Raw genomic sequence first — 115,343 nt, 5'->3', positions numbered from 1 at the left:
TCAACGTTTTACGCAGTTTTGGTGTTCGGTCAATGAACAGGCTGTTGATTATGAAGCTTTTCCAGAAATGGTGGAAAGGTTTCCAGCAGCGCTTTGGTCGGCCATTTGGTTTTGGCAGATGAAAGGTTTGAATAGGTTAGCAGATCAAGATGATTGTCTCAGGATCACCAAGGCGATTAATGGAGGAAAGAACGGGCTTGTGCAACGCTTGACCTATTTGAATCGCGCTAAAAAGCTTTTGGGGCTTTTTTGCGAGGCGAAGCTATGAAGCCATCTTATCGTGGTTCGAGGCTCTATTTATGGTGGTCTTTTTGGTTTGCTTGGGGGGTTGTTTTTTTGCTTGTTTTTGGTGGTTTATTAGGTGTGGAGCGCATTGTTGATTTGGCGGGCATTTCTATTCCCTCAATGGTGGCGATTATCGTTGGCAATTTAGGTGTGCACCGCGGCTTTGGTTCATTGGATTTTTCCAATAGGAAGCATGATAACAGGGGCAAGAGCCAAAAACAAAAGAGGATTATGTCCATGCAATTGGGGGATAAACGCAATGTTTAGCCCTCTTTCAAAATTGTCTTTTGGGATGTTTTTTTTGGCAAGTGTGCTGTTGGTGGAATTTGGCTTTATGAAAGCGCAAGTTTTCAAAGCGGTAAAAGCGCGTGATTTGTATTGGCAATTGGAAATTGCCAAGATTTCGGCACGCGCACAGCTTGAGAAAGAGCGGCAAAGGCAAGCAGCAGATGTTGCTGAAAGTCGTGCGCAAAGGATGATTGCAGCTTTGGAACAAAAGCTTACAAAAATGGAGGCAGCAAATGGGACTTTGCCGGTTACTGGCTGTGGTATTGAGCTTGAACGTGTGCGGTTGCTCAACAAGCAAGCCGGTGGATAATCTTTCTTATCGGTTTTTATCGGTTACATTGCCGCCTTTAGCCCAAGTTGCGTGTTCTCGCCCGCTTTTTCTTCCAGAGCGTGCTTTGAACACACGAGAAGTGGTGCATTATTGGGGGCGTGACCGTGCGGCTTTATTGATCTGTGAACAGCGTCGTGCTGCTGCTGTGAGAGCGGTTTTAGCCAAGAGGGAGGGGGAATTGAAGTGAATTTGGATATTAGTGTTGCCAATGGCTGGTTGTCTTTACTGCTGTCGATTGTCGCAATTTGTGGTGTTTTGAAAGCCTATTTTTCTTCTGGTGCGCGAGAAATGTTGAAAGATCTCGTACTGCTTAAGGAGCGTGTGCAAAAGTTAGAAACGGAGATGGATTTTTTGCCTGATCGTGACGGACTGCAACGATTGGAAGTGAATATGGAACGGTTGAATGGGCGTCTCAATACACTTTCTGCACAGTTGCAACCGGTGGCGGCGATTGGAGAGCGTTTGCAAGAGTTTTTACTGGAGAATGCCAAAAAATGAAAGCAGATATGGATAAGATCATCCGTGAAGAAGCGCGGTTGATTATTTTAAAAGGGCTTTTTTGTGAGCGCAGTGAGACTTTGTCGAGTGCGATGATTGAGAGGCTTTTATACAGCTATGGTATCAGACGCGATCGGGATTTTGTGCATAATGAATTGGCATGGATGGAAGATCAGGGTGCTGTCACATTAAAACAGGTGGGTTCGGTTTTGCTTGCGGCGTTAACAGAACGGGGGGCGCGTCATTTAGACCGGAGTTTTCCTATTGAAGGGATTAAACGACCCAAACGCACATCAATAAAATATGAGGTGAAGGATGCGCAAGGTCGGGCGTGGACGCTTAACGGCGATTGATTTATTGCCGCAAGCTTGTGATCAGATTATTGCTGCGGCTGCTGAGGCTTTAAATGGGCGTGAGAAAACACAAATGGCTATTTATAGTGATTTTAAAGCGGCTTTAAAGGCTTTGCAAAAGGAAACGGGATTAAGTTTTTCGATTCCTTCTTTTTCCAGTTTTAATCGTTATTCTTTGCGTTTGGCTGTGATGTCACGGCGCCTAGAACAGACAAGGGAAATAGCGGCAAGCCTTTCACAGCGCTTTGATGCTAAAGCTTGTGACAATATTACGCTGTTGACGGCAGCGGCGATTAAAGAGCTTATTTTTTCTACATTAAGCAGTGGGAAAAACCTTTCACCAAAAGCGGCACAAGAGTTGGCAAATGCACTAAAGGGTGTGTTGGCTGCGGAACATTTGTCGACCACCAGACGGCAAAAGCTTGAGAAAGATTTTGCGACCCAAGCGAGCAAAGCGGTTGATGCGGCAGCGGCAGCGGCGGGACTTTCCAAGGAGACAGCGCGGGCCATTCGTGCGCAAGTGTTGGGGATAAAACATGGCTGAAAGGTGCTCTTTTATAGAAAAACATGCTGATCATCAAAGCGGTTGTGATGTTTGGAAGGCAAGTGTTTTTCCAAAAGAGCAAGATCCTTTAGCGGATGGTGTTTTGATGGCACATCAACGGGCATGGATTGAAGATAAATCACCGTTAAAACTGGTTGAAAAGGGGCGGCGCACCGGCATTACTTTTGCTGAAGCTTTAGATGATACATTGATTGCTGCGGCTAAGCGAGAAGCGGGTGGTGATAATGTTTTTTACATTGGCGATAGCAAAGAAAAGGGACGGGAATTTATTGGCTATGTGAGCAATTTTGCAAGGGCTATTACCAGCAATAGTGGCGATGTGGAGGAATTTTTATTTTCTGATCAAAAGGCGGATGGCTCGACAAAATATATTTCTGCTTACCGTGTGCGTTTTGCTTCTGGTTTTCGTATTGAAGCGCTTTCGAGCCGCCCTGAAAATATTCGCGGGCTGCAGGGGATTGTGGTGGTTGATGAGGCGGCTTTTCATCAAGATGTGCGGGCTGTTTTGGATGCGGTCAATGCTTTGTTGATTTGGGGTGGTAAGATCCGTGTGATTTCCACGCATAATGGCGTATTAAACCCTTTCAATGAATTGATCCGTGAGGCAAGGGCGGGGAAGGTTCCTTTTTCTGTGCATTGTTACCCCTTTGTTGAGGCGGTTAAAAATGGTTTGTTTAAACGGGTTTGTGCCATGAAGGGGGAGGTGTGGAGTGCAAGGGCGGAGCAACAATGGGAGCAGCAGATTCGTGCGTCTTATGGGGTGCGTTTTTCTGCGATGCGGCAAGAATTGGATGCTATCCCAGCAGATCAAGAAGGGGCCGCTTTAACGCGCTTACAGATTGAAAATTGTTGTGCACCTGATATTGCGGTGTTGCGTTTTGCTTGTGTGGATGCTTTTAAAAATCAATCGGATTATCAACGAAGTGTTGCGGCGCTTAACTGGTGTGATGGGCATTTAAAGCCCCTTCATGCTGGGCTTGATCGGCGGCGCCAACATGTTTTTGGAGTTGATTTTGCCAGATCTGGCGATGCAACCTCGATTGTGGTTTTAGAAATTGGGCAAGATCTGGTGCGCCGTGTCCGGTTTATGGTGGAGTTGCGCAATACACCCTTTGATCAACAAAGAGAGATTTTATTTTATGTGGTGAGTGGTTTGCCGCGTTTGTTGGGGGGCGCTTTGGATGCACGGGGCAATGGGGCTTATTTAGCAGAAAAAGCAGCACAACGTTATGGGGCTTGTGTAAAGGAAGTGCAATTATCGCAAAGTTGGTATGGCAAAGAAATGCCTGCTTACTTAGAAGCTTTTGGGGATGGCTCTATTGTTTTGCCGCGCGATTGTGACATTGTTGCTGATCATCAAGCTCTTTCTTATGTGAATGGCATTGTGAAAATTCCTGATAATCATCGTTTTAAAGGCAGTGATGGTTTTATGCGCCATGGTGATAGCGCTATTGCTTGTGCTTTGGCTTATTTTGCTAGCCGTCAAACCCCTGAGATTTACGACTATACGCCTGTTCGTGCTGTTGATGGTTTTGAGGAAAATCCGCTTTTTTCAACCCCCTTTTTTTCAACAATGCAGTCAAAGATTTATTGAGGGAATTTATGAAATGGTAAAACTTGTCGACCAATGGGGTAGGGCGCTTAAAGTCAAAGGGTTGGAGCGTGAAGTTGCGGCACCAACGATTGGTGGGGTTCGTGATGTTTGGTCACAAACCCTTGTCAGTGGTCTCACACCTTTGCAACTTGCTGATATTTTGCAACAGGCAGCGCAAGGCACTCCAGAACAATTTTTCCAGCTTGCTGATGAAATGGAAGAGCGTGATTTGCATTATCGTGCTGTGCTTGGCATGCGTAAAAATGCTCTGACAGGGGTGGAACCTGGAGTGATTGCCGCAAGTGAGAGTGCTTTGGACAAAAAGATTGCCGATGCTGTTTACGAAGTGATTAGGGCACCAACTTTTGTTGATGATTATGTGACGGATTTATTAGATGCTTTGGGCAAGGGTTATGCGGTTGTTGAAACCTTGTGGGACAAAAGTGCCACAGCATGGTGGCCTGTTGCGTGGAAATGGCGTGATCAGCGGTTTTTCCAATTGGATAGACGGGATGGTTTTCATTTGCGTTTAAAAGAAGAAGATGGCTCTCAAGATGGTAGCGAATTGCCTGCTTATAAATTTTCCATTCATCGACCAAAGCTTAAAAGCGGTTTGCCAATCCGGACAGGGCTTGCGAGGCTTGCGGCTTGGGCTTTCCTTTTTAAGTCTTATACCTTAAAGGATTGGATGGCCTTTTTAGAAATTTACGGCATGCCGTTGCGTTTGGGAAAATATGGAGCGAGCTCTTCCCATGAGGAGCGGCGGGTGCTTATTCAGGCTGTGCGTGATTTATCCAGTGATGCGGCAGCGATCATTCCTAAAGAAATGGAGATTGAATTTATTGAAGCAGCGGGGGGCAGTGGCAATGCTGTTTTTGCTGCGAAAGCGGAATATTTAGATCGGCAGATTTCTAAGGGTGTTTTAGGGCAAACCATGACAACGGATGATGGTTCGTCTTTTTCGCAAGCGCGTATTCATGAAAATGTTCGCCATGATATTGCTAGAGCTGATGCACGCCAATTGGCTTTGACTGCTAATCGTGATTTGATTGTGCCGTTTGTTGATATTAATTTTGGTCGTCAAGAGCGCTACCCAATTGTCTATTGGCCAATCTCTGAAAATGAAGATATTAAGGCTTTGAGTGATGCATTGGCAAAATTGGTGCCTTTGGGGTTGCATGTTGGTGCGCAAGAAGTGCGCAATAAGATTGGTTTTTCGCAACCAACAAAAGAGGAAGATATTTTAAAGTCTCCTGATCATGTTATCGGTGATGAGGCAAGACAAGAGGGCGGTGAGGAAAGCAAAGGGACAAGTGTTTGTGCCGATTGTGGTGGGTCTTTTGATGTTTCTCTAACAAGAGAGCACAAGAGTGGAGGAGAGCAGGGTGGAGATCATCACGATGAATTGGACCAGCTTTCTGAAGAGGCTTTAAGCGACTGGGAAGAGGATTTAGAACCCCTTTTAAAGCCCTTTAAAAAGCTTGTTGAACAAGCAAAAAGTTATGAGGATATCCTTAAAGGTTTAGATGAATTGCTCGGTGAGATGAATCATCATGCGTTAGCCGCACGCTTGGCAAAGGTGCAAATGATTGCACGAGGGCTTGGGCATCATGGATGAGGAACTTTTCAAAACAGCTCCCAAAGAGGTCACACGTTATTTTGCCGCCAAGGCTGTTGTTCCAAGCTTTGATTGGCGTGATATAGCACCAGAGGAACATGCTTTTTCCTTTACGGTGGCAAAATCGGTTGGCTATGATATTTTAGATGATTTTAAGCGAGCGGTTGGAGAGGCGATAAAAAATCGACTTCCCTTTCAGGATTTTCAAAAAAATCTGATGCCGCTTTTACAGGAAAAAGGCTGGTGGGGGAGGAAGAGTGTCCTTGATCCACAAAGCGGTGAGAAGAGCGTTGTACAGTTGGGCAGCCCACGGCGTTTAGAAACGGTCTATTGGGCCAATACCATGAGTGCGCATGCGGCAGGTGAGTGGGAGCGTACGCAAAATAATAAAGAGTTTTTGCCTTATCTGACCTATGCGTTGTCCAGTTCAGAGCACAAACGGTTAGAACATGAAAGTTGGGTAGGATTTACAGCACCGGTTGATGACCCGGTTTGGGATTGGCTTTATCCGCCCAATGGTTGGCGGTGTAAATGCAGTGTGCGACAGGTGAGCCGTTATGAAGCAGAAAATTTAGGCTATGAAGAGGATGCAGCCCCATTCCAAGTGGAACAGAAGGTTTGGCACAATAAACGGACAGGGAAAGTTGAAAAGATCCCAAAAGGAATTGATCCTGGTTGGAACTCTAACCCTGGAAAACATCGGGCGCAAAACTTAAGTCGTTTCTTGAGTGATAAAATTACCATGATGCCGGAGGAGCGCAAGCGCATTGCCATTGAAGATATTGTTGGTTCGCCGCTTTTGCAAGCAATGTTTGAAGAGCGTTTGCCGCGTGGATTTCTTCCCATTGCCCCGATGACAAGTAAAGTGTGTGAGGTTTTTGCAACGGACAGTTCCCTTGTCCGCCTCTCTTCAGACAGTGTGAAGCATATTTTGTTGGAGCATCAAGCCCGTGATCTGTCTTTGGATGATTTTCGTGGTGCCATTCAAACCCTCATCCGCCCCCATGGTATCATCAGGCGAAAAGATGCACAGAGCGTTGTGTTTTTAGGTGAAAATGAGGGAGCATGGTGGCGGTTTGCGGTCAAATGGGTAGCTAGCAAACAAGAGTGGTGGCTTATCTCTATGCATAAAAAGAGCTTTAGAGAAATTCAACGTTTATTAAATGCTGCCGAAAAAAAGGGCGAGAGATTGTTGTAGAGAAATAACAAGAAGAAATTCCTGTGGTCTTAAAGGAGAAGGGGTGAGAAAAATGAAGAAGGCGTGGAGGGCGGTCAACTCCTCGCAGATCCGGCAAAGCCGCCCTGGCATAACTGGCTCACACCTTCGCTTTAAAAGTATAGTCTTTTTGAACAGAAAAGCAATCTTTTAAAAAACGGTTTGAGAGAGGTTGTTGTAGGGAAAACAACGGAAAGAAATTCCATGCTGGTTTAGAAAAAAAGGGGTGAGAAAAATGAAGAAGGCGTGGAGGGCGGTCAACTCCTCGCAGATCCGGCAAAGCCGTCCTGGTATAACTGGCTCACACCTTCAGTTTATAAACTATAGTCTTTTTGAACAGAAAAGCAATCTTTTAAAAAACGGTTTGAGAGAGGGTTGTTGTAGGGAAAACAACGGAAAGAAATTCCTGTGGTCTTAAAGGAGAAGGGGTAAGAAAAATGAAGAAGGCATGGAGGGCGGTCAACTCCTCGCAGATCCGGCAAAGCCGTCCTGGCAAAACTGGCTCACACCTTCAGTTTAAAACTATAGTCTTTTTAAGCAGAAAAGCAATCTTTAAAAAAAAACGGCTTGAGAAAGGCTTTTTGGTATAAGACGATAATTTGTACCTTAAAACTTATAACGGCGCTCTATCGCCTTTGAAGTGCCTTTGAAAACGATTTTATAAGAGTGTTTGGAAGAGACTTTTCTCTCATCAGGGAGAAGTGGGGAAAAGGGCGCTTTTAAAGTGCTTTTAAAAATACGCTCTTTTGACTGACAGTGTCAGACTTATAGCGTGGATGGGTTTCGTGCATTCTATTGCCAATGACAACTGTAAAGCAATAGGCAATGATGGAACAGGAATTTCACGAAGATCAAGAGGATGGGCATGCTGGGACATTTCATGATGGGGCAGTTCATACCGCATTGATTGATCTTTGCCCAGAGGTTTTGTGCCAAGATAATCTATGTGAAGACATTTCATGCCAAGACAATTTATGTGAAAACATGACAGGCAAACAAGCGCCTGAATGGGTAGAGATTTTACCAAAAGCGCCCCATGTGAAAGCACGTGATGGGCGAGAATGGCATTATAACCCGCAAAGGATTTTAAAAGCTTTTGAGGCAAATAAAGGACCGCTTGTGATTGATTATGAGCATGGGCAACATCACCGTGCACAAAAAGGTTTAGAAGCACCGGCGAGTGGTTGGATTGAAGAATTAGCAGAGCGGGATGGTGCGATTTGGGGACGGGTTAAGTGGACTGAGGTAGCAGCCAAAAAAATTATTACCCGTGAATATCGCTATCTTTCGCCTGAGTTTCGCCATTCTAAGAAAGGTGAAATTTTGCAGTTAGCTGGTGCTGGTTTGGTCAATCGTCCAGCCCTTGTCATGACGGCTTTAAGCAGTCAACAGCCTTTAGACCCCCCTTTAACAACTGATGTGGAGAAAGATATGGATTTGACAGCCATTGCTAGCGCACTCTCGCTTTCAAAAGATGTGCGGCTTGATGAAATTTTAGCCGCTGTTGCGGCACGCGAAAAGGAACGTGTGGAATTGAATGCCCAATTAACAGAGGCACGCGATCAATTGTCTCTTTTACAGGCAGAGCAAAAAAATGATGCGATTGAGAGGCTTTTAGATAAAGCTATTGAAGAGGGCAAAATTTTGCCAGCTGCGCGTGAGGAATATCGGGCACTGTGTAGCCTTGAAGGGGGCATGGAGCATTTTAGAAGTTTGCTTGAGAAGTTGCCCACTCTTGCTTCAACAAGTCCTTTAGAGCGCTCTTTTCTGAGACAAGAACAAAATCTTGCACCAGAAGATGTTGCTGTTGCGGCACGCCATTATCAACAAGAACAAGCGCAAAAAGGGCACTTTATCACCATTAGCCAAGCGGTTGACACTGTTTGCGAACAAAAGGAGCGCCAGTTATGAGTACAATGATTTTGATTAAATCTTTTCGCGCCGGTGATGAGATTTCGCCTTATTGCATTGTTGCGGCACGCGGTGAGGGATGTGTGGTCACCGCTTCTGGTAAAACAGATAAATTATTAGGGACTGCAGGGTCTTTGAGCGCAAAGGCTGGTGAGATGGTTGATATTGGCCAATGTGGTTGGGGCGAAGTGGTTTGTGGAGGCAATGTTTCCTTTGGTGATTTTTTGACCTCCGATGCTAAGGGGCGCGCCATAAAGGCTGAAGGAACAGATCGCACGATTGGACTTGCCATGAGTGATGGTTCTGCTGGTGATGTTATTTCTTTTAAAATAAATTAGTCGAGGCTTAAAATGAACAGACCTTTTCCCATTGATCCAACACTTACCGCTATTGCTATTGGTTATCGCAATCCAGCAGGTTCTCTTATTGGCGACAAAGTTTTGCCCCGTGTTTCTGTTTTAAGCGAGGTGTTTAAATATAGTGAATTTCCCTTAGCGGAAAATTTTACCGTTCCTGAACTTGAGGTTGGCCGCAAAGGACGCCCGAATGTGATAGAATTTTCGGCCTTTGAACGGGAAGCCAGTGTCAAAGATTATGGGCTTGATGATCTCATTCCCAATTCGGATATTGAAGCAGCGGCAAGGGCACGGGCAGAAAAACGCTCTCGTTATAACCCCGAAAAGACAGCTGTGGAGGGTCTTGCCAATTTGCTGGAATTGGGGCGTGAAGTGCGTGTTGCAGCCTTTGTACAAGCGCGTGAAAATTATGCTCCAGAGCGGGTGATTGATCTTAAGGGCGAGAATAAGTTTAGCGATTACGACAAATCAGATCCTTATGCTACTTTAGATGAGGCAATGGATAAAAGCCTTGTCTATACGCCAAACACCATTGTTATGGGTAAAGTCGTTTGGTCAAAACTCAAACGCCATCCCAAAATTATCAAAGCTGTTAAAGGGGGTGGCACTGCGGATGGTTTTGTCACCAAGGCGCAATTTGCCGATCTGATGGAAATACACCCTGAGCGTTTACTCATTGGTGAATCGCAAGTGAATTTGGCACGCAAAGGGCGCGCAGCACAATTGGCGCGGGTTTGGGGCAATAAGATAGCACTGCTTTATATTGATCCCACCAAACAACAGGCGGATGGTTCGGTGATTAGTTGGGGCTTTAGCGCCCAATTGGGAGAGCGTTTGTCTGGGGTGATCTCTGATCCAGATATCGGTTTATCGGGTGGTAAACGGGTGCGTGTGGGTGAACGGGTGTGTGAATTGGTGGCAGCCAAAGATGCTGGTGTTTTGCTGCAAGAGGTTGTCTGAGGAAAAGAGTCTCGATGGCTTATGCAAATAAAACCTTGATTGAAGAGCTCTGGGGTGACGATTTCTTGGATGATTTGTGCGGGATTGGCGAAAATCCAGACAAAGCACTCTCTGATCAAGCAATTTTTCGTGCGCTAGAACAAGCAAGTGGTGAGATTGATGCCCATCTGTCTCATCGCTACTGCGTCCCGATTGCCGGACAGCCAACAGCGTTGGGCATGATTTGTGTCAATATTGCTGTTTATAATTTAGCCATCCGCCATACGGCTCTTACCACCACTATTGAAGATCGTCACAAACAGGCGATTGATCTTCTCAAACGCATTGCGGAGGGCAAAGCGGGTTTAGGTTTAGATGAACCAAAAATTATGAGTGAAGATGGGCCGGTGCGTGATGGTGCTTTTTTTCACGCAAAACCACGTTTGATGGGGCGGTAAAATGAGCATTTCCACCCCTATTGAAATTAAAGAAATGGGGCTTGAAGCGGCTCTGTCTTTTTTGCAAAAAGGCGCTGATAGTTCGATGGGAACTTTAGCGCAAGGGGTGGGGCGTCTGTTGCAAGAGAGCACGAGGCGGCGGATTCAAAGTGAAAAAACCTCTCCTCAAGGAGAGAAGTGGCAAAACAATTACGCCCGCACCTCCATTCTTTATGCCAGCGGAGCATTGTCACGCTCTATTGATATGGTGGCATCCCCAGAAAAGGTCATCATTGGCAGTGGTTTGGTTTATGCCCGTATTCACCAATTGGGTGGGGTTATCCGCCCTAAAAATGGCAGCACCCTTCGCTTTTTTCTTAACAGCAGCAAAGCACAGCGCTTTGTTTGTGTCCACCAAGTAACGATGCCAGCACGCCCTTATTTAGGGCTTTCAGAGCGCAATAAAGTGGAAATTGTCAAAGCAGCAGAGGATTGGTTGGAAAGGACCTTTTCATGAGTCAAAGGATGAAGCAGATGGGGCGTATCAATGCGCTTCGTGAAGCGGTTATAAAGAGCCTTAAAAGCGCTTTGCCTGATGTGCGTGATTGCGAGAGCCAATTTGGGCGTTTTAATCTAGAAGAACTTGAAACCCAAATGCTGGTTGCACCAGCAATTCGTGTTGCGGTGTTAGAAAGCCGTTTGACTTCTGTCTCCAATGGGCAGCAGAGTGCTGATCTTCATTTGGGTGCTTTTATTGTCACCACAGGAAAAGAACGTGATGTTCACAGTTGGCTTTTGGCTGAAGCCATTGCGGTGCTTTGTCATAGCGGGCAATTGTGGGGGTTAACGCATTTGGGTGCGCCCCGTGAAGTGCAGATTGAACCGGTTATCTCCGCGGCGATTAAGCAACGCGGTGTGGCAATAAGCGTGGTTGAATGGCACCAAGATTTATATCATTTGGGTCACGATATTTTTTGTTATGAGAGTAAGCAGCTTAAAAAGGGTTTAATCTGTTTGGAAGATGAGGGCGTGTGATGAATGATGCCCATCTCATTGCTGCGACCTTTCGGCAAATTATGAAACGGTTGGATAAGCTTGAACTCTGTCTTGCCAACCAGCACATGATTGGGCGGGTTGCAGAAGTTGATGGTCATAGGGTGCGGGTGCAAGTCTTCTCACAGGGAGAAAAGGGGCAGGCGGTGTTATCGCCTTGGTTGCAAGCACAAGAAGCAGCAGGGGCTGTTTCGAGCAATATGCCTTTAAATGTTGGTGATCCGGTGCGGTTGTTTAATCCCCATGGGGAAATAGGTTCGGCTTCTTTGGTGGTTCGTGATAGCTATAGTGAGGAAGCGCCAAATCCCGCACATCAACACCAAGAGTTAGCGCTCTGTTATGCCGGTGGCGCTTTGCGTATTACAAAAGAGGGACTTATCCTCTCCCATGGGGAAAATCAAATCCATTTGAGTGAAAAAGGTTTGCTGCTTTGTCATCAGGAAACCCGTGTTGCGCTCAATGAAAGCGTACAGATTCAAGCAGAAGATTTGTACCATAATCAAACATCTGTTGGAGCAGACCACAAACATGGTGGGGTCAAAATTGGTCCCTCTACAACCTCTAGTCCTCTTTAAAGGAGTTTATCATGCGTGAAAAAACTTATGTCATTTTAACCAATGCGGATTTTGTGGCAGGCAATCGTTCACCGGGAAAAGGTGAAGAAATTTGTTTAAGCGATGAGGCGGCAAAATACCCATTGCTGCTTGGTCAGATTGCTGAGAAACAAACATCTGTCGTTTCTTCAACAAAGGCAGCGAAAGGTGCTTAAAGCATGCGCTGTGGAGTAAACGAAAAGGATGGCTCTCTGTTATATGGTTGGGCGCACTGCTGTCAGTCCCTTCGTAAATGTTTGACAACAAAAATTGGCACACGGGTTTTGCGGCGTCATTATGGGTGTGATGTTGGAGCTTTCCAAGATGCCAATGCTGATCCTGCGACAATATTGCAGCTTTATCAAGCAATTGTACAAGCTTTAAATGATCCAGAATGTGGAGAGCCTGGATTTTCGTTGCAAAAGATTGATCTGATAAAAGCAACGCGGGAGGGAACATTCCACTTTGTTCTCACAGGTGTGTTTTATCCCGATGGGCATTTGGGGGATTGGTCACATAAGGAGCCGATAAGTTTCGATTTAGAGGTGGGTGATGACAGAATTTGAGCAATTGCCCCTCCCACAAATTCTTGAAGAACTTTCTGTTGAGGCCATTTTAGAGCAAAAAATCACCCGTTTAACCAAGCTTTTTGCCGCACAGAATATCCCTTATAATGTGGAAAAGACGGCTTATGATCCCGTGGTTATTCAATTGCAAGCAGCCGCTTATGAAGAACTGCTGTTGCGCCAGCGGGCAAATGAGGTTGCGCGGGATAATCTCCTTGCTTTTGCGCGTGGGACAAGTTTAGACCATTTGGGGGATTTTCATGGGGTTACCCGCCTTTTGGATGAGGATGATGAACGCTATCGTCGCCGTATTCGTTTGAATAGACAAGGGCACTCCACGGGTGGCACAGTCCCACGTTATCAATATTTTGCCCTCTCAAGCGATATCCGTGTCAAGGATGCTTTTGTTTATCGTGTGGGAAAAAGCCCGCTTATTCATGTTGCGCTTTTTAGCGATAGCCCTTCTGGTATTGCCGATGAGGCTTTGATTGCCAAGGTACAAGCAGCTCTTGATGAAAAACAGGTTAAAATGACCAATGATCATATCCTTGTAAAAAGTGCTGTACAGCGGATTATCGATGTGCATGCTGATCTCTGGTTGTTGCCCAATGAAGGTCCCTTTGTTTTGGAAAAGGCCGTGAACAATTTGCAAACGGAATGGGCACGCGCGCAAAGGCTTGGGCGTGATCTGTCTTTAAGTTGGATACTAAGCCGCTTGATGGTTGAAGGTGTCCACCATGTGATTTTAACACAGCCCTTAACAGATATTGTGGTCGCGCCTGATGAGGCGGTGGCTTTAGGGGAGATTGTCTTGTCTAAACGGGGGCATGCTTATTGATGATTTCCTCACTTTTACCGCAAAATTCAAGCTTTTTTGAACGCTGTTTAGCCGAAGCAATGGCATTTGATCCGCAGGTCAAAAATACTCTCGAAGAAATCCCCCGCGCGAAATTTATCACCCGTCCCCCTTCGTGGTTGCCTTACTTGATCGACGAATATGGTTTACAAGAATTAAGCCCATATTTTTCTAATCCTTATGATCTGATTGACCAAGGGCTCCAATGGCAGCGTTTGCGTGGTTCTTTAGCGGCTATTGATAGAGGGCTTTCATGGCTTCAGATTACAGCACGCTTTACACCAGCATGGTCAGGGCGTGCGTGGTGGAATTCCTTTCAACTTTACTTTGATCAATTGCCTGAACAAAGTGCTCTTGAAGCCATTGAAGCCATCACAGAGCTTTCCAAAAGTTTGCGCTCTGATTTTCGCCGCGGTGTCAATGGTTATGACGTGCAAACACTGGAAGGTAATATGTCACGCCTTGATGCGTGCCTGTTGGAATATGAAAGTGGTGTGCGCTTAACAGCGGGGAACACACTGTTTTCCTTTGGGCGCATAACAGAAATTACGCACAGGCTGACAAAAGAAGAAGGACTGTTGATTGGCAATTGGATGGATGACGGGGACGGGGAATTAAGTTTCGACCAAATTGATTATCCATGGGATATGGCAAATTTCCCTTGGTGTTCTGTTAAAAAGCATCAACGCGATATGCTGATGGCAGAATGGTTTTATAACCGTACCCTTTATCTCGTGTTAAGAGACAGTGAGGATGATGTGATTGGGTATCGCAGATGCAACATTGTCCAGCCAGTAGAACAGAATTTGGCGGGTGTTTATCACCATTTGGGCGATTGTTATCAACCCTCCTCGAGGGGCACCGCCCTTCTTATTGCAGCACGCACGGATTTTCAAAATGTTGATGGAAAACAAGCTGCTTCTTTTGCTGTTTTGGTTCATGCGACCCCCAAACAACATATCCCTTTGGGCAGACTTTGGTGTGAGTGCAATGAACTGATTGGCGGGGTGGAGATCATCAAAACGCCCGTTACTATTCCTTTGCGCGGTGATGTTCGCGAGCAATTCAAGATTTTATTGAGGTTTTAACATGAAGCATGAAAGTGGTTTACCCTTTGCAATTGACAGATCTTGCGGCAAAGACGAACAACAAAGCGTTGTCTTTTATGGGCAACGTCCCTTTATCCAAAGTGGTGAACTCAATGAGATGCAAACCATCATCAGGGGGCGCCATAACCGTTTGGGGCGTTTGGTTGCCAAAGAGGGAGACCGTGTTGAACGGGCCGATGCCTTTGTCAATAAAAACGCGAAGACCGTTACTTTAACAGAAGGCAAGATCTATATCGCAGGCGATATCTTTCCGGTCTCAGAAGCGGTTCTGAATGCCGTTTCTATGGTTGGCCGTCTTGAAATCGGTGTAAAGTTGCAAAAAACATGGATTACCCATGAGGATGATCCAGAGCTGTTGGGGCAAGTTCCCGGCACCTTGGCACAAGGAGAGCCCGGTGCGGCACGCGAAACAGCAAAGCTTGTTTGGGCCTTAAAAGAGGATGGGCAGCAAGGCACGTTCTTTCCTGTTTATATCTTACAAGATGGCATTTTGATTGATCAAAAGTCCCCCTCATTGCTTGAACCCGCCATGCAAGCCATTGCGACTTATGACCGTGCCCATGGTCATTATATCGTGAGTGGATGCCGGGTGACGGCTCTTGGACCAAACAATGGTTGCCAAGTGTTTAGCATTCAAGAAGGGGAAGCCAATATCAATGGCTTTAAGCGCAAGCGCCTTGCTGCTTTGCGCCATGAAGAGAGAGAAGAGTTTTCGACAAGCGTTGTGCCTAGTGAAACCCATGTTTTTGCCCCTCAAAAAGGCAAAACAAGCTTTACCTTTAAAAGCTATTATGCCCCCATTGCCGATATCCACTCTCTTTTGTTGACAAAAGAAAAAACCGTGACGGTCACCCGCGGTGCGGTCGTTGCTGGGCGTGATGGTGTTCCCGATAAAAGCATCACCTCTTTTCTCAAAGTCACACAAGGCAACAAGGAATTCAAAGAAGGAACAGATTTTAAGAAGACCGGTGATACTATTGACTGGGCACCGGTGGGAGATGAACCGCGTCCTGGCAGCAGTTACACGGTAACCTATCGCTATCGTGCACAAGTGACCGCCGATAAGGTCACGGCACAGGAAATCACGGTCTCAGGGGGTGCGCACGGGGGGGATATCATTGTCAGTTACACCTACAAATTGCCCCGTATTGACCGTATCGGGCTTAATACAGGCGGCAGTGTGGTTTATATCAAGGGGATTTCGGCAGATCAACCGATGGCACCCAGTGTCCCTGAGGATGTCCTCTCCCTTGCCACCATCACCAACAGTTGGCTGGATACGCCGCTTGTGGTCAATGATGGCACGCGTGTTGCCCCCTATGATGAGATGTGGCGTTATTTTCAACGGGTGCTTTCCCTTGACCGCTTGATGCAATTAGAGCGCATTAAAAGCAATGTTGACTCTAAAGAGCCCGTTGCCAAAAAAGGCATGTTTGCTGACCCGTTTCTTGATGACAGTTATCGTGATGAAGGGTTCACGCAAACAGGAGCTGTCGGCAATGGCATTTTACAGCTGGCTATTGATCCAACCTTTTATACCGCCCCCTTAAAGGCTCCTGTCACCCTTGACTGGACCAATGAAGTGATCATTGCCCAAGAATTGACAACAGCTTGCGAAAAAATCAACCCCTATCAAAACTTTGCTCCCCTACCTGGTACAGTAACCCTCACACCCGCAACAGACTTTTGGCACGAGCAGCGTACCGATTGGCTCTCAAGTGTCACCAATCAACTGAACATGGGATGGAACCGTGGGAGAACTATCCGTAACACAGAAGTGCGTGATGATCTCATCAATACGCATCAAGAACAAATCGATTTCTTAAGACAAATTACCCTTGGCTTTAAAATTGAAGGTTTTGGCAAGGGGGAAATTTTAGACACTCTCACCTTTGATGGTGTGAATGTTTTGCCAGCAAACCGCCTTGCTGCCAATAGCACTGGCATTTTGGAAGGCAGTTTCAAGATCCCTGAAAATATTCCTTCTGGTACAAAAAATGTTGTAGCACGAGGCAAAGGGGGAACCCTTGCAACCGGTCTCTTTACCGGGCAAGGTGTTATTGATGTGAAAGTGATGCGGCACACCACAACAGTCAAGATCTGGACGCAAGTGGACCCGCAAGCGCAAGTCTTTACACCAGAAGAAACACGGCAAATCACCGGTATTGACTTTCATCTTTGCAAAATTGGCAATCCCAATCATGATCTGGTGATTGATTTGGTCACAACCGAAAACGGCTATCCCACCGCCAATATCCAAGCACAAAGTTTTTATTCCATGAAGGGGGCAAAAACCGGATGGGCACAGGCACGCTATGCTGTCCCACTCCTCGTGCCCAATGACCGCTTAACGGCTTTTGTCATTAAAACCGATGATAGTGATCATTCTCTCTCTTTGGCAAAGCTTGGCGATTTTGATGAAGAACAGCAAAGATTTGTCTCAAGCCACCCTTATGTGACCGGTCCTCGTTTTTCCTCTGTCAATGCGCAAACATGGAGTGCCCATCAAGATGAGGCTTTGGCTTTTCGTGTCTTGGCAGCTCGCTACAGACAAACAACAAAAACCATAGATCTTGGCACATTTGATCTTGTTGACTGTTCTGATTTACAAATCCGTAGCGCGGTTGAATTGCCTTCTAGTGATTGTTCGGTGATCTTTGAAATTGAAAGAAACAACGGCACAATTTATCAACTCTTACCCTTTCAATTGCTCAGTCTTACCGAATATATCAGTGAAACAGTTCGATTACGTGCTATTCTTAAAGGCACGGAGAAACTCTCACCGGTTCTGTTTGCTCCCATTCAGTTGATTGCCGGCAAGATCCATAACACAGCAACCTATGTCACCCGTGCTTTTGCCTTTGGTGAGAAGGCAAGATTGACCAGCTATATCAAGACCTTTTTACCAGGCGGCTCCACATTCACCCTCGAGATGCAACTGGATGATGGTGCTTTTACCCCCCTCACCTTAGAGGAAACAGAACAGCTTACGGAACCCCTTTGGACAGAGCGAAAATTTGTCAGTCACGACCAAACAGCAAAGCAAGCGCGCTTGAAACTCACGCTAACCGGTGGACCTTGCGCACGGTCAATGCTGCGTGATTTTGGTGCTGGCATCTTGTGATGCCCCTTCGCTTTGAGAGATGGGATTTTAGACTGCTTGAGAGATTTGGAAAATTTGGAGAATGGAAATGACAAAAAGCAAAAAGCTTGCAATGGAATTGCCTAAAGAAGGGCGTTTTATCAGTTCTGAATTCCCTATTTTGCGTGAGAACTTGACAAAAATTGATCAAGCCATCATGGAAGTTGAGGAAAAGCTAGATGAAAAAGCCCCTGCAAAACACACGCATAGCATAGGGGATGTTACAGATCTTGAAGCAGCCCTCAAAGGCAAAATGGCAGCAGATAAAACCTTCACTTTAACCGATTTGGGCGATATCGAGGGCGCTAAGGACGCTGCTAACAATTATGTTCTCTATAAAGCAAGCAACAATCATTTTACCTTTGGCAGTGCTGTCTCCCTTCTTGGAGCGCACCAACACAAAATTGAAGATATTGTCGGTCTTGATGCGTTTAGAGCTAAGATTAATGAAGATCTGACAAGCTATGGGCGCTTAGCGCAAGCCAATGAATGGCAAAATTACAATAAGTTTACCAGCAAAGTCACCATTGGTGATAGCTTAGAGCTTTCGGGAAACTCGTCCTTGAACCTCATCCAAAATGGTAGAGTTGTGACAAGTTTAACTGCAACGGGAAGCAAGCTCAAAGGACCACTCAAAGTTGATGGTGAAGCTGTTTATACGAAAAGTGAAATAGATAAATTGGTGGCTTCATTGAACAAAAAACCTGTCGAAATCCTCATGACAGAAAGCGGCACTATCCCGTTTCCTGAAGGTATGACCGATAACACAGAAATTGAAGTATGTGCTTGGGGTGGCGGTGGAGGCGGCGGAGGTGATGGTGGAAATAATAATAACGGTGGAGGTGGTGGTGGAGGTGCTCAATATGCACGTGTTAAAATTAAGGGAGCCGATCTAAAAAAAGCGAAAACAGTTCAAATTGGTAGGGGAGGAAAAGGTGGCAGAAGCAACGGAAATCATGGTGGATACACAATTATTAAAGGAATTATTTGTGCTGGTGGTGGTGGTTATGGTGGTGGCAATGACAACACCCCTGGTGGCTATTATAATGCCTATGGCTCTCTCGGCAATGGTGGCAAAGGCGGGTTAGGCGGTATAGGCGGTGGCACTTGGAAAAAAAGCGATGCGGCTATGAAAAATGAAAGTTTTATTTTTTCTGGTGGATTAGGTGGTGCAGGCGGCAACAACTCCGATATCAATGGCGACAATGGTGGAAACAGTATTTATGGCGGCGGCGGTGGCGGCGGCGGTGGCAAAAAGAATGGCAAAGGCGGTTATGGTGGCAATAACGGGGGAGGTAATGGTGGTGATTACGGAGCTAACGGTGGTGGCGGTGGCGGTGGATATTTTCGTGGAAAAGATGGCAGTAAAATTGGCGGTGACGGTGGCGACGGAGCAATCTTGTTTAGATTTTTTATATAGGAGTTTTTTATGGAATATGCAGTTGTTGAAAAGGGTGTGGTAACAAATATTATCGTTGCCTCAGAAAATTATGTTCATGCCTTTGATGGTGAGGCGATCCCCTCAAGCGAAGCGCAAATTGGTTGGACTTATAAAGATGGGGTGTTCTCTCCTCCCATTATTGATGAAGAAAACAATTCTTTGTCTTCTGAAAAGGCTAAGACAGACGCATCGGTAGAATCTATGAAAGAACCACAAGAGAAAGATGAACAAGTTTAGTATAATTGTTGAGAATAGATTATAACCAACATTGTTGGACGCACGCTCTTGTATCAAAAATAATCGAATGGTTTGACGCAAGCTTATTGTGTGATAGCTTAAGTTGTATCATTTTCTTTTAAAGTCTTTCTCAAAGGGGTTTCAAAACCTTTTTAAAGGGATTTTTTGACTGACAGTGTCAGTCTTATGCGGTTTGATCCTTGTTGTTATTGTTGCTTTATTGATTTGGAGCGCAAGATGGCAACAGAATTTAATCATGGTATCCGCATTGTTGAGGCTGGTGAAAGCTCTAGGCCGTTGGCAACATTTGATCAGACGGCGATTGGCGCGGTTGTTACAGCCCCTGATGCTGATGGACAAATTTATCCGGTAAACGAACCTGTTCTGATCTTTACCCATGAAACAGAGAAAATCCAAAAGCTGGGGCAAAGAGGCACAGCTCTTGATGTGATTCATGCTGTGCGCGCGCAAGGGGTTGAGGCCAAAATTGTCCTTGTGCGGGTAGAGGAAAAGGCGACAATTTCTGAAACACAAGCCGAAATGGTAGGGTCCAATGCTGCCTTAACTGGTGTTCATGCTTTGACCCATGCGCGTGGGCATTTAGGGGTTGAACCTGGGATTTTATTGGCACCAGCTTATAGTGCAGGGCGCCTTGACAATGCTAAGAACCCCGTGGCTGACGCACTTGAACAGGTTGCCGAAAAGCTGCAAGCGATTGCGGTTTTTGACACAGGGGGCAAAAACACCGAAGAAAGCCTTGTTTATCGCGCCGATTTTTCCTCACGCTTTTGTTATTTGATTGACCCCTTCGTGCGGGTGGCAAACGGTGAGGGTGGTTATTGTATTAAACCGGCAAGTCCCTTTGCCGCAGCGATGTTTATCAAACGCGATAAGCAAAAGGGGGGTGTTTTTTGGTCGCCTTCAAACCAAGATGTGCACGGCATTTTAGGCACAGCGCGCCCCATTAGCTATTTTGATGGCGAAATCGATCATGAGGCAAATCGTCTTAACCAAGCCGATATTGCTACCTTTATTCCGGCACGGCTTAGCCAAAATGCGCAAGGTCAAATGGCTGCCAATGGACGGATTTTATGGGGCAATCATACCACATCTTCTGATCCGCTTTGGCGCTTTGTCAATGTGGTGCGCACCCGTGCAGCACTGGAAAAGACCATCATCAATAGTTTCCGCCCTTTTGCCAATGATGAGAATTTGACCGGTCAACATGTCATTGCCATTACCCGCTCTCTCACGCAGTTTCTTGATGATATGATTGCTCGTGGTGCCCTGCTTGGTGGACGTGTTTGGTTTGATCGTGATTTGAATTCCAATAGCACTTTGCAATTGGGCAAGCTGCGGGTTGAATTTGATGCCGAAGAAGTGCCTCCTCTCGAAGATTTAAGTTTTGGGAGCCGGCGCAATGGCGCTTATTTTGACCGATTGGCTGAAGACATCCAAAAGAAAATGACCTATCAATTTGGCGATACGCTAGAGAGCTATCGCAAAGCAGCAAGGAGTGCAGCATGACTTTACGGATTGTTCGCGGTTTTACCCTGATTGTTGATGATGATGTCAATCTTCATCTTGATCTTGAAACGCTGAAACTGCCCACCTTAGAAGAACTCACCGAAACCTATCAACCGGGCGGTTCTGATATGCAAATTGATGTGAGCGGTCTTGGTGTGAAAGCTTTAAGCTTGCAAATGAAGATCCGCAGCCACACCCCCGAAGTCATTGGTATCTTTGCTGGTCCCCCTGGTCTTCGTCATAAATTTACTGGCAAAAAACATGTTGTGTCTGAAGAAGATGGGCGCGAGCATGAACATTCCATTGATGTCACAGGGCGCTTGGTCAAAGTCGATAGCGAAGGGCTTACTGCTGGAAAAGCAACGGGCTATGATTGTGAGATTAAGAATATTTGGGACTATAGCGAATATTGGGATGGTGCTGTTTTGCATCGCTTTTCGTTTAAACGGGGCGGTTGGCTTGTGCGCAATGGGCAGGATATTGGTGGGCGCAGGCGCTCTATCCTCAATTTATAGGAAACTATGATGACAAATTTACAAACAAGCATTGCTGTGGAATTGCAAGTGCCGCTGCTTATATCAGACAGTGATGGTAAGCAAGCAACACGCAATAAATTAACCTTTTATCGCCCCACCTTCAAACATGCCAAGCAATTGGCAGTGCTGATAGGACCGCAATTGACACAATTGCTGGCTCCAGAAATTGGCAAGCAGAAAACGCTCTCCAATGATGTTCTGCTTGTCAAGCTTTCGCAAGTTTTATTCACCAATGAGGCGACAGAAGGCATTACAGCGCTTTTGGCGGATATGTCCCATGAAACGGTTGAACTGATTGATCGGATTGATACTGTTGATATGATGGCAATCTTGAAGGCTTTTTTTGCTTTTTTTATGGGACGCCAATCCCTTATGCTGGACAATTTGGAGCCGAATTAGCGCTTCATTTTCGTTGGTCGGCTTTAGAGATCAACCAGATGGATTGGCTGGATGTCATTTTTTATCGCAATGAATTAGCACGCTTGAAATCCCAAGAATATGAACAGCAGATGTTGGAATAGGAGCTGTTATGGATGTTTCCCTTGTTGTGCGTTTTGTCAATCATCTGCAAGAAGGGATAGCCTCTGCCAAGCGCGATTTGCAAGCCTTTAGTGCCGATGTTGCCCATTTGCAAAACAAGACACGACAACACTTTAAAAATTGGTTTGATCCTCAACATCTTGAGGATGCAACCAAGAATGCTGAAATGGCTTTTATCCAAGCGCGAGGGCGCATGGTGGGGGCAATTGCCCAAACCGCAACCTTGATTGCCCCCCTCTATAAGGCCATGCAATTTGATCAATCGATGAAGGGCTTGGAAAAGGTTCTTGATGCGCCTCTGCATCGCTTAAAGGAATTGCGCCGCTTTGCTCTTGAGACCTCAACCAAAATCCCGCTTGCTGCACGTGAGGTTTTGGAACTGATGACCAGTGCCAGCCAAGCGGGGATTGGCGAGCAAGATCTCGAAGCTTTTAGTCTTTACGCTGCCAAAGCGGCTGTGGCTTTTGATATGACGGGGGACCAGATTGGTGAACGCTTTGCCAAATTGCGCAATGTCTTCAAACTCAATCAGACAGGCATTGAAGAGTTAGGCGATGCCATCAACCATCTCTCCAACCATATGGCGGCTAAAGCCAGTGAAGTGTCTGATTTTACCAATCGTGCCACCGGTGCTGCCACCATGTTTAAGCTCACTGCCCGTGAAACGGCTGCTTTTGGTACCGCGATGATTTCTGCGGGGATTGTCCCTGAGAGTGCGGCGCGTGGTTTTAATGCCATGAGTTCGCGTATTCAGGCAGGGGGCAAACATATTGAAGATGCTTTTGTCAATATTGGGCTGTCACGGCAAAAGTTTCTCCAAGACATCGACAAAGATGCAACCGGCACGTTAGTGCGCTTTTTTGATGTTTTAGCCAAATCCGAACAGGGTATGCGTTCCCTGATTGCCATTGCTGGGCGCGATTTTACCGGTGACTTTGCCAAATTGGTTGGCAATCCAGAATTGTTAAGCCAAGCGCTCGAATTTGTTAAAGACCCCAAAGTTTTTAAAGGCTCCGTAGAGCAAGAAGCGGATAAACAAGCAACTGGTGCCATCCGGCAATTTGAACTTTTGCAAAACCGCATCGTGGCTTTGGGCATTACCATTGGCAACGTGTTGTTGCCCCATGTTAACAGTTTGATGGAAAGTGTTGGCAATTTTATCAATGGCTTGATGGCATGGGCCAATGCCCATCCCGCCTTAACCAGTGCGATTGTCAAAACCATTAGCACCCTTATGGCTTTTAATATTGCTCTGCGGGTGTTGCGCTTTACCATGGCTGGCACACGCCTTGGGCTTCTTCAACTCATGACTTCTTTTGTTAAGCTTGGAACGCTTAGTCGTGCGCTTAAAACAAGTTGGCGCAGCTTAATCGCTTCAGGGCGCTCTTTGGGAATTATGGCGGCAACTCTTGGTGGGAGCACGCTTCGTCTCTTGCGACCCATGACTTTGTTGGTGGCAGGCTTTCGCGGGCTTATGGTTTCAGGCAGTGCATTTGCTGCTGCTTTTGGTTGGGTTGGCACAGTGATAGAGGTGGTAGCCGCAGGCATTGCCTCTGTTGTTGGTGCTGTTTTTTCCCCGATAGGGGCGCTCATTGCCGCTGTTGTTGCAGTGATCATGGCTGCTTGTTTTGCCTTGTGGAAATATTGGGACCGGTTTTCTTCTTTTGTCAAAGGTTTTGCTCGCGGGCTGGTCCACGCTTTTGGCCGTATCTTTGAAGCTGTCATGCGCTTTTTTGGTGCTGATACCGCAACCATCACCAAGTGGAAAAATACCCTTTCTGCTGCTTTTGACTTTTCTCAAGCTTGGCAAAAGTTCAAACAGGGGCTTGTCGCTATATCCCAATGGTTTGGTAATGTCTGGGAGGGTTTTAAGCAAAGTCTCTCCAGCTTTTGGAGCTGGTTGAGCAGTTTTTTTGCTCGCGAAAAGCTCTCAGAAGAAGCCAAGGCGGGTATGGAACAGGCTGGAGAAGATCTTGCCAATGGGATTGTCGATGGCTTTATGTCCTCCATCACAAAGTTGGCTGATTTTTTTAAATCCTTATCCGGTCGCATCAAAGGATGGATTGGTTCGATTGATATCTCCAACATGTTTCATTTGCCCAGTTGGCTTGGTGGCAAAACAGCTTTGCAGCCGATTGTACAATTTGCCGGTCACCCGCAAACCAGCCCTGTGACAACGCAGGCAACGGACAAAAGCAAGCAGAGCGCATCCGTTTATCACCATCAAAATGTCACCGTGCATGTCAATGGGGCGCGTGATCCTCTTGCTACCGGCCGTGCGGTAAGTCATGCCCTCCAACGGGCAAAAGCCAATGCCTTGCATGGCGGCACAGAATAAGGGGAGGGAAAACAATGAGGGGAGGAGGAAAATGAAAGATCCTTTGATGATGCTAGGTCCGCATCAATTTTATGTCGATTGGCTGAATTTCCAATCCTTTGAAGAAGAGTTCTCCGCCTCATGGGTGTCTATGGAGCGTTTTGGCAAAGCCCCCAGCTTGCAATTTACCGGCTATGGCAATGATGCCAAAACCATCCATGGCGTGTGGTTTCCAGAAGAGTTTGGTGATCGTATAGCCATTGATGCACTCACCATGACCATACGAGCAGCAAAACCGGTGCAGATGCTTCGTTGGGTCAATGATATGAGTTATAGTGCCATATTCCATGGTCCCGTGGTGATTACCTCCATCACGAAAGACCACGATTATATCAGTCGCTCTGGTCAATCGCAGCGTATCCGTTATTCCATCAGTCTGTTGCCCTTTTTTGATGGGGGCAAACCACAAGGATATTTCCAAGAGGGACAACAGCTATGAAGCTACCAGCAAAGCACGTTGTTGTAGAGTTAGAAGATATGAGCCTCGATCTGATTTGCTTTCAACATGCCATGGCGGTGTTGGGAGACCGTCAACAGGCTGGATTCTTAGAGGGCTATTTAGAAGCCACCTTGAGAGCCAATCCAGGGATTGCCCAATATGGTGCTGTTTTGCCACGGGGTTTAGAGATCACTTTGCCTGAATTTGTCTTTGTTCCTCCTCAAAGCAGAGTGAAGCGGTTATGGGATTAAGGCGGACATATCCTTTTATCGAGGTTAAGGTTGGAGACAAACCCGTCCATGAGGTTTTTTACCAGCGTCTTCTTAGCGCCACCATTACCGATCATGCCGGCAATGAAGCCGATCGTTTTGAAGCGGAGTTTGATGATAGGGACAATGATTTAGAGGTTCCACAAAAGAACAGCACCTTGCAGGTGCTGTTTGGTTATCAGGACAGCATCAGTGCGGTTATGGGGCGTTTTGTTGTTGAATCTGTTGTCAGTATCGGGGGCAGTGATGGAGAGGTTTTACACCTTTGCGGCAAAAGCGCTTCAATGCGTGGCGAACTCAAAGAACAAGCAAGTGAGCATTTTGACAATAAAACCATTGGTGAGATTGTTGAAAGCTTAGCCAAGCGCCATGGTTATCAAGCCAAAGTCGACCAAGAATTTTATAGCAAAACCTTGCCTTATGTGGTGCGCACTGATCAATCGACAATTGATTTTTTAACCCGCCTTGCAGAGCGTATGCAGGCACGTTTTTTAATCAAAGACAATAAATTTTTATTTTTAAGCGGCAACAATTTACCGCCCCTCACTCTTGCCAAGCATGATTGTTCCAGTTGGGAATTTACCCTCGAGCCACGCACCCAATATGGCAGCGTTGAATCAACGTACTTTGATCGCTCGCAAGGTAAACAGCTATCTGTCAAATATCGCACAAACCTCAAAGGTCCCACACGGCGTTTGCGTGGTTGCTATCCTTGCAGAGAGGAAGCTTTAGCTGCTGCCGCATCAGAATCAGACCGGCTGTGCCGTAGCATGGGCAGTGGTTCTTTGGTTTTAGAAGGGCGTCCAGAAATCATGGCCGATCAACCTCTCCTTTTGCAAGGGTTCCGTGAGCAAATCAATGGTCCATGGAAAGCCGCAACCGTGACCCACCGCTATGAGAAACAAAGCGGCTATACCACAGAAATCACCTTAGAGGCACCAGAGAAGGGAAAACAGCCATGGGAAGAGGGTAGCTACTAGAATGAGAAAATCAAAAAGTAAAGTTTATCCTTTGATCGGTGATGCGCATGTGAATCAAAGTGTAAACATTGCACTTTGGTTTGCTGATGAGAAATAGGGTCAAGTTGACCGAATTGTTTGTTATCATGCAATAGGTGCAAGTTGCCCCTATTGCTCAGAGAAGCGATAATGCATTTTCAAATCACAATATATTAAAGTGTGAAGGGGATAAAAAATCAAAGGGTCAACTTGACCTTTTGATTGATGATGATAGGCATTTGAAGAAATTGGTACAAGTTGTACCAAGTGCGTGAAGATTAGCAATTGGGTCAAGTTGACCGAATTGCTCAAATGCTTTTTCTCTTTTTAGTAATATGCTTGGGATAGGAAAAAACGATTATTCAATTCCCCTAAAAGAGGCAATAAATGACCTTTGAAGACCCTTTGAGAGCCCTTTGAAAAAATGAAAATCCTTTGAAAAGGAGGTCATTTTTACAAAATATGATGCAAATGATACAAAATTTGTTGGTCTCTGCATGCATGTTTTACAGATTTTAGATGTCAAATAATGGGATTATTGGAAGAGATGTATCATCTTAAATTGTGATTCTGGGCAGAGCAAAATAAGACTCATGAAAGCGGTTCTAAACACCTCTTAAAGCTTCTCTGAGAACCGCTTAAAAACTCTGTGAAAAAAAATGAATTGCTGCAAAACCTGGTGTCAAATTATGCAAAACCTAGTGGCAAGCTACACCAGTGTCAAATTATGCAAAACCTAGTGGCAAGCTACAAGAATCAATAAGTTATTTGCCTCTAAATATCGAGTGGCGGAGGGGGTGGGATTCGAACCCACGGTACAGTCTCCTGCACGCCGGTTTTCAAGACCGGTGCCTTAAACCGCTCGGCCACCCCTCCAAACTAGACATTGCTTTTTTACAAAGTTCTTGCAAAAGGTCAATCATATAAATGAGTTTCTAAAGGTTAATTATCACTTTTTTAATAAGAGTTTTTGAATCCCAATCAAAATAATTCCTAAGTTACAGTTTTTTTTGAGAATGGCCATTAAATCAGTAGTCCTATATTTTAGAATAAGTTTTTTTCAAAAAAGTAAAAGGTGGCAATATAATTTGCCAAAACACTTCATGGAAATTATTGATAAAGAAATTGCATATCTCGTTACTTATTAAGAATATAAAAATCATTAAATAAGCTTATTCCTTTTTTTCTCTGATGTTTGCTTTTTCTTATGTACGATCGTAAAAAAATATTATTAATTTATTTTTTACAGAAATAAATTTCATTAATTACATGAAACTCGGAATATCCTATTTCCTTATTTTTATCTCTCGCACTTTAAAAAACACGTAGTGGGTGATAAAGGAAAAAGAAAACAAACAAAATCATAAAATTATGTCTAATATAAGAGAATTGATGAATTTTGATTCTATTATGTTTTTTTGCCTCTATCTCTCATTTTTTAAAGCTTTTTTATCGGTTCAAGAGTGAGTCTTTTACGGTAGGCACTCTTTGTATAGTAGAAGTTGTATAGTAGAAGAAAAAACACGAGTCACCTTCGCTACTCAGTTGCCTGAAAAATAGTTATCACTACGATAAACGTCAGCATTTAAATTTATATTATGCTCCTATCGAAAATATTTGACATGCTCTGCAATATGTATATCGATTATAAAACGACTTTTTAGAATCGGAGAGGGGGTATGCGCAAAGAACTTGTTTTTCGGTTTTATGGACTTGTTGTTTTGCTGTATTTTTCTGATATGGTGCTTTTTTTAAGTAACCTTTGGAATGCTTATCGCATAACATCCTCATCGGTTTTCTTGGGTGTGACCATGGCGTTAGGAACCCTGACACCCTATCTTTTAAAAAAAAGTGGCCGTGTGCATATTAAATCCTCGCTGCAGTTGGTAGATTTATACAAAAGACGGATCATCATTTATAGCCTTCTTTTATTGATTGCTTTTTTCCATTGCATTGACTCCTTCCTTGGTTTTATTGCTGTATCTATCTCTATTGGTTATCTCTCTTTAATTACTTTAAGTACGCTTGAAACTTATAATACTAAACTAGCGCTTAGTGGTTATATTAGCGCCCAAAAAGCTGCTCGCATCATGCAAACAGTGGTGCAGATTGGTGCTTTTTTGGGAGCAGCTCTTGGTGGTTATCTCTTAGAAATAACCAGTTCGCAAGGAATAGCAGCTGGAGTTGGCTATAATGGTTTGATTGCAGCAATTTGTATGTTTGATATCATCATAAGTCTTGTGGCTGGATATGTTATCTTTCGTGATGAATATAATACTACCGATGGTGCGACGTTTGTAGCCGAGAAGGAGCCAACATTTACATCACAGGCAGATAGTCTTTCCCTTGAACTTAAATTGTTATGCGCTTGCAGAGGCTTTATTGGCTTTCATATTTGCGCTTATAATACACTGGCAACCATCCTTTTTCAGAGTGTAAAAAATTTTAGCCCTGAATATTATGGGCTTTGCAGTGCGGTTGCTGGCGTGGGTGCTTTTTTAGCTGCTTTTATCAAAATCCCTCGCTTTGAATTCATTCTCCCAGCCCTTATGTTGAGTACTTCTGATCTCATTTTTAGTATCACCCAATCGCCCTATTTGGCTGTGTTTTTTTGCTTTTTTATTGGTTTTTCAATGAATACTATGCGGATTAATGCCCGCAAACATACGATTGAAGCGACGAGAACAGAAGCCCAAGCAGAGCTTGTGGGAAGTTATAGTGGCATGCTTTATACTGTCTCCCAATCGGCGGGTTATGTTATCTTTGGTTGTCTTACAAGCTCCGCCCTTATGGGACCACAGGCAGCTATGTATCTTTTACCCCTTACAGGGTTGATAATTTTTATTTATGTCCTTTTCTTTTTATCGCGGCGTGTTACAGCATGAATAAATCCATTCTTATTGTCGATCCTTTCTCCACGGGTGCTCTTTATGGTCCTGCTTTGCAAAAATTGGGTTATGCCTGTTATGGCGTTTTATCTCAACCAGCGCATTATTCGCGTTTTACGCTTTCTTATCAGGGGGAAGGTATGGCAGAAGAAAAGCTTTATAGTGTAGATGAGATAAAGCAACGCTTTCCAATTGGCATGATAGAGGCTGTAGTGGCAGGTGCCGAAGGAGGTATTTATTGTGCAGAACAATTGGCTGCATATTATAGTTGTCCTGGTAATAACCCCTTGACGACAGATTGGCGGCGGAAGAAGGCGATGATGCAAAGGCGCCTTTGTGAAAAAGGTTTATCTTACATCCGCTCAAAAATTCTTACAAAAGACGATTATGCTCTCGATGATTTTGAAAGTCTCAGCGGTTATGTAGTGAAGCCGAATGATTCTGCTGGGAGCGATGGTGTTTTGTTTTTCTCCAGTCGTGAGGAAGTGGTGGCGTGGGTTTCTGAAATCGACTGGATGCAGAAAAATATTTTTGGTCTACCTAATGAAGCTTATTTGCTTCAAGAAAGATTGGAGGGAGAGGAATACATAGTAGACGCTATTGTAAATGGGGAATCTATAAAAATATGTGCTTTATCACGATATAAAAAGGGTATGCATAATGGAAGTGCTTTCGTTTATGAATCGCTTGATGTGCTTGATGCGCAAGATCCCCTTTACGCTGCTCTTATCTCTTATGCAAAACAATGCATTCATGCGGTGGGGATTGAATATGGGCCTGCACATATGGAAATTATGCAAACTGCCCGCGGTCCAGTGATGATTGAAGTGGGAGCACGCCTCCACGGGGGAATTGCTCCCGCTTTGTTTGCACATTGCTATGACAATGATTTACTTGAAAGCTCTGTTAATCTTATTACAGGAGTGTTTTCTGAAGAACCAAGCCGCTTTAAGAAAAAGGGGCGTATACTCTTTCTTATCAACAAGGACGATGGTCGCATCATAAAAGATATTAGCCTATGGCAGAAAAAGCTTCATTCTTGGCAAAATGTGGTTCATTTTGCACTTTTTTTTAAAGAGAATGAACCGCTGCCTCTGACAACCGACTTAAACACTTGCCCTGCCATTATAGCAATTTGGGGCTGGAGTGATGATGAATTATCAGCCTTAGAAAGGACAATTCGTAACAATTTCCTATAAAATACAACATTTGGAAAAGAAAATACAGATTCAGCAACGCAAATAATTGAAAATATAGACAAATATGAAAAATGGAAGCAAATGGTCTTGAAAAAACGATGTGATAATGGGTAACAAAACAAATCTTTTTCCTGCATATTCTGGGTCAAAGGATACCAAAAGAGATACTGAGATTTGTCTTATACAAAAAGTTGACTGCAAAAAATATTAGGGAAGACCTTATCAATTATTGTGATAATTATAAGAGCTTTGCAAACAACACATCTTTTGTTGCATTTGAAGAGCACGCCTCCATACAAAGTATCGAAGTTATAGAAAATTTTGTCTATATTGAGAGGTTTACAAGCATTTGACGGTCAAGAATAGTCTAACACATATCCCAAAATATGGATAATCCTTTAGGGGAACTGCTTTCATGGCGAACCTATTTCATAGTTTGCAATACACCATCTCATATAAACAGCTTAAGTAGAAAGAATTGTACATTTATGTTAATTTTCCAGCATAGGTGTTTTTTCTGATTTGCTGGATATGGAACAAAAAGCAAAAAATACCTTTTCTACGGTAAGAAAAAGACTTGAACCTTTTGAATGTTGTCTCAAAAAAAACTCTTTTAGGAAAATATGATGATTCAAAGAACAAAGAGTAGATGCAACAGTTCCTGCAAGATAATAATATTGAATCATCATTTTATCCATATCGTATAATAACAGAATGCAATAATAACTCAATTTCACAAAATGAAAATATATATGATGGATTAAAAATGATGCTGCCAGAGCAAGAATCTATAGAGATACAAAGAGAATTTCCAAGAAAATACATGATTGGCATATTCACGAAGTTGATGAAACTCTCTTAATTATAGAAGGAGAGCTAGATTTTTTCTATAGTGAAAAACGTATAACTTATATATCAGGAAGTGTTATACACCTCTTTACAAATACAAGGCACAAATCAGTTGCAGCAGATGCAGGATGCATATACGCAATTGCTACGGAAAATATTGCTATTAAAAATGGGTAATTAAGTGTTCTTTATACGATGATGTTTTGATAATATCTTCAGATTTTACACTTTTCTATTTTGAAGAAAGTCATATCTTTAGGCGTTATCAATGCAATTCTAAAAATAAGATGGAATTTTAAATCTAAGCGATTTCGTTATAGATAATTTTAAACGTTTGCATTTTTAACAATGCAATTTGTTATGATAAAACGTATTGTAAAACTTATGAGCTGTTATGAATGATAGCTGCTTTGCAATTCATGTGAATATTCACATGCGTTATAATATTTGCATCGTGATCTGTTTTTATGCTCTGTTTATAGAGAACAATTGTTTATAGAAATGATCAATTGAATATGCATAAAAGTGTAGCTTTTTAAGAAAATTCAACAAAATAAAAATATATAAACTATTAACTTTATTGTATTTTCATAAAATGATTCATGATCGCTACGTAGAAGAAATCGCTTTACCTAAAAACAAAAGCGATTTGAAGTTTCTAGATGGCAAAGTAATGATGATCAAGAGCAAATCTATCATCGCATGATAACAGAAGCTACCAGTGGTTTTTTGATATGTCTTATGACGTTAGAAATGATGAGATTCCTTTTTAGATAAAAGGCAGTATTGTGAAAAAACAAAAAAGAGAGGAGGACCTAGAATCTTAGGGCAATGAAGAGAAAAATGAATGCATCTTACGTGCAAAATCACCACATGAATCTGTTGATTAATTGGTAATAGGAATGCGTGCTAAACGCTTTTATTTAATACTATAATAAATTCACTGACCGGTAATCTATATCGAGTGGTTTTGTTTGTGGGGCGTGCATACTCAAGAGGAATATGATACTGCACGATAATATCAATAGAATAAGAAACAATTATCTCTGTATAACTTGATTTGTATTGATGAATGAGATCAAAAGAAGAGAATTTAATTGCATAATTGAGGAGTCAAATAATGGTAGCTGCTTTTATTTTTCCAGGGCAAGGGAGCCAGCTTGTTGGTATGGGCAAAGCGCTTGCAGAACAATTTGTTGCCGCTCGGATGGTTTTTGAAGAAGTTGATGATGCCTTAGGTGAGAAATTATCAGATATCATTTTTGAAGGACCAGCAGATATTTTAATGCTAACAGCAAATACTCAGCCAGCATTAATGGCTGTATCCATAGCAATTATTCGTGTGATGGAACAATTGGGATTTAATATAAAAGAAAAGATAAAATTTGTTGCAGGCCATTCTTTGGGAGAATATTCGGCTCTTTGTGCAGCTGGTACATTTAGTCTTACTGATACAGCGAGGCTTTTGCGTATTCGCGGCAATGCTATGCAGGCTGCTGTTGCTGTTGGTAAAGGCTCTATGGCAGCCCTTATCGGTTTGGATGAAAAAGATGTAGAAGGAATTTGTGAGGCTGTTTCTGGAGAAGGAGTATGCCAGATTGCTAATGATAATGGTGGTGGACAAATTGTTATTTCAGGTGAAGCAATAGCTGTTGAAACAGCAGTGGAAATTGCGTCAAAAAAAGGTGCTAAACGTGCACTTCTTCTTCCTGTTTCTGCGCCTTTTCATTCGTCCTTAATGCAACCTGCTGCTGATGCCATGAAGAAAGCGCTTTTGACTGTTAACAAAAGCCCCCCTCTTGTTCCTCTAATTTCCAATGTTTCTGTTGCACCAGAGAGTGATCCAGAGCGTATTATGACACTTCTTGTTCAACAAGTGACAGGGAGAGTACGGTGGCGCGAAACTATAGAATGGATGAGTGCTCATGGGATTGATACAGTTTTTGAAGTTGGTTCTGGAAAAGTATTAACAGGTTTAACACGTCGTATTAACAAGGACATAAAGGGATTAACAATTGGAACAGCAGGGGAAATAGAAACAGCACTACAGATGCTTAGCGTTTAATCGATGAAGGAGTCATAAAAATGTTTAAGTTAACAGGTCGTAAAGCTCTTATAACAGGGGCATCGGGAGGAATTGGTGAGGCAATAGCGCGTTGTTTTCATGCACAAGGAGCGATTGTTGGGCTCCATGGAACACGTGAAGATAAACTTAAAGAAGTGGCTACAGATCTGGGAAAAGACGTTTTTGTGTTTCCTGCTAATCTTTCTGACCGTGAATCTATTAAGCAATTAGCTAAAACAGCGGAAAAAGAGATGGGGGGCGTTGATATCCTTGTTAACAATGCAGGAATCACGCGAGACGGTCTTTTTGTACGTATGCAGGATCAAGACTGGGATGATGTCTTAGCTGTTAATTTAACCGCTGCTTCTCTTTTAACACGTGAATTGATACATTCTATGATGCGGCGGCGTTATGGAAGGGTTATTAACATAACATCTATTGTTGGTGTTGTAGGAAATCCTGGGCAAACCAACTATTGTGCTGCAAAAGCTGGTTTGATAGGCTTTTCTAAAGCATTGGCACAGGAAATTGCTTCACGGAATGTTACGGTTAATTGTATTGCTCCAGGATTTATTAAGTCCGCAATGACGGATAAACTCAATGACAAGCAAAAGGAAACGATTATGGCGGCTATTCCAATGAAGCGTATGGGGAGTGGAGAAGAAATCGCTTTTGCTGCTGTGTATTTAGCGAGTGATGCGGCAGCGTACGTAACTGGTCAAACACTACACATTAACGGTGGAATGGCAATGATTTAAGTATTTTTTTATTCCACATTGATTTATAAACTGTATTATTTTAAATAATATGAGTGGAGTGTAAAAATGAATGTATTTCCTTCATTCCCTTAGTATAGTAAATTAGTTAACTTATGTCGGAATGTCAGATTGGTTCATTTTTTAGGGGATATCCACAGGAAGTTTTAAATCATTGCTAAAATCTTTAGAGATAATGCATCTATTGCTTGATTAGATGAGCCGATATAGCTAACCAAATTATAGGAAAAATATAAATTCGAGGATTTCAATATGAGTGATACAGTAGAGCGCGTTAAGAAAATTATCGTGGAGCATCTTGGAGTTAATGCAGATAAGGTGGTAGAGAATGCAAGCTTTATCGATGATCTAGGAGCAGATAGCCTTGATACAGTTGAGCTTGTTATGGCTTTTGAAGAAGAATTTGGTGTAGAAATACCAGATGAGGCCGCTGAAACGATTTTCACAGTGGGTGATGCAGTAAAGTTTATCGATAAGGCTTCTACATAATGACTGAAAGGCAGAAGCATTTTGCGCTTTTGCCTCTGTTCTTTCAAACTATTTTGAAAAGTAAACTTTGAGAGATAAGTTTCAATTCAAGGTTGTAAATCATGAGACGTGTTGTTGTTACTGGTTTAGGATTGGTATCCCCATTAGCTGGTGATGTCGAATATAGTTGGAAACGGCTTCTTGAAGGGAAGAGTGGTGTTCGACGCATTACTGAATTCGATGTATCCGATTTACCATGTCAGATCGCTGCCCGTATTCCTTTGGGTGATGGAACAGATGGTACGTATAATGCTGATTTGCATATGGCTTCCAATGAACAGCGTAAAGTTGATGCATTTATTGTTTATGCAATAGCTGCTGCTGACCAAGCTCTTGCAGATGCTGAGTGGTTTCCCAAGAGTGATGAAGATCAAGTTTGTACAGGTGTATTAATTGGTTCAGGTATTGGCGGCATTGAAGGCATTGTGGAGGCTGGTTATACGCTTCGTGATAAAGGTCCACGACGTGTTTCCCCCTTTTTTATTCCAGGGCGTTTGATTAATCTTGCTTCTGGTTATGTGTCTATCAAATATGGTTTGCGCGGTCCCAATCATTCGGTTGTAACCGCTTGTTCGACAGGTGCACATGCAATTGGTGATGCAGCACGTTTGATTGCTTTGGGTGATGCCGATGTCATGGTAGCAGGTGGTACTGAATCTCCGATAAATCGAATATCTCTTGCTGGTTTTTCAGCTTGCAGAGCTCTTTCTACTTGTCGTAATGATGATCCTGAGAGAGCATCACGCCCTTATGATACTGATCGTGATGGTTTTGTGATGGGTGAGGGAGCCGGAATTATCGTTTTAGAAGAGCTTGAACACGCTAAAAAACGCGGTGCGCGTATTTATGCTGAGGTTATTGGCTACGGTTTATCTGGTGATGCTTATCACATTACTGCACCCTCAGAGAGTGGTGAAGGTGCACAGCGTAGTATGATGGCTGCTCTTAAGCGTGCACAGGTAAATGTAAGCGAACTTGATTATATTAATGCCCACGGGACTTCAACAATGGCTGATACCATAGAGTTAGCAGCAGTTGAGCGTGTTTTAGGACATTATGCATCACAAGTATCCATGTCATCAACAAAGTCATCTGTGGGGCATTTACTTGGTGCAGCTGGTGCCGCTGAGTCCATTTTTTGTGTTTTAGCTATACGAGATAATATAGCTCCAGCAACACTTAATCTTGATAAACCATCCATGGAAACAAAAATTGACCTTGTTCCGCATAAACCGCGCGAGCGAAAAATTAATACGATTCTTTCTAATTCTTTTGGGTTTGGTGGTACAAATGCATCTTTAGTGATGCGGCGCTTTGGGGAATAACAACCCTTGTTTGTTTGTGAGTTTTCTACTTTATATAAATCAATGAGAAATGCGCGTTGTGATATTTAAAAAATTCGAGGATGAGAATTGTATCCGATGTGAAAAATGGAAAACCATGAAAGGATGTGAATGATTTCTCTTTAGATCATCTCACAGAGAATGATATGTTAGCACATAAGAAACAAAAGAAGTCATCTATCGCACGGAATCCCTTAGTCATTCTTGGTCACCTTTTTCTAATGCTCATTATGGTCATTATTTTGGCCATAAGTATTCCTCTTTATATTGGAAAAAGTATTTTTGAGGGAAAAGGTGAGACACAGGAAGAACAAATTATTCTTATCCATCCTAGAACAGGAATTCGTGAAATTGCTTCACTACTTGAAAAGCGTGGTCTTATTCGGTCTGCTGATATTTTTGTTTATGGGGTTGGATACCATCAAAAAACAACACATCTTAAAGCAGGAGAATATTTGATTCCAGCACATGCTTCAATGCGGGATATTATGGATATTCTTGTGAAAGGCAAATCTATTGAATATACCTTTACAGTACCAGAAGGGTTAACTGTTCAACAAGTCTTCGATCGATTAGCTGCTAATGACATTTTAATTGGCGATCTGCCGAAAGTTTTACCTCCTGAGGGGAGTTTAATGACGGATACGGTTCGTTTTATTCGCGGAACAACGCGTGAAGAAATTATCAAAAGATTGCGTGAAGGACAGACAAAATTAATTCATGCTATATGGGCTACGCGTTCACCCGATTTACCAATAAAATCCATAGAGGAATTTGTTATATTGGCCTCGATTGTTGAGAAAGAAACGGGAATTGCAGCAGAGAGACCGAAGGTTGCTGCGGTTTTTTATAACCGTCTTGCAAAACATATGCGTCTTCAGTCTGATCCAACGGTCATTTATGGTCTTTTTGGTGGGAAAGGAATACCATCTGGTCGTGCCATTTATCGTTCAGATCTTGATAAGGAAACACCCTATAATACTTATAAAATTAATGGTTTACCACCAACGGCGATTGCAAATCCAGGTCGGGATTCTTTGAAAGCGGTGGCACATTCGCCAAGCAGTGATGACCTCTATTTTGTCGCTGATGGTTCGGGAGGGCATGTTTTTTCTAGGACTTTAGAAGAACATAATGAAAATGTTCGCAAGTGGCGTGCATTAAAGGCAACGCATTAGCCTTTTTTGACTGTAGAAAATGTATTATTAAAGTTTGCAGAAAAGTAAAAAAGTAGAGCGGTATGATAACATTCTTTAAGGATGAATGAGATGCTAAAAAAAGAGCAGCGTCGGGGTTTTTTATTTATTCTCTCTTCACCTTCAGGAGCAGGAAAATCAACGCTTTCACGGTTACTCTTGAAAGAGGGACAATTAGAGCTTTCTGTAAGTATGACAACACGACAACGGCGTTTGAGTGAGGTAGATGGTCTTCATTATCATTTCGTCTCAAAGAAAGAGTTCGAACGCAGACGTGATGATAATGCGTTTATTGAATGGGCAGAAGTTCATGGAAATTATTACGGGACATTACGTGAAAGCGTTGAAAATGTATTAAAAGCTGGACGCGATATGTTATTCGATATTGATTATCAAGGTACCGAACAGCTTCAAAAAGAGATGCCTGGGGATACCGTCTCTGTTTTTATTCTTCCACCATCAATGAAGGAGCTTGTTTCGCGTTTGCATCGTCGAGCAGAAGACAGCCAAGATATCATTAATTTACGATTGAAGAATGCACGAACGGAAATGCAACATTGGCGCTCTTACGACTATGTTGTTATTAATGAGGATTTGAATCAATCCACCTCGCTTATTAAAGCGATTTATTTAGCCGAAACAGCAAAACGTGAAAGAGGTTCTTTTCTAGAATCTTTTATTGGTAGGCTTATGACCGAAGAGGTTAATTAATGTTTTTATTACTTTTAAAAGTGATAAATAAATGGATATTATCGTTTGTAAGATAAAAAAACGGATGATAAAGTTATACTTTTTAGATTAGTAAATTGGCTAACGTGACAAATTCAGAAATTGAAAGTGTTTCAGCACGGCGTGTTCCATCAATACCAGCTTTTTCTAACAGCATTTCACCTCCAACTGCTTTAAGATTTTGACGAAGCATTTTTCGTCTTTGTCCAAAAGCAATTTTTGTAATAAAGCTTAGATTTTGTGCGGAACAGGGAAGAGGTTCTGTTTGTGGAATGATATGGACAACAGAAGAAGTTATTTTTGGGGGTGGTATAAAGGCTTGAGGGGGAATATCAAAAGCAATTTTAGCAATGGTACGCCATCCAGTTAAGACACTAAGACGTCCATAATGTGCAGATTGAGGCTTCGCAGTAATACGCTTTGCAACTTCTCGTTGAAACATTAGCGTCATTGATTCATAAAAAGGCGGCCACGGTTCAGCCAACAGCCAATTTAATAAGAGTTGTGTTCCAATATTATAGGGAAGATTGGCAATAATGCGTGGTTTTTCCAAAGATTTTTCAAAGATTTTTGAGAAATCTTGCTTTAGTGCATCATTATAAATAATTTTTAGCTTTTGTGGATAGTATTTTTCTATCTCTAAGAGAGCTGGTATACAGCGTTCGTCACGCTCTATAGCTGTTACCATAGCACCCTTTGCAAGCAAAGCACGTGTCAAACCACCAGGACCAGGGCCGACTTCAATAACAGGTTTTCCTTCTAGATTTCCTGCTTGATGCGCAATTTTAGATGTGAGATTAAGATCAAAAAGGAAATTTTGTCCCAAGGATTTATGAGCTTGCAAGCCGTACATATTAATAACCTCACGCAGAGGAGGGAGATTATCTATTGGCATGAAAGTTATTGTCCGCAAGTTGATTTGCAAGTTTAAGAGCAGCGATAAAGCTTTCAGGAGAGGCAATTCCTTTATCAGCAATATCAAAAGCAGTTCCGTGATCTGGAGAAGTACGAATAAAAGGTAGCCCTAAAGTGATGTTGACAGTGGTATCAAAGTCCAGTGTCTTAACAGGAATAAGAGCTTGATCATGGTACATACAAAGAGCAACATCATATCTCTTTCTTGCAGATTCATGGAACATCGTATCGGCAGGCAGTGGACCTATGATATTGAGTCCTTTCTTTTTAAGATATTCAATAGCGGGGATAATAGTTGCACTCTCTTCTTTTCCCATTGTACCTTCTTCTCCCGCATGAGGGTTAAGTCCAGCAATAGCAAGACGGGGTGAAGTTATTTTAAAGCGTGTTCTTAGGTCGTGTTCAGTAATAAGTGCCGTTTGAATGATGCGCTCGCGGGTAAGGTATGAAGGAACCTCTTTGAATGGAACATGAACAGTAATGGGAACTGTCTTTAATCGAGGCCCTGATAACATCATAACCGGATGATAACATTTATGGGAGTTTTGATAAGCCAAATCGGCTAAGAACTCTGTATGACCTGGAAATTCAAATCCGGCATCGTAAAGATTTTTTTTAGCAATAGGACACGTAACAAGTGCACATGCATAGCCGCTCTGGATTAATTGAACGCTACGTTTAATCGCTTCAATTGTTCCTGCAGCATTATTTGGTGAAGGTAAGCCTGGTTGACTACTCTGTCGATTTTCTAATGGTATTACAGGAAGAGCGGCTTGAAAATTTTTTACAGGATTATCTGTAAAAACAGACTCTACTTCAACATTGATCTGTAGGAAATGGGCGCGTGTACGAATGACATCTGGATCAGCCAGAAGGGCGAAAGGTGGAATTTGACGCGTAACACGCAAATTCCACGCTTTTATTACTATTTCAGGACCAATACCAGCAGGATCACCACTACTAACAATAAGGACAGCCATTATGAGTTTTGAATACGTGCCGCCCGCCGCAATTCGTCTAAATATTTTTCGCTCAATTTCTCAAGTTTTTGCGGGCTCTTTTGTTTATTATCTTGAATGGAAAATATCAGCCGCGCTACGTAATCATCAGAAACTCTTTTGATTTTACAGACAGCAACCGCTTCAATTCCATCAGATGTTTCTTGGAATTTTGTCATTTTTCCGACAGGTGTTGCAAGGATGGCCTGTTCCCATGCACTGGGAAGTTGCGGTTCAAGAAATTTTCCCAAGTGACGGATAGTAACATCTAAAATGCCTCTTGCTTGATTTCGTGCATTAGCACATCCTCGGAAATGTGCGCGAAAATTGTTTGCTTCTCTTTGCCGTCTCTCAAAGATTTCTGAACGGCGGTGTGCAGGAATAACAAAAACAATTCTCTGGAGTGTATATTCATTGGTAGAAGGCTTAATACCACCATTTTTTAATATTCTGCGGACAGCTTCTTGTTCTGTAACCATACTTGTTTCGGCTTGATAGCGTGCATTAACAAGACGCCCCCATCCTATCTGTCCACGGATGTAATCTTTGAAGTGTTGCACGGTGATATCATTTTGAATCAGAATTTGGTCTAGCTGCTCAATGGTCATATTATTTTGCGTTGCAAAATTTTCAAAAGCACTGTCAACATCATTCTTACTTACTTCAATATTTCGGCGCTTTATTTCGATATTTTTGAGGGTTTCATTGATAAGCTCAGCTTTTGCTTGTGCAATAAGATTACCCTGCTTTTGTTGGAGTTTGAGAAAAGCAGCACGTCTTTGAATATCGTAATTTGTGATAGGATTACCATTGACTGTAACAACAATGGCAGTCTGCGCGAAAACCGGTGAAATTAAAAATCCACTTATCAGCATGTTGCTTGCGCTTAAAGATGCAATACAAAGTAAAGCAAGAATACGCTTTTTCAATTTATTCATGTAAATAGGCCTTCGCATTATTTATTAATTTTCATCAACTACTTAAAATATACGTTTTTTTTCATAAAAACAATAATAAGTTAAATTGCTTATACATTCTCTTCATAAATCTGACTCTTTATAAATCTGATTTTACCTTTTTTCCAATATCTGCAATTGTTCGTAATGAAAGAGAGAAATTAAAATTTCGCAAAGGTGTTTTCTTTCCTAGATTGTTTGTTTGCTGATAACCGAATGTTAGCCCAAAACATTCATCTGTGTAGTTCAAGCTGATTCCTCGTTTTACGAATGTACCAGATACCAAGTCATAACCGGCATTGCTATTAATAGACCAATAGTTAGCCAGTTTAATACCAGTTTGAAAAGAAATTTCTTGGCGCTCTTGTGGATATTCATAATCTGGTTGGCTAGCAATATAGGCATACTGCATAGCCACTGCCAAATTTTGCCATTTCTGTGATGCTTCAATTTCGCTACGGCGAACTTTTCCAGTGTTTTTATCAAAACGTCCACGAGCTTCTAGGGAAAAACCACTCTTATGGTTTGCACCAAACATTGCAACATAGTCTGAACGTGCCGCTTCGAGACTGGAATGAATGCCCACATTCACAAAATCATTTTTGGCAAAAGAATTTTTTCCCGCCAAATGAAAGGACTGTCCAACAAGACCATAAAGAGACCAACTATTATCAAAACTTCCAGAATATCTCAAACCTATATTGGCTCTTGTTCCACCTTCTACACGATCATAACCAGAGAACTTATTGCGTTGAAAAAGGGTGGTTGCATCAAAGATGAAACTTTGCGCATCTTCGTTAGGGATTTGTCCGATATATTGTTCATCATTGCGTACAAAAATTTGTGCAGTCGGTTCTATAATATGCTTAGAATTGCCCAATGTAAGAAGAAAGGGATAACGTAATTCTAGACCAGCAGTTACCATACCACGAAATGCTGTGTTGCGAAGAGTGGACGAAAGGCTCTTTGTTATAGAAGAAGTATCGTTTTCATGTGTATTTGTTGTGATGATATCAGCTCGTAAAGAGAGAAGAGGGGAGAATATGAGTCCATTGCGTGTGTTGAAGCGCTTTTTCCACTCCAGTTCATTTGTTAAACGAAAACTACTCCCAGCTATACCAGAAAGCCTAGCAGCGTTGAGAGGATTTCCATTCCAGTCAGTAGCATTAAAGTCAGTATGACGACGATAGAGAGATTGTAGATTGCTATGGAAGGTAAGTTTTCCAGTATAGATTGATTCATTTGGCGTAAAAAAATAATCAATACGGGGGAGGACCCATGCTTGCCGAGAGTGGCGCTCATAATAAGGATCACTTAAGCCCAAATCTTGAACTTTAAAATGATAAAAACGCATATCAAAGTAATTTTTTCCTGCAAGACCATTCAAATAAAGCTGAGAAATTTGTAGAGGATTGTCATAGTTTTCAAGTTTATAGGCACGGCTAAAATGTCGATCAGACTGTGCGAGAATATCCCATCCATAAGTCCAGTGCGAATTAAGTCGAAAATCACCTTTCGTTGCAAGCATAGAGCGATTCTTATGCTGTGCATCAATCGTATCACGGTCAAAACTTTGTGGTTTCATTTGATAGATATGAGCAAAGCGAATGTTGTAATTGCCTGTTTTAAACCGTTGACGCCATTCCCCTTCAGTTAAAAGTCCTTGTTGTGTATAGAGAGTAGAAGAAAGTGTAAAATCATAATGAGGAGCGAGATTCCAAAAATAGGAATTTTTTATTCCCATACCGAGATAATCAGAATAAAAAAAGTGAGGTGTAAGAAGACCACTCGCGCGCTTCACAGTTGGATCATGAATCTCAAAAGTTGGAAATTTGAGAATCGGTACACCAAAGACTTCAAAATGACTCTTTTCAAAGCGAATTTTTTTTGTAAGGTTGTTCCATATAATTTTTCTTGCTTTAATTTTCCATAACACTTCTCTTTCTGGTTTATAGGAGCAAGGTTCACAGGCTGTGTAGGAGGCATTGTTGAAAATTGTGATTCCACTGTTACTTCGTGTTGCACTTAAAGCTGCAAAATGAATATTGTTGGCCGTATCAATGCGTAAGGCATTCACGAATCCTTCGCCAAAATCTTTAGTCATATCAATTTGATTGGAATAAATTTTATTACCATCTTTTTGAACAATTTCGACATTTCCTTGCGCTATAATTCGTCCTGTTTTTTGATTATAGATGACTTTTTGGGCAACAACTTTATTGCCATCATATTCGATTTGAACATTGCCTTGTGCAGAGACAGTATTATCATCACGGTTGTAAATGAGTTCATCTGCAGAGAGCGAAAGAGGATTTACTGGATTTTGGATATGATTTTGAGCAGAAGAAGGAAGGTTTTTAGCATATACGGAGCAGGATAAAGCCACAGCTAAAATAAAAGCAATAGCGCTTTTAAAAATCAGTACACTTAATTTACTTAAAATTACTCTTTTACTTATTAATGCTTTCACTTAACCATCCTCTTTATGAAGGAGAAAAGAGATTCCCAAAAACAATGCAATAGCAACGGGTGTCCAAGCTGCAATAACGGGTGGAATATATCCAGCATTCCCAAAAGCCTGAACAAGTACGGAAATAACATAAAGCATGAATCCCGCTATTACGCCACCAAGAATTAATGCTCCAGACTGTCCAAAACGATTAAAGTTTAAAGAGACAGTTGCAGCAATAAGCGTCATTGCGACAAGAAGTACAGGCAATGCAATTAAAGATTGTAAATACATATCAAACTTATTGGCAGAGTAGCCAAATGAACGTGCAATCATAATTTTTTTTGGCAATTGATAAAATGGAATAGTTGCTGGATTTACTAAACGTTCAGTTAAAAATTCAGGTTTTAGATTTGTTTTTATTTGAAGCGTATCAAACTTTTCAGGAAGATGTCCTATTTTATAGATTGTTCCCTTTGTTAAAAGCCAAACATCATTTGTCAATGTTGCCTTTCTAGCATTAATCCAATTTTTGACTGTTGCATTCTCATTATATTCTACAAAAATTGCATCAATAAGAGAAAGCCCTTGATCTGTAATGGATTTAGCACCAATAGTTGTTCTACCTGAAGATGTACGTTGTGTTAACCATAGGATCGGCGTATCATGAAGAGATTTTAGTACATTATTACTACGCCATTCAGCCATCATTTTTTCTGCTTGAGAAAATCCCCATGCGGCAAGGGGATTCATGAGAAAAATTGAAAATAATCCAAAAAGAAAAGCTCCAAAACAAGCAGGCATAAGGAATTGCCATGCAGAAACACCGATTGAGCGCGTAACAACAAGTTCAAGTTTTCGATTAAGTGAGATCAGCATTACCATTGCAGAAAAGAGGGCAATAAAGGGAATGAGTTGTTGCATGATAAAAGGGATGCGTAAAACAGAGATTAAAAAGGCGTCTTTTGCCGTATAATGTGGAAGGTTGGATAATCGGCCAGAAGTTTCCGTAAAATCAATTAAAAGAGCAAGAATCAAAATTCCCCAAAAAAAGTAACAGGTTATTTTAATATAACGTATAAAAAAATATCGTCCAAGCGTTTTACCAATCATGAAACTTCATCCGAGGGATATTGAGATTTTCGCTGTTCAAATTTATTGACCAATCTTTGAAAAGCTGTTTGGATAATGTCATTAAGTTTTGTTGGGATACCAATTTGATGATTTGTTAAGAGCATGAAGAAAATACTCACCCCCACAGCTATAGGGGTAATATAAAGGAGAGGAACATATGCGAGATCACTCTTTGCTTTTTCAGCAAAAAAATATCCTATCCAATACACCAGTAAAGAGAAGGCAAGTGCAGAAAAGTTTACTGAATTCCCTGCTTGTCTATATGAACGTGTATTTCCAGCGGCTGCTAATGCAATTAATGAAAAAACAATTGGATAGAGCCATTCTGTGATTCTGCGATGAAACTCAGCTTTATAGTGGAGAGGTTTTCGCTGATAGTAGGGATCCTTTGGATCAGGGGCTAGTAAATAAGAAAGTGGACGGTCTTTGGGATAAAGTGTGGGTGTTTTATCATTGGGGATGAATTCGCTTAAGCTAAAAGTATAGGAGCTGAATTGAACGATTGAAATGCTGTCATTTTGACGATTTATTCTTTCTATTTCGCCGTTATTGAGGACTAAAAAATTGCCATTTTTATTGCTTACAACTGAGGCAGTTGTTGCATAATAAAGAAGATCAGTTTTAGGATCACGCTGGTCGGCAATGAAAAGGCGATTAAGCGTTCCATTTGAGTCGCGTTCACCAATTTCTATGTAAAGGTTATTAGCGAGTTTTTGGAAGCTGCCTTCACTAATGAAAAGGTTAATAAGATCAAAATGAGCGCTTGCTAGCATTTGCCGCATGTTCAAACGTGCTTGAGGAACAATAAAATTGGCGATAGAAAAGGAAGCACAGGAAGCGAGAATAGCAAGAAGAAGAATTGGTTTCCAAACAGTGCTTTTGGGAAATCCAGAAGCACTAATGATTGCGAGTTCAGAGTCTTTATTCATTGCTGAAAGTGTGAACGTAATTGCAATGACTAATGCAAATGGAATGACAAGAAAAACAACAGAAGGAATCAATGAGAGTGAAAATTGTAAGACTGTTAAGAGTGTTTGTCTACTTGTTGTGAGAAAGTTTATCCTTGCAAGAATTTGCACTGTCCAACTGATACTGATTGCTGCAATCATGACAGCGCTAAACAGAACGAGAACACGTTTTAAGATGTAGAACTCAATAATACGCATAAATTGGATAACATCCTCGGTCTTTAACTAAAAAGTAGGTATTCTACACTGCTTTGAATTAAAAATATAATCAAACTTAAAAAAAAGATTTTATATCTATTGCACATTTTTATAAATAAAGCGTGTAGAGTTTTGCTCACTTTAATTGACTCTATCATAGATTTTATTTCCAATGGGAGTCTATAGAGAAGCTAAAAAACGAACTTCAATAGTTTTTTATTAACGTAGAAAATGACAAGAGATCTTTTTTCTAGCTTTAATACAACTGAAGAAAGGGAATATATACAATGAAAAAAAGAGAAATTATTGTATTTTGACCATTTTTTGTCTTGGAGATGATCGAAGCTTCTTTAAAGAGATATTGATTTTTTATAAAAAGTGATGAGGCTCGAGAGAGTGGATATTCTGTTCTATCATTTAACGCAGTCAACGCTGGGGGATATTTTGCCAACACTTGTGGAGCGTGCACAGTCTCGTTTTGGTAAAGTGACAATACAATGTGTGAGTAAAGAGCAACGTGATGCTATAGATATGCGTTTATGGGTTTATGCTAGTGAAGCATTTATTGGACATGGAACTGAATGTGATCAATATGCAAGCTTTCAGCCCGTATTTCTTACCACAGGGCAGGAAAATCCAAATGATTCAAAGATACGTTTTCTTATAGAGGGAGCCGTTTGCTCGAATATTGATGTTTATCAACGGTTAGTTGTGATCTTTGAGGGGCAAAGCGATGAACAGTTGGATATTGCACGTACACAGTGGAAAAAATATAAAATGGAAAATCATAAGTTAACTTACTGGCAGCAGACTGAAGACCGCTGTTGGGAAAAAAAAGTTGATGTGTGACATCTCTGTCATTTTAATTTTTCTTCTTGAGGGGATAATGAATTCAGTATTTTCTGTTATGATTTTGTCTTTTGGCAATACTAAAGATGTAGACTACAATCAAAAAGGTTAAACGGTATGGTGGTGATCATTGATCGCATCTTAATTGTTGTATGGGCTGTCATGTTGGCCTTTTTTTGCGTTTCATGGTTAGGAACAACGCATATTCTGTCGAGAATATTTGCTGTCGCTTATGTTGGCAATATTGCCGATATCTTATTCTTTTTTCTGAGTGCACTGTTCGCGGTGATATTGTGGTGGAGATTACCTCAACCAATACCTTTGAAAATAAAACTGGCGGCATCTTTGCCGCCAGCGCTTATTTTTTTGCTTTTTACTTTGTTTTAATTGGATATTTCATCATCTTTAAAACCAACGAAACAAAGCAATGAGATAAATGAAGCGAGAAATAAGTAATAACCAACATAAGAAATATCAAAATGTTGCACCAAGTATTCTGCAATATAAGGAGCGAGAGAGCCTCCAATAATGCCGGATAAATTAAAAGTTACAGAAGCACCTGTGTACCGAATTTCTGTTGGGTATGGTGAAGCCAAAACAGCACCAAGTGGACTGTATATCATTCCCATGATCGATAAGCCAATGATAGACATTACAAAAACCCCTATAATTCCAGAGCTTAAAAAATAAGGAATTGCAAAAGAATAGAATCCTGTAATTATTGTGATCCATATCATCAAAGTTCTACGTCTAATACGATCAGCGAGTATTCCAGTCAGAACAGTAAAAATACCACAGAAAATAGCACCAACGATTTCTACTTGAAGAGCCTGATAAAATGACAATTGCAAATAGTTTGTTGTATAGCTTAGCAAATAGGCGCTCACCAAATAAAAGAGAACGAATGTTGCCATACCACAAAATGTGCCAAGAAAGAGAATCCGTGGATATTTGAAAAAGACATCTATTATGGGGGCTTTAACACGCTCTTTACGTTCAAGAGTTTTTTTGAATGCTGGTGTTTCGTTAATGGAAAGACGAACCCATAATCCTATGATCATAAGAACAACTGAACCGATAAAAGGAATGCGCCATCCCCATGCTACAAGCTCATTATGATCAAAAAAATGCAACAGACCTAAATAAACAATAACAGATAGGAACAAGCCCAACGGAACACCTAATTGAGGAAACATTGCATACCAGCCACGTTTTTCTGGTGGCGCATTTTCTGTTGCAAGTAAAACGGCTCCTCCCCATTCGCCTCCTAATCCCATGCCTTGCCCAATGCGGCATAGAGTTAAGAAGAAAGGTGCCCACCATCCTGCTGTTTCATAAGTAGGAAGAAAACCAATAATGACTGTTGATAGACCCATTGTAAGAAGAGCAGCAATAAGCGTTGCTTTTCTTCCTATTTTATCTCCAAAATGTCCAAAAACAATAGATCCAAAGGGGCGGGAAAAAAAAGCCGCTCCAAAGATTAGGAAAGACTGCAAAATTGCAAGTTGATCATTTTGCGCTGGAAAAAATACATGAGGAAATATAAGAGCTGCAGCAGTGGCAAAGACATAAAAATCAAAAAATTCAATTGTTGGACCAATAAGGCTTGCAAACAAAATATGAAGAGTAGAATTTTTTTTGCTTATATCTTGTATTTCTGAGTTTATAGACATGAATAGAATGTCCCTTTTAGTATATGACAAATCAAATTATGAAACTAATTCCTTACGCATTGTAAAGAAACCGAATCAGCTTCAATCTATTATTATTACGCTTCTCATTTATTAGAACAATGATTATGGTATGATGTGAGTGAATGATTTTACGTGTAGTTTTATCTAAATTGAACACAATAAAGGCGTTCTTTTAAAAGGATTTAGAAGATAAAAACATGCTTCAATAAACAATAAATGTATTCTTGTTAAGATCGTATTGTGGTTGCCTTTAAAATACAGGCATTATTTTAGTCTCTTTAAGAAATAATCTTATTTTTTAGATTGATATTGATGATTTCAAAAAGATTCAAAAATTTTTTAATGGATATAATCAAAACACTTTTTAAGTGTATCAAAAATCATTTTCATTCTTTGATTGTTTTTTTGAACACACATTCTAGCGTTTGATTAGTTAGCGCTTAGTACATTGAATGCTTCGTATATGATGATTTGTCATCTTGAACAATATCAGGTTGAGAAAGTGAGGCATCCTGTTTTTTCCGTGCACTTTTTTGAAATATGCGGATTTTTCCTTTCTAATCATGGAGTATGGATAATGAAATACAAATTGATGCTGAGTTTTGGGGCATTGATGACGAGTATTTTTCTCGTAAAAATTGTAAGTGCTGAGGAAATTAATGCTCAAAGAGAGAGAGCATTAACATCAGTAAACATAAGTGAACACCTAGAAAAAACAGCAAAATTTTTATCAAAAGTGAAGGGATTAAAAGCAAAGGGAGAAAGCGCGAAGAGTATACAAAATGCACAGAGAACAAAAGAAAATGTGTTGTTTGAAGAAGGGGGAAGAAAAAGAGAAGATCTTTTTTTCAAACTACTAACAAATTCAATAATCAGTGATTTTACTGCTGTTTTTATTACGGACCATGATTCTGAGGAAACTGGTAAAAAAGTCAAGAGCTTCAACTATAAGGATGCAGGGTATTCCATGAATAATACGGTTCGGGATGGTGGGAGGCTCTATATTGGTGAAGCGAGTGTTAGTCGGGACACGATAATTGAAAATAAGGGTATTGAGTTTGTCAAAAATTTGAGCAATTCAGAATATGCCATTGTTAAAAAAGGTGGAGAACAAATTGTTACAAGTGGTGCAAATGCTGAAGGAGCTAAAATCTATGGTGGTAAGCAGGTTGTTGTTGGTAAGGGAATTTTTGAAGATGGTCTTAGAGAAAGCAGTGCTTATTATACTGAAATATATAGTGAAGGTGGCTCGCCAGGACTGCAGAATATATATGATGGTGGGATAGTTTTTGATACAAAAATTATGAAAGGAGGGATACAGAATGTTAATGGTAGAGAGAGCTTTAGCAATGGATTTTCAGAAGATGATGATACAGAAGATAAAGATTCTGCCTTAGATGGTGGTGCTTTTGCAATTTATACCGAAGTTTTTAAGGATGGTATACAGAACATCTTTGCAGAAGGAAATGCAAGTGAGGTTATGCTCTATGATAGAGCTACACAGCAAGTCTATGCTGATGGATATGTGGATACTCTAACAATTCATCATCAAGCAAAATCATGGGTCTATTTGGGTGCGGTATTACATAAAGAGACAGTTATTAATGATTTTGGCAGTATCTATATCTACGCTGGTAATAATAAAGATATTACTGAAGTAGAAGAAATTATTTTAAAGGGAGAAGATACAAAATTATACCCTATCGCTACTGAAGGTAACGGCAAGAGAGCAAAAATTAAGATTGAGAATTTAAGCGGAAATGGTAGAGTTGCTTTTATATCTACAGGGGGTGATGATTACTATTCTCAGCTTAACATTGATCACCTTTCAGGCAATTTACATTTTGATTTCAATGTCGATTTTGCCAATCAACGTAGTGATTACCTTTTTATTAAAAAGAGTAGCTCAGGTCATCATACAATAAGTGTTGTTGACACTGGGGTTGAAATTACAAATCCTTTCCACAAAAAGTTGCAATTAGTTTCTGATCGCAGCGGAAATGCTCATTTTTCTCTAACAAATAGCTTTGGTGAAAAAATCAGAACCATTGATGCTGGAACCTACACATATAGTTTAAAACACAGCACAAATAAGGATACCGGTAAAATTTGGTATCTAGATGCGAATTACGCCCTTGATCGTACAAACAATCCTTTGTTTTTAGCTTCTAGCTCTAAAACATCGAGTGCTCTACTCTTGAATGTTCTCACAGAATTCACTGTTGAGAAGAATATGGTTATTTCTATTGCGGATCCTAACTTTAATAGCCTTAGTGAGGGGATCAATGTTCTTGATAATCATAATGCAGAATCTTCGATTAATAATACGGTTAGAGATGGTGGAAGGATTTATGTTTATAATGGTGGTTTTAATCTCTATACCACAATTGAGAATGGCGGTATTGAGATTATTGAGTCACAAGGTCTTTCACAAGAGACTACTGTCTATAGAGGCGGGCAACAAAGAATTAAAAATGGAGGAAAAGCTGAAGGGACTAAAATTCATGGTGGTCAGCAATTCGTTTCAGGAGGAGTTGATATCAATGGTGAGATAGTGAGGAGCAGCGCTTATAATACTGTAATTTCTGGTCAAAATGGAGGGATAGGATATCAGAACGTTTATGATGGCGGGATGGTTTTTGAAACCAAGATCATGGAAGAAGGAGTACAAAATCTTTACATAGAGGATGAGTCAAAGAATTATAGCAGTTCTGCATTTAACACCGAAGTTTTTTCTGGTGGAGAACAAAATGTTCTCGTAGGAGGTGAAGCTATTGGAGTTGTATTATACGGGACAGCTGTCCAGAAAATAGAATTAGGTGGATATGTAAAAAATCTGACAGTTAATGATCAAGCAAAATCATGGTTACATCATGGTGCAACATTAGAGGGACGCACAATTGTTAATGATTCTGGACGAATTTATCTTTATGCTGGTACTGATCAATCTCGTACGGAAGTAGAAAAAATTATTTTAAAGGGAAAAGATGCCAAATTATACTCTATCGCTTCTCCTATTGATGGTGAGAGTTCCTTGATTGAAAATTTAAGTGGTAATGGCAGCGTTATTTTTACTTCTAGTATCTTTGAACCACATTATTCTCGACTTGAGATCCATGATCTTTCAGGTAATTTACATTTTAGGTTTAATACTGATTTTGCCAATAAACGCAGTGATTATCTCCTTATCAGAAAAGGTACAGGTCATCACAAAATAAGCATTATTGATTCTGGTATTAAAATAACCAATTCTTCTCTCATAAATCAGGATTTAATTTTTGAGCTTGATTTAATTCATGATCAAGGCGGAAAAGCACATTTTACTTTGACAGATTTTTCTGGTGAAGAGATTAGTGCTATTGATAATGGGGTCTACATATATGCCCTAAAGAAGAAAAATCATCATAAAGGAAATATTTGGTCTTTGTTTGCGGTTCACATTGATAACGTACCACGTAGGGGAAGGTTTTCCCGACATTTAAATCAAAAGCAATCGGTTTCTTTTCTTTCAAAAATATCCTCTCCGATAGATCAGACAAATAGCTCTCTTTCTTCTGAGGAGCAACAACAGTCTGTTGTTTCTACGGATGCGGCATCACTAGCTGATCAGATACTGCTACGCCCAAGCAATCAAGATCAACTTCCTTCACAATTAACTGAGACGTTATCCGTTTCTGATTTTTTAACCACTCCCTCTACGGATGCGGTGTTGTCACTGTCTGTGGCCCCTCAATTCATTTTTCACAATGAGTTGCAAACTGTGCGTGCGGGGCGAGGAATGCTAGAGAGAAGTAAAAAACATTCTGCTCTATGGGCATCTGCAATCAAGAGTAAAGAGAGTGTTTCTACAGGTCATCTAGATTTTAAGCTGGAGCAGACGGGTGTTGTGTTAGGTCTCACCGCTTTCAGTGAGCTGACAAATGGAGATTTTTATCTTGGTGGGTTTGGCAGTTATGATCAAGCACGTGTTGCTCATGCCCGAGGTGGTACCAGTAGCGTAAATACCTATGGCATTGGAGCTTATGCAAGCTACTTTTCTCATAGTGGCTGGTATTTAGACAGTATTTTGAAATATAATCATTATCAAAATGCTCTGAAGGCAGTTTCAACCAATGGTTTAGACATTGAAGGGAATTATAAGCAACGGGCGGTGGGGGCGTCCTTTGAAGGGGGGTATCGTATGAAAATGGCGCAGAGCAGTTGGATGCAGCCTTATGCACAATTCACATGGTTGCGCGCTGAGGGTAAGGAAATCACCCTTTCGAATAAGATGATGGGTACTATCAGCCCCCTTACGTCATTGCGCAGTGAGGTTGGTTTATCTTTAGGGTATGAATTTGGTTCTAGTCTAGATTCCTCATCGATAGCGTACATTACGGCAGCATGGTTGCGTGAGAATAAAAATGATAACCACACGACGATTAATAAACACCATAAATTTATCACCGATTTATCAGGGGATGCAGGTAAATTAGGAATTGGTTTGAGCAGTTTAGTGAGTGATAAATTAAAGCTTTATGCGGAAGCGCATTATGTCAAAGGGCGCAAGGTAAAGCAATTACTCCAAGGGACCTTGGGTGTGCGCTATAGTTTTTAAATGTAGTGGTTCTTTACTCTTTGATAAAAAAGTTTTGGAAAGACATGAAAAAGATACCGTAGGTACGCGGTCTTATGTTCTCGATTGAATACAGATTTTAATGAAATATAAAAAGCTATTTTTTATAATATTAATAATGTGTTAAAGATAATTCTTAAAATTTTAGGTTGAAAAAATATTTTGCAGAGCTAATTACGTTTTATGTCTACTCAGACGTGAAGGGGAAGGATATAGCTATGCAATATAAGTGGAAGTTAAGCTGTTGGATGCTCATGGTCAGTAGCTGTTTTGGGCAAGCCGCAGCGGGTGGTGAGACGCGGTCTTTTTGTCAGTCTTCAAACTATGGTAAAAATAAAAAAGAATTTTATGTCCAATATAATGGGGGTATGAGGACAAAAGGGTGCACAAATATTACAGCATCTAAAAATGACGTTATGTTAGAGATGAGTGGTGGAACAAGCTCTTTTGAAAAACTGAGTAGTGTTAAAGGCGTTGAAATATTAATAAACAAAGTAGGGGAAGAAGGTAGCAAGAATGAGAGTAATGCCGAACAGTATGTGCAAGAAAATAATATTATAGGGCGGAAAAGTCCTGAACTGATCTTTATTAAGGATGGAGCAAGTCTGGAAAATTATGTACTTAATAATAATGGTAAAGCTTACTTTTCAAATGATGGTGAGACAGATAAACCTGGGCGCTCTATCAATAATACCGTGAGAGATGGTGCAGAGATTTATGTTTATGCAGGAGGTCTCAGTGAGAATAGCAAAATTGAACATGGTGGAACAGAAAGTATTTATGCTTCAAAAGGAAAACAAGGTCTTTCAAAGAATGCTGTTGTTCAGGACGGTGGTCAACAAAGTGTTAGGGATGGGGGAAAAGTAGAGGGAACAAAAATTTATGGTGGTAAGCAGCTTGTTTTCGGAGAGGGGGAGGTTGAAGGACAAACGAAAGGTAGCAGCGCTTTTAATACTGTAATTTATGGTCAAGATGAAGCACGGGGGCGGCAAGAGGTATATGATGGGGGAAGTGTTTGGGATACAGAAGTTATGCATGGAGGTATACAAGAGATTGCCAAAAAAGCGCAAAGTGCAAAAAATGGTGGTTCTGCATTTGATACTAAAGTTTTTGGGGGTGGTGAACAGCATGTCTTAGCTGGAGGAAAAGCTATTAATGTTGTTTTAAGTGAAACGGCTACTCAGGAAGTCTATGCAGATGGATATGTAAAAAATTTGACAATGAATGATGAAGCAAAATCATGGGTGCATGCAGGAGCAACATTAGAAGGTAAAACACTTGTAAATCATTCTGGGCAGCTTCATCTTTATGCTGGAAATGATCAACACCATACTATCGCAGAAGATATTGTTTTAAATGGACAAGATACAAAACTCTATTCCATTGCCGAAGAGTTTGACGGAAAAAGTTCTGTCATTCAAAAATTAAGTGGGAATGGGAGTGTTATTTTTGCGTTTACGGGTTCTGATCCCTATTATTCTCAACTTCATGTTAATAATCTTTCAGGAAGTTTACGTTTCGAGTTTAATACCACTCTTGCTCATAATCGTGGCGATTATCTTTTCGTTGGAAAAGGGGCAGGGAAGCACACAATTAGTGTTGCTGACTCTGGAGTTGAAATTACAGATCCTTTTTCAAATAAGCGTGATTTAATTACAGATCAGAGCGGTGAAGCTGATTTTACTTTGACAGGTTTGATTGGTGAAAAAATTAATGCGATCGATGGTGGGACATATATGTATGGTTTAAAACAGAGAAAGGATGAAAATGGAAAAGTTTGGTTTTTGTCCGCGGATCGTATTAGTGGACCAGATCCTTCAGGTCCTGATCCAGAAGATCCATCTGCTCCTATTGGGCCATCAACGACTCCTTCAGTTGATGCCGTACTTTCTACAGCTGTAGCTTCTGGACTTATTTTTAATAATGAGTTGGACATTATACGTACTGGAAGAGGAGTTTTGGATCAAAATAGGAAAAATACAGATTTATGGACTTATGCGATCAAGAGCAGAGAACGCGTTGCTACAGGTCATACGCATTTTAAACTTGAGCAAACAGGTATAGTGCTTGGTATTGATCATTTAAATGAACTAACCCATGGAGATCTGTATGTTGGTGGTTTTGGGAGTTACGACAAAGCACGTGTTGTTCATAAACGAGGTGGAGATAGTGACGTAAGCAGTTATAGCATTGGAACTTATGCAACTTATTTTGATAATCGCGGATGGTATATGGATGCTATTTTAAAATATAATTATTATCGGGATAATCTGAAAGCTCTTTCAACGAATGGTTTAGCTATTCAAAGCGATTATAATCAGTCAGCGATAGGTGGGGCATTTGAAATTGGCTGTCGTTTTGAGCCAGCACAAAGCACTTGGATGCAACCTTATATACAACTAACGGGTTTGCAGGTTCAGGGTAAAAAAATCAAACTTACCAATGGAATGGTCGGTAATATTAATCCCTTAACTTCATTCCGTAGTGAGGTTGGATTAACTGCAGGGCATAAGTTTGTTTTTGGTGCTGAGACTTCCTTAACAGCTTATATTATGGCCGCTTGGTTGCGTGAGAATATCAGTAATAATCATACAACAATTAATAACCAGCATAGATTTATTATGGACTTGTCTGGAAATGCAGGAAAATTGGGAATTGGTTTAAACAGTTTTGTCAATGATAAACTAACACTTTATGCAGAAGCACATTATTTGAAAGGGCATAAGATTAAGCAGTCACTTCAAGGTCTTCTAGGGGTACGCTATACTTTTTAAAGATGTATTTCATTAAACTGACAAGTGTAATTATTATACAACTTAAAACGCAATATTCAGATTAACTCGGTTGATTGAAAATATTGTTGATAAGATTATACTCTGTTAAAAGCTATTATTTCTTTTTCTATTATTGAATAGGATTGCAAGTTGTATCTTATATTTAAGATGCAACTTGAATTTTATAAAATTATATTTTCTTAGATTAGCATATTCTTTTTTATTTTACACAACTATAAATTGCAATAAAATAAAAAATACACTTAAAAGTTGTGTTTAGACATAAATAAAACACATTATGATACAATCTACAGCAGGTCACCTGCGAAATTGCAGGATGTTTGTCTAATGATTGAGAGTGGAGAATAAATTATGCGACATAAATGCAAATTAAGTTTTTCAGTATTAATGATCAGTAGTTGTCTGGTGCAAATTGCAAGTGCATTTGAGAGTAATGAGGAGGAGCTAGCTCATATGATGAGGATGAGAAATGGGGAGACAATCACGAAAGACTCACCACATGTTATATCTCTTTTCAATACTAATCTTACAATCGAAGATGGCGGTATAGAGATTGTTGAAAATGGTGGAATTTCTACGTATTCTACTGTTAATAAAGGTGGAATACAAGTGGTTACGCGTGGAGGAACTGCTGCAGAGACTAAAGTCGTTGGTGGTAAACAGTTTGTTTTCGAAGAAAAAAGTTTTAATCCTGAAATTGTGGAGAAGAGAAGCAGTGCTCATAATGTTACAGTTTCTGGTAAAGATGGAGTTTTAGGACAACAAAACGTGTATGATGAGGCGTGGGTTTGGAAGACAAAAGTGGGGAAAGATGGAGAACAAAATCTTTACATGGGACAAAGAAAAGAGGGGGGAAAATCAATGAGTGCTGTGGTTTCTGAGAACGGTCGACAACATGTTTTAATGGGAGGGGAATCTTATGATACTACTCTGCAGGATCAAGCTGTTCAAGTTGTCTATCCTGGTGGCATTGTGGATGGTCTAACCATCAATGACTCTGCTAGATCGTGGTTACATGTTGGTGTACAAGACGTCGATGGAGAAGTAAAGGTTAACGGTGAAGGATGTCTTTATTTATTTGCTGGTGATGTTACAAATCATATCACAAAAGACAAACTTACTTTGCAGAAAATAACTGGTGATATATTATTTTTGCCTGGTGAGCGGAAACCTAACGAAAAACCTTGGATTAATATTGAAAATTTAAGTGGTGAGGGAGGGACTATTATTTTTACTTCTATTCCATATGATCGACGTCATGTTTTACTCCATGTTGAGCAACTTTCAGGGGATTTACATTTTAAGTTCAATCTTAGTGATATAGGTGATGGTAGTGATTATTTATTGATTGATGAGGGTGCTGGCAATCATAAAATAAGCGTTACCGATTCTGGTGCTGAAATCACGGGTTATTTGTCACAAAAGAATGGTTTGCTCGCAGAACGTAGTTTGATTACTGATAGAAGTCAAGATGGAGGTGCTGATTTTACTTTAGTAGATCACTCTGGTAAAAAAATTGAATCGGTTGATGGTGGGGCTTTTATGTATGGTTTATATAAAAGAGAAAGGAGCGCTGATTCCAGTGGTGATGCTACAATTTGGTATTTAGGTATGGCGAATGGTAGATCAAGTTCTTCGGAGACTTCTTCTCTGCGTGTAAGTAAGAAACCCAAAGTAACTACTTTTTCATATGATTTACCTACGGACGGGGGAACGAGATCGCAGTCTTCTCGGAATAATGGAAAGCGCTATCCCCAACCACGACCTCCACGGCATTTGAAAGAGCAACAACTTCCTGTATTATCTCTAGGAAATCAAGCTCCTGAGTTAGCACGTTCTGCAAACCATCATCCTTCTGAGGAGCAACAACAGTCTGTCGTTTCTACGGATGCGGCATCACTAGCTGATCAAATGAGTGTGCGTCCGAGTAATCAACACCAACTTCCTTCACAGTTAACTGAGACGCTATCCGTTTCTGATTTTTTAACCACTCCCTCTACGGATGCGGTGTTATCACTGGCTGTGGCTCCTCAATTCATTTTTCACAATGAGTTGCAAACTGTGCGTGCGGGGCGAGGAATGCTAGAGAAAAATAAAAAAAGTTCTGCTCTATGGGCATCTGCAATCAAGAGTAAAGAGAGTGTCTCCACAGGTCATCTAGATTTTAAGCTGGAGCAGACGGGTATCGTGTTAGGTCTCACAGGTATCAGTGAGTTGACAAATGGAGATTTTTATCTTGGTGGTTTTGGCAGTTATGATCAAGCACGTGTTGCCCATGCACGAGGTGGTACCAGTAGCGTAAATACCTATGGCATTGGAGCTTATGCGAGCTATTTTTCTCATAGTGGCTGGTATCTAGATAGTATTTTGAAATACAATCATTATCAAAATACTCTGAAGGCAGTTTCAACCAATGGCTTAGATATTGAAGGGAATTATAAGCAGTGGGCAGTGGGAGCATCCTTTGAAGGGGGGTATCGTATGAAGATGGCGCAGAGCAGTTGGATGCAGCCTTATGCACAATTCACATGGTTGCGCACTGAGGGTAAGGAAATCACCCTTTCTAATAAGATGATTGGCGATATCATCCCCCTTACGTCATTGCGCAGTGAGGTTGGTTTATCTTTAGGGTATGAATTTGGTTCTAGTCTAGATTCCTCATCGATAGCGTACATTACGGCGGCATGGTTGCGTGAGAATAAAAATGATAACCACACGACGATTAATAAACACCATAAATTTATCACCGATTTATCAGGGGATGCAGGTAAACTAGGAATTGGTTTGAGCAGTTTAGTGAGTGATAAATTAAAGCTTTATGCGGAAGCGCATTATGTCAAAGGGCAAAAGGTAAAGCAGTTACTCCAAGGGACCTTGGGTGTGCGCTATAGTTTTTAAATATGGTTGTGCTTTGATTTTGCTCTTGAGGTATTAGAGAAGAAAAATACGCAATATTTAGGGAGCGTTTTTAGGATAATTCGTTTTTGTGCAAAAGCTGCACATTTCTGCTGCGTATCATTTCTCTTGTATTTTTTCTCCTGTTGAAGAGTTCTTTTGAACAAAAAATATTTTAGCTGATACAAAGGCTTCAATAAGAGGGATGATGGTGCTATGATGAAGATCAGATAAAAAGAACATTTATATTATTTACTGAAATTCACACCTATCAATTTACATATTTTGAAATTTTCTGCGGATTTTTGTACAGACTCTTGGCAAAAGTCTTTCTGCTTGCTATAGAAGAGACAAAGAATGTCATAAACACAATAAAGGTAATCAAATGGCTATAGAGCGTACTTTTTCGATGATTAAACCGGATGCAACACGACGTAATTTGACGGGAGCAATTACCAAAATGCTTGAAGATGCGGGGCTTCGTGTTATTGCTTCTAAGCGTGTGTGGATGAGCCAACGTGAAGCTGAAAAGTTTTATGCAGTGCATAAAGAACGTCCATTTTTTGGTGAGCTGGTTGAATTTATGTCTTCTGCTCCAACGGTTGTACAGGTTTTAGAAGGCGAAAATGCCATAGCTAAAAACCGTGAAGTGATGGGGGCTACAAATCCTATGGATGCGCAAGAAGGAACAATTCGTAAAGTGCATGCGTTGTCGATTGGCGAAAACTCTGTTCATGGTTCAGATAGTGCAGAAACAGCAAAAACAGAAATTGCTTTTTGGTTTTCTGAAATAGAAATTGTTGGTTAATAAAAATATCGCTGAAAAGAAGAAAGCCTCAAAACACAGGGTTTTGAGGTTTTTCTAATGGGATGATAAATTTCCTATAAAAGGTATGTTAAGCTTATTATTTTCATGTGATGACATGTTTTAAACCCGCACGAAAATAATCCCACCCTGTCCACAATGTGAGGAGAGCGGAAATCCATAACATCGTGATGCCAAATTCTGTTGTGTGCGGGATAATTTTATTACCAGCTGGTCCCGCCAAAAGAAAAACAATGGCGATCATTTGTACAAAAGTTTTCCACTTTGCAAGACGAGAAACAGGAACGCTTACTTTCAATTCAGCTAAATATTCACGCAATCCTGATACAAGAATTTCTCGGCAAAGAATAATGATGGCAGCCCATAGGGTCCATCCAGCAATTGTACTATCTGCGGCAAGTAAAAGCAAACAGGCAGAGACGAGAAGCTTATCTGCAATTGGATCTAACATGCGACCAATATTAGAGGTTTGTTCCCAAATACGGGCAAGGTAGCCATCAAGAAAGTCAGTGATAGATGCAATAATAAAAATAGAAACAGCCGTCCAACGTGCAATATCGCTTGATTGTAGTCGTCCTTCTAGAAAAAAGCACGCAACAACCATTGGCACTGCAATAATCCGTGCATAAGTTAAAATATTTGGAAAAGAAAAAGTATGATTTTTCATAGAGCTCTTTTCAATTCTTTTTAAGGATATGGTTTGTTTTATAAACGTAACAAGGCAAAGACCACGAAACAAGCTTATTTTTCATTAAAATGGTTATAAATTTTTTGTGCAATAGTGATGGAAATTCCTGTAACTTTTATTAAATCTTCAGGTGAAGCACGAGCAACGGCTTTAGCACTTCCAAAATGATGAAGTAATGCGCGCTTCCTTGTTGGACCAATATTGGCGATTTCATCAAGTGGATTTTTGAATATTTCCTTTTTACGTTTTGCTCTATGTGTTCCAATTGCAAAACGATGCGCTTCATCACGTAGACGTTGCAAGAAATGCAGAATAGGCTCACGTGGAGAAAGCGTAAAGGGTATTTTGCCTTTTATAAAAAATCGTTCACGTCCCGCGTTACGATCAATACCTTTCGCTATCCCAACGACAGTGATCAGATCATCCAATTTTAATTCAGAGAGTATTTTATGCACACTCTTTATTTGCCCTTCACCACCATCAATTAATATGAGATCAGGCCAGAGAGGAAAAGAATCTCTACTTTTGCTTTTTATGTCATTACATTTATGAGGTAGACCATGCTCTTTGATAAGACGTGAAAATCTTCGTTTTATAACTTCTTTCATCATACCAAAGTCATCACCAGGTGTGATATCGGTTGAGCAGATGTTAAATTTACGATATTGACTTTTAATAAATCCTGTTTGACCTGCGACAATCATTGCACCTACTGCGTTTGTTCCCATAATATGAGAATTGTCATAGACCTCTATACGGCATGGAGTATGAGGGAGTTGGAATATTTCAGCAAGCCCTTGAAGTAATTTTATATGTGTCGTTGTTTCAGCAAGTTTGCGTCCAAGTGCTTCATGCGCATTGATATAAGCATGATTAACAAGAGTTTTACGTTCACCTTTTTTGGGTAAAGAGAGAAGTATTTTTTGATTTGCTTTTAAACTGAACGCCTCTGTAAGAAGTTCTTTTTCTTCGATTTTTTCAGATAAAAGAATAAGTTTGGGAAGAGGTTTATCATCATAGAATTGGGCAAGAAAACTCGCTAAAATTTCCGTACAAGAAAAAGAGGGATCTGCTTTAGGAAAATAGGCTCTGTTTCCCCAATTTTGTCCCATGCGAAAAAAGAACACTTGAATGCAAGTCGCTCCCTCTTTTTGCGCAATTGCGAACACATCTGCTTCTTGTACTGTTTGTGGGTTAATGCCTTGATGACTTTGTATATGAGAGAGAGCTGATAGGCGATCACGATAGGCAGCGGCTTGTTCAAAGTCAAGCTTTTCAGCGGCTTTATGCATTGCTTGAACCATATTATTTTTAACAGATTGGCTTTTTCCTGACAGGAAATTTTTTGCTCCTTTCACCAATTCTCTATAATCACTGTCAGTAATTTCACCGGTACAAGGTGCAGAACATCGCTTAATTTGATAAAGCAAACAGGGGCGTGTACGGTTTTCAAAAACAGCATCGGTACAAGTTCGTAATAAAAAGGCACGTTGTAAAACATTGATTGTTTGTGTTACAGCACCTGGAGAGGCAAAAGGACCAAAATAGTGGGCTTTTCTTGTTCGAGCACCACGATGTTTGTAAAGTGCAGGTGCATGATGATCATCAGTGATCATGATATAAGGAAAACTTTTATCGTCACGCAGGAGTACATTAAAACGCGGATGGAATCTTTTTATGAGATTAGCTTCTAGAAGGAGTGCTTCTGTTTCCGTGTGCGTTACGACAAATTCCATATGATATGTCGCATGAATCATACGGGCAATACGGTTATTGTGTCCTTGTTCACGCGTATAGTTTGAAACGCGTTTTTTAAGATTGCGCGCTTTACCAACATAGAGAACATCACCTTTCTCATCAATCATTCGATAAACGCCAGGCTTATGCGGCAGGTGTTTGACAAACTCTTGTATGAGTTTGGCACCTTTAAATTGAAGTTTATCATTTTCTTGATTGGCGTTGTTCCATGGTATATGAGAGAGAAAAGGAGTTTTTTCTTTTTCATTTTTAGAACAAGCTGTGTTGTTTTTCAGGATCATTCAGTTCATCCGAAAGTGTTTTCTGATTTCATATAAAATACTCTTATCTATGAAGTTCTATTATAGAAGTTCTATTATATATGTAATGATAGTTATTTTGCCTATAATAATGCATTATGACATGAGGCTATTCAATTTTGGAGTTATTTTACTTTTCACAAAAAAGTTGAGGTTAGTCTTTAAAAAAAATTACGATTTTACGAACACTGTATCTTGTCGATAAGAAAAATAAATCTATGATGATGATGAAAGATTACATTAAAATAGATTTTATTTTAAAAGACAAATTTGCGCTGCTGACTATCGTGTACATTAGGAGCATCATTTGAAAAATCAAGGAAGGTGATGTTATTCTATTACAGTATTTTTAAGTTGTTTCATATATTTGATTTTTATTTCCAAGAAAATATCAAAAAAAGTTTAACATTCTAACATAATGAATGCTCTTTTTGGATCCATTTACGCGTTATTTGTGCATTTTTATCTTGTCCAAAACGAGTAAGAAGAAAGGAGCTCAGTTTTTTTATTTCCTCTTCAAGAAGATAAGGAGGATTGATAAGAATCATACCACTTCCATGCATTGTAGGAGGTATTGAACTTTTTCGAATGCGCATTTCAAGTTGTAAAATTTTAGGAATTCCTGTTTGATAAAGTGCATGAAGGAATTTTTCAATTTCTTTGTCATATTTAACAGGATACCATAAAGCGTAGATTCCTCTAGGAAAACGACGATATGCTTTCATTAATCCCTCAATAAGGCGGGAAAATTCACCAGGTTTTTCAAAGGGGGGGTCAACGAGTATAAATCCACGTTTTTCCTTTGGTGGCAAATGTGCATTTAAAGCAAGCCAACCATCCAAATGCAGAACTTTTGTTTGATAATCACCAGCAAATTTTTTTGCTAAAATATGATAATCTTCATCATGCAATTCAATTGCGGTCAATCGATCTTGTTTACGCAATAATTGGCGAATGAGAACAGGAGAGCCGGGATAAAATATTTTTTCCTCTTTTCCTTCATTGAGTGCATTAATAATATTATACCATGGACAAAGAAGTTCTTTTAAATCTTCTGGAATAGGAGCTGAAAAAAAACGTTGGACGCCTTCGCGCCCCTCTCCCGTTTTTTGTGCTTCTAAAGAGGAGAGGTCATAAAGACCTATTCCCGCATGTGTGTCTATAACGCGAAAAGCCTTTTCTTTACGTTTGAGGTATTCTACAATGCGGGTGACAATAATGTGTTTAAAAACATCAGCAAAATTGCCAGCATGATAAATATGCCGATAATTCATGAGTAAATTCTACCATAGATATGATTGTCCAATAATCTTTTATTAGCATAAAAAATGTCTTCTCTATCAACAAAAACTCTTATAGAGATCAAAAAGATATTTTGATCTAAAAGAAAGAATATCAATGTCATAAATTGGAAGGCTTTTGCTATGTTTTATAGTGATGCAAGTTTTCTTTAATATGACTAATGATGAAAATTAAAATCTTTTACCAGAATATGATTAAAGGGGGAAAACTTCAATTGAAGTATTTTCCATTTGATGCGTGAGGGACTTTCTGTATGATCACTACATTAAAAGAAAACGAGAGAGAATATAAATTAACTGAAGTAGCAATAAAATCACTAAAGATTGGTACATATTATCTATAAAATGTTATTAAATTGATAGAATTTTCCTTTAACAAAGTTGCTGTAAAACTATGAAAAAGAGCAATAAATAAAAGAGAGCCTTTGAGGTATGGATAAATTCCTATTTTATTGAATTAGACTCTTCAAATATTGTCGTCTCATCTCAAGTAAAGTCACTTACTTGTACGTCACAAGTAGGGGGCGTGTAGGAAAAAAACTTGAGAAAAGAGTCAAAATGCCTCTTATGAAATCGTCTTAATGAAAGGGCTGTCGCAACATTGGGGACTAGTAAATAGTATGTTGATGCCATCTTGCCGCAACGTTTTCTAAAAGAGCTATAGAGAGTTTTCTTCGTAAGAAGGGATGTTTTTATGGGCTTTTAATGTTAGAAGACATGATAATGAAAGCTCTTTTAGGACAAAAACTTTCGAAAAATTTTCAGCTTCTCCCATTAAAACGTGTTGTCGACCATTTTTAGAAACCACAGTTTTAACGTGTAATTTTTTTAGTGGGCTCTAAGAGTATTCTTTACTGTAACGGTAATTTGAAAAAGATGTTTATGATTGTGTAGATAACGCCATTTTTAAAAGGTAAGATATGAGAATGTGAGTATAATGTTGTTGTAAAGTTTTGAAAGCTAACGGATAAGATGAGAATGCTTTAAGAGAAGGGTTTCTAAACCTTTTGAATTTTCTTGAGGTAGTTTATCGATTTTGCCTTAATCTATATTTGTTATAATAGGTTAAGTAAAAGGAAAAAGAGGCTAGAAAGTTCGTTTACAATAAAAAACGTGCGATTGCCTTTAACTTGAGAAAAAATATATAAATCAGATATGTTCTATTTTATAGCATTTCTTTAGAGTAAGTATGAATAAATGAAGGCAAATTTAAAAGCAATGAGAGAGAGTGATGGGTAATATTTTTTCACCAACGCATTTGATTGTAATTTTACTGATTATCCTTGTGCTTTTCGGACGTGGTAAGGTTTCTGAATTAATGGGCGATGTTGCTAAAGGAATTAAAGCTTTCAAAAAGAATATGAAAGAAGAGGAGGATAGCATTGAGGATAAGCTTACAGTTGCGAATGACTCCAAAACAATTGATGTTGAATCTCTACGATCTGAATCATTATCAATAAAACCTATAGTCGCACGCGAAAAAAAATCTTCTCCAACTAAAGGAAGCAAGACTTCTGTTGCTAAAAAACGGCGTGTAAAGTAACAAAAACACAATCCTATTTGTTGATAAGCTTGCCCAATCTAAAAGCTTATCTAACTTATGAACATGTGTTAAAATTGTGCATTTTTTAACGAGGCGGTTGAGTGTAGGTAATGTTTGGGATTGATGGGCCAGAATTTCTTGTGATTTTACTTGTTCTCATTGTTGTCGTTGGGCCAAAAGATTTACCTAAAATGCTAAAAACGATAGCAAAAGCAATAGCTTATATACGTTCAGCAGCAAATGAATTTCGTCACCAATTTGATGATGCAATGAGACAAATTGAGCTTGATGATTTGCAAAAGACCTTATCGGATATTAGCGATCTTAATCTCAGTAAGGAGTTGACAGAGACTTCAGATCCCATGCCTGATGTCCCTGATGTCATAGTAGGGGGTATCGACGGTAATTTTGATATAAATGCAACGCACCATAAATCGAAACAAGATAAAGCAGCTTTAGAATGTGATCAGAAAACAGCCAATGAAGATTTAACAACATCTGTTAATTTTCATAGTTCTGAGAATATTTCAGGAACTTCTAAAAATACAGCTAAAAATAAAAAAGGTGTGTCATGAATATTGAGAAAGATGAAATTGACGCCAATATAGCACCACTTTTAGAACATTTGATTGAACTGCGTCAGCGAATTATTACTGCTTTGATTGCATTTTTGATAGCTTTTATGCTGTGTTTTCTTATCAAAGATTATATTTTAAATTTTTTAATATGGCCTTATCAATGGGCGATGAAAATATCAGGTGGTAATCCTGAGAGTATTCGTTTGCAATCAACACAAGTGTGGGAAACTTTTTTAACGAAGATGAAACTTGCTGCTTTTGGAGCCGTTATTTTATCTTTTCCCTATACGGCTTTTCAGTTTTATAGTTTTATAGCACCAGGACTTTATAAAAATGAACGTATGGCTTTTTTACCCTTTCTCATTGGGGGGCCGATTTTATTTTGTATTGGGGGAGCATTTGTTTATATTTTATTGGCGCCAATAATGCTTTGGTTTAGCCTTTCTCAGCAAGTTCTTCCAGATGTTCATTTAAGAATAGAGTTTATAGTCCGTATTTCCGATTATTTGAGCTTTATGATATCGTTTATCCTGATTTTTGGTTTGATTTTTCAATTACCTCTTATAACAACTCTTTTAACGAAAGTTGGACTTGTAACTTCTCGTAATTTGGTATCTAAACGAAAGTGGGCTATTCTGCTCTCTTTTATCATTGCGGCGATAGTAACCCCATCGGATTTTTTTACTATGTTTGCAGTAGCCTTACCATCGATAATTCTTTACGAGATTTCAATTTTAATTGCTTACTGTATAGAAAAGAGAAAAAATCCCCTTAAGAGAAGTTGATATCTTGTCTGGTAGAAAAAAGAAAAATGATGCAAATGAGGAATTTTAATGCTTGATATTAAGTGGATTCGTGAACACCCTAAGAAATTAGATGAAGCACTAGAAAAAAGAGGTCTTAAGCCACAAGCGGAAGAATTAATAAAACTTGATTATGAACGTCGCTCGTATATTGCCAATGTGCAATCAGCGCAGGAGCGGCGTAATGCTATTTCAAAGGAAATAGGGCAGGCTTTAGCGGCATGTGATCAGAAAACAGCAGAACGTCTTAGAGCTGAAGTTGAAGAAATTAAAACCTTTCTTTCTTCTGCTACAGCGGAAGAAAAACGGTTGACTGAAAGCTTTGAGAGGGTTCTTTCAGCACTGCCGAATATTCCATTAGATGATGTTCCAAAAGGTAAAGATGAAAGCGATAATGTTGTTATTCGCCATTTTGGCATACCGCCAACATTTGATTTTCCGCCAAAGGAACATTTTGATCTTGGCCAAAACCTCAAACAGATGGATTTTGAACGAGCAAGTCGCTTATCGGGGACGCGCTTTACTGTACTTTCAGGAGCATTGGCACGACTTGAACGTGCTCTTGGCCAATTTATGCTTGATGTGCATGTTGACGAGCATGGTTATACAGAGGTTTCTGTACCTCTCTTGGTTCGTGATGAGGCTGTTTATGGAGCTGCTCAGTTGCCGAAATTTGCTGATGATCTTTTTCGAACGACAGATGGTCGATGGCTGATTTCTACAGCAGAAGTGCCGTTGACCAATTTGGTAAACAATGAAACTCTTGAGATATCAGATTTACCATTACGTTTTTCTTCTTTGACTCCCTGTTTTCGTTCAGAAGCTGGAGCTGCTGGTCGTGATACACGTGGTATGTTGCGTCAACACCAATTTTGGAAGGTGGAAATGGTATCGATTACTAGCGAAGAGCAATCTTTAATAGAATTGGAACGTATGACAGAATGTGCAGAAGATGTGTTGAAACGCCTTGGTTTGCCTTTTCGCACGGTTGTTCTTTCTACCGGTGATATGGGATTTGCAGCACGAAAAACATATGACATTGAAGTTTGGCTTCCTGGTCAAGGGTGCTATCGTGAAATTTCCAGTTGTTCAGTGTGTGGAGACTTTCAAGGGCGACGCATGAATGCTCGTTATCGTAAAGAAGGAGATAAAGCGTTACACTTTGTTCATAGCCTAAATGGTTCTGGTACGGCTATTGGGCGCTGTCTTATTGCTATTCTTGAGAATTATCAGCAAGCTGATGGATCAATTATTGTTCCAGATGTTTTACAACCCTATATGAAGGGCGTACATTCTATTACTGCTTAATTTTATGAAAGGAGAAACCACTATGCATTTATTGTTGAAAGATGATGACATGCAAACGTGAGGTTTTGTCATTTAAAAAAAATAAGTTGGATATACGATAAGGGTTCTCATTCATTGGAGATCAAATGATACGATGGAGCAAAAGGGTGTTTTACGATTTCGTGAGGAATTGGCAGATCTTGTGTTAAAAATGCGGAGCAAAGGAATTGATGATGTTCGCTTTTTTGCAGCATTTGAGAGGATTCCACGTCAACAATTCGTTGCAGCGCCTTGGTTTTGTAGTGCTTATGAGAATAAAATTATTCCAATTGAGTGTGGTGAATATATTGAACGTTTAGAAGAGCAACTTTTGATTCTTTCTGCGTTATCATTGAAAAAAAAGCACCGTGTTTTAGAAATTGGTACAGGATCTGGTTTTTGTACTGCTCTTATGGCGTGCTTAAGTGATCGTGTGACCACAATTGAACGTTATAAAACACTTGTTAATTTAGCCCGCCAAAAATTTCAAACCTTGGGGCTTGAGAATATCGTTGTAAGACAAATTGATGGAAGCCATACGGTTACAGGTTTTGGATCATTTGATCGTATTCTTATTTGGCCATCGCGTTCTGATGAACCGAAGGAATTTTTAGAACTTCTAGCTGAAAATGGGATTCTCATTCAAGCTATAGGGCCCGATGAAGGAATACAAACAGTGACGCGTTATACGAAAATTGGCAGTCGATTTGAGTGTTTAGAAATGTTTCAAGTACGCTATCAACCCTTTATTAAAGGTATTGCGGAAATACTTTAATTTTTTAAATTTAAGGTAGTGTGTAAACTCTTTTACCTTTTTATTATATCATAAATTCATTTTGATCTTCTTATAAAGATATTTATGAATAAAATATCTCATTTTAACTCTTAGGTAATATTAAAAAGCTTTAATAGGTTTAATTTTATTGACGAGTGAGCAGAGCTATGTGTTTAAAAGTCTCTAACGATATTTTTTGGCGTAATTTCCAGAGAGCAGCTTTTTTAACGATGACAATAATTTTTACGGGGTGTAGTTCTGGTACGCAGCGTTTTTCTAATATTTTTTCTCATAATACAGTACCCACTTATTCAAATATGTCTACTTCTATACCTACAGATTCACAGATACCATCGTATGGCGGTGTAATACAAAGTTCTGAGCTACCTCCTGTCGAGCCAAGCAATGATTTATGGACAAATGACAATGTTGCGTATAATTCTCAACAACAAGATGGGGCGTCTTCTTCTGATAGTCGAATTATGGGAACACCACCACGCAATCTTGGAACGCTTTCTCGTTCACAAATAGATAATTCCCCTATTCTTCGGCGAAATTCTTATATTGTTCAAAGTGGAGATACTCTGTTAAGCATTGCACGGCAAATAGGGACCAGTGTTGAAGCACTAAAGTTAGCAAATGGTATAAGCAATAACTCCATCTACATTGGTCAAGTTCTTATGATTCCAAGCAAGCGTGCGTCAATAGCTTCGAGTACACGCAATGATGATTGGGCAACATCAACAACTGAATCTTCACGCCAATCTCAAGTTACATCTATCACAAGACACAAAAAGGTTTTACCTATAGATAAAACTCCTGAAATATCTTTACCTTCTGAAAAAAGAAATGGACCAAATCTTAAGCAGAACTCTTCCAGACAGATGAAACAATTGAGACAAGATACTGATTTTTCAGATACCATAACGAATACAGATCATGTTATTACTCCACAATCGACAGGCATTTCTAAGATGCGTTGGCCAGTGCGAGGGCGTTTATTAAGCCAATTTGGTCAGAAAAAAGGAACGGCAAGTAATCGAGGGATAGACATTGCTGTGCCTGAGGGCTCTTCGGTAAAGGCAGCAGAAAATGGTGTTGTTATCTATGCAAGTGATGGATTAAAAGAGCTTGGTAATGTTGTTATGATTCGACATGAAGACAATATTATCACTATTTATGGATGTAACAGTAAGCTTGTTGTTAACAGGGGACAAAGAGTACGGCGTGGTGATGAGATTGCTAAATCTGGTATTTCAGGGAATGTTAAAACTCCACGTGTCTATTTTGAGGTGCGTAAAAATTCTGTACCTGTTAATCCTATTCGGTATTTAGAAAATTGATTGTTAAGACTGTGTATTGGGAATCTATTGCTTATAGCGATTTCAAGCAAAATAATTAATATGAAATGGTCTTATAATATTTAAGTAGAAACTTTATCGATTTGAGAATAGTGAAGAGTTAATTTCATTAAATGGACAGAAAGTCGCTTTGTATCATTTTTTTGTTTACAGAGAATAGGCATATTTCATGGTATAAGAAATAAATCTGTTCGTTAGAGGTTTTTGCTCGTTGCTTTCTGTTTCGTAAGGATTTATGGCCTGTCTATAAAGTTGTGGTTATATCAGGTTTATTCGCTCTATATGATACATCCTCTAGGAGTGCTTTTTCTTAAGCTAAAAGTTTATTTTAATGGAGTGAAAAATATCTGAAGTTTAATCTATAGGAGATAAAAATGTTTATTACTAACGCTTATGCTCAAGTTGCAGACAGTGTTTCTAATGGGCCATCACTTGTTAGCTTCACCCCGTTCATTTTGATTCTTGTAATTATGTACTTTTTTATGATTCGTCCGCAGCGTGCGCAAATGAAAAAGCGGCAGGAGATGCTTAATGCTGTACGTCGTGGTGATACAGTAATAACGGGTGGTGGTATTATAGGAAAAGTTACAAAAGTTTACGATGCGAGTGGTGAATTAGAGATTGAAATTGGTAATGATATGCGTATTCGCGTTATCCGTTCAACATTATCAGATGTTCGCGTTAAAGGTGAACCAATTGCAGAAAAAAAATCAAGACCTTCTAAAACAAAAATACAAAAGAAATCTGAATCTTCTATAAAGGAAACAGCGAGTGTATCTGAAAAAAAAGAAACTGTATCAAAGGAAAATGAGTCTTAAAATGTAATTGTGATCTGTTACACTTTTTCAGGACGTATTTTTATAAAAGGTGTTAGCTTTTGTTTAGAAGGTGATATTCTGGGTGGTGAGGATGGTTATTGTAGTCAATAAACGAATATGATATTTTTATATAGAATACAAAATAGTTACTTTATTATGAGGAAATCGCAAGAAAATTATCCTTTGAGTCATGTTATTTTTTATAAGATAGGAGTTTCTTTGTATTTGAGCAAATAGGTTGAAATGTTCTTTTCAAAGACAGATCTGTTTTAATCAATACAGCGTTTAATCCGTTTTTATTGCAAATTCTTTATATAGTTATTGTATTTCTGATGTAGATCTTTTAAAAATTTTATATCAATATTGTTATGCTGGCTCAAGTTAATATATCAGTGTTTATATAAACTCTTTACTGATTTTAGGGAGAAGAGAAGGGCGATTGGGTTTTCAAAAACAAAGGACGTGCATCTATGTCTCATGCAATTCAAATCCGTGAAGCACATTTTCCAGGGCGCGCACCTATTGATGCGTATGGAAATGGTGGGTTTCGTTTTGCTGATATGTCACATAGAGGTTCTATTATTTGTGTCCCATCAGGTATTTACGGTCTTAATATGATAGGGCCTGTTCCTACTCAAGAGGATCTATCTCGTGTTTTAGAAGAATCCGCTGAGATTGAAGTTTTGTTAATAGGTACTGGAGTTGAATTATTACGATTACCTAAAGAATTACGAGAGATTTTATGGGAAAAGCGTATTTCAACAGACACAATGAGTACGGGAGCAGCGGTGCGTACATTTAATGTTTTGTTAGCTGAAGATCGTGCTGTTGCTGCATTATTATTTGCGGTAGAATGAGAGAATATCTAAAAAACAATATCTTTTTTAATAGAAGAATTGTGCAATTAGTGATTTGTTTAAGAGAATTTTTTATTCCCCTTAAGAGAGATTTGTGATCGCTTCAAGAGTTGTTTTGAGGATCAGTATTTTAATGTAAAAAGATATCATACTGTTTTCTATACAGTCCCCAAATGTTTTCAGTTATGATAAAAATTCACCTTTTTAAGGGATCTGCTGAAGTGGGGTTATGGGCTCGAGGATCTTATGTTTCTTCTAACTATCAAAGAGTTCAAGTAAAAGAGGCAACGGGGGCACTTAAAATAGAAGCCTTAGCACCGATTATAGGCTCTTGCTCTGGTCTTGGAGGCTTATTAGCAGGCAATGGTCCTATTCAATGGGCTTTAGCCGGTCTGATGGTTTTAGCGGCTTGTGTTGGTCTCGTGTTTGTTGCCAAACGGTTTCGGGAGCAACGGCTATGATGTTTTATCTCAAGAAATATTACTTGATGTTTACAGCGGCTTTAGCCGTTTTTTTTATGGCTTTAGCGAAGGCGTTTTATTTAGGCAAGAAAAGCGAACAGCACAAACAAACAGAGAACGCTTTAAAGCGAGTGAAAACACGTCTTGAGGTTGAAAATGAAGTTAATCAGAAGAGTGATGGTGATGTGCGCCGTGATCTTTCTCGTTGGGTGCGCAGCAAAAGAGGATTGAGAGTTGTGGTGGTTGGTTGCCGATTTATTTGGACCAGCAGGATGTTGGTGTGATCAGTGCCAATTTAGCAAGAGATATTTTAAAGCATAACAAGCATGGGGCGCATTTATGTGGTTGGAAAGATGAACAGAAAACCCAAGAGCGACGAGCAAAGGCTTACAGAGAGAGAACGAAAGCTCCTTTATGAGATGATCAACGCTTATCAGGGTGTGAAGATGATGTCACGTTTTATGAAGTGGATGACCTTTTTCTCTTTTTACTCATCCTTGATTTGGGTATCTTATGGATGCGATAGATAATGTCTTTGCCTATTTAAAACAGTGGTTTTTAAAGAATTAAATTTTACTCTATAATAACAAATTATTAATATACGTGTTAATTAGCATATTCAGTAATATTATTGTCTAAAAAATCAGAAAAATGATGAGAAAAGTTGTGATTAAAAAACAAGAGAAGACTAAAGGCGAACATTTTTCTATGAGAGAAAATCTTATTGGAAGAATTCGTCGTTTTCCTAAACCGTCCACTGAAATGGAAGCTTTGCAGCCTGTTTTTGAAGCAGTAAGTAACGCTCTTCACGCACATGAAGATTCTATGCAAAAAAATCCAAGAAGCATGGGGAATATAGATATAAAAATCAGCGATATAGATAATAATGAATTACTCGAAATTATAATTAAAGATAATGGCGTAGGGTTGGATGATGAGCACTTTGAAGCTTTTCGTGCTGTAGATACTAATTTTAAATTTAAAAAAGGAGGAAAAGGGGTTGGGCGACTCCTATGGTTGGATGCCTTTAAGAAAATACAAGTTAAAAGTATCTTCCTTGAAGAAGATCAGCTTTATCAGAGAAGCTTTAAGTTTTGTTTAGAAGAAGAGAATCAGCTTCTTGATCATTCAAAAATACCTCTGATTAATTAAGAAATAACCGGAACAGAAATTATTTTTACAGGTTTAAGAGATGCTGAATATCAAAAATATTTTCCACGCGAAACTGACACAATTATTGCTCATCTTGGAGCACATTTTTTTTCAGATTTAATTTTAGGAGAAATTCCTCAGATAAATTTTTGTTATGATCAGACATCTGTTGATTTAGCGGAAAAAGTTAAAAATTATTTAACAGAAAATCGAGGAGAGATTACATTTGAAACACCAGAATTTGGTTTATTAAAAGTTCATAATTTTATTTGTGTAAAGGATGCTAACCGCAATTTTAAGGGGAACCATCAGCTGCATCTTTTTGCGCATAATCGCACTGTTATTACTAAATGCATAGATAATCTGATTGGTTTTGGGAGCATTGGAAACCAAAAACTGGTGTATCATGGTTGTATAAGTGGTCAGTATTTAGATGATAGAGTTAATCAAGAAAGAACCAATTTTTCTTTTAAAAATAACATATTGGATAATATTTTACGTGATGTAGCTGGTAACATTATAGAGAGCGTTCTTGCTCCAGAAAATAAAGAGTATGAAAAAAAACGTTTAGATGAATTAAAAAAATTTTGTAAAACACATCCTTCCTATCACTTTGATAGTTATGACAACTTATTAAAAAAAAACCTAAAGCTGCAAAAAATACAGAAGACTTTGTTAAAACACTGGCTATTTATAAGCTTAGGAGAGAAAAAAATCAAAACTTGAGAATTGAAGAAATATATCGTGAAATTACTTCGGGAAATGCCAATACGGAAAGCTTTTCTACAAAAATTTCTGAGCTTGCAAAAGAAATTAAAGATGAAGAAACAAGACAGTTAGCAGAGTATGTTATACGCCGTAAAGTTATACTTGAAATTTTAGAAAAACTAATAATGGAGGTTAAGAAAAATGTTAATGGTCAAGAAGTGTCGCATCTAGAAAAAACATTGCATAAACTTATTTGTCCAATGAATGTTCGGGGGGATGATCCTGAATCTCAGGAAAGTTTAACTCACGATTTATGGATTATTGATGAGCGATTAACATTTACAAGATACTTTGCTTCGGATGTGCCTATCAAAAAAATCGTGAAGAATAGTAAAGAAAAAAGTCGTTCTGATTTAATATGTTATGATCAATTATATGCTCTAGGACTGGAAAGTCGTATTGATGCAGATCTAGATAAGTTAATGTTGGTGGAATTTAAAAGACCAGGTCAGAAAAACTATCAAGCGGGTTACTCTCCCATAATTCAAATAAACAAATACCTCAATGAACTTAGAGGAAAGCGTATAAAGACATTTGATAATAAGAAAATAAAGATTTCAGAGCAGTGTATTTTTGATTGTTATATTATTGCTGATATAGAAGGTGAACTTAAAACGCAAACGTCAATATGGCAAAAAACAGCTAATGGGCGGGGAAGGATTTTGCCTCTACAGGGAGAGTTTCGGGGATTCATTAAAATAATAGAGTGGTGGGATTTATTGGAAGATGCAAAATTAAGGAATGAAGCATTTATTTCTACATTAAATGTTTAATTTTGATATATGCTCGACAATATCTTTGCACATTTAAAAAGGTGGATAATCAAAAATTAAAACGATTAAATCGTTAAAAAATCTCTCGAAAAGAATTTCTGATTCAGAATAATTGTAGAAAAAAATCTAAAAGTCTTTGCTAGAATCGGAGTGAATATTCACTTTTTCAATAGGATTTTAGATGGTTACACCATTCGAGAAAAAGCTTACGCAAACTTCGCATTGATCACTCTGAATGTCTTTTGAATATAGCTGAGAAATTAAACATATCTGTAGGATTTTTATCATCAGTAGAAATTGGAAAAAGATATGTACCCTTTGGTATGGAAAAAGATCTTAGAGCTTTACGCTTTAGATCAAGAAGCGGCAGAACGTTTAAGGACAGAAATTGATGTTTGTCTAGTTTTACGATCAAGCCTTCTGATCAGTTGAGGTGTGAAATCACCGGCATGTTTGTGAGAATGTTGAATAGTTTTTCACAACAGGATTTAGAATTCTTCAGAGAATTTTTAGCAGCAATTAGAGAAAGGGAAAGCAAAAAAAATGTCACGTTTTAGAGGCATGATTTGAAATCCTATTCCCTAACCTTTATGCACACATCCCGAACCTTAAAAAACACTCGTAGAATCAGTAGGTTGCATGCATTGCAGAACAATATGGTGGGCGATGAGAGACTCGAACTCCCGACATCCTCGGTGTAAACGAGGCGCTCTACCAGCTGAGCTAATCGCCCAATGCAATGATCAGCAAACGAATAAGCACTCCTTAAGGAAAATTTTTTATAAACGCAAGAATAAAGATAGTGTTTAATAATTTTTTTTTAAAAATACACATACCTGCTTGACATAAACGAGTGAACAGCTTACACGACCACCTATACCAATGTGAATTGGTTCGAAGAAAGTGCGCGGGTGTAGCTCAGTTGGTTAGAGTGCTGGCCTGTCACGCCGGAGGTCGCGGGTTCGAGCCCCGTCACTCGCGCCATTTTCGTATTTTTTTCGCGATATTTTGTTTTTGAGCATAATCCCTTTATATAGGGTATGTGATTTTTAGAACGTTATTTTATATTGTTTCTCATTCTTAAAATGTATGTTCCCTTTCTCTTTTTACGCGCTTTATCAAGAATAGGGCTTGCGTCTTTCTTTGCTCTGCGTTACCTATGATGTTAGGAAAAGCATCGCTCAACATGTCTTTGAAACGGTAAGAGCGGTATTATAATTCATCTGTTTTAATTTAACAGTGCGGAATGGTCGTGTTAATCTAGATCATTCCCTTAAGGTGGAAAAGGATTATGACTCATTTATTGGGCTCTTATTTACCGGTTTTGATTTTTATCATTGTTTCAGCAGTTATTGCTGGAGTTCTTTTGATTATGCCTTACATTGTAGCTTACCGCTCTCCTGATCCTGAAAAATTATCGGCTTATGAATGTGGGTTTAATTCGTTCGATGATGCGCGCATGAAGTTTGATATTCGTTTTTATCTAGTATCGATTTTATTTATTATTTTTGATCTTGAAGTTGCTTTCCTTTTTCCTTGGGCTGTTTCATTTACTTCTATAGGCGTGTTTGGCTTTTGGTCGATGATGATGTTTTTAGCACTTTTAACCATCGGGTTTATATATGAATGGAAAAAAGGGGCTCTTGAATGGGACTAATATCTAATAATACAACAATTACTGCACCCAAACCAAGAGGAGTTGTTGACCCTAATACAGGAAAGTTGATAGGTTCTGATGATAGTTTTTTTCGTGATATTAATACGGAATTGTCAGATAAAGGTTTTTTAGTTACCTCAGCAGATGCTTTGATTACTTGGGCGCGTACCGGTTCTTTAATGTGGATGAGTTTTGGTTTGGCATGCTGTGCTATTGAAATGATGCAATGTTCAATGCCTCACTATGATAATGAGCGTTTTGGATATGCGCCACGCGCTTCGCCTCGCCAATCAGATGTCATGGTGGTAGCGGGCACCCTAACAAATAAGATGGCACCTGCTTTAAGAAAAGTATATGATCAAATGCCAGAACCGCGTTATGTGATTTCTATGGGGTCATGTGCAAATGGGGGTGGGTATTACCATTATTCTTATTCAGTTGTACGTGGATGCGATCGTATTGTGCCTGTGGATATTTATGTTCCAGGGTGTCCTCCTACAGCGGAAGCGTTACTATACGGTATATTATTGTTGCAAAAGAAAATCCGTCGTACTGGTTCTATAGAGCGATAGGGGAATTATTAATGGTAAATGAGTCATTGGTTGAACTTTCTAATTATTTGAAAAATAAATTAGGAGATAAAATTGAAGAAACCGTTTTTGCATTTGGTGAGTTGACAGTTATATCTCGTCTCAATGCGATTACGGATGTTTTAATTTTTGTTCGTGATGATTCTCATTGCCAGTTTATTAATCTTACAGATATTAGTGGAGTTGATTATCCATCTCGTGATAAGCGCTTTGATGTCTCTTATCAGCTCTTGTCTCCTCGTGAGAATTTACGCTTGCGTGTGAAAGTGCGTACTGATGAAAATACTCCCGTTGCTTCTGCTTGCTCAGTTTACTCTGGAGCAGAATGGTATGAGCGCGAAGTGTATGATATGTACGGGATTTTATTTTCAGGTCATCCAGATTTAAGACGGATTTTAACAGATTATGGATTTGAGGGGCATCCCTTGCGTAAAGATTTCCCTGTAACGGGGTTTGTTGAATGTCGTTATGATAATGAAGCAAAGAGGGTTATTTATGAACCTGTTATTTTACGACAGGAAATGCGTAATTTTGATTTTCTTTCTCCTTGGGAAGGAGATCATGGTACTTTACCATGTAATGGAAAAACGGATGGTAAAAATGATATTGGAACGAATAAAACTTAATATGAGAGTAATAAAACTTTCAAGTAATCATTTTTTTTATCGTATGATAAATTTTGTTGTTAAAATTTGATATGAAGTTAAAAAAGTAAGGGGTTGATTGTGGCTGAGGTCAATGTTCGGAACTTTAATATCAATTTTGGGCCGCAGCATCCTGCAGCGCATGGGGTTTTGCGCATGGTTCTGGAATTGGACGGTGAAGTTGTTGAGCGTGTAGATCCACATATTGGATTGTTGCATCGTGGCACTGAAAAATTAATGGAGACCAAGACTTATCTTCAAGCTGGTCCTTATTTAGATCGTTTAGATTATGTTGCTCCTATGAATCAGGAGCATGCTTTTGTGCTTGCTGTTGAGAAGTTATTGGGGGTTGAAGTTCCCAAACGCGGGCAGTTAATCCGAGTTTTATTTTCTGAAATTGGGCGCATTCTGAATCATCTGCTTAATGTAACAACGCAGGCAATGGATGTTGGTGCTTTAACACCACCACTTTGGGGGTTCGAGCAACGTGAAAGATTAATGATTTTTTATGAGCGTGCGTGTGGAGCACGTCTTCATGCAAATTATTTTCGTCCTGGTGGTGTACATCAAGACTTACCAGAATCTTTAATTGAGGATATTGGTAATTTTATTGATCCATTTCTCATTGCTCTTGGAAAACTTGATGCACTTGTAACGCCAAATCGGATTTTTAAGCAGCGTAATGTAGATATTGGCGTTGTAAGTATTGATGAAGCTTGGGCACGTGGCTTTTCTGGAGTCATGATTCGTGGGGCTGGTGTGCCATGGGATTTGCGTAAAAGCCAACCTTATGAATGTTATGATGAAATGGAGTTTGATGTTCCTGTAGGTAAAAACAGCGATTGTTATGATCGTTATCTGATTCGTATGGAAGAGATGCGTCAATCAGCAAAAATTATGCGCCAATGTGTGGATCGTTTACTGGGTAGCGAAAAAAATGGACCAGTTTCGAGTTTAGATCGTAAAATCGTTCCTCCAAAACGGTCTGAAATGAAAAGTTCGATGGAAGCGCTCATTCATCACTTCAAACTTTATACGGAAGGTTTCCATACACCTCCTGGTGAGGTATATGTTGCTGTAGAGGCTCCGAAGGGAGAGTTTGGGGTTTATCTTGTTTCTGATGGAACCAATAAGCCTTATCGTGTTAAGTTGCGCGCTCCGGGCTTTGCACATCTTCAAGCTATGGATTTTTTAACAAGAGGTCATATGTTGGCAGATGCTACAGCTATTTTAGGCTCGATTGATATTGTTTTTGGGGAGGTTGATCGCTAATGTCTGTACGCCGTCTTGCAGATGATGTTTACCAACCCGCAGAGTTTTCTTTTACAACTGAAAATCAGATATGGGTGAAGAAAACGATAGAAAAATATCCTATCGGGCGTGAGCAATCTGCTGTCATTCCATTATTAATGCGTGCACAAGAACAAGATGGGTGGGTCACACGTGCTGCGATTGAGCATGTCGCTGAGCTTCTTTCTATGGCTTATATTCGTGTTCTAGAAGTGGCCACTTTTTATACTCAATTTCAGCTTCAACCCGTTGGAACAAAAGCGCATATTCAAGTTTGTGGTACAACACCTTGTATGTTACGTGGATCTGGTGAATTAATTAAAGTTTGTCAGAAAAAAATTCATCATGAACCTTTTATTACCAATCAAGATGGAACATTATCATGGGAAGAGGTGGAGTGTCTTGGCGCTTGTGTAAATGCTCCCATGATTATGATTTTTAAGGATACTTATGAAGATCTTACCGCTGAGCGTCTTGAAGAAATTATTGATGCATTTGCGGCGGGTAAAGGCGCTGAGATAGCGGTTGGACCACAAAATAGTCGTAAATCATCTGAGCCGATTAATGGTTTAACATCTCTCATTGATGAAGAAGAAAAGAAGTCGTTTAAGTCTTCAAAGAAAAAGGGTAAGAATGGAATGGACGAATAATAAGTATTTTTTGAAAGATATTTTATTATTTTATCCATTGTGGCAATATTTAATCAAAAGTAAAAATTTTTAAAAAGATGTCTAATAATTGCATTTGAGGAAAAACTAAGAATGCTAGGAGCAAGAGAAAAAGGGGGAGGGATGCTGGCTGATAAAGACCGCATTTTCACCAATATTTATGGTTTGAAGGACAAATCATTAAAAGCTGCAATCTCTCGTGGGCATTGGGATGGCACCAAGGCAATTATTGAAAAAGGCCGTGATTGGATCATTGATGAGATGAAGGCATCGGGTTTACGTGGGCGTGGAGGTGCTGGTTTTCCTACTGGAATGAAGTGGTCTTTTATGCCAAAACAAAGTGATGGTCGTCCCCATTATTTGGTTGTCAATGCCGATGAATCAGAGCCTGGAACATGTAAAGATCGCGATATTTTGCGGCATGATCCCCATACTTTAATTGAAGGATGTGCAATTGCTACTTTTGCTATGGGGGCAAATGTTGCTTTTATTTATATTCGCGGTGAATATATTCGTGAGCGTGAAGCACTTCAAGCTGCCGTTGATGAGTGTTATGATGCGGGCTTACTTGGCAAAAAAACAAAATATGGTCATGCTTGCGATATCATTATTCATCATGGTGCAGGTGCCTATATTTGTGGCGAAGAAACAGCTCTTCTTGAAAGTCTTGAGGGGAAAAAAGGGCAACCTCGGCTTAAGCCACCATTCCCTGCCAATATGGGTGTTTATGGTTGTCCAACAACAGTGAATAATGTGGAGTCTATTGCCGTTGTTCCAACAATTTTACGGCGTGGTGCTTCGTGGTTTGCATCGATTGGGCGTGCCAATAATGTTGGAACAAAATTGTTTATGGTTTCTGGGCACGTAAATGCACCTTGTACATTTGAAGATGCTCTTGGTGTTTCATTCCGTGAATTAATTGAAAAGCATACGGGTGGTATTCGTGGAGGATGGAATAACCTTTTAGCCGTTATTCCAGGGGGAGCTTCTTGTCCAGTTGTTCGTGGTGAAGATATGATCGATGCAATCATGGATTTTGATGGGATGCGAGAAGTAGGATCTTCTTTTGGCACAGGTGGAATGATTGTTATGGATAAATCAACCGATATTATCAAGGCAATTTGGCGGATAGCTGCTTTTTTCAAGCATGAGAGTTGTGGTCAGTGTACGCCATGCCGTGAAGGTACGGGGTGGATGATGCGCCTTTTAGGGCGTATGGTTGAAGGAAGGGCGCAAAAACGTGAGATTGATCTTTTGTTTGAAGTGTCTAAACAGGTTGAAGGGCACACTATTTGCGCACTTGGAGATGCCGCAGCATGGCCTATACAAGGATTGATACGCAATTTTCGTCCAGAAATCGAGCGTAGAATTGATGATTATACGCGAAATGTGGTGCAAAGAAAAAATATTGCTTTGGAAGCAGTTGGATAGAGGATTTTGTTTTAAGAGCAATGAAATGCAAGTTTTAAGTGGATTATCCATAGGCTGGATGAGTGATGGTAAATATCAAAGTTGATGGTAAAGAAATTGAAGTTCCTGATTATTATACGCTGCTTCAAGCTGCTGAGGCTGCTGGTGCTGAAATACCGCGTTTTTGTTTTCATGAATCTTTATCAATTGCTGGAAATTGTCGTATGTGTTTGGTTGAGGTTAAAGACGGACCTCCAAAACCGCAGGCTTCTTGTGCTATGGGAGTTCGCGATTTACGATTGGGACCAAATGGTGAAGCGCCAGAAATTTTTACCAATACAGAAATGGTAAGAAAAGCACGTGAGGGTGTGATGGAGTTCCTACTCATCAATCACCCTTTGGATTGTCCTGTTTGTGATCAAGGAGGAGAATGCGATCTTCAAGATCAAGCCATGTTCTATGGGCGTGATTGTTCTCGATATACAGAAAACAAGCGTGCTGTAGAAGATAAATATATTGGTCCACTTGTAAAAACTATTATGACACGATGCATTCATTGCACGCGTTGTGTTCGTTTTACAACAGAAGTTGCGGGTATTTCTGAACTTGGTTTGATAGGTCGTGGTGAAGATGCTGAAATTACCACATATCTTGAAAAAGCAATGACATCTGAGTTGCAAGGAAATGTTATTGATCTTTGTCCAGTAGGAGCTTTAACCTCAAAACCTTATGCATTTCATGCTCGTCCTTGGGAATTGGTTAAAACGGAATCGATTGATGTCATGGATGCACTTGGCAGCGCGATCCGCATTGATAGTCGCGGTCGTGAAGTTATGCGAATTATGCCGCGTACAAATGAAGATGTAAATGAGGAATGGATTTCTGATAAGACGCGCTTTATTTGGGATGGATTACGCACTCAGAGGCTTGATAGACCCTATGTACGTAAAGATGGAAAATTTCAGCCTGTAAGTTGGACAGAGGCTTTTGAAAAGATTAAAATGGTGGTTTCCAAAACTTTGCCAGAAAAAATCGGAGCAATTGCAGGAGATCTTGCATCTATTGAAGAAATGTATGCGCTTAAAAAATTACTGATTTCACTAGGATCAAAGATTTTTGATTGTCGTCAACGAGGAATGGCTTTATCGTCTGAATTAGGGCGTTCGAGTTATATTTTTAATCCAACCATTGCAGGGATTGAACAGGCTGATGCATTGCTTATCGTAGGCTCTAACCCGCGTCATGAGGCTGCTGTTTTAAATGCACGTATTTTAAAGCGTCAACGAATGGGACAATTTCCCATCGCATTAATTGGTGAGAAAGTCGATTTACGTTATCCTTATTCTTATCTTGGAGTTGGGACTGAAGCATTGAGTGCGCTTATTCGTGAAGAAGATCCATTTTTAAATGTCTTAAAAGAAGCGAAGAGACCGCTTATCCTTATTGGGGAAGGCGCTGTTTCAGGGAAAGAAGGATTAGCTGTTTTAAAAAATCTGGCAAAATTAGCTGATAGTGTTGGAGCCCTTAGTGAGGAATGGAATGGGTTTGGTATTCTTCATACTGCAGCATCAACAGTTGGGGGGTTAGACATTGGTTTTATTTCTGAGCTTGGGGTTGCTAATATTCTTAAAACTTGTGAAGTTTTATTTTTACTTGGTGCTGATGAAATAGAATTCGCCAATACTAAAGCTTTTACAATTTATATTGGCAGCCATGGTGATAATGGAGCACATGCTGCGGATGTTATTTTGCCAGCATCGGCTTATACTGAAAAATCAGGGCTTTATGTGAATACAGAAGGACGTGTTCAAATGACAAATCGCGCTGGTTTTGCACCAGGTGAAGCAAAAGAAGATTGGGCTATCTTGCGTGCTTTATCAGATATTTTAGGAAAAAAGCTTCCTTTTGATTCGCTTTCTCAATTAAGACAGAACTTATTTAATGATTATCCGCATCTTTGTGCTATTGATGATATAGTACCTTCTTGTATAGATGATCTTAAAGCACTTGGTTCACAAATGGTTGCTCTTGAAAAGCAAACATTTACTTCTATGGTTAAGGACTTTTATTTAACAAACCCAATAGCACGTGCTTCTGCAGTTATGGCTGAATGTTCATCTCTTGCACAGAATCGTGCTATATAAACTGTAGAGTAAGGGCAGAGGGAAAGAAAAATGATGTATGATTTCTTTATGACTTGGTTATTGCCATTACTCATTATAGTTGGAAAAACACTGCTCCTTTTGGTTGTTCTTCTTGTTTTAGTTGCGTATCTTCTTTACGCAGATAGAAAGATTTGGGCAGCAGTACAATTGCGGCGTGGTCCGAACGTTGTTGGTCCATGGGGACTGTTACAGTCTTTTGCAGACTTAATTAAATTTGTTGTTAAAGAGCCTATTATCCCTGCTGGTGCTAATAAAGGTGTTTTTCTCTTAGCACCTTTTATTTCTGCTACGCTTGCTTTATCAACGTGGGCTGTTATTCCAGTTCATGAAGGATGGGAAGTTGCAAAAATTAATGTTGGTTTGCTTTATATCTTAGCCATTTCATCTCTTGAAGTTTATGGCGTTATTATGGGAGGATGGGCATCGAACTCAAAATATCCTTTCTTAGGAGCTCTTCGTTCAGCAGCACAAATGGTTTCTTATGAGGTTTCCATTGGATTTGTCCTTGTAACTGTCATTTTAGTAAGTGGTTCATTGGATCTTACAACAATTGTACAGAAACAAAGTTATGGACTTGGAACAACACTTGGTCTTCCTTTTAACAGTTTTCTTGATTGGAATTGGCTCGTTCTTTTTCCAATGTTTATTATATTCTTTATTTCTGCGCTTGCAGAGACAAATCGTCCTCCCTTTGATCTAGTAGAAGCGGAATCTGAGCTTGTTGCTGGTCATATGGTTGAGTATTCTTCAACGCCTTACATGCTTTTCTTCCTTGGTGAGTATGTTGCTATTGTTTTAATGTGTGCTTTAACAACTCTTTTATTTTTAGGTGGTTGGCTGCCTCCTTTAGATGTTTGGTGGCTCAATTGGATCCCTGGTGTTATTTGGTTTGTTTTAAAAGTTTGCTTTGTATTTTTTTGGTTTGCTATGGTTAAAGCTTTCGTTCCACGTTATCGCTATGATCAACTTATGCGGCTTGGTTGGAAAGTTTTTCTTCCACTTTCATTGGCAATGGTTGTGATAACCGCTGCGTTTTTAAAGTATACTGGTTTTTCTTAAGAGGAGTTTTATAATGTCAGGTCTTTTTCAGGCGGCAAAGTCACTCCTTTTATTGGAATTTGTGAGTGCGTTTTTTTTAGCTATGCGTCAATTTTTTGCACCAAAGCCTACGATTAATTATCCTTATGAGAAGGGTTTTGTTTCTGAGCGTTTTCGCGGAGAACATGCATTGCGTCGTTATCCAAATGGTGAAGAGCGGTGTATAGCCTGTAAATTGTGTGAAGCAATTTGTCCTGCACAAGCTATTACAATTGAAGCAGGGCCGCGGCGTAATGATGGTACACGTAGAACTGTTCGTTATGATATAGATATGGTTAAGTGTATTTACTGTGGTTTTTGTCAAGAAGCTTGTCCTGTTGAAGCTATTGTAGAAGGACCAAATTTTGAGTTTGCAACAGAAACACGTGAAGAACTTTATTATGATAAAGAAAAACTTTTAATGAATGGAGATCGTTGGGAGCGAGAAATTGCTCGTAATATATTGATGGATGCACCTTATCGTTAAGTGTATCCTTGCATGAGGTGTCGGATAATTTTTCCGATAATGTTTAATCTGGTATGAAATTTTATACCAATTGTTTAATTGATTAAGGAGAAGCCTATGCTAACGGATCTAGCGGCGGCATTTTTCTATTTATTTGCTTTTATTATGCTTGTAAGTGCAGTTGTTGTTATTACAGCTCGTAATCCTGTGCATTCCGTTTTGTTTTTAATATTAGCATTTTTTAATGCTGCAGCTTTGTTTTTGCTTGCAGGAGCAGAATTTTTGGGGCTTATTCTACTTGTTGTTTATGTTGGTGCTGTAGCAGTTTTGTTTTTGTTTGTGGTTATGATGCTGGATGTTGATTTTGCAGAGTTTAAAAACGGTGCGCTTCGTTATGCTCCTATTGGAGCTTTTGTTGGAAGCATCCTTGCTTTAGAACTGATCTTGGTGTTTGTTCGTGGCAGTTTTTCGACCGTTTTTCGACCGCATGTCACGCAACCAATGCCGGATTTATTGCAGCGAACAAATACGCAGGCTCTAGGCGATATTCTTTATACAGATTATGTTTTTTATTTTCAAATTGCTGGAATAATTTTATTGATTGCAATGATTGGTGCAATCGTTTTAACACTTCGTCATAAGTCAGGCGTAAAGCGGCAATCTATTGCGGTGCAAGTTTCTCGAACAGTAGAAAATGCAATTGAAATCAAGCACGTTGAATCAGGCAAAGGCATTTAAGGGGGGAGTTATGCATATTGATATTACGCATTATCTTATTGTTTCTGCTTTGCTGTTTACAATTGGTATTGCAGGCATTTTTCTTAATAGAAAGAATGTCATTATCATCTTAATGTCTATTGAGCTTATCTTGCTTTCAGTTAATCTCAATTTTGTTGCGTTTTCGGCATTTCTTCATGATCTTGTTGGGCAGATATTCGCTTTATTTGTCTTAACGATAGCAGCTGCTGAAGCCGCAATTGGTCTAGCAATTCTTGTCGTTTTTTTCCGTAATCGTGGTTCTATTGCGGTTGAAGATGTTAATGTAATGAAAGGCTAACCAGCAATGTATTATACGATTGTCTTTCTTCCGCTTTTGGGTTTTTTAATTGCTTCTATAGGAGGGAAAACTATAGGAGACCGCGCTAGTGAATTGGTAACATGTAGCTTTATGGTGATTGTTGCCATATTATCATGGATAGCCTTTTTTAATGTTGCACTTACCCATGTTCCAGTGGTTGATATATTCGTATTACATTGGCTTACTGTTGGTGATTTATCCTTTAATTGGGCTTTACATATTGATACATTGACAGCTGTCATGCTTGTTGTTGTAAATAGTGTTTCGGCAGTGGTCCATATTTATTCAATTGGCTATATGCATCATGATCCTTCAAGATCTCGTTTTTTTTCTTATCTTTCCCTCTTTACATTTATGATGTTGATGTTGGTGACATCTAATAATTTGATTCAGATGTTTTTTGGATGGGAAGGTGTCGGACTTGCTTCTTATTTACTCATTGGTTTTTGGTTTCAGCGAGATTCAGCCAATAAAGCTGCAATGAAAGCTTTTGTCGTTAACCGTGTTGGGGACTTTGGTTTTCTTTTAGGAATTTTTAGCATTTTTATTTTGTTTCAATCAGTGAATTTTTCCTCTATTTTTGCAAAAGCGGCAGACAAAAGCTTCATACAAAATGTAACATTTTTAGGTTGGCAGCTTGATGGACAAATGGCAATTACTGTCACATGTCTTCTGTTGTTTATTGGTGCGATGGGAAAATCAGCGCAATTTCTTTTACATACATGGCTCCCTGATGCCATGGAGGGACCAACGCCTGTATCAGCACTTATTCATGCGGCAACGATGGTAACGGCCGGTGTCTTTATGGTTGCGCGGATGTCGCCAATTTTTGAACTCTCTTCTATTGCTCTGACAGTCATTATTATTATTGGGGCAACGACTGCATTTTTTGCGGCAACTGTAGGACTGGTGCAAAATGATATTAAACGTGTGATTGCCTATTCTACATGTTCACAACTTGGTTATATGTTTGTTGCATTAGGCGTTGGAGCTTATGGGGCGGCTGTTTTTCATCTTTTTACGCATGCTTTTTTTAAAGCTTTATTATTTCTTGGCGCGGGCTCTGTCATTCATGCTGTATCTGATGAACAAGATATGCGAAAAATGGGCGGGTTATACAAGCATATCAAAGCAACTTACTGGATGATGATGATCGGAACTCTTGCATTGACGGGTGTGGGAATTCCAGGAACAGTTTTTGGGACTGCAGGTTTTTTTTCCAAGGATGCCATTATAGAATCTGCGTTTGCCTCACATAATATCGCTTCAGGATATGCTTTCTTTCTTCTTGTGTTTGCTGCTTTATTAACAAGCTTTTATTCATGGCGTCTTATCTTTATGACATTTCACGGTAAACCACGAGCAACCGTTGATGTTATGCATCATGTTCATGAATCCCCTCCCGTTATGTTGATTCCACTCTTTATTTTATCTATTGGAGCAATATTTGCTGGTGTCGTTTTCCAGCCTTACTTTTTTGGTGATTTGTATGATGCTTTTTGGAAGGGAGCACTCTTTACAAGCAAACATAATCACATCCTTCACGATGCGCACAATGTGTTAAATTGGGTTAAATGGTCACCTTTTATAGCGATGATTTTCGGATTTATGTTAGCCTATTTGTTTTATATTGTTTTCCCTTCTCTTCCTAAGAAATTGGCTGGTGTTATGCCAAGGATGTATAACTTTCTTTACCAAAAATGGTATTTTGATCAACTCTATAACGTTCTATTTGTGCGTCCTGCTTTCAGAATTGGTTCCTTTCTTTGGAAGGTGGGAGATGGAAAAATTATTGATGGTCTAGGTCCGAATGGTATTGCAGCACGTGTTGTTGATATTACCAATAGAGTGGTTCGGATGCAGACAGGCTATCTTTATCACTATGCATTTGCGATGCTTATAGGTATTGCAATGTTGATCACATGGATGATGATCGGGGGCGTAAATTGATGATCGATTGGCCTATTCTTTCTACAGTTACATTTTTACCGCTTGTTGGTGTCCTTCTCATTTTATTTATCAAAGATGATAGTGAGGTAGCCCGACAGAATATACGCAATGTAGCGTTTTTTACGACTGTGTTTGTTTTTATTCTTTCCTTAATTGTTTGGGCTGGTTTTGATCATACAGATGCCCATTTTCAAATGGTTGAGAAAGCCAATTGGTTAGGGGGAGGGATCAGTTATCATATGGGAGTTGATGGTATTTCTATCCTCTTTGTGGTTCTTTCGGCTTTCCTTTTGCCTTTCTGTATTTTAGCAAGTTGGGAAAATGTTAAAGATAGATTAAAAGCCTATATGATTGCTTTTCTTCTTCTTGAAGTTGCAATTATTGGGGTTTTTTGTGCTCTTGATGCAATGTTGTTTTATGTCTTTTTTGAAGGCAGCCTCATCCCCATGTTTATTATTATAGGTGTTTGGGGAGGCCCACGACGTGTTTATGCGAGTATAAAGTTTTTCCTTTACACTTTACTTGGTTCAGTGCTGATGCTGGTTGCTCTTATGGCTATGTATTGGCAAGCTGGAACACTTGATATACCGACTTTATTAAATTACCAATTCCCTGTGCATATGCAAATTTGGTTATGGCTTGCCTTCTTTGCTTCTTTTGCGGTTAAAATGCCCATGTGGCCTGTTCACACATGGTTGCCTGATGCTCACGTAGAAGCACCTACTGCTGGTTCAGTTATTTTAGCTGGTGTTTTACTCAAATTAGGTGGGTATGGTTTTCTTCGTTTTTCTTTACCAATGTTTCCTATTGCTTCGGCTGAACTTGCTCCTTTGGTTTTTACCCTATCGCTTATCGCTATCATTTATACGTCACTGGTTGCACTTGTTCAAAATGACATAAAAAAACTTATTGCCTATTCCTCAATAGCACATATGGGATATGTGACGATGGGTATTTTTGCTGCGAATGAACAGGGTATCCAAGGTGCTATTTATCAGATGCTATCGCATGGAATTGTTTCAGCGGCTTTATTTTTTTGTGTCGGGGTTATTTATGATCGTCTTCATACCCGCGAAATTTCAGCGTTTGGTGGTCTCGTTAATAATATGCCTAAATATGCTGTTGTTTTCTTAATTTTTACTATGGCAAATGTTGGTCTGCCTGGAAGCTCAGGATTTTTAGGTGAATTTTTAACCTTAATAGGTGTTTTTCAAGTCAACAAATTGATTGTTGTTTTTGCGACGACGGGTGTTATTTTGTCCGCTGCCTATGCACTTTATCTTTACCGGCGTGTGGTTTTTGGTTCCTTGGATAAGGAGAACTTAAAAGTCCTTATTGATCTTTCTACAAGAGAGAAATTTATTCTTTATCCGATGGTTATTCTGACAATATTTTTTGGTATCTATCCAACGCCTATTCTTAAAGCAACGGCGTTTTCCGTAGAAGCCCTCATCAATAAACTGCATTAGATAAGGGAAGAATGCTCATGCAAACTGAAATAATAACGCAATTGGTCTTAATTCTTCCAGAGATTTTAATGGCATTAGGGGGGATAGCGTTTCTTTTGATTGGCGTTTATTCCAAAACGCGTTCCTTTTTAACTTTAACAGGCCTTTCTATTGCTCTTCTTATTGCAACCATTGTTATTATCATTGTTTTTCCCAAAAGTGGTGTATTTCAGACCAATGCGCTCATTATTGACTCTTTTGGTCGTTATATGAAAGTTTTAACGCTCATTGGGGCACTTTTTGCTCTGATTATGTCTGTTGGTTTTACGCGTTCTCAAAAGTTCGATGTATTTGAATTTCCAATACTCATTCTTTTAGCAACTCTTGGTATGATGCTGATGATTTCAGCTGGTAATATGCTCTCACTTTATATGGGGTTAGAATTACAATCCCTAGCTTTATATATCTTAGCTGCCATCAATCGTGATAATGTAAAATCTTCTGAAGCTGGGATAAAATATTTTGTTTTAGGGGCATTGTCTTCAGGATTACTGCTGTATGGTATTTCTTTACTTTATGGTTTTACAGGACAAATTGGTTTTCGTGAAATTGCTGTTGCTTTAAAAGATGAAAACTTACAATTGGGAGTTATTTTCGGAATTGTTTTTATTTTAGCTGGTTTGGCTTTCAAAATTTCTGCCGTTCCATTTCATATGTGGACACCTGATGTTTATGAAGGAGCACCAACACCTATTACAGCGTTTTTTGCTGGTGCTCCTAAAATTGCTGCAATGGCACTGATTATTCGTGTTATTGTTACAGCCTTTATGCCACTAGGTAGTTCTGATGGTTCTATGCCTGCATGGCAGCAAATCTTGATTTTTATGGCAATTACATCGATGATACTTGGTGCATTCGCTGCAATTGGACAGAGCAATATTAAGCGTTTAATGGCTTATTCATCAATCAGTCATATGGGATATGCGCTTGTTGGTTTAGCTGCTGGAGATATACTTGGGATAAAAAGTGTTATTCTTTATATGACTATTTATTTAGGTATGACAATTGGTTCATTTGCTTTTATTCTTGGAATGCGCTCGAGTGGTGGAAATGTTGAAAATATTGATGATCTTTCAGGATTAATAAAGACTCATCCATTTATGGCTGTTGTGATGACAATACAGCTTTTTTCTTTAGCAAGTATACCGCCCATGGCTGGTTTTTTTGGGAAATGGTATACATTTTCTGCTGCTGTTCATGCTGGACTTACTCCACTTGCTGTCGTTGGCATGATAGCGTCTGTTGTGGGGGCTTTTTACTATTTGCGACTTATTAAAATTATGTGGTTTGATGAAGCAAAGGCACGTTTTATTGTGTTGTCCAATGAGCTTCAATTTTGTCTCGGTCTTTCTGCATTCTTTGTTTTGTTTTATATGCTTTTTGGAGTTTGGTTTGCTGAGTTAGCAGAAACAGCAGCGGCTGCATTGTTTTAATGGATATGGTTTATATTCTATCGGATTTTGTACAAAGACAAGGTTACACTGTTGAATCATACAAAACTGTTGATTCAACAAATCTTGTTGCGCAACGAAAAGCGCAAGCTGGTCATCAAGGTTGTCTCTGGATTGTTGCACAAGAACAATCACAAGGAAGAGCGAGAAGAGGTCGAACATGGTCTAGTCCGAAAGGGAACCTTTATTCTAGTCTTTTGTTAATTGACGATATTGTTCATCAAACTGCTGCTCAACTTGGTTTTGTTGCTGGAGTGAGTGTAGTAGAAGCAATAAAACATTTTATAAAGGATGAAAAGCAAGCGAACAATATTGTTCGTTTAAAATGGCCGAATGATATTTTGCTAGGAGGAGCGAAAAGCTCTGGAATCTTGCTTGAGATTTTTAAATTACCATCACAACGGTATGCATTGGTTATTGGTATTGGAATCAATGTAAAACATCATTATGAAGATGCACCGTATCCTACCTCAAGTTTAAATAATATTGGTTTGGATGTTGAAGCAGAACAATTATTTATAGTTTTGGCGGAGTGTTTTTCTAAAAACTATCTTCTTTGGAAACAATTAGAAGGAGTTGATATAATCCGCAAAAAATGGCTCTTATATTCTGCCCATCTTGGACAGCATATCAAGGTATTCAATGATGAAAAAGTTATCGAAGGTATTTTTGATGGTCTTGATAGTGAGTTTAACTGTCTTGTAAAACAAAAAAATGGTCAGCAAGCCATTGTTACAGCTGGAGATGTCCATTTTGGTCTAGCTGCTTCTGTTAATGCGGGCCGTTATTAGTTTAATAAATTTTATTTTACCATCAGATTATCTTAATAACTTAGGAGATATTTATGGTTGCAACCAATGAGAGTGAATTTGTTTTTTTGCCTTTAGGAGGGGTCGGTGAAATAGGGATGAATCTGGCTGCTTATGGATTTGGTCCCGAAAATCTTCGTGAATGGCTTCTTGTTGATATGGGGGTGAGTTTTGCTGGTCCTGAATTACCAGGAGCAGATCTTATTTTACCTGATATTCGTTTTCTAGAGAGTGAAAAACACAATGTGCGCGGTCTTGTTTTGACACATGCTCATGAAGATCATTGTGGTGCTGTCCTTGATTTATGGCCAAAACTTAAAGTTCCACTTTATTGTACTCCTTTTACGGCAGGATTATTAGAGAGTAAAAGGCAATCTGATTTTGGATTTCATGAGATTTCATTCAACATTTTTCAAGCTGGTGATTGTTTTCAAGTCGGTTCCTTTGCCATTGAAGCTATTGCTGTTAACCATTCAATTCCAGAATCGGTATCTTTAGCGATTACAACGTCTTTAGGCACTGTTATCCACACTGGCGATTGGAAAATTGATCTTACACCTTCTCTTGGCGCTAGAACAGATGAAAAGAGATTCCGCACTTTAGGCAATAAAGGTGTTTTAGCATTGCTTTGTGATTCCACGAATGCGTGTCGGGATGGTATAACACCATCAGAACAACAAGTTCAGACAAGTCTTTCTGAAATTTTTTCGAAAGCAGAGGGGCAGGTTGCAATCGTTACTTTTGCCTCTAATGTTGGTCGAATACGTTCAATTGCTCTTGCTGCTGAATCCGTTGGGCGTCAGGTTCTTGTTGTTGGACGCTCGTTAAAACGGAGTCTTATGGTTGCGCAAGAACTTGGTTATATGGATGGTTTAGCTCCATTTGTGACAGAAGATGATTATGGTTATATCCCACGCAAAGAGATCGTTTTAATCGTGACGGGTAGCCAAGGAGAACCGTGCGCTGCTTTAGCAAAATTATCACGCAATGGCATGAGAAATATTGCACTTTCTGCTGGTGATACCGTTATTTATTCATCACGAAGCATACCAGGAAACGAAAAAGCTATTCTTGAAATACAAAATCGTTTTATTGATATGGGCGTTAAAGTTATTACCAATGAGGATGCTCTTGTTCATGTTTCAGGTCATCCTCGTCGCGCAGAACTTGTACAGATGTATGATTGGGTAAAACCACAGATAGTTGTTCCTGTCCATGGAGAAGCAACCCATCTTACTGCTCAGGCAACTTTAGCGCGCCAAGCTGGAATTGAAATTGTTTCGAATATTAGAAATGGGAGTATGTTACGCCTTGCACCAGAACCTGTAGAGATTATTGATCAAGTTCCTGTTGGTCGTATCTATAAGGATGGTTGTCTTATTGGAGATGAAGATGAATTAGGAATCCGCGAACGTCGCAAATTAAGTTATGCCGGTTACGTTGCTGTTTCCCTCCATGTGAATAGCAAGCACGAACTGTTGGGTGATATTGGTTTAAATACCTTCGGATTACCTGAAAATAATGGAAAAGGGGAGAATTTGAAAGATATTCTCTTAAATGTTGTGGAAAATACATTTTATAACATTCCGCGCATTAAACAAAAAAATAAGGAACTTATTCGAGAAGCAATACGACGTGCAGTTAGGGCAGCTGTCAATGAAGCTTGGCAAAAAAAGCCCATTTGTACAGTTTTTTTACATCAGTCAAAATGAAGCGCTTTGGTATTAGGTTATTTTCTTTTTAAGAAAGAAAGAGAAAATTAAATTATAAGCTTATCTTATCTTTAAGCGCGATAGGGGAGCATATAAATTTTAAAAATATGATCGTTATGTTTGCAAGTATTCAGAATGTAGCTATAGATAAACATATCTACTTTAAATTGTTGTAATATGATGGATTTGATTAGGAGTTAATTATTGCAATGCGTCTTTCTCAATACTTCCTTCCACTTTTAAAAGAGAATCCTAAAGAAGCAGAGATTATTTCTCATCGATTGATGTTGCGTGCAGGTATGATTCGACAACAAACTTCAGGGATTTATTCTTGGCTTCCTTTGGGTAAAAAAGTGCTTGATAAAGTTTGTAAGATTATTCGTGAAGAACAAGAACGCGCTGGAGCTATAGAGATATTAATGCCGACGATTCAATCTGCAGATCTTTGGCGTGAAAGTGGTCGTTATGATGACTATGGTTTGGAAATGCTTCGCATTAAAGATCGTCAAAAACGTGATTTGCTTTATGGTCCGACAAACGAAGAATTAGTGACTGATATTTTTCGTTCTTACATTCGTTCTTATAAAGATCTTCCGCTGAATTTGTATCATATTCAATGGAAATTTCGTGATGAAATCCGTCCACGTTTTGGCGTGATGCGTTCACGAGAGTTTTTAATGAAAGATGCTTATTCTTTTGATCTTGATTATGAAGGTTCTCAGACATCTTATAATCGTATGTTTATTGCTTATTTACGTACTTTTTCTCGTCTTGGCTTAAAAGCAATTCCTATGCGTGCTGATACAGGCCCAATTGGTGGAGAACTCAGTCATGAATTTATTATTTTAGCTGAAACAGGAGAGAGTGCAATATTCTGTGATAAACAATTTCTTGAACTTACTGTTCCAGATAGCTCAATTGATTTTAGCGATAAAACTTCTTTAGCTGATATTGTTAAACAGTGGACGTCTTTTTATGCGGCGACAGAGGAAATGCATAATGAAAAGGAGTGGACTCAAGTTCCTGATCAGAATCGTCTTTCGGCGCGTGGTATTGAAGTCGGGCATATTTTTCACTTTGGCACGAAATATTCTGCTCCAATGGGAGCAAAAGTGATGGGACAAGATGGAAAAGAACATATTGTCTCTATGGGGTCTTATGGTATTGGGCCTTCGCGTCTTGTTGCCGCTGCTATTGAAGCTTCCCATGATGAAAATGGTATTATTTGGCCAAGCTCTATAGCACCATTTGATTTTGGTATTATCAATATGAAACCAGAAGATGAGAAATGTACGCATGCCTGCGAAACGCTCTATCGGGGATTAAAACATGCTGGTTTTGACCCATTGTTGGATGATAGAGATGAGCGTCCTGGAACCAAATTTGCAACAATGGATTTAATTGGTTTACCAATACAAATAATTGTTGGACCTAAAAGCATTGCGCAAAATGAAGTTGAAATGAAAAATCGAAAAACGAATGTTAAAGAGTCTCTAACGGTTGAAGATGTCCTTAAAAAGTTTGCTGTAGTTTTATAGGCGATATTATGAAGAGGTTGAGCAGTAAATGGTTTTCATCTTATGAGTGGATGATCGCCTTTCGTTATATGATTCCTAATAAAAAACACGTCGTGGCATCCGTTATTTCAATCATTTCTCTGATTGGAATTATGTTAGGGGTGTTTGCTTTGGTTGTTGTTATGGCGGTGATGAATGGTTTTCGCACAGAACTTCTCAATCGTATTCTTGGTATGAATGGGCATCTTATTGTTCAGGCAGTGCATTCTGGCTTTTCTGATTATAAAACTCTTATTTCTTCTTTAGAATCTGTAAATGGTGTAAAATTTTCTTTGCCTGTTATTGAAGGTCAGGCACTTGTTCAGGGTGAAGTTGAAGGAGGTTCTGGTGCGTTAGTTCGTGGTATGCGTAAACAGGATTTAGAAAAGCTTAAAACAGTCTCTCAAAATATTAAGTTGGGTTCGCTTGCTCAATTTGATAAAGAAGAGGGGGTGGCAATTGGAAGTGGTTTGGCTACAAAATTGGGGCTTACCGTTGGGCGTTATCTTCGTATCATTACTCCAGATGGTGATGCTACTCCTTTTGGGGTTACACCACGTGTTAAGGCTTATAAAGTAAGCGCTATTTTTGAAGTTGGTATGTCTGAATATGATTCAATTTTTGTTTTTATGCCTCTTCATGAAGCACAAATGTTTTTTAATTTAGGAGATAAGGTTCAGTCTCTCGAACTCTTTCTCAATAATCCTGATGCTGTTGATCGAATAAAACCAATGATAGAAAAAGTTGTTGATCAACAAGTCTATTTAATTGATTGGCGGGAGCGCAATCAGGCTTTTTTTTCAGCCTTACAGATTGAACGAAATGTTATGTTTTTCATTCTTTCTCTTATTGTTCTTGTTGCTGCTTTGAATATTATTTCAGGGTTGATTATGCTTGTAAAAGATAAAAGCCATGATATTGCCATTTTACGCACAATGGGAGCACAAAAAAGTGCTATTATGCGTATATTTATTGTTACTGGTATGATGATTGGATTGATTGGAACGATATTGGGCTTAATTTTGGGTATCATAGCGAGCGCGAATATCAATCATATTCAAGATTTTGTCTCTTGGTTATTTAATGTCGATGTTTTTAATCCTCAACTTTACTTTTTAACAAAATTGCCTGCTGAAATTGAGTGGGGACAAACCGCAACAGTTGCTGTAATGGCTTTGTTTTTGTCATTTCTTGCGGCGCTTATTCCAGCGTGGCGCGCTGCTAAGCTCGATCCTGTACAAGCTTTAAGGTATGAATAATGACAGCTATTTTAGAGCTTGTAGAGATTGAGCAACAGTTTTTTGAGAGCCATAAACCTCTCGTTATTTTGGATAAAGCGAATTTTGTCCTTAATCGTGGAGAACTTGTGGCACTTGTTGCCCCATCTGGTGCTGGGAAATCCACACTTCTCCATATTGCTGGATTATTGGAAAAACCAACAGCTGGTGATGTGATGTTACGGGGCGTTTCTTGTGCAAAGCGTTCTGATAATGAGAGGACAGCTATCAGACGGCATGATATCGGTTTTGTTTATCAATTTCATCACTTACTTCCAGAATTTACAGCTTTAGAAAATGTTATGATACCGCAAATGATCGCAGGCTTTAAAAAATCTATAGCAGAAAATCGTGCGTTTAAATTGTTAACATATCTGCGTGTTTCTCATCGTGCGAACCATCGTCCTTCAGAATTATCAGGTGGAGAACAACAACGTGTTGCTATCGCACGTGCGGTAGCAAATGGTCCTTCGGTTCTTTTGGCTGATGAGCCTACAGGAAATCTTGATCCTGTCACTTCAGCTTATGTCTTTCAAGCTTTATCCGCTCTTGTTCGTCAATCTGGTCTTTCTGCTCTTATTGCAACCCACAATTACGCTTTGGCTAAACAAATGCATCGCCGAATTACGCTTAAAGAAAAAAAGATTATTGAACTTCCTTAAAAGTAAGGTACTAAATTTATTCCATAAGTTGAAAAGCTTACATATATCACTTTTTACTTAATTCAAGGAGATCTTTTATGACAGGTTTTGGCGTCGATGAAAATCAACTAGACGCACGCCGTCGTCGGTTGGTTTTTCGTGCGTGGCACCGCGGTATTCGTGAAATGGATCTCATTTTTGGACATTATGTCAATGCCCATATTGTTGGGATGAGTGATGAAACGGTTTCTAAGCTTGAGTATATCCTGTCTTTTGATGATCGTGATTTATTGAGGTGGATTACAGGAGAGATTTCACCTCCTTGTGAAATAGATGGTTCGTTTTTTCGTGACATTATAAACCATCATATTTGCATAAATTTAAATTGATCTTGATGTCTATGTTCAAAAAAATAGTTATTCCCCAACATCTTTCTGCCCATATGATCTTTGATGGAGTCACTGATGGATTTGAAGCCTTTGCACTGGTTAAATTGTGTTCGACAATGGCACAGGATAAACCACTCGTCTATGTTGTCCGTGATGGAACAAAGATTGCGCATTTACAGCAAGTTTTAAATTTTATTGAACCCAATTTGCCTGTCTTTCAATTCCCAGCATGGGATTGTTTACCCTATGATCGTGTGTCCCCTGGAGTTGCTATTACAGCACGTCGTTTGTCAACTTTAACCCATATAGCAAATTTGCGTCAGAATCCACGCGCCGCAATTCTATTAACAACAGCAAATGCAATTATACAAAAATTACCCCCACGGGAAATGATTGAAACTCAGATGATTCACGCACGGGTCGGACAACGTATTCATATGAGGCATTTAATTCAATCTTTAGAATGCAATGGTTTTGAGCGTGTTACAGTTGTTCGAGATGTTGGTGAATTTGCTGTAAGAGGAGGAATTCTTGATATTTTTTCTCCCGTTGATTCTGAGCCTTTGCGGCTTGATTTTTTCGGTGATACCTTAGAAACTATTCGCGTATTTGATTCAGAAACACAAAGAACAACAAAGCAAAAAACTGAGTTTTTCTTACACTCGATGAGTGAAGTTGTTCTTACACCAGAATATGTAAACCGATTTAAAAGCAATTATATTCGTACATTCGGTGTATCTCAAAAAAACAATATGCTTTATGAAGCGCTTTCTCAAGGGCGACGCTTTTCCGGTATGGAACATTGGTTGCCGTTTTTTTATGAGAATCTTGACAGTTTTTTTGACTATTGTGATAATTTTCCTCTTGTTTTTGAACATCTCATAGAAGAAGTTCTCATTGAACGTTATCGCCTTATCGAAGATTATTATAATGCGCGCAAGGAGCGTGAAAATGATAAAGAAAATTCTACTTCTTATCCTCCGATAGAACCTAACCTTCTCTATTTAACACCAGAACATATTTTAGAGCGTGCACAACACTCTGGACAGCGTATTGACTTTACACCTTTTAATGTTCCACAAAATGCAGGACAAACCATTGTTCACGCAAATGTTAAACAGGGATATGATTTTGTAAAAGAACGTAATGCACAAGAAAAGAATGTTTTCTCAAGTGTTGTTCATCATATTGCCTCATTACGTGCTGCGGGCAAAAAGGTGCTTTTAGCGTGTTGGAGTGAAGGATCTCTAAACCGTTTGTTACAGGTCCTTGAAGAGCATGGGTTGCAAAAAATAGATATTGTAAAATCGTTACAAACTGTCAGAGCGACACCACGTAATCATATAACAGCAGCTGTTATAATGATAGAGCACGGCTTTGAAGTGGAAGATTTTGCTATCATAACAGAGCAAGATATCCTTGGTGACCGATTAATAAGATCACCAAAACGGCGTAAAAACAATAAAAATTTTATTTCTGAGATTGCGGCTTTAAATTCTGGCGATATCGTTGTGCATATTGATCATGGTATTGGACAATTTATTGGTCTAAAAACCATTAAGACCACTGGGATTTTGCGCGATTGTCTGGAAATTCAATACGCTGGAGGGGATCGGCTCTTTTTACCTATTGAAAATATCGAACTTCTTTCACGTTATGGATCGGAGGGAACGGATGTCACGTTAGATAAATTAGGTGGGGTTGGTTGGCAAACTCGAAAAACACGACTGAAAAAACATTTATTGGAAATGGCTGGTCAGTTGATTCATATAGCAGCAGAGCGTGCTCTGCGTTCGGCGCCTGCTTTAGTTCCACCAATTGGACCATTTGACGAATTTGTTGCATGTTTTCCTTATGAGGAAACAGAAGATCAAATGGATGCGATTGATGCGGTTTTAGATGATTTAGCTTCAGGAAAACCGATGGATCGCTTGATATGTGGTGATGTTGGTTTTGGCAAAACGGAAGTTGCTATCCGAAGTGCTTTTGTTGCAGCATTGAATGGCTATCAGGTTGCTGTTGTTGTGCCAACAACTTTGCTTTCACGACAACATTACAAAACTTTTATTTCCCGTTTTCAAGGATTACCCATCAAAATTGGCCACGCTTCAAGACTTGTGAAAACAAAAGAACTTGCACAAGTTAAAAAAGGAATTTCAAATGGGACGATTGATATTGTTATTGGAACGCATGCCTTATTGAGTGATGCAGTTCATTTTCTACGATTAGGTCTTCTTATCATTGATGAAGAGCAACATTTTGGTGTCAAACATAAAGAGCGTTTAAAAGAGCTTAAAAGTGATATTCATGTTCTCACACTTTCAGCAACCCCTATACCACGCACTTTAGGGCTAGCATTATCAGGTATACGTGAACTTTCATTGATAACGACGCCTCCCATTGATAGAATGGCAGTTCGTACCTTTATTACACCTTTTGATGCACTTGTTATACGAGAAACATTGCTTCGAGAATATTACCGTGGTGGGCAGAGTTTTTATGTTTGTCCTCGCATCTCTGATCTTGGCTTTATAGAAGAATATCTCAAAATGCATGTTCCCGAACTCAAATTCGTTGTTGCTCATGGGCAAATGCCTGCTGGACAGCTTGATGATATTATGAATGCATTTTATGATGGACAATATGATGTTCTGCTATCAACGACTATTATTGAATCAGGTCTTGATATTCCAACAGCTAATACATTAATCGTGCACCGTGCTGAGATGTTTGGTCTTGCCGCTCTCTATCAATTGCGTGGTAGGGTAGGGCGTTCAAAACAACGTGCTTACGCACTCTTTACCTATCCTTCTGGTAAAGTTTTAACACCTGCTGCTGATCGTCGCCTTAAAGTTTTACAATCTCTTGATACGTTGGGAGCTGGTTTTCAATTGGCAAGTCATGACATGGATATTCGCGGTTCAGGTAATTTTTTAGGTGAAGAGCAATCTGGGCATATTAAAGAAGTTGGATTTGAGCTCTATCAAAAAATGCTTGAAGAAGCTGTCATTGAATTAAAAGATGGCGGGCATAAGGAAGACAAGCAATGGTCTCCTCAGATTTCACTTGGTACCACTGTTATGATACCAGAAAATTTTGTACCTGACTTATCACTCCGTATGGGGCTTTATCGTCGTTTGACAGAATTGGATGATTTGGAACAAATTAATGAATTTGCAGCTGAGTTAATAGATCGTTTTGGTCCTTTACCACTTGAAGTTCAGCACCTCCTTAAAGTCTTTTATATCAAAACATTGTGTCGCAAAGCACATGTAGAAAAATTAGATACTGGACCAAAGGGTGTGGTCATACAGTTTCGTAATAATTATTTTGCAAATAGTGTTGCTCTTGTTCAATGGATTGCAAAACAAGGCGCGATGGCAAAAATTCGTCCAGACCAAAGTATCGCTCTTATTCGTGATTGGTCTACCGTAAATGAAAGACTTGTTGGGGCAGCGGATATTATGACACAACTTGTAGAAATGGCAGAAAAAAATTCTGTTTAGAATTTCTTTTTATAATTCAAAGTGATGACTCATTTTATTAGAGCATATATTTCAGAATATTCGGTTGTTAAACTTTTATAAAACTAAACTTTAAGTTCATAATAAAAATACTCTTTAAGTTTTTAATATATAATACATATTGATAAAATCAAAGAAGTAGCTTAATTCTCACAGTCATAATGAGAGATTCCAACAGAGAATGGAATATTTTTTATAAATTTTTTCAAAAAAGAAAAAATAGCGTAATATGATTTTTTCATCACACAAATTGCTAACTATAGCCTTTTTATTCTTAACTTTAATATGTGGTTTAAAAAATGCGCATGCTGAGTTTTTTTTAACAGAGTTATCGCTTTCTGGTTTAACTCTTGATGAAAAGTATCAGCGTATTAAAGAAAGATTGCAAGTTGTTGAAAAGAGAATAAAGTTTATTGAAAAAACATTTGCTGATTTGACGCTTTCACAAATTCGCGTTTCTAATATAGAACATGATAAACTTATACAGGAACAAAGAGATCTTATTGACGAGAGACTTAAGCTTAATTTGAAAATGGATGATTTAGCTAAAGAAAAAGGCGATTTAATATACAGAGCATATAGGGCAAGAGCTTATGAAGCAGGGGAGTATGAAAAGAAGTTAATTAAAGCAAAGAAATACTTGAAATCTCAACGTTCTTATGAATTGGGAGTTGGTGATGGAGAGGAATATCTTAAGGAGGAAGAGATAAATGAGATGGTAAAGCTTTATCCATATTTTATTCTTGTTTGTAAAATTGATGAAAGTCTGTTGTACACAGAGATAGGAGATTTGTTACGTAAAGATTTTGGTTGGAAAAAAGAAGATTTTAGCTGGGCAAAAGATGCAATTAAATTAACAGATCAAGAGTTTATCAAGGGCATTAAAGAACTTATGGCAGTGGATTTCGATGTCTTTGAAAAAAAAGTGATGAATAGTGTAAGAGACATGATCACACGTAATCCTTCAGGTGTAAGAAGTGTTCCTTTGTTGTGTAAAATTACCAAGAAAATGCATGATATAATGCTTCCCAATAGAAGAAAGAATATTATAAACCGGATAGGTTCTCATATTGAAGAGTGGTTCCAGAAAAGGTAGTATATTTATTCACTTTCCTCAAATTGGAAAGCTATACTCATAGGGTGATATGCTATATGTATGGAATTTTAATATATGCCTAATGTGCTACTCATTGTTCAGATAAGTAATAAAAGTAGTTACCCAAAATAAGGTTTCTATCCAAATTTCGAACTGTTGCAATCAAATCAATATCTGAATGGACATCAAATATCGCTATTATCATCACATCTACAGCAGGATTAGCGGCTTCAGGAAAATTAATTTTCCTTTCAAATTTTCAAGAAGCTGAACTCCAACGATTTATTTGTTCATTTCCTAGAGAGAGTTTCTTAGTTTCTCTGTAATTATATTATAATAAAACATTCCTAAGCAATTTTGAGATTTTCTATCATCAACAGTTCTTATTTCAGAAGAATAGTAAAGAGTGATAAAATACTTTGGAATGGAAGTGTAATCTTTTTTCCTTTAAGCCATTGAATCATAATTTCAAAATGAAAAAGCAAGTCATAAGGAGCAATGATTTTATTATTTTTTCGATAAAAATTGATTTTTGTAGGAGTTTTCAAGATTTTTTTGCAATTTATCTATATCCAATCCATAAGTTTTAGAAATATGCCAGCTTCCATTCATGACGTTAAGAAAAACTGCATCATAATAGGGATACGCAAAATATTTTTTCGTTTACTGATTTTTCAACAGTTGGAAGGATAGAGGTATCACAACCTTTGGTAGATGGTAATTCTTTACAAGATGATGATTTATCACATTCAAAATCAAAAAGAACGCATAGCTTACTTTTTCATTTTAAAATATCGCGAGGTATATTAAAAACAAGCCGCATAAAATCGACAAGAAAACTCTTTAAAAGTTTTTTTAGCAACACGCCTTTCGTAAACAGTTAAAAAATCATGAGAATGAATACTGCTAACAATTTGAATTTATTTGATAAAGATATTAATTATATCTTTTTTTTCAAAGTCAAAACGTCTGTATCGTTACGAAAATATTCAATTCAAATGATGTTAAAATTATTTAATTTTTTCTTAGTAAGAAAATCTTATCCTCAATAATCAATGTTGTTTTTATAGATAATACATTCATTTGAATTAATAAACTGAATTATATAAAGACTATGTCCGAGAGTTTTTCATTTAACTTATTTTTAAAATCATCAATATTAATAGCGTGTTTTGGTAAGATAGGCCTTATTCTTGCTAAAAAAGTAAAAATTTGTGATCTCTCGAGTATGAAAAATCTAATTTAATACTCTGATTTTTAAGTTTTTCGATAGATTTTATCTGTTTTATATAAACAGTTATTGAACATCTTCCTCTATCTTTAAGAAGATTTATTGTAAATAAGACATTTTAAACTGTTATAGGCTTTCCATTTAAACAGGTGCCTTTGAATTAAGAAAAAGGGTAATTTTAGTGCAATCGTTGTTTAATTCAACTTTTTTGCCAAGAAGTTATAAATGTAACAGCTTCATTATGGAAAGCTATCAGCATTATTTTGTAAAAACAAGAAAACTGTTCATTAGAAAAAAGTCCTTTACAAGTTGTTCTAAAATTTTGGATGACAAATAGATTTAATCAATCAAATTTTCTAGCTATACCATAAGTCACTTTAACTTTTAGGTTTTCATAAGGAGATACATAATAAAGATATTCAAATTTATCTAATGATTTTAGTGCTTTATGAATTTTTGTCCCTGTCGCTAGAAGAGCCTATAGCCTAAAAGCAGAATTATAAATGTAAAGAAAATTTTAAAGTAATTAAAAAGTATAGTATAATAGGAAAGTTTACTTTAACTATATTGCAATATTTATTTTTTTATGCGATTTTACCCTATTATGTTGCACTATGGTATTGTATGGGTAAATTTCGATAAAAATTTAATACCATTAAAAAGGGGGATGCTATATACGTATAAAAATTTGATTAGCTCTTTGTCGTTTTTTCTAAATTTGACTTTTCCCTTTATATTGAAGTAAAAAGCATAAGAGTGAGTGTTATTTCATTGGTTTAATTTAATACACTTGATTGAAATTATATTTAATATTCCTAATGTTGGGGTTATTCTAAAAGCGCATTGAAAGGATTAACTTAATCATGTCGCATAAAAATATCTATTCTGTTGTTTCAGTATTGGCCGGAGCTGCAGCCCTTTTTCTTACAATCCATACTTCTGCAGATGCACAAACTTTATCTCAAGGTTGGTATAAAGTTTGCAGTAAACAGCATGATGTTGATGTTTGTAATACAATGAACACTGTTGTATCAAACACCGGACAGCCTTTGACGGCTTTTAATCTTGTGGAAATAAAAGGAAAACAAAATGAACAACGCATAGGCATTCAAGTTCCTACAGGGCGTTTTTTGCCAGAAGGTATCCATATTCAAATAGGAGATAATTTTTCCAAAAAAATTCCTTATGTTATTTGTAATGGACCAAGCTGTATTGCCAATGATGTTTTAGATGATAAGCTTATTGCTGCTATGAAAAGTGGTTCAAAAATGATTGTAACCACAATTAATTTTCGTGGTGCTGCTAATCCTATTGAATTTTCTCTCAATGGATTTACGGCAGCATATACAGGTCCTGGTATGGAAGAAAAAGATTTCCAACAAGAACAAATAAAGTTGCAACAAGCCATTCAATCAAATCAGAAAGAAATTGAAGAGCGTATGCGGGCTGAGCAAGAAAAAGCTAAACAAAAATAATAAACGTAAAGAGTATTTTAAAAAATCTTTTTTATGTTGACCTACAAAAAGCGCCACAAACACTTTGTGGCGTTTTTTTATACTTAACTTTAAGAAAGAGTTTTACGCTTCCACCAACCAATACGTCGAGTTTGAGAAACATCATCAGGTGTTGATGATATAACAACTGGGGAATCCGTTTTCGCTTCAATTTTGGAGGGAGCTTGTTCCTCAGATTCTTTACTTACAGTTTTTTGCACGGATGTTTCTTTTTCTAATTTTGATTTTTTAGAGAGTGACTTTTTATATGCTCTCCGTGTAGACTTTTTAGCATCTGTAGGTGTTTTCTCAACCATATCATGAGTAGCTTTAACTGCTCTTTTTGTTTTAGCTTTATGTATCGAGCTCGCTGTGGATTTTTCTTCTAAAGGCTCCTGTGTTTCTATATTTTGATCGTTCTCAAAGGTTTGCTGATTTTGCGCAGCTTTTGAAGAACGTGTTTTTCGCTTTTTAGGTTTAACAACCGTATCCGTATCAATTTTTACAGCTTCATCTTGTTGTATATTTGAGTGCTCTATATCATTTTTTACTTCTTCAAATTGTACAGATTTCGCAGCAGGAACATGACGTTTACGATGCGCTGTTTTAATTTCTTTCAAAGCTTGTTTGGCAAAATCGCCTACTGGTTCTGCGTAAGGAATACGATTGTGATAAGAGCCATTATCTTGATTGCGGCGACCACCACGGCGCCCCCGACGACGGATACGACGACGAGAATCATCATTTAGTGTATCGTCTTTTTTATGTATATCGGGAGGAGAATCACTATTAATCTCACTTTGAAGATTTTTACGCCGCTGTTTTTGTTTTCTTTCAACGGGCATTTTATCTTCTGTAGACGCATCATCTGTTAAGACTATATCCTTAATGTCTTCTTCATTGTTATTGTCAAAAGTTAATGGAGGCTGAGAAACTGCCTCTGCTACCGCGCCTTTGGAAATAATGAGATGTTGTATTCCAATGCTATCATCTGCTTCAATACTAATATTAAGTTTAAAGCGATCCTCTAGATTAACAAGAAGATTACGCTTTTGATTTAATACATAAAGTGCTGTTGTGACAGGCGTGCGAACAATAATGTTATGTTTTGGATTATGAAGAAGATATTCTTCAATTGAACGCATAACATGTAATGCAATTGAGGCTTCAGAACGAACGTGTCCTGTTCCAGCGCAATGCGGACAAGGTTGTGTTGTACTTTCTAAAACTGATACGCGAATACGCTGACGACTCATTTCCAAAAGGCCGAAGTGTGAAATATGACCGACTTGAATACGGGCACGATCGCTTTTTAAGCAATCTTTCAACTTTTTTTCGACAATTCTCACATTACGCTCTTCAAGCATGTCAATAAAATCAATCACAATCAAGCCCGCAAGGTCACGTAAGCGTAATTGACGCGCTATTTCTTCGGCGGCTTCAAGATTGGTTTGTAATGCTGTTTTTTCAACAGAAAGCTCTTTGGTGGAGCGGCCAGAGTTAACATCAATCGCAACAAGTGCTTCTGTTTGATTAATAACAAGATAGCCACCAGATTTTAAAGAAACTTGCGGGTGCAACATTTTATCAAGTTGAATTTCGATATTATTGCGTGCAAAAATAGGGATAGGATCGCGATAAGGCTGCACAACTTTTGCATGACTTGGCATGAGCATACGCATGAAGTCTTTTGCTTCACGATATCCTTGATCACCAGAAACAAGAATTTCACTGATATTCTTATTGTAAAGATCGCGAATAGAGCGCTTAATCAGACTGCTTTCTTCATGGACAAGGCATGGTGCTGTAGATTTGAGTGTCAAAGTGCGCACAGTATCCCATAGCCGCGTAAGATATTCATAATCGCGTTTAATCTCTGCTTTTGTTCTATTTGCTCCAGCGGTTCGTAGAATAACGCCCATACCCTTAGGAACGGCTAGTTCTTTGACAATTTCTTTAAGACGCTTGCGATCTTGTATATTTGTAATTTTGCGTGAAATACCACCACCACGAGCTGTATTGGGCATTAAAACAGAATAACGACCCGCTAAGGATAAATATGTTGTGAGTGCAGCACCTTTATTACCACGTTCTTCTTTAATAACTTGTACCAACAAAATTTGACGTCGTTTTATTACCTCTTGAATTTTATATTGACGTCCTTGTTTTTGTTGATAGGTAGGAAGTTCTTCGCGCACATCCTCTGCACCAACCATTTCGATATCATTATGAGAAACCTCTGTATCAAATGCTTCTTCTGTATCATCGGGTATTATTGATTCAGATGTTATGTCATTTTCAACGTCTGCTGCTATGGTACTGCTACGCTTCTCTTTTTTTGTTTTTCTAGAACGTTTTTTATTTTTATTTGTTTCTTCAGGAAGACTATCTGCATAATTTTCTCCTACAGCAGCTTTTTCTTCTTCAAGAAGAGCAAGGCGATCAGCAATAGGGATTTGATAATAATCGGGATGAATTTCAGAAAATGTTAAAAAACCATGGCGGTTGCCACCATATTCAACAAAAGCTGCTTGGAGAGACGGCTCTACACGCGTAATACGTGCTAGATAAATATTTCCTTTAAGCTGCTTTTTATGTTCTGTTTCAAAATCAAGTTCTTCAATTTCGTTACCGTGAATAACAACAACACGTGTTTCCTCCGGATGGGAGGCATCTATAAGCATTTTGTTTGACATAAGTTAAAATCCTAAAGGCGACATGCATAACTTTATTCAAACGAACAGTATGACTATTCGTAAACATAAGAAGCTGTCTGCCATAAAAGGGAGATACCAGAAAAACAGAATGGGACACGCTGTGTAAACGCATGATTGCATTCACGTCATTTTTAACCATCATCTTCATCTGTTTTTTATGACTCATAATTCTTGTAAGTCTCCGGAAAAACAATCTTTAAAATAATTCGGATATCCGAACCAGCGAATCTTCAATAGCGCAATCCTAGCTTTTGTAACACAAAGAATTTTCATCCATAAAAAGCCTAAATGTATAATAGCGACAATTTCTTTAAAGACAACTTAATATGGACTACAGATATTGAGGTGGTTACTATTGGCTAAAAAGCGTAAATATCCTTTTATGTTGATATCTTAATTTTGGCAAGTAACAATATAAATAGGTAACACCATAATGTCTTTATTGCCTTAATTGAGCTTTGTTGATGTTAAGATCCTTAGATTTATTATTTGTTGAAAAATAGAGAGTAAATTTGATGACTGTTTTTATAAAATCGAGATGCGTTATAAATAATGTAGAGTATTTTATCCTATGATAAGAAGAGGTTCTATCAAAAACTTAAGTTGGGATATTATTTGCTATATTCCAATTTTTTTATTATTTTTTTTAATATTCCAAACAAATATTCAAGCTGCCGATGCTCTAAAACTTATCAATCTGCGAACCATTGGTGATAGTATGCGCACCCGTGTTGTTGCGCTTTTTGATGCTGAACCAAATGTTCGTTTGCAGATTTTGGATAACCCTGCGCGTTTGATTATCAATTTACCTATCATTGATTTTTCAGCACAAAAGATGCCTTTTAAAAAACAAAATACAGTATCAGGTATGCTATCAGATGTGCGTTATGGTTTCTCTGATACACAAACTTCACGCATTATTTTAACAAGCAAAACGCTTTTTGTTGTTGAAAAAACTGTCGTACAAAAATTGGATAATGGTCTATGGCAACTGCTTATCGACATTAGAAAAAGTACACGAGAGAAGTTTGATAATATATTAAAAAAACAAGAAAAAGCTGATTATAAGACAAATGATCACTTAAGTTTTTCACGTAATTTTCGCGTTGTTCTTGATCCTGGTCATGGTGGGATTGATGGTGGTGCACGAGGTATTACTGGAATTTTAGAAAAAAACATAACACTCGCTTTTGCACGCGCATTACGAGATGAATTAAAAAAAGATTCCCATATCACCGTTACGTTAACACGCGATTCTGATGTCTTTTTAAGATTGAGTGAAAGAGTTAAGAAAGCACAGGAATTTGATGCAGATCTTTTTATATCTATTCATGCGGACACTATTAATATGCGTTCTCTTCGCGGCGCTACAGTTTATACCATATCAAATAAGGCATCTGATGCAATTGCAAAATCCTTAGCTGAAAGTGAAAATAAAGTTGATTTGCTTGATGGATTACCGGCAGAAGAATCGCTTGAAATTACGGATATTTTAATGGACCTTACGCGACGTGAAACCCTCGCATTTTCAGTTAATTTTGCTGATCGGGTTGTTTTAAATTTATCAAAGAGTAATATCAATTTGATAAATAACCCTCATCGATATGCTGACTTTCAAGTTTTAAAGGCTCCAGATATACCCTCTGTCTTGATAGAGATAGGTTATTTATCAAATAAAGAAGATGAGAAATTATTAAACGATCCTCAATGGAGAAAACAAATGGCAGCTTCTATTACGTATTCTATTCGTCAATTCGCAGAATATAGGCAGAAAATGATGCAACCTCTTTAAATTTATAAGGAAATAGAGTACTAATGTGGGCTTATAAGTAAAAGATAGAAGATTATTTTTCTTTATCTCAAGTGTAGTGATGACGCCCACTTTGTGTTGTGAGATAATGTATTTTTGATCAATTCTAAAGAAAGTGGATAGCCGTTTTGATGATGATTTTTTTTAGATATCTTCTTCGCTTTGTTATGACTATTGGAGTCGTTGGAGCAACAGGACAAAGGGTAATAGCAGAAGAGCCAACAAGTGCATTGCCTGATTATGAAGTTCTTTCGCTTTATGAACCTGCTGTGATGACTCGTGTTCATGCTTCTGATGGTAGACTTATGGCGGAATTTGCGACAAAACGTCGCCTTTATTTACCCATTCAGTCAATACCAGAGCTCTTAAAAAATGCTTTTATTTCAGCTGAAGATAAAAACTTCTATCATCATTTTGGTTTAGATCCGGAAGGACTTTCTAGAGCCTTAATCAATAATATCCGTAATATTGGTTCTGGAAAACGTCCAGAGGGAGCGTCAACTATTACACAACAAGTCGCTAAAAATTTCCTTTTAAGTTCAGATGCAACGTTAGAGCGTAAATTTAAGGAAGCTATTTTAGCTATGCGTATTGAGAAAACTTATTCGAAAGATCATATTCTTGAGCTTTATCTCAACGAAATTTATCTTGGTCGTAGTACTTATGGTGTTGCGGCAGCATCTTTAACTTATTTTAATAAATCCGTTAACGATCTTACTTTAGAGCAATGTGCTTATTTAGCAGCTCTTCCGAAAGGGCCAGCAAATTATGATCCTTTCAAAAATACTCAACGCGCTATTAATCGACGCAATTGGGTTATCGACCGGATGGTCGCAAATGGATATGTAACACGTGAACAAGGTGAAAAAGCAAAGGAAAAACCTTTAGGGGCGACAATGCGTGGTAGCGATAGTTACGTATTTGCTGCTGATTATTTTACAGAAGAAGTGCGTCGTCGTTTAATGCATCGCTATGGTGCAAAAACACTTTACGAAGGAGGGCTTTCAATTCGGACAACCCTTGATCCACGTTTGCAGCTTATTGCTCGGCGTGCTTTGCACAATGGATTAATTAAATTTGACCATTCAAAAGGATGGCGCGGAGCTTATAAACATATTGATAAGAGCAATGATTGGGGTACCGAACTTGCAAATATTACAGGATTGAGTGACGTTCCTGAATGGCGTTTAGCTGTCGTCCTTTCTACGAATGCCAATAAAGTAAAGATTGGTTTGCAGCCACAGCGTGAAAATTCAGGTCTATTATCAACAAAGCGTGAAATCGCATTTTTATCTGAAACTGATTCAAAATGGGCATTAAATGTTGTTAAAGAAAATGGCACGCGAAAAACTGTTCGGGATTTATCCCATGTCCTAGAAGTTGGAGATGTTGTTTTTGTTGAAAAAGCATCGAATACAGAAAATATTTACCGGTTACAACAAATTCCAAAGATTGAAGGTGCAATTGTTGCAATGGAGCCTCATACAGGGCGTGTTCTAGCTATGGTTGGAGGGTTTTCTTTTGCAGCTTCTGAATTTAATCGTGCAACACAAGCCTATCGTCAACCCGGTTCTGCTTTCAAACCTATTGTCTATGCAGCAGCACTTGATAATGGATATACACCCGCATCGGTTGTTTTAGATGGTCCCATTGAAATTCGCCAATATAATGGTGAGATTTGGCAACCTAAAAACTATGGTGGTACATTCGCAGGACCTTCAACGCTGCGTTATGGTATCGAACGCTCCCGTAATCTTATGACGATACGGCTTGCCTACGATATGGGAATGCCCCTTGTCGCTGAATATGCAGAGCGTTTTGGTATTGTAGATAAGTTGCAACCTTATCTTCCTATGGCTTTAGGAGCTGCTGAAACAACAGTGTTACGAATGGTTACAGCTTATTCAGTTATTGCCAATGGAGGACGCTCTATTCATCCCTCTCTGATAGATAGAATTCAAGACCGTTATGGAAAAACGATTTATCGCCATGATGATCGTATTTGCGAAAATTGTAATGCTGAGTTTTGGGATAATCAAAGCGAACCTACATTGATTGATGAGAGAGATCAGGTGCTTGATCCTATGACAGCTTATCAAATTACATCAATGATGGAAGGGGTTGTTCAGCGTGGTACAGCTGCACGCTTGCAATATCTTCATCGACATATTGCTGCAAAAACAGGAACAACAAATGATTCTAAAGATGTATGGTTTATGGGTTTTACCCCTGATATTGTTGTTGGTATTTTCATCGGTTACGATCAACCAGCACCGTTAGGGTATAATGGCACGGGAAGTGCATTGGCTGCGCCTGTTTTTGGTGAATTTATGGAAACAGCCCTGAAAGGCAAACCAGATGTGCCATTTAAAATGCCCGAAGGAATGATTTTAATGCCAATTAATCGTAAAACAGGGATGCTTGCTGAGGCGGGAGACCGTGATGTTATTATAGAAGCATTTAAACCAGGAACTGGACCTGCTGATATCTATCAGGTGATTGGTGGTACAAACTCTTTTCAAGAAGGAATTTCTGCAACAACCACTTCTCCACAAGTCAACAAAGCTCTTGAAAGTGGTACAGGTGGTTTATATTAATGGACAAAAATCTTTCTGTTTTCATATGATTCAAGGAAGTGAAAGAGTTTTTATCTATTTTTGTAATAGAACTATAATAAATGGGTTGATGAAGCTATGCCATTGCTTTACTAAAAGCATTAAGTTGGTATGAGATACTAAAGAATATAGCTAAAAAGAGTCTAAAAAGTAAAAACTGCGGTGTAAAATTATGCGAGCTGAAATAGAAGCATTGGTTGATGAAATCCAAAAGGCAATTAAGTTGCTAAGGGGGCATCTTTGACTGGGATCAGTCACTAAAACGTCTCGAATATCTCAATCAAAAAGCAGAAGATCCAACACTTTGGGAAAATGCACAACAAGCGCAAGATATGATGCGTGAGCGTCAGCGTCTTGATGATTCCATCAATGCTATTTTGTCATTTACAAAAATACTCGAAGAGTGCATAGAATTAATTGAGATGGGCGAAGAGGAAAGTGATATGGAAATTATCACTGATGCAGAAAACTCGATACGTAATCTTAAAAATGCGATAGATAAGAGACAAATTGATGTACTTCTTTCAGGAGAAGCAGATCAGAATGACACTTATCTGGAAATTCATGCCGGTGCAGGTGGTACGGAAAGCCAAGATTGGGCATCTATGCTATTACGCATGTATACACGCTGGGCTGAACAACATAAAATGAAAGTTGATATATTGGAAATTCATGATGGAGAAGAGGCAGGAATAAAATCAGCGACGCTTCTCGTAAAAGGTCATAATGCTTACGGTATGTTGAAAACAGAATCAGGCGTTCATCGTTTGGTACGCATTTCACCATTTGATTCAAATGCAAAGCGTCATACTTCTTTCGCTAGCATTTGGGTTTACCCAGTTATTGATGATAATATTGAAGTTGATGTCTCAGAGGCAGATGTTCGTATTGACACATATCGTGCTTCAGGAGCGGGAGGACAGCACGTCAATACGACAGATTCTGCAGTTCGCATTACCCATATTAAAACAGGTATTGTTGTTCAATGTCAAACCGAGCGTTCTCAGCACAAAAATCGAGCAACTGCGTGGTCTATGTTGCGTGCAAGACTCTATGAAGAAGAGCTCAAAAAAAGAGAAGAAGAAACAAATGCTCTTGAATCTTCTAAGACAGAAATCGGATGGGGGCATCAGATTAGATCTTATGTTCTTCAACCCTATCAACTTGTCAAAGATTTACGCACAGGTGTTGAAAACACGGATCCGCAATCCGTACTTAACGGAAATCTGGATGCATTTATAGAGGCAGCACTTGCACAACGCATTTATGGAAAAGTCCAAGAAATTGAAGATATTGATTAATCAGAGATAATATTTTTTCAAAGAATTATAGGTTTATTGCTTGGCTCTTTAATTTCAGCTTTTCAAGCTTAATTTACAAAAGCGAATAGGGAAAAAATTTCACATCTTATAGGCGCTTGAATGACAAAACTTACAAGCCATTACGATGTAAAAGTGCAGCAGCAGCTAATACCTCATCTGCATGCCTAGGTACACTGACTTTACGCCATTCTTCTACTATTTTTCCAGTTGAATCAATCAGAAAAGTGCTTCGTTCAACTCCCATATATTTTCGTCCATACATGCTTTTCTCAACCCAAACACCATAAGCCTCAAGTGTCGTTTTTTCTTCATCGGAAACAAGGATGATGTCAAGATCATGTTTTGTTTTAAATTTGTCATGTTTTTTAACACTGTCTGGAGATATTCCAATAATGACAGTCCCGATTTCGTCAAATTTTGTCTTCAATCGCGTAAAATCAATCGCTTCACGCGTGCATCCACTCGTATCGTCCTTTGGATAAAAATATAAAACAACAATTTTTCCCTGAAGATCAGAAAGACGTAATTTTTTTTCACCGTCGCGTGGTAAATTAAAATCAGGAGCAAGAGTGCCTTTTATCGATTTTATCATTTGTTTTGATCTTTCTTTTCTGTATAGCAAACGTGTAGCAAGAGAATACATAGGAAAGAGTAAAAATTCAATTCTCTTGTCATTCTTTTAAAGAATTTTTATTTCCCTTGAATAACGCCTTATATCATAAGGATGAACTCGAGGAAATGAGAGAAAAGATTATAAATCAATTATAATGGTTTTATCAAAACATGCTTTTTCTTACCAAAAGAAAGTTTAATTGTTCCTTCAGCATTAATATCTTCTTCAAGAAGAAGATGCGTTTCATTTTCGATGATTTTATCATTGATACGGACACCCCCACCTTGAACATGTCTACGTGCTTCACTGTTAGATTTGGCTAATCCTGCTTGTACTAAAAGGGTTAACAATCCCACACCTGTTATTAATTCTGTAGCGTTAATTTCAACAGTTGGAAGGTTTTCTCCGTGTGTTTTTTCTTCAAAAGTTTTACGAGCAGTTTCGGCAGCTTCATTAGCAACACTACGCCCATGCAACATTGCTGTAACCTCTGTTGCAAGAACTTTTTTAGCTTCGTTAATTTCAGTTCCCTGTAATGTAGAAAGTTTAAGGATCTCTTCCATTGGCAATGTCGTATAAAGCTTTAAAAATCTTGTAACATCAGCATCTTCTGTATTGCGCCAATATTGCCAAAAGTGATAAGGTGAAAGCATATCTGCATTAAGCCATACAGCGCCATTTAATGATTTACCCATTTTAGCGCCGGAAGAAGTTGTTAATAATGGTGAAGTTAATGCATATAATTGCACTGTTCCTAAACGATGTCCTAACTCAATGCCATTGATAATATTGCCCCATTGATCAGAGCCCCCCATTTGCATGCGTAACCCATAACGCTTATAAAGTTCAACAAAATCATAAGCTTGCAAGATCATATAATTAAATTCAAGGAATGACAAAGAATGTTCGCGTTCAAGTCTCAATCTAACAGAGTCAAAGGACAACATACGGTTAACAGAAAAATGTTTTCCTACATCACGTAAAAATTCTAAATAGTTCAAGTTACATAACCATTCAGCATTATTAACAATGCATGCATCGGTTTTTCCATCACCAAAGGTCAAATAGTTAGCGAACACCTTTTTAATACTAGCGATATTTTTAGCAATATCATCTTGTGTCAAAAGGCGTCGTGCTTCATCTTTAAAGGAAGGATCACCGATCAGTCCTGTTCCTCCTCCCATCAGAGCAATGGGACGGTGGCCGGTTTTTTGTAACCAATAAAGCATCATAATTTGCAGAAGACTTCCAGCATGTAAACTTGATGCAGTAGGATCAAAACCAATATAAGCGCTTACAACTTCTTTTGCAAAAAGATCATCTAAGCCTTTTTCATCTGAAACTTGATGAATAAAGCCACGTTCGTTCATAATGTGTAAAAAATCAGATTTAAAGGCAAGCACAGATTTTATTTCCTAAATAATATTGTATTCATTTATATAACGAGATTGCTCATGTGTTTTTTCTACCATAAATAATGCAAATCTCATAAGAAAATGAAAGATATGAGAAGTAAAATAAACACCATAAAAATCCTTCTTATGAAGATAAAAAAAAGCGTGTTTGTTTATTCTTAAACGCAAACAGATGCACAAAAACTGGAAAATAAGGCAAAAAATAAACCTCCTTTTCCCTATTAGAATGAATTCGTTGTATTTTTAGTGTTTTAGGTGAGCAACAATACTTCAGATGGTGGAGCAAGGAATTCCGTTGTAATATGATCATCTAGATATTGAGAACATCGTTCAATGAGCTCTTTATTGCATCCGCTAAAAAAGTGGTTAGCGCCTTCTAGTACTTCTTGTGTAATCGTAATTCCTTTTTGTATTTTTAGTTTATCTACAAGAGCTTGAACATCTTTGGGGGGAGCAACTTTATCGATATCGCCGTGAATGATAAGTCCAGAGGAGGGGCAGGGGGCAAGAAATGAAAAGTCATAAACATTAGGTTGAGGAGCAACGGATATAAAGCCCTCAATTTCTGGTCGGCGCATTAAAAGTTGCATTCCAATCCAAGCACCAAATGAATATCCAGCGACCCAGCAATTTTTAGAATCAGGATGCTGGGTTTGTACCCAATCGAGCGCCGCAGCAGCATCAGAAAGTTCTCCTATTCCATAATCAAATTCACCTTGGCTGCGACCGATACCACGAAAATTAAAACGTAAGGTCGTAAAGCCACGTTGTTGAAACATATAGAAGAGATCATACACAATTTTATTGTTCATCGTGCCACCAAATTGGGGATGAGGATGCAAAATAATGGCAATTGGTGCATTTTTTTGCGGTGAGGGTTGATAACGCCCTTCAAGCCGACCTGCGGGACCATTAAAAATAATTTCTGGCATTAAATGCTCCTTAAAATACTATAAAGGCTCTCATTGA

At 39.0% G+C, this 115,343-nt stretch carries 96 protein-coding genes, 3 tRNA genes and 4 pseudogenes (1 of these 103 cut by a window edge); 87 read left to right on the top strand and 16 right to left on the bottom strand.

Going from position 1 to position 115,343, the window contains the following annotated elements; genetic code table 11:
• From LNM86_RS07560 to LNM86_RS07410, 31 genes are all read left to right on the top strand, one after another.
• A protein-coding gene (locus LNM86_RS07560) for a glycoside hydrolase family 19 protein (protein ID WP_241437185.1) crosses the window boundary here: on the top strand, positions 1 to 268 show its final stretch. It extends 329 nt beyond the left edge of the window; 268 of the gene's 597 nt are visible here — the last part of the coding sequence; its start codon lies off the left edge, out of view; the stop codon is at positions 266 to 268.
• Positions 265 to 552: a hypothetical protein gene (locus LNM86_RS07555; RefSeq protein ID WP_241437184.1), complete on the top strand. Its 288-nt coding sequence runs from the start codon at positions 265 to 267 to the stop codon at positions 550 to 552. Before LNM86_RS07560 ends, LNM86_RS07555 begins: the two co-directional genes overlap by 4 nt.
• Complete coding sequence (locus LNM86_RS07550; RefSeq protein WP_241437183.1) at positions 545 to 883, top strand: hypothetical protein; 339 nt, start codon at positions 545 to 547, stop codon at positions 881 to 883. Before LNM86_RS07555 ends, LNM86_RS07550 begins: the two co-directional genes overlap by 8 nt.
• Positions 876 to 1,091, top strand: a complete 216-nt coding sequence (locus LNM86_RS07545) for a hypothetical protein (protein WP_241437182.1) — start codon at positions 876 to 878, stop codon at positions 1,089 to 1,091. Before LNM86_RS07550 ends, LNM86_RS07545 begins: the two co-directional genes overlap by 8 nt.
• Positions 1,088 to 1,402, top strand: a complete 315-nt coding sequence (locus LNM86_RS07540; protein WP_015399066.1) for a DUF2730 family protein — start codon at positions 1,088 to 1,090, stop codon at positions 1,400 to 1,402. The genes LNM86_RS07545 and LNM86_RS07540 overlap by 4 nt, the downstream gene beginning before the upstream one ends.
• Positions 1,399 to 1,755, top strand: coding sequence for a VpaChn25_0724 family phage protein (locus LNM86_RS07535; protein ID WP_241437181.1), 357 nt, complete (start codon positions 1,399 to 1,401; stop codon positions 1,753 to 1,755). Before LNM86_RS07540 ends, LNM86_RS07535 begins: the two co-directional genes overlap by 4 nt.
• Positions 1,718 to 2,299, top strand: coding sequence for a phage protein Gp27 family protein (locus LNM86_RS07530; RefSeq protein ID WP_241437180.1), 582 nt, complete (start codon positions 1,718 to 1,720; stop codon positions 2,297 to 2,299). The genes LNM86_RS07535 and LNM86_RS07530 overlap by 38 nt, the downstream gene beginning before the upstream one ends.
• Positions 2,292 to 3,914: a hypothetical protein gene (locus LNM86_RS07525; protein ID WP_241437179.1), complete on the top strand. Its 1,623-nt coding sequence runs from the start codon at positions 2,292 to 2,294 to the stop codon at positions 3,912 to 3,914. Before LNM86_RS07530 ends, LNM86_RS07525 begins: the two co-directional genes overlap by 8 nt.
• Positions 3,915 to 3,927: 13 nt before the next feature.
• A complete protein-coding gene (locus LNM86_RS07520; RefSeq protein ID WP_241437178.1) occupies positions 3,928 to 5,532 on the top strand; it encodes a DUF935 domain-containing protein in 1,605 nt (534 codons plus the stop codon).
• Entirely contained in the window at positions 5,525 to 6,730 is a 1,206-nt protein-coding gene (locus tag LNM86_RS07515; protein WP_241437177.1) for a phage head morphogenesis protein, read from the top strand. Before LNM86_RS07520 ends, LNM86_RS07515 begins: the two co-directional genes overlap by 8 nt.
• Before the next feature lie 846 nt (positions 6,731 to 7,576).
• Positions 7,577 to 8,659: a phage protease gene (locus tag LNM86_RS07510; protein WP_241438956.1), complete on the top strand. Its 1,083-nt coding sequence runs from the start codon at positions 7,577 to 7,579 to the stop codon at positions 8,657 to 8,659.
• Entirely contained in the window at positions 8,656 to 8,997 is a 342-nt protein-coding gene (locus LNM86_RS07505; RefSeq protein ID WP_241437176.1) for a capsid cement protein, read from the top strand. The genes LNM86_RS07510 and LNM86_RS07505 overlap by 4 nt, the downstream gene beginning before the upstream one ends.
• 12 nt (positions 8,998 to 9,009) lie before the next feature.
• Positions 9,010 to 9,975, top strand: a complete 966-nt coding sequence (locus tag LNM86_RS07500) for a major capsid protein (RefSeq protein ID WP_241437175.1) — start codon at positions 9,010 to 9,012, stop codon at positions 9,973 to 9,975.
• A 14-nt stretch (positions 9,976 to 9,989) separates the two neighbouring features.
• Positions 9,990 to 10,412 carry a gp436 family protein gene (locus LNM86_RS07495; protein ID WP_241437174.1) on the top strand — a complete coding sequence of 141 codons (423 nt, stop codon included), beginning with the start codon at positions 9,990 to 9,992 and terminating at the stop codon, positions 10,410 to 10,412.
• A 1-nt stretch (position 10,413) separates the two neighbouring features.
• Entirely contained in the window at positions 10,414 to 10,908 is a 495-nt protein-coding gene (locus LNM86_RS07490; RefSeq protein WP_241437173.1) for a phage virion morphogenesis protein, read from the top strand.
• Positions 10,905 to 11,426 carry a hypothetical protein gene (locus tag LNM86_RS07485; RefSeq protein WP_241437172.1) on the top strand — a complete coding sequence of 174 codons (522 nt, stop codon included), beginning with the start codon at positions 10,905 to 10,907 and terminating at the stop codon, positions 11,424 to 11,426. The genes LNM86_RS07490 and LNM86_RS07485 overlap by 4 nt, the downstream gene beginning before the upstream one ends.
• Positions 11,426 to 12,019, top strand: a complete 594-nt coding sequence (locus LNM86_RS07480) for a baseplate assembly protein (protein WP_241437171.1) — start codon at positions 11,426 to 11,428, stop codon at positions 12,017 to 12,019. The genes LNM86_RS07485 and LNM86_RS07480 overlap by 1 nt, the downstream gene beginning before the upstream one ends.
• A gap of 11 nt (positions 12,020 to 12,030) precedes the next feature.
• Complete coding sequence (locus LNM86_RS07475; protein WP_241437170.1) at positions 12,031 to 12,213, top strand: hypothetical protein; 183 nt, start codon at positions 12,031 to 12,033, stop codon at positions 12,211 to 12,213.
• 3 nt (positions 12,214 to 12,216) lie between these two features.
• Positions 12,217 to 12,603 carry a GPW/gp25 family protein gene (locus tag LNM86_RS07470; RefSeq protein ID WP_241437169.1) on the top strand — a complete coding sequence of 129 codons (387 nt, stop codon included), beginning with the start codon at positions 12,217 to 12,219 and terminating at the stop codon, positions 12,601 to 12,603.
• Positions 12,590 to 13,441 (top strand): baseplate J/gp47 family protein, encoded by an 852-nt coding sequence (locus tag LNM86_RS07465; protein ID WP_241437168.1) that lies wholly within the window; start codon positions 12,590 to 12,592, stop codon positions 13,439 to 13,441. The genes LNM86_RS07470 and LNM86_RS07465 overlap by 14 nt, the downstream gene beginning before the upstream one ends.
• Entirely contained in the window at positions 13,441 to 14,547 is a 1,107-nt protein-coding gene (locus LNM86_RS07460) for a phage tail protein (RefSeq protein ID WP_241437167.1), read from the top strand. Before LNM86_RS07465 ends, LNM86_RS07460 begins: the two co-directional genes overlap by 1 nt.
• A 1-nt stretch (position 14,548) precedes the next feature.
• A complete protein-coding gene (locus LNM86_RS07455; protein WP_241437166.1) occupies positions 14,549 to 17,692 on the top strand; it encodes a DUF4815 domain-containing protein in 3,144 nt (1,047 codons plus the stop codon).
• 67 nt (positions 17,693 to 17,759) lie between these two features.
• Positions 17,760 to 19,130 carry a Bgr_08870 family protein gene (locus LNM86_RS07450; protein ID WP_241437165.1) on the top strand — a complete coding sequence of 457 codons (1,371 nt, stop codon included), beginning with the start codon at positions 17,760 to 17,762 and terminating at the stop codon, positions 19,128 to 19,130.
• 9 nt (positions 19,131 to 19,139) lie between these two features.
• Positions 19,140 to 19,388, top strand: a complete 249-nt coding sequence (locus LNM86_RS07445) for a hypothetical protein (RefSeq protein WP_241437164.1) — start codon at positions 19,140 to 19,142, stop codon at positions 19,386 to 19,388.
• A 237-nt stretch (positions 19,389 to 19,625) separates the two neighbouring features.
• Positions 19,626 to 20,915 carry a phage tail sheath C-terminal domain-containing protein gene (locus LNM86_RS07440; protein WP_241438955.1) on the top strand — a complete coding sequence of 430 codons (1,290 nt, stop codon included), beginning with the start codon at positions 19,626 to 19,628 and terminating at the stop codon, positions 20,913 to 20,915.
• Positions 20,912 to 21,430: a phage major tail tube protein gene (locus LNM86_RS07435; protein ID WP_241437163.1), complete on the top strand. Its 519-nt coding sequence runs from the start codon at positions 20,912 to 20,914 to the stop codon at positions 21,428 to 21,430. Before LNM86_RS07440 ends, LNM86_RS07435 begins: the two co-directional genes overlap by 4 nt.
• Positions 21,431 to 21,439: 9 nt before the next feature.
• Positions 21,440 to 21,850: a hypothetical protein gene (locus tag LNM86_RS07430; protein WP_241437162.1), complete on the top strand. Its 411-nt coding sequence runs from the start codon at positions 21,440 to 21,442 to the stop codon at positions 21,848 to 21,850.
• A gap of 130 nt (positions 21,851 to 21,980) precedes the next feature.
• Entirely contained in the window at positions 21,981 to 24,329 is a 2,349-nt protein-coding gene (locus LNM86_RS07425; protein ID WP_241437161.1) for a phage tail tape measure protein, read from the top strand.
• A gap of 31 nt (positions 24,330 to 24,360) precedes the next feature.
• Complete coding sequence (locus tag LNM86_RS07420; RefSeq protein ID WP_241437160.1) at positions 24,361 to 24,807, top strand: phage tail protein; 447 nt, start codon at positions 24,361 to 24,363, stop codon at positions 24,805 to 24,807.
• Positions 24,804 to 25,058 carry a tail protein X gene (locus LNM86_RS07415; RefSeq protein WP_241437159.1) on the top strand — a complete coding sequence of 85 codons (255 nt, stop codon included), beginning with the start codon at positions 24,804 to 24,806 and terminating at the stop codon, positions 25,056 to 25,058. The genes LNM86_RS07420 and LNM86_RS07415 overlap by 4 nt, the downstream gene beginning before the upstream one ends.
• Positions 25,049 to 26,056, top strand: coding sequence for a phage late control D family protein (locus LNM86_RS07410; RefSeq protein ID WP_241437158.1), 1,008 nt, complete (start codon positions 25,049 to 25,051; stop codon positions 26,054 to 26,056). Before LNM86_RS07415 ends, LNM86_RS07410 begins: the two co-directional genes overlap by 10 nt.
• An 804-nt stretch (positions 26,057 to 26,860) precedes the next feature.
• Here the strand turns inward: LNM86_RS07410 and LNM86_RS07405 are convergent.
• Positions 26,861 to 26,950: transfer RNA gene (locus LNM86_RS07405), tRNA-Ser, on the bottom strand.
• An 803-nt stretch (positions 26,951 to 27,753) separates the two neighbouring features.
• Between LNM86_RS07405 and LNM86_RS07400 the strand changes: the two genes are divergently transcribed.
• The 8 genes and pseudogenes from LNM86_RS07400 (at position 27,754) to gmk (ending at position 37,629) form a co-directional block, all read left to right on the top strand.
• Positions 27,754 to 28,959: an MFS transporter gene (locus LNM86_RS07400; RefSeq protein WP_241437157.1), complete on the top strand. Its 1,206-nt coding sequence runs from the start codon at positions 27,754 to 27,756 to the stop codon at positions 28,957 to 28,959.
• Positions 28,956 to 30,161 (top strand): ATP-grasp domain-containing protein, encoded by a 1,206-nt coding sequence (locus tag LNM86_RS07395; RefSeq protein ID WP_241437156.1) that lies wholly within the window; start codon positions 28,956 to 28,958, stop codon positions 30,159 to 30,161. The genes LNM86_RS07400 and LNM86_RS07395 overlap by 4 nt, the downstream gene beginning before the upstream one ends.
• Positions 30,162 to 32,130: 1,969 nt before the next feature.
• A complete protein-coding gene (fabD, locus tag LNM86_RS07390) occupies positions 32,131 to 33,075 on the top strand; it encodes an ACP S-malonyltransferase (RefSeq protein ID WP_241437155.1) in 945 nt (314 codons plus the stop codon).
• Between the two features lie 20 nt (positions 33,076 to 33,095).
• Positions 33,096 to 33,833: a 3-oxoacyl-[acyl-carrier-protein] reductase gene (gene fabG / locus LNM86_RS07385; protein ID WP_241437154.1), complete on the top strand. Its 738-nt coding sequence runs from the start codon at positions 33,096 to 33,098 to the stop codon at positions 33,831 to 33,833.
• A gap of 270 nt (positions 33,834 to 34,103) precedes the next feature.
• On the top strand, positions 34,104 to 34,340 hold the full coding sequence (locus LNM86_RS07380; protein ID WP_241437153.1) for an acyl carrier protein: 237 nt from the start codon (positions 34,104 to 34,106) through the stop codon (positions 34,338 to 34,340).
• A gap of 101 nt (positions 34,341 to 34,441) precedes the next feature.
• A complete protein-coding gene (fabF, locus tag LNM86_RS07375; RefSeq protein ID WP_241437152.1) occupies positions 34,442 to 35,704 on the top strand; it encodes a beta-ketoacyl-ACP synthase II in 1,263 nt (420 codons plus the stop codon).
• A 125-nt stretch (positions 35,705 to 35,829) separates the two neighbouring features.
• The gene (gene mltG, locus LNM86_RS07370) at positions 35,830 to 36,900 is read left to right on the top strand and encodes an endolytic transglycosylase MltG (RefSeq protein ID WP_241437151.1); all 1,071 of its coding nucleotides are present in this window, start codon (positions 35,830 to 35,832) and stop codon (positions 36,898 to 36,900) included.
• Between the two features lie 65 nt (positions 36,901 to 36,965).
• Positions 36,966 to 37,629 (top strand): annotated as a pseudogene (gmk, locus tag LNM86_RS07365) (guanylate kinase).
• An 82-nt stretch (positions 37,630 to 37,711) separates the two neighbouring features.
• Here gmk and rsmA read toward each other — a convergent pair.
• From rsmA to lptF, 6 genes are all read right to left on the bottom strand, one after another.
• Positions 37,712 to 38,542 (bottom strand): 16S rRNA (adenine(1518)-N(6)/adenine(1519)-N(6))-dimethyltransferase RsmA, encoded by an 831-nt coding sequence (gene rsmA, locus LNM86_RS07360; RefSeq protein WP_241437150.1) that lies wholly within the window; start codon positions 38,540 to 38,542, stop codon positions 37,712 to 37,714.
• Entirely contained in the window at positions 38,529 to 39,542 is a 1,014-nt protein-coding gene (gene pdxA / locus LNM86_RS07355) for a 4-hydroxythreonine-4-phosphate dehydrogenase PdxA (RefSeq protein WP_241437149.1), read from the bottom strand. The genes rsmA and pdxA overlap by 14 nt, the downstream gene beginning before the upstream one ends.
• Positions 39,542 to 40,498, bottom strand: a complete 957-nt coding sequence (locus LNM86_RS07350) for a SurA N-terminal domain-containing protein (RefSeq protein WP_241437148.1) — start codon at positions 40,496 to 40,498, stop codon at positions 39,542 to 39,544. Before LNM86_RS07350 ends, pdxA begins: the two co-directional genes overlap by 1 nt.
• A gap of 118 nt (positions 40,499 to 40,616) precedes the next feature.
• Complete coding sequence (locus LNM86_RS07345) at positions 40,617 to 42,986, bottom strand: LPS-assembly protein LptD (protein WP_241437147.1); 2,370 nt, start codon at positions 42,984 to 42,986, stop codon at positions 40,617 to 40,619.
• Positions 42,987 to 44,078, bottom strand: a complete 1,092-nt coding sequence (lptG, locus tag LNM86_RS07340) for an LPS export ABC transporter permease LptG (protein WP_241437146.1) — start codon at positions 44,076 to 44,078, stop codon at positions 42,987 to 42,989.
• Complete coding sequence (lptF, locus tag LNM86_RS07335; RefSeq protein WP_241437145.1) at positions 44,075 to 45,265, bottom strand: LPS export ABC transporter permease LptF; 1,191 nt, start codon at positions 45,263 to 45,265, stop codon at positions 44,075 to 44,077. The genes lptG and lptF overlap by 4 nt, the downstream gene beginning before the upstream one ends.
• Positions 45,266 to 45,661: 396 nt before the next feature.
• Here lptF and LNM86_RS07330 point away from each other — a divergent pair, with 396 nt between their 5' ends.
• Both LNM86_RS07330 and LNM86_RS07325 read left to right on the top strand, forming a co-directional pair.
• Positions 45,662 to 46,114 carry a DNA polymerase III subunit chi gene (locus LNM86_RS07330; protein WP_241437144.1) on the top strand — a complete coding sequence of 151 codons (453 nt, stop codon included), beginning with the start codon at positions 45,662 to 45,664 and terminating at the stop codon, positions 46,112 to 46,114.
• Positions 46,115 to 46,231: 117 nt separating this feature from the next.
• The gene (locus tag LNM86_RS07325) at positions 46,232 to 46,501 is read left to right on the top strand and encodes a hypothetical protein (RefSeq protein ID WP_241437143.1); all 270 of its coding nucleotides are present in this window, start codon (positions 46,232 to 46,234) and stop codon (positions 46,499 to 46,501) included.
• Here the strand turns inward: LNM86_RS07325 and LNM86_RS07320 are convergent.
• Positions 46,498 to 47,787, bottom strand: coding sequence for an MFS transporter (locus LNM86_RS07320; protein ID WP_241437142.1), 1,290 nt, complete (start codon positions 47,785 to 47,787; stop codon positions 46,498 to 46,500). The two genes, LNM86_RS07325 and LNM86_RS07320, sit on opposite strands and share 4 nt — an antisense overlap.
• A gap of 598 nt (positions 47,788 to 48,385) precedes the next feature.
• Here LNM86_RS07320 and bafA (LNM86_RS07315) point away from each other — a divergent pair.
• The 4 genes from bafA (LNM86_RS07315) (at position 48,386) to ndk (ending at position 58,921) form a co-directional block, all read left to right on the top strand.
• Positions 48,386 to 52,405, top strand: a complete 4,020-nt coding sequence (gene bafA / locus LNM86_RS07315; RefSeq protein WP_241437141.1) for a BafA family autotransporter — start codon at positions 48,386 to 48,388, stop codon at positions 52,403 to 52,405.
• A gap of 236 nt (positions 52,406 to 52,641) precedes the next feature.
• Positions 52,642 to 55,197, top strand: a complete 2,556-nt coding sequence (gene bafA, locus LNM86_RS07310; RefSeq protein ID WP_241437140.1) for a BafA family autotransporter — start codon at positions 52,642 to 52,644, stop codon at positions 55,195 to 55,197.
• Between the two features lie 372 nt (positions 55,198 to 55,569).
• Entirely contained in the window at positions 55,570 to 58,116 is a 2,547-nt protein-coding gene (gene bafA / locus LNM86_RS07305) for a BafA family autotransporter (RefSeq protein WP_241437139.1), read from the top strand.
• Between the two features lie 382 nt (positions 58,117 to 58,498).
• Complete coding sequence (gene ndk / locus LNM86_RS07300; protein WP_241437138.1) at positions 58,499 to 58,921, top strand: nucleoside-diphosphate kinase; 423 nt, start codon at positions 58,499 to 58,501, stop codon at positions 58,919 to 58,921.
• 103 nt (positions 58,922 to 59,024) lie between these two features.
• Here the strand turns inward: ndk and pgsA are convergent, their stop codons facing one another.
• The 3 genes from pgsA to LNM86_RS07285 form a co-directional block, all read right to left on the bottom strand.
• Positions 59,025 to 59,606: a CDP-diacylglycerol--glycerol-3-phosphate 3-phosphatidyltransferase gene (gene pgsA / locus LNM86_RS07295; protein ID WP_241437137.1), complete on the bottom strand. Its 582-nt coding sequence runs from the start codon at positions 59,604 to 59,606 to the stop codon at positions 59,025 to 59,027.
• Positions 59,607 to 59,680: 74 nt separating this feature from the next.
• Positions 59,681 to 61,666, bottom strand: a complete 1,986-nt coding sequence (gene uvrC, locus LNM86_RS07290) for an excinuclease ABC subunit UvrC (protein WP_241437136.1) — start codon at positions 61,664 to 61,666, stop codon at positions 59,681 to 59,683.
• Positions 61,667 to 62,094: 428 nt separating this feature from the next.
• Positions 62,095 to 62,958 (bottom strand): 23S rRNA (adenine(2030)-N(6))-methyltransferase RlmJ, encoded by an 864-nt coding sequence (locus LNM86_RS07285; protein ID WP_241437135.1) that lies wholly within the window; start codon positions 62,956 to 62,958, stop codon positions 62,095 to 62,097.
• 1,258 nt (positions 62,959 to 64,216) lie between these two features.
• On the opposite strand from LNM86_RS07285, the gene tatA reads away from it, so the two are divergent.
• The 15 genes and pseudogenes from tatA to LNM86_RS07205 all read left to right on the top strand — a co-directional run bounded on the left by tatA (position 64,217) and on the right by LNM86_RS07205 (position 74,757).
• On the top strand, positions 64,217 to 64,528 hold the full coding sequence (gene tatA, locus LNM86_RS07280; RefSeq protein ID WP_241438954.1) for a twin-arginine translocase TatA/TatE family subunit: 312 nt from the start codon (positions 64,217 to 64,219) through the stop codon (positions 64,526 to 64,528).
• A 110-nt stretch (positions 64,529 to 64,638) separates the two neighbouring features.
• A complete protein-coding gene (tatB, locus tag LNM86_RS07275) occupies positions 64,639 to 65,103 on the top strand; it encodes a Sec-independent protein translocase protein TatB (protein ID WP_241437134.1) in 465 nt (154 codons plus the stop codon).
• Positions 65,100 to 65,891, top strand: a complete 792-nt coding sequence (tatC, locus tag LNM86_RS07270) for a twin-arginine translocase subunit TatC (protein WP_241437133.1) — start codon at positions 65,100 to 65,102, stop codon at positions 65,889 to 65,891. Before tatB ends, tatC begins: the two co-directional genes overlap by 4 nt.
• Positions 65,892 to 65,939: 48 nt before the next feature.
• Positions 65,940 to 67,217 carry a serine--tRNA ligase gene (gene serS / locus LNM86_RS07265; RefSeq protein WP_241437132.1) on the top strand — a complete coding sequence of 426 codons (1,278 nt, stop codon included), beginning with the start codon at positions 65,940 to 65,942 and terminating at the stop codon, positions 67,215 to 67,217.
• 133 nt (positions 67,218 to 67,350) lie between these two features.
• On the top strand, positions 67,351 to 68,010 hold the full coding sequence (locus LNM86_RS07260) for a protein-L-isoaspartate(D-aspartate) O-methyltransferase (RefSeq protein ID WP_241437131.1): 660 nt from the start codon (positions 67,351 to 67,353) through the stop codon (positions 68,008 to 68,010).
• 167 nt (positions 68,011 to 68,177) lie between these two features.
• Positions 68,178 to 69,353 carry a M23 family metallopeptidase gene (locus LNM86_RS07255; protein WP_241437130.1) on the top strand — a complete coding sequence of 392 codons (1,176 nt, stop codon included), beginning with the start codon at positions 68,178 to 68,180 and terminating at the stop codon, positions 69,351 to 69,353.
• A gap of 392 nt (positions 69,354 to 69,745) precedes the next feature.
• The gene (yajC, locus tag LNM86_RS07250) at positions 69,746 to 70,189 is read left to right on the top strand and encodes a preprotein translocase subunit YajC (RefSeq protein ID WP_241437129.1); all 444 of its coding nucleotides are present in this window, start codon (positions 69,746 to 69,748) and stop codon (positions 70,187 to 70,189) included.
• A gap of 470 nt (positions 70,190 to 70,659) precedes the next feature.
• On the top strand, positions 70,660 to 71,046 hold the full coding sequence (locus tag LNM86_RS07245) for an Mth938-like domain-containing protein (RefSeq protein ID WP_241437128.1): 387 nt from the start codon (positions 70,660 to 70,662) through the stop codon (positions 71,044 to 71,046).
• 212 nt (positions 71,047 to 71,258) lie between these two features.
• A pseudogene (locus tag LNM86_RS07240) lies at positions 71,259 to 71,507 on the top strand (lysozyme); the annotation flags it as partial.
• A pseudogene (locus tag LNM86_RS07235) lies at positions 71,504 to 71,728 on the top strand (hypothetical protein); the annotation flags it as partial. The pseudogenes LNM86_RS07240 and LNM86_RS07235, both read left to right, overlap by 4 nt.
• A gap of 59 nt (positions 71,729 to 71,787) precedes the next feature.
• Entirely contained in the window at positions 71,788 to 71,925 is a 138-nt protein-coding gene (locus LNM86_RS07230; protein ID WP_241439046.1) for a hypothetical protein, read from the top strand.
• A 233-nt stretch (positions 71,926 to 72,158) separates the two neighbouring features.
• The gene (locus LNM86_RS07220; protein WP_241437126.1) at positions 72,159 to 72,659 is read left to right on the top strand and encodes an ATP-binding protein; all 501 of its coding nucleotides are present in this window, start codon (positions 72,159 to 72,161) and stop codon (positions 72,657 to 72,659) included.
• A 399-nt stretch (positions 72,660 to 73,058) separates the two neighbouring features.
• Positions 73,059 to 73,385 carry a hypothetical protein gene (locus LNM86_RS07215; RefSeq protein WP_241437125.1) on the top strand — a complete coding sequence of 109 codons (327 nt, stop codon included), beginning with the start codon at positions 73,059 to 73,061 and terminating at the stop codon, positions 73,383 to 73,385.
• On the top strand, positions 73,382 to 74,200 hold the full coding sequence (locus tag LNM86_RS07210; RefSeq protein WP_241437124.1) for a hypothetical protein: 819 nt from the start codon (positions 73,382 to 73,384) through the stop codon (positions 74,198 to 74,200). The genes LNM86_RS07215 and LNM86_RS07210 overlap by 4 nt, the downstream gene beginning before the upstream one ends.
• A gap of 181 nt (positions 74,201 to 74,381) precedes the next feature.
• A pseudogene (locus LNM86_RS07205) lies at positions 74,382 to 74,757 on the top strand (XRE family transcriptional regulator).
• A gap of 100 nt (positions 74,758 to 74,857) precedes the next feature.
• On the opposite strand, the gene LNM86_RS07200 reads toward LNM86_RS07205, so the two are convergent.
• Positions 74,858 to 74,933, bottom strand: a tRNA-Val gene (locus LNM86_RS07200).
• A gap of 174 nt (positions 74,934 to 75,107) precedes the next feature.
• Between LNM86_RS07200 and LNM86_RS07195 the strand changes: the two genes are divergently transcribed.
• From LNM86_RS07195 to LNM86_RS07080, 24 genes are all read left to right on the top strand, one after another.
• A tRNA-Asp gene (locus LNM86_RS07195) sits at positions 75,108 to 75,184 on the top strand.
• 307 nt (positions 75,185 to 75,491) lie between these two features.
• Positions 75,492 to 75,857 (top strand): NADH-quinone oxidoreductase subunit A, encoded by a 366-nt coding sequence (locus LNM86_RS07190; RefSeq protein ID WP_241437123.1) that lies wholly within the window; start codon positions 75,492 to 75,494, stop codon positions 75,855 to 75,857.
• A complete protein-coding gene (locus LNM86_RS07185; RefSeq protein WP_241437122.1) occupies positions 75,848 to 76,429 on the top strand; it encodes a NuoB/complex I 20 kDa subunit family protein in 582 nt (193 codons plus the stop codon). The genes LNM86_RS07190 and LNM86_RS07185 overlap by 10 nt, the downstream gene beginning before the upstream one ends.
• 11 nt (positions 76,430 to 76,440) lie before the next feature.
• The gene (locus LNM86_RS07180) at positions 76,441 to 77,073 is read left to right on the top strand and encodes an NADH-quinone oxidoreductase subunit C (RefSeq protein WP_241437121.1); all 633 of its coding nucleotides are present in this window, start codon (positions 76,441 to 76,443) and stop codon (positions 77,071 to 77,073) included.
• Between the two features lie 99 nt (positions 77,074 to 77,172).
• On the top strand, positions 77,173 to 78,363 hold the full coding sequence (locus LNM86_RS07175; RefSeq protein WP_241437120.1) for an NADH-quinone oxidoreductase subunit D: 1,191 nt from the start codon (positions 77,173 to 77,175) through the stop codon (positions 78,361 to 78,363).
• Positions 78,363 to 79,031, top strand: coding sequence for an NADH-quinone oxidoreductase subunit NuoE (gene nuoE / locus LNM86_RS07170; RefSeq protein WP_241437119.1), 669 nt, complete (start codon positions 78,363 to 78,365; stop codon positions 79,029 to 79,031). Before LNM86_RS07175 ends, nuoE begins: the two co-directional genes overlap by 1 nt.
• Before the next feature lie 141 nt (positions 79,032 to 79,172).
• Positions 79,173 to 80,480: an NADH-quinone oxidoreductase subunit NuoF gene (nuoF, locus tag LNM86_RS07165; RefSeq protein ID WP_241437118.1), complete on the top strand. Its 1,308-nt coding sequence runs from the start codon at positions 79,173 to 79,175 to the stop codon at positions 80,478 to 80,480.
• 65 nt (positions 80,481 to 80,545) lie between these two features.
• Positions 80,546 to 82,603, top strand: a complete 2,058-nt coding sequence (gene nuoG, locus LNM86_RS07160; RefSeq protein ID WP_241438953.1) for an NADH-quinone oxidoreductase subunit NuoG — start codon at positions 80,546 to 80,548, stop codon at positions 82,601 to 82,603.
• Between the two features lie 33 nt (positions 82,604 to 82,636).
• On the top strand, positions 82,637 to 83,683 hold the full coding sequence (nuoH, locus tag LNM86_RS07155) for an NADH-quinone oxidoreductase subunit NuoH (RefSeq protein ID WP_241438952.1): 1,047 nt from the start codon (positions 82,637 to 82,639) through the stop codon (positions 83,681 to 83,683).
• 13 nt (positions 83,684 to 83,696) lie between these two features.
• A complete protein-coding gene (gene nuoI, locus LNM86_RS07150) occupies positions 83,697 to 84,188 on the top strand; it encodes an NADH-quinone oxidoreductase subunit NuoI (RefSeq protein ID WP_241437117.1) in 492 nt (163 codons plus the stop codon).
• Positions 84,189 to 84,284: 96 nt separating this feature from the next.
• Entirely contained in the window at positions 84,285 to 84,905 is a 621-nt protein-coding gene (locus LNM86_RS07145) for an NADH-quinone oxidoreductase subunit J (RefSeq protein ID WP_241437116.1), read from the top strand.
• A 10-nt stretch (positions 84,906 to 84,915) separates the two neighbouring features.
• Positions 84,916 to 85,224 (top strand): NADH-quinone oxidoreductase subunit NuoK, encoded by a 309-nt coding sequence (gene nuoK, locus LNM86_RS07140; RefSeq protein WP_241437115.1) that lies wholly within the window; start codon positions 84,916 to 84,918, stop codon positions 85,222 to 85,224.
• 6 nt (positions 85,225 to 85,230) lie between these two features.
• A complete protein-coding gene (gene nuoL / locus LNM86_RS07135) occupies positions 85,231 to 87,195 on the top strand; it encodes an NADH-quinone oxidoreductase subunit L (RefSeq protein ID WP_241437114.1) in 1,965 nt (654 codons plus the stop codon).
• Positions 87,195 to 88,664 carry an NADH-quinone oxidoreductase subunit M gene (locus LNM86_RS07130; protein ID WP_241438951.1) on the top strand — a complete coding sequence of 490 codons (1,470 nt, stop codon included), beginning with the start codon at positions 87,195 to 87,197 and terminating at the stop codon, positions 88,662 to 88,664. The genes nuoL and LNM86_RS07130 overlap by 1 nt, the downstream gene beginning before the upstream one ends.
• Before the next feature lie 17 nt (positions 88,665 to 88,681).
• Positions 88,682 to 90,136, top strand: coding sequence for an NADH-quinone oxidoreductase subunit NuoN (nuoN, locus tag LNM86_RS07125; RefSeq protein ID WP_241437113.1), 1,455 nt, complete (start codon positions 88,682 to 88,684; stop codon positions 90,134 to 90,136).
• The gene (locus LNM86_RS07120; RefSeq protein WP_241437112.1) at positions 90,136 to 90,945 is read left to right on the top strand and encodes a biotin--[acetyl-CoA-carboxylase] ligase; all 810 of its coding nucleotides are present in this window, start codon (positions 90,136 to 90,138) and stop codon (positions 90,943 to 90,945) included. The genes nuoN and LNM86_RS07120 overlap by 1 nt, the downstream gene beginning before the upstream one ends.
• A gap of 53 nt (positions 90,946 to 90,998) precedes the next feature.
• Positions 90,999 to 92,675, top strand: a complete 1,677-nt coding sequence (locus tag LNM86_RS07115; RefSeq protein WP_241437111.1) for a ribonuclease J — start codon at positions 90,999 to 91,001, stop codon at positions 92,673 to 92,675.
• 209 nt (positions 92,676 to 92,884) lie between these two features.
• A complete protein-coding gene (proS, locus tag LNM86_RS07110) occupies positions 92,885 to 94,213 on the top strand; it encodes a proline--tRNA ligase (RefSeq protein ID WP_241437110.1) in 1,329 nt (442 codons plus the stop codon).
• 8 nt (positions 94,214 to 94,221) lie between these two features.
• Complete coding sequence (locus LNM86_RS07105) at positions 94,222 to 95,490, top strand: lipoprotein-releasing ABC transporter permease subunit (RefSeq protein WP_241437109.1); 1,269 nt, start codon at positions 94,222 to 94,224, stop codon at positions 95,488 to 95,490.
• Positions 95,490 to 96,170, top strand: coding sequence for an ABC transporter ATP-binding protein (locus LNM86_RS07100; protein ID WP_241437108.1), 681 nt, complete (start codon positions 95,490 to 95,492; stop codon positions 96,168 to 96,170). Before LNM86_RS07105 ends, LNM86_RS07100 begins: the two co-directional genes overlap by 1 nt.
• A 77-nt stretch (positions 96,171 to 96,247) precedes the next feature.
• A complete protein-coding gene (locus tag LNM86_RS07095) occupies positions 96,248 to 96,538 on the top strand; it encodes an FAD assembly factor SdhE (RefSeq protein WP_241437107.1) in 291 nt (96 codons plus the stop codon).
• 5 nt (positions 96,539 to 96,543) lie between these two features.
• Positions 96,544 to 100,044, top strand: a complete 3,501-nt coding sequence (mfd, locus tag LNM86_RS07090) for a transcription-repair coupling factor (protein WP_241438950.1) — start codon at positions 96,544 to 96,546, stop codon at positions 100,042 to 100,044.
• 247 nt (positions 100,045 to 100,291) lie between these two features.
• On the top strand, positions 100,292 to 101,158 hold the full coding sequence (locus LNM86_RS07085; RefSeq protein WP_241437106.1) for a hypothetical protein: 867 nt from the start codon (positions 100,292 to 100,294) through the stop codon (positions 101,156 to 101,158).
• Between the two features lie 2,094 nt (positions 101,159 to 103,252).
• A complete protein-coding gene (locus LNM86_RS07080; protein ID WP_241437105.1) occupies positions 103,253 to 103,864 on the top strand; it encodes an invasion associated locus B family protein in 612 nt (203 codons plus the stop codon).
• Positions 103,865 to 103,953: 89 nt separating this feature from the next.
• Here LNM86_RS07080 and LNM86_RS07075 read toward each other — a convergent pair whose 3' ends face one another.
• Positions 103,954 to 106,578: an Rne/Rng family ribonuclease gene (locus LNM86_RS07075; protein ID WP_241437104.1), complete on the bottom strand. Its 2,625-nt coding sequence runs from the start codon at positions 106,576 to 106,578 to the stop codon at positions 103,954 to 103,956.
• A 592-nt stretch (positions 106,579 to 107,170) separates the two neighbouring features.
• On the opposite strand from LNM86_RS07075, the gene LNM86_RS07070 reads away from it, so the two are divergent.
• The 3 genes from LNM86_RS07070 (at position 107,171) to prfB (ending at position 112,325) form a co-directional block, all read left to right on the top strand.
• Positions 107,171 to 108,391 (top strand): N-acetylmuramoyl-L-alanine amidase, encoded by a 1,221-nt coding sequence (locus tag LNM86_RS07070; RefSeq protein ID WP_241437103.1) that lies wholly within the window; start codon positions 107,171 to 107,173, stop codon positions 108,389 to 108,391.
• Positions 108,392 to 108,540: 149 nt separating this feature from the next.
• On the top strand, positions 108,541 to 111,006 hold the full coding sequence (locus LNM86_RS07065) for a penicillin-binding protein 1A (protein ID WP_241437102.1): 2,466 nt from the start codon (positions 108,541 to 108,543) through the stop codon (positions 111,004 to 111,006).
• Positions 111,007 to 111,196: 190 nt separating this feature from the next.
• A protein-coding gene (gene prfB / locus LNM86_RS07060; protein WP_241437101.1) for a peptide chain release factor 2 occupies positions 111,197 to 112,325 on the top strand; the annotation gives its coding sequence in 2 pieces (ribosomal slippage) (positions 111,197 to 111,265 and positions 111,267 to 112,325; 1,128 coding nt in all).
• A 130-nt stretch (positions 112,326 to 112,455) separates the two neighbouring features.
• Here the strand turns inward: prfB and LNM86_RS07055 are convergent.
• The 3 genes from LNM86_RS07055 to LNM86_RS07045 form a co-directional block, all read right to left on the bottom strand.
• A complete protein-coding gene (locus tag LNM86_RS07055; protein ID WP_241437100.1) occupies positions 112,456 to 112,938 on the bottom strand; it encodes a peroxiredoxin in 483 nt (160 codons plus the stop codon).
• Positions 112,939 to 113,108: 170 nt separating this feature from the next.
• Positions 113,109 to 114,362 carry a tyrosine--tRNA ligase gene (gene tyrS, locus LNM86_RS07050; RefSeq protein ID WP_241437099.1) on the bottom strand — a complete coding sequence of 418 codons (1,254 nt, stop codon included), beginning with the start codon at positions 114,360 to 114,362 and terminating at the stop codon, positions 113,109 to 113,111.
• Positions 114,363 to 114,625: 263 nt separating this feature from the next.
• A complete protein-coding gene (locus tag LNM86_RS07045) occupies positions 114,626 to 115,306 on the bottom strand; it encodes an alpha/beta hydrolase (RefSeq protein ID WP_241437098.1) in 681 nt (226 codons plus the stop codon).
• Positions 115,307 to 115,343: the final 37 nt, after the last annotated feature.

It is taken from the genome of Bartonella machadoae (assembly GCF_022559585.1).
GTDB lineage: Bacteria > Pseudomonadota > Alphaproteobacteria > Rhizobiales > Rhizobiaceae > Bartonella > Bartonella machadoae.
The sequence above is the reverse complement of the archived record's forward strand: the minus strand, read 5'-3'. Positions and strand labels throughout refer to the sequence as shown.

Bases quoted from the DNA above. Each gene is read 5' to 3' on its own strand.
- LNM86_RS07045 (WP_241437098.1), bottom strand. From the start codon at position 115,306: ATGCCAGAAATTATTTTTAATGGTCCCGCAGGTCGGCTTGAAGGGCGT.
- nuoN (WP_241437113.1), top strand. From the start codon at position 88,682: ATGCAAACTGAAATAATAACGCAATTGGTCTTAATTCTTCCAGAGATT.
- LNM86_RS07470 (WP_241437169.1), top strand. From the start codon at position 12,217: ATGCGCTGTGGAGTAAACGAAAAGGATGGCTCTCTGTTATATGGTTGG.
- fabD (WP_241437155.1), top strand. From the start codon at position 32,131: ATGGTAGCTGCTTTTATTTTTCCAGGGCAAGGGAGCCAGCTTGTTGGT.
- LNM86_RS07245 (WP_241437128.1), top strand. From the start codon at position 70,660: ATGTCTCATGCAATTCAAATCCGTGAAGCACATTTTCCAGGGCGCGCA.
- LNM86_RS07460 (WP_241437167.1), top strand. From the start codon at position 13,441: ATGATTTCCTCACTTTTACCGCAAAATTCAAGCTTTTTTGAACGCTGT.
- LNM86_RS07115 (WP_241437111.1), top strand. From the start codon at position 90,999: ATGGTTGCAACCAATGAGAGTGAATTTGTTTTTTTGCCTTTAGGAGGG.
- LNM86_RS07505 (WP_241437176.1), top strand. From the start codon at position 8,656: ATGAGTACAATGATTTTGATTAAATCTTTTCGCGCCGGTGATGAGATT.
- pdxA (WP_241437149.1), bottom strand. From the start codon at position 39,542: ATGGCTGTCCTTATTGTTAGTAGTGGTGATCCTGCTGGTATTGGTCCT.
- bafA (WP_241437140.1), top strand. From the start codon at position 52,642: ATGCAATATAAGTGGAAGTTAAGCTGTTGGATGCTCATGGTCAGTAGC.
- LNM86_RS07465 (WP_241437168.1), top strand. From the start codon at position 12,590: ATGACAGAATTTGAGCAATTGCCCCTCCCACAAATTCTTGAAGAACTT.
- yajC (WP_241437129.1), top strand. From the start codon at position 69,746: ATGTTTATTACTAACGCTTATGCTCAAGTTGCAGACAGTGTTTCTAAT.
- LNM86_RS07100 (WP_241437108.1), top strand. From the start codon at position 95,490: ATGACAGCTATTTTAGAGCTTGTAGAGATTGAGCAACAGTTTTTTGAG.
- LNM86_RS07410 (WP_241437158.1), top strand. From the start codon at position 25,049: ATGGGATTAAGGCGGACATATCCTTTTATCGAGGTTAAGGTTGGAGAC.
- LNM86_RS07145 (WP_241437116.1), top strand. From the start codon at position 84,285: ATGCTAACGGATCTAGCGGCGGCATTTTTCTATTTATTTGCTTTTATT.
- LNM86_RS07085 (WP_241437106.1), top strand. From the start codon at position 100,292: ATGATTTTTTCATCACACAAATTGCTAACTATAGCCTTTTTATTCTTA.
- LNM86_RS07095 (WP_241437107.1), top strand. From the start codon at position 96,248: ATGACAGGTTTTGGCGTCGATGAAAATCAACTAGACGCACGCCGTCGT.
- LNM86_RS07400 (WP_241437157.1), top strand. From the start codon at position 27,754: ATGCGCAAAGAACTTGTTTTTCGGTTTTATGGACTTGTTGTTTTGCTG.
- LNM86_RS07105 (WP_241437109.1), top strand. From the start codon at position 94,222: ATGAAGAGGTTGAGCAGTAAATGGTTTTCATCTTATGAGTGGATGATC.
- nuoL (WP_241437114.1), top strand. From the start codon at position 85,231: ATGTATTATACGATTGTCTTTCTTCCGCTTTTGGGTTTTTTAATTGCT.
- LNM86_RS07420 (WP_241437160.1), top strand. From the start codon at position 24,361: ATGAAAGATCCTTTGATGATGCTAGGTCCGCATCAATTTTATGTCGAT.
- LNM86_RS07350 (WP_241437148.1), bottom strand. From the start codon at position 40,498: ATGAATAAATTGAAAAAGCGTATTCTTGCTTTACTTTGTATTGCATCT.
- nuoI (WP_241437117.1), top strand. From the start codon at position 83,697: ATGTCAGGTCTTTTTCAGGCGGCAAAGTCACTCCTTTTATTGGAATTT.
- LNM86_RS07445 (WP_241437164.1), top strand. From the start codon at position 19,140: ATGGAATATGCAGTTGTTGAAAAGGGTGTGGTAACAAATATTATCGTT.
- LNM86_RS07255 (WP_241437130.1), top strand. From the start codon at position 68,178: ATGTGTTTAAAAGTCTCTAACGATATTTTTTGGCGTAATTTCCAGAGA.
- rsmA (WP_241437150.1), bottom strand. From the start codon at position 38,542: ATGCCAATAGATAATCTCCCTCCTCTGCGTGAGGTTATTAATATGTAC.
- ndk (WP_241437138.1), top strand. From the start codon at position 58,499: ATGGCTATAGAGCGTACTTTTTCGATGATTAAACCGGATGCAACACGA.
- bafA (WP_241437139.1), top strand. From the start codon at position 55,570: ATGCGACATAAATGCAAATTAAGTTTTTCAGTATTAATGATCAGTAGT.
- LNM86_RS07520 (WP_241437178.1), top strand. From the start codon at position 3,928: ATGGTAAAACTTGTCGACCAATGGGGTAGGGCGCTTAAAGTCAAAGGG.
- lptG (WP_241437146.1), bottom strand. From the start codon at position 44,078: ATGATTGGTAAAACGCTTGGACGATATTTTTTTATACGTTATATTAAA.
- LNM86_RS07180 (WP_241437121.1), top strand. From the start codon at position 76,441: ATGGTAAATGAGTCATTGGTTGAACTTTCTAATTATTTGAAAAATAAA.
- LNM86_RS07535 (WP_241437181.1), top strand. From the start codon at position 1,399: ATGAAAGCAGATATGGATAAGATCATCCGTGAAGAAGCGCGGTTGATT.
- nuoK (WP_241437115.1), top strand. From the start codon at position 84,916: ATGCATATTGATATTACGCATTATCTTATTGTTTCTGCTTTGCTGTTT.
- nuoG (WP_241438953.1), top strand. From the start codon at position 80,546: ATGGTAAATATCAAAGTTGATGGTAAAGAAATTGAAGTTCCTGATTAT.
- LNM86_RS07380 (WP_241437153.1), top strand. From the start codon at position 34,104: ATGAGTGATACAGTAGAGCGCGTTAAGAAAATTATCGTGGAGCATCTT.
- LNM86_RS07395 (WP_241437156.1), top strand. From the start codon at position 28,956: ATGAATAAATCCATTCTTATTGTCGATCCTTTCTCCACGGGTGCTCTT.
- proS (WP_241437110.1), top strand. From the start codon at position 92,885: ATGCGTCTTTCTCAATACTTCCTTCCACTTTTAAAAGAGAATCCTAAA.
- LNM86_RS07515 (WP_241437177.1), top strand. From the start codon at position 5,525: ATGGATGAGGAACTTTTCAAAACAGCTCCCAAAGAGGTCACACGTTAT.
- LNM86_RS07260 (WP_241437131.1), top strand. From the start codon at position 67,351: ATGGAGCAAAAGGGTGTTTTACGATTTCGTGAGGAATTGGCAGATCTT.
- LNM86_RS07075 (WP_241437104.1), bottom strand. From the start codon at position 106,578: ATGTCAAACAAAATGCTTATAGATGCCTCCCATCCGGAGGAAACACGT.
- LNM86_RS07480 (WP_241437171.1), top strand. From the start codon at position 11,426: ATGAATGATGCCCATCTCATTGCTGCGACCTTTCGGCAAATTATGAAA.
- LNM86_RS07500 (WP_241437175.1), top strand. From the start codon at position 9,010: ATGAACAGACCTTTTCCCATTGATCCAACACTTACCGCTATTGCTATT.
- tatB (WP_241437134.1), top strand. From the start codon at position 64,639: ATGTTTGGGATTGATGGGCCAGAATTTCTTGTGATTTTACTTGTTCTC.
- LNM86_RS07435 (WP_241437163.1), top strand. From the start codon at position 20,912: ATGACTTTACGGATTGTTCGCGGTTTTACCCTGATTGTTGATGATGAT.
- LNM86_RS07415 (WP_241437159.1), top strand. From the start codon at position 24,804: ATGAAGCTACCAGCAAAGCACGTTGTTGTAGAGTTAGAAGATATGAGC.
- LNM86_RS07130 (WP_241438951.1), top strand. From the start codon at position 87,195: ATGATCGATTGGCCTATTCTTTCTACAGTTACATTTTTACCGCTTGTT.
- LNM86_RS07485 (WP_241437172.1), top strand. From the start codon at position 10,905: ATGAGTCAAAGGATGAAGCAGATGGGGCGTATCAATGCGCTTCGTGAA.
- LNM86_RS07450 (WP_241437165.1), top strand. From the start codon at position 17,760: ATGACAAAAAGCAAAAAGCTTGCAATGGAATTGCCTAAAGAAGGGCGT.
- nuoH (WP_241438952.1), top strand. From the start codon at position 82,637: ATGTATGATTTCTTTATGACTTGGTTATTGCCATTACTCATTATAGTT.
- LNM86_RS07555 (WP_241437184.1), top strand. From the start codon at position 265: ATGAAGCCATCTTATCGTGGTTCGAGGCTCTATTTATGGTGGTCTTTT.
- lptF (WP_241437145.1), bottom strand. From the start codon at position 45,265: ATGCGTATTATTGAGTTCTACATCTTAAAACGTGTTCTCGTTCTGTTT.
- LNM86_RS07120 (WP_241437112.1), top strand. From the start codon at position 90,136: ATGGATATGGTTTATATTCTATCGGATTTTGTACAAAGACAAGGTTAC.
- LNM86_RS07320 (WP_241437142.1), bottom strand. From the start codon at position 47,787: ATGTCTATAAACTCAGAAATACAAGATATAAGCAAAAAAAATTCTACT.
- LNM86_RS07065 (WP_241437102.1), top strand. From the start codon at position 108,541: ATGATGATTTTTTTTAGATATCTTCTTCGCTTTGTTATGACTATTGGA.
- nuoE (WP_241437119.1), top strand. From the start codon at position 78,363: ATGTCTGTACGCCGTCTTGCAGATGATGTTTACCAACCCGCAGAGTTT.
- LNM86_RS07455 (WP_241437166.1), top strand. From the start codon at position 14,549: ATGAAGCATGAAAGTGGTTTACCCTTTGCAATTGACAGATCTTGCGGC.
- LNM86_RS07190 (WP_241437123.1), top strand. From the start codon at position 75,492: ATGACTCATTTATTGGGCTCTTATTTACCGGTTTTGATTTTTATCATT.
- LNM86_RS07220 (WP_241437126.1), top strand. From the start codon at position 72,159: ATGATGAGAAAAGTTGTGATTAAAAAACAAGAGAAGACTAAAGGCGAA.
- LNM86_RS07490 (WP_241437173.1), top strand. From the start codon at position 10,414: ATGAGCATTTCCACCCCTATTGAAATTAAAGAAATGGGGCTTGAAGCG.
- serS (WP_241437132.1), top strand. From the start codon at position 65,940: ATGCTTGATATTAAGTGGATTCGTGAACACCCTAAGAAATTAGATGAA.
- tatA (WP_241438954.1), top strand. From the start codon at position 64,217: ATGGGTAATATTTTTTCACCAACGCATTTGATTGTAATTTTACTGATT.
- LNM86_RS07510 (WP_241438956.1), top strand. From the start codon at position 7,577: ATGGAACAGGAATTTCACGAAGATCAAGAGGATGGGCATGCTGGGACA.
- bafA (WP_241437141.1), top strand. From the start codon at position 48,386: ATGAAATACAAATTGATGCTGAGTTTTGGGGCATTGATGACGAGTATT.
- LNM86_RS07325 (WP_241437143.1), top strand. From the start codon at position 46,232: ATGGTGGTGATCATTGATCGCATCTTAATTGTTGTATGGGCTGTCATG.
- LNM86_RS07430 (WP_241437162.1), top strand. From the start codon at position 21,440: ATGACAAATTTACAAACAAGCATTGCTGTGGAATTGCAAGTGCCGCTG.
- fabF (WP_241437152.1), top strand. From the start codon at position 34,442: ATGAGACGTGTTGTTGTTACTGGTTTAGGATTGGTATCCCCATTAGCT.
- LNM86_RS07185 (WP_241437122.1), top strand. From the start codon at position 75,848: ATGGGACTAATATCTAATAATACAACAATTACTGCACCCAAACCAAGA.
- uvrC (WP_241437136.1), bottom strand. From the start codon at position 61,666: ATGATCCTGAAAAACAACACAGCTTGTTCTAAAAATGAAAAAGAAAAA.
- LNM86_RS07070 (WP_241437103.1), top strand. From the start codon at position 107,171: ATGATAAGAAGAGGTTCTATCAAAAACTTAAGTTGGGATATTATTTGC.
- LNM86_RS07475 (WP_241437170.1), top strand. From the start codon at position 12,031: ATGCGTGAAAAAACTTATGTCATTTTAACCAATGCGGATTTTGTGGCA.
- LNM86_RS07440 (WP_241438955.1), top strand. From the start codon at position 19,626: ATGGCAACAGAATTTAATCATGGTATCCGCATTGTTGAGGCTGGTGAA.
- LNM86_RS07550 (WP_241437183.1), top strand. From the start codon at position 545: ATGTTTAGCCCTCTTTCAAAATTGTCTTTTGGGATGTTTTTTTTGGCA.
- pgsA (WP_241437137.1), bottom strand. From the start codon at position 59,606: ATGAAAAATCATACTTTTTCTTTTCCAAATATTTTAACTTATGCACGG.
- LNM86_RS07530 (WP_241437180.1), top strand. From the start codon at position 1,718: ATGCGCAAGGTCGGGCGTGGACGCTTAACGGCGATTGATTTATTGCCG.
- LNM86_RS07425 (WP_241437161.1), top strand. From the start codon at position 21,981: ATGGATGTTTCCCTTGTTGTGCGTTTTGTCAATCATCTGCAAGAAGGG.
- nuoF (WP_241437118.1), top strand. From the start codon at position 79,173: ATGCTGGCTGATAAAGACCGCATTTTCACCAATATTTATGGTTTGAAG.
- mfd (WP_241438950.1), top strand. From the start codon at position 96,544: ATGTCTATGTTCAAAAAAATAGTTATTCCCCAACATCTTTCTGCCCAT.
- tatC (WP_241437133.1), top strand. From the start codon at position 65,100: ATGAATATTGAGAAAGATGAAATTGACGCCAATATAGCACCACTTTTA.
- LNM86_RS07495 (WP_241437174.1), top strand. From the start codon at position 9,990: ATGGCTTATGCAAATAAAACCTTGATTGAAGAGCTCTGGGGTGACGAT.
- fabG (WP_241437154.1), top strand. From the start codon at position 33,096: ATGTTTAAGTTAACAGGTCGTAAAGCTCTTATAACAGGGGCATCGGGA.
- LNM86_RS07525 (WP_241437179.1), top strand. From the start codon at position 2,292: ATGGCTGAAAGGTGCTCTTTTATAGAAAAACATGCTGATCATCAAAGC.
- LNM86_RS07055 (WP_241437100.1), bottom strand. From the start codon at position 112,938: ATGATAAAATCGATAAAAGGCACTCTTGCTCCTGATTTTAATTTACCA.
- LNM86_RS07285 (WP_241437135.1), bottom strand. From the start codon at position 62,958: ATGAATTATCGGCATATTTATCATGCTGGCAATTTTGCTGATGTTTTT.
- LNM86_RS07080 (WP_241437105.1), top strand. From the start codon at position 103,253: ATGTCGCATAAAAATATCTATTCTGTTGTTTCAGTATTGGCCGGAGCT.